The organism is Streptomyces sp. NPDC034099, assembly GCF_055575415.1.
The window spans coordinates 590,899-702,307 of record NZ_JBVISR010000004.1 but is presented as its reverse complement, the minus strand read 5'-3'; the positions used below and the strand labels follow the sequence as shown (position 1 = coordinate 702,307).

The 111,409-nt window shown below is 72.2% G+C and carries 102 protein-coding genes, 10 tRNA genes, 1 other RNA gene and 1 pseudogene (2 of these 114 running past the window's edge); 67 read left to right on the top strand and 47 right to left on the bottom strand.

Features of this window, described 5'->3' with window-relative positions:
* From ACZ56V_RS15720 to ACZ56V_RS15710, 3 genes are all read right to left on the bottom strand, one after another.
* Nucleotides 1–1,750, bottom strand: partial view of an SDR family NAD(P)-dependent oxidoreductase gene (locus ACZ56V_RS15720; RefSeq protein WP_468942637.1) — the 5' portion only. It extends 2,084 nt beyond the left edge of the window; the window shows 1,750 of its 3,834 coding nt (coding positions 1–1,750); it begins with the start codon at nt 1,748–1,750; the stop codon falls past the left edge of the window.
* Nucleotides 1,747–2,532, bottom strand: coding sequence for a thioesterase II family protein (locus ACZ56V_RS15715; protein WP_468942634.1), 786 nt, complete (start codon nt 2,530–2,532; stop codon nt 1,747–1,749). Before ACZ56V_RS15715 ends, ACZ56V_RS15720 begins: the two co-directional genes overlap by 4 nt.
* A gap of 310 nt (nt 2,533–2,842) precedes the next feature.
* A complete protein-coding gene (locus tag ACZ56V_RS15710) occupies nt 2,843–4,468 on the bottom strand; it encodes a tryptophan halogenase family protein (protein ID WP_468942632.1) in 1,626 nt (541 codons plus the stop codon).
* Nucleotides 4,469–4,710: 242 nt separating this feature from the next.
* Between ACZ56V_RS15710 and ACZ56V_RS15705 the strand changes: the two genes are divergently transcribed.
* Nucleotides 4,711–7,002 (top strand): S9 family peptidase, encoded by a 2,292-nt coding sequence (locus ACZ56V_RS15705; RefSeq protein ID WP_468942629.1) that lies wholly within the window; start codon nt 4,711–4,713, stop codon nt 7,000–7,002.
* Nucleotides 7,003–7,100: 98 nt separating this feature from the next.
* Here the strand turns inward: ACZ56V_RS15705 and ACZ56V_RS15700 are convergent, their stop codons facing one another.
* Entirely contained in the window at nt 7,101–10,115 is a 3,015-nt protein-coding gene (locus tag ACZ56V_RS15700; RefSeq protein ID WP_468942627.1) for an AfsR/SARP family transcriptional regulator, read from the bottom strand.
* A 242-nt stretch (nt 10,116–10,357) separates the two neighbouring features.
* The gene (locus tag ACZ56V_RS15695) at nt 10,358–10,573 is read right to left on the bottom strand and encodes a hypothetical protein (protein WP_104635052.1); all 216 of its coding nucleotides are present in this window, start codon (nt 10,571–10,573) and stop codon (nt 10,358–10,360) included.
* 276 nt (nt 10,574–10,849) lie between these two features.
* Here ACZ56V_RS15695 and ACZ56V_RS15690 point away from each other — a divergent pair, with 276 nt between their 5' ends.
* The 8 genes from ACZ56V_RS15690 to ACZ56V_RS15655 all read left to right on the top strand — a co-directional run bounded on the left by ACZ56V_RS15690 (nt 10,850) and on the right by ACZ56V_RS15655 (nt 18,747).
* Nucleotides 10,850–11,719 carry a 4'-phosphopantetheinyl transferase family protein gene (locus ACZ56V_RS15690; RefSeq protein ID WP_468942625.1) on the top strand — a complete coding sequence of 290 codons (870 nt, stop codon included), beginning with the start codon at nt 10,850–10,852 and terminating at the stop codon, nt 11,717–11,719.
* A gap of 40 nt (nt 11,720–11,759) precedes the next feature.
* Nucleotides 11,760–12,083, top strand: a complete 324-nt coding sequence (locus ACZ56V_RS15685) for a 2Fe-2S iron-sulfur cluster-binding protein (RefSeq protein WP_468942622.1) — start codon at nt 11,760–11,762, stop codon at nt 12,081–12,083.
* Nucleotides 12,083–13,345, top strand: coding sequence for an NAD(P)/FAD-dependent oxidoreductase (locus ACZ56V_RS15680; RefSeq protein ID WP_468942619.1), 1,263 nt, complete (start codon nt 12,083–12,085; stop codon nt 13,343–13,345). Before ACZ56V_RS15685 ends, ACZ56V_RS15680 begins: the two co-directional genes overlap by 1 nt.
* Nucleotides 13,346–13,607: 262 nt before the next feature.
* Nucleotides 13,608–13,682, top strand: a tRNA-Asp gene (locus ACZ56V_RS15675).
* A gap of 24 nt (nt 13,683–13,706) precedes the next feature.
* A tRNA-Phe gene (locus ACZ56V_RS15670) sits at nt 13,707–13,780 on the top strand.
* A 98-nt stretch (nt 13,781–13,878) separates the two neighbouring features.
* Entirely contained in the window at nt 13,879–17,838 is a 3,960-nt protein-coding gene (hrpA, locus tag ACZ56V_RS15665) for an ATP-dependent RNA helicase HrpA (RefSeq protein ID WP_398911179.1), read from the top strand.
* Between the two features lie 128 nt (nt 17,839–17,966).
* Nucleotides 17,967–18,041, top strand: a tRNA-Asp gene (locus tag ACZ56V_RS15660).
* Between the two features lie 511 nt (nt 18,042–18,552).
* Entirely contained in the window at nt 18,553–18,747 is a 195-nt protein-coding gene (locus tag ACZ56V_RS15655; RefSeq protein ID WP_468942615.1) for a DUF6274 family protein, read from the top strand.
* 470 nt (nt 18,748–19,217) lie between these two features.
* On the opposite strand, the gene bldC is transcribed toward ACZ56V_RS15655, so the two are convergent.
* Both bldC and ACZ56V_RS15645 read right to left on the bottom strand, forming a co-directional pair.
* Nucleotides 19,218–19,424, bottom strand: coding sequence for a developmental transcriptional regulator BldC (gene bldC, locus ACZ56V_RS15650; protein ID WP_003949541.1), 207 nt, complete (start codon nt 19,422–19,424; stop codon nt 19,218–19,220).
* A 533-nt stretch (nt 19,425–19,957) separates the two neighbouring features.
* Complete coding sequence (locus tag ACZ56V_RS15645) at nt 19,958–20,809, bottom strand: DUF8083 family protein (RefSeq protein WP_356368830.1); 852 nt, start codon at nt 20,807–20,809, stop codon at nt 19,958–19,960.
* 239 nt (nt 20,810–21,048) lie between these two features.
* Between ACZ56V_RS15645 and ACZ56V_RS15640 the strand changes: the two genes are divergently transcribed.
* Nucleotides 21,049–22,143: a Leu/Phe/Val dehydrogenase gene (locus ACZ56V_RS15640; protein ID WP_398911182.1), complete on the top strand. Its 1,095-nt coding sequence runs from the start codon at nt 21,049–21,051 to the stop codon at nt 22,141–22,143.
* A 321-nt stretch (nt 22,144–22,464) separates the two neighbouring features.
* Nucleotides 22,465–22,719 (top strand): DUF3073 domain-containing protein, encoded by a 255-nt coding sequence (locus ACZ56V_RS15635; RefSeq protein ID WP_052843058.1) that lies wholly within the window; start codon nt 22,465–22,467, stop codon nt 22,717–22,719.
* 87 nt (nt 22,720–22,806) lie between these two features.
* On the opposite strand, the gene purM is transcribed toward ACZ56V_RS15635, so the two are convergent.
* From purM to ACZ56V_RS15615, 4 genes are all read right to left on the bottom strand, one after another.
* Entirely contained in the window at nt 22,807–23,874 is a 1,068-nt protein-coding gene (gene purM, locus ACZ56V_RS15630) for a phosphoribosylformylglycinamidine cyclo-ligase (RefSeq protein WP_398911184.1), read from the bottom strand.
* A gap of 77 nt (nt 23,875–23,951) precedes the next feature.
* Complete coding sequence (gene purF / locus ACZ56V_RS15625; RefSeq protein ID WP_356368837.1) at nt 23,952–25,478, bottom strand: amidophosphoribosyltransferase; 1,527 nt, start codon at nt 25,476–25,478, stop codon at nt 23,952–23,954.
* A 62-nt stretch (nt 25,479–25,540) separates the two neighbouring features.
* Nucleotides 25,541–26,341 carry an META domain-containing protein gene (locus ACZ56V_RS15620; RefSeq protein WP_468942609.1) on the bottom strand — a complete coding sequence of 267 codons (801 nt, stop codon included), beginning with the start codon at nt 26,339–26,341 and terminating at the stop codon, nt 25,541–25,543.
* A gap of 61 nt (nt 26,342–26,402) precedes the next feature.
* Nucleotides 26,403–27,200: a maleylpyruvate isomerase family mycothiol-dependent enzyme gene (locus ACZ56V_RS15615; protein WP_468942606.1), complete on the bottom strand. Its 798-nt coding sequence runs from the start codon at nt 27,198–27,200 to the stop codon at nt 26,403–26,405.
* Between the two features lie 111 nt (nt 27,201–27,311).
* Between ACZ56V_RS15615 and ACZ56V_RS15610 the strand changes: the two genes are divergently transcribed.
* Entirely contained in the window at nt 27,312–27,896 is a 585-nt protein-coding gene (locus ACZ56V_RS15610; protein ID WP_468942603.1) for a Uma2 family endonuclease, read from the top strand.
* Nucleotides 27,897–27,952: 56 nt separating this feature from the next.
* Here ACZ56V_RS15610 and purL read toward each other — a convergent pair whose 3' ends face one another.
* The 3 genes from purL to purS are packed head-to-tail and all read right to left on the bottom strand — an operon-like array spanning nt 27,953 to nt 31,157.
* Nucleotides 27,953–30,211: a phosphoribosylformylglycinamidine synthase subunit PurL gene (purL, locus tag ACZ56V_RS15605; protein ID WP_467378578.1), complete on the bottom strand. Its 2,259-nt coding sequence runs from the start codon at nt 30,209–30,211 to the stop codon at nt 27,953–27,955.
* Nucleotides 30,208–30,888, bottom strand: coding sequence for a phosphoribosylformylglycinamidine synthase subunit PurQ (gene purQ / locus ACZ56V_RS15600; protein ID WP_003974894.1), 681 nt, complete (start codon nt 30,886–30,888; stop codon nt 30,208–30,210). The genes purL and purQ overlap by 4 nt, the downstream gene beginning before the upstream one ends.
* Nucleotides 30,885–31,157, bottom strand: coding sequence for a phosphoribosylformylglycinamidine synthase subunit PurS (gene purS / locus ACZ56V_RS15595; RefSeq protein ID WP_104635038.1), 273 nt, complete (start codon nt 31,155–31,157; stop codon nt 30,885–30,887). Before purS ends, purQ begins: the two co-directional genes overlap by 4 nt.
* Before the next feature lie 350 nt (nt 31,158–31,507).
* Here purS and ACZ56V_RS15590 point away from each other — a divergent pair, with 350 nt between their 5' ends.
* The 8 genes from ACZ56V_RS15590 (at nt 31,508) to ACZ56V_RS15555 (ending at nt 36,146) form a co-directional block, all read left to right on the top strand.
* Entirely contained in the window at nt 31,508–31,825 is a 318-nt protein-coding gene (locus ACZ56V_RS15590; RefSeq protein ID WP_055421997.1) for a histone-like nucleoid-structuring protein Lsr2, read from the top strand.
* A gap of 137 nt (nt 31,826–31,962) precedes the next feature.
* A tRNA-Gly gene (locus tag ACZ56V_RS15585) sits at nt 31,963–32,034 on the top strand.
* An 80-nt stretch (nt 32,035–32,114) separates the two neighbouring features.
* A tRNA-Gly gene (locus tag ACZ56V_RS15580) sits at nt 32,115–32,187 on the top strand.
* A gap of 150 nt (nt 32,188–32,337) precedes the next feature.
* Nucleotides 32,338–33,309 carry an ABC transporter ATP-binding protein gene (locus ACZ56V_RS15575; protein ID WP_467378581.1) on the top strand — a complete coding sequence of 324 codons (972 nt, stop codon included), beginning with the start codon at nt 32,338–32,340 and terminating at the stop codon, nt 33,307–33,309.
* A complete protein-coding gene (locus ACZ56V_RS15570; protein ID WP_467378583.1) occupies nt 33,306–34,121 on the top strand; it encodes an ABC transporter permease in 816 nt (271 codons plus the stop codon). The genes ACZ56V_RS15575 and ACZ56V_RS15570 overlap by 4 nt, the downstream gene beginning before the upstream one ends.
* Nucleotides 34,122–34,170: 49 nt before the next feature.
* Nucleotides 34,171–35,418 carry a sensor histidine kinase gene (locus ACZ56V_RS15565; protein WP_468942596.1) on the top strand — a complete coding sequence of 416 codons (1,248 nt, stop codon included), beginning with the start codon at nt 34,171–34,173 and terminating at the stop codon, nt 35,416–35,418.
* Nucleotides 35,415–36,029 carry a response regulator transcription factor gene (locus ACZ56V_RS15560; RefSeq protein WP_059302871.1) on the top strand — a complete coding sequence of 205 codons (615 nt, stop codon included), beginning with the start codon at nt 35,415–35,417 and terminating at the stop codon, nt 36,027–36,029. Before ACZ56V_RS15565 ends, ACZ56V_RS15560 begins: the two co-directional genes overlap by 4 nt.
* 44 nt (nt 36,030–36,073) lie before the next feature.
* A tRNA-Gly gene (locus ACZ56V_RS15555) sits at nt 36,074–36,146 on the top strand.
* A gap of 66 nt (nt 36,147–36,212) precedes the next feature.
* Here the strand turns inward: ACZ56V_RS15555 and ACZ56V_RS15550 are convergent.
* The 6 genes from ACZ56V_RS15550 to ffs all read right to left on the bottom strand — a co-directional run bounded on the left by ACZ56V_RS15550 (nt 36,213) and on the right by ffs (nt 44,930).
* A complete protein-coding gene (locus ACZ56V_RS15550; RefSeq protein ID WP_468942593.1) occupies nt 36,213–37,112 on the bottom strand; it encodes a phosphoribosylaminoimidazolesuccinocarboxamide synthase in 900 nt (299 codons plus the stop codon).
* A gap of 68 nt (nt 37,113–37,180) precedes the next feature.
* Nucleotides 37,181–38,653, bottom strand: a complete 1,473-nt coding sequence (locus tag ACZ56V_RS15545; protein WP_468942590.1) for a N,N-dimethylformamidase beta subunit family domain-containing protein — start codon at nt 38,651–38,653, stop codon at nt 37,181–37,183.
* A 210-nt stretch (nt 38,654–38,863) separates the two neighbouring features.
* Entirely contained in the window at nt 38,864–40,774 is a 1,911-nt protein-coding gene (locus ACZ56V_RS15540; protein ID WP_468942588.1) for a M48 family metalloprotease, read from the bottom strand.
* 307 nt (nt 40,775–41,081) lie between these two features.
* On the bottom strand, nt 41,082–42,332 hold the full coding sequence (gene purD, locus ACZ56V_RS15535) for a phosphoribosylamine--glycine ligase (RefSeq protein ID WP_356368867.1): 1,251 nt from the start codon (nt 42,330–42,332) through the stop codon (nt 41,082–41,084).
* Nucleotides 42,333–42,428: 96 nt separating this feature from the next.
* Nucleotides 42,429–44,789, bottom strand: coding sequence for a DNA polymerase III subunit gamma and tau (locus ACZ56V_RS15530; protein WP_468942585.1), 2,361 nt, complete (start codon nt 44,787–44,789; stop codon nt 42,429–42,431).
* A 46-nt stretch (nt 44,790–44,835) separates the two neighbouring features.
* Nucleotides 44,836–44,930, bottom strand: an RNA gene (ffs, locus tag ACZ56V_RS15525) — signal recognition particle sRNA small type.
* A gap of 74 nt (nt 44,931–45,004) precedes the next feature.
* Here ffs and ACZ56V_RS15520 point away from each other — a divergent pair.
* A tRNA-Ser gene (locus ACZ56V_RS15520) sits at nt 45,005–45,092 on the top strand.
* 248 nt (nt 45,093–45,340) lie between these two features.
* Here ACZ56V_RS15520 and ACZ56V_RS15515 read toward each other — a convergent pair.
* Nucleotides 45,341–45,934 carry an HhH-GPD-type base excision DNA repair protein gene (locus ACZ56V_RS15515; RefSeq protein ID WP_468942583.1) on the bottom strand — a complete coding sequence of 198 codons (594 nt, stop codon included), beginning with the start codon at nt 45,932–45,934 and terminating at the stop codon, nt 45,341–45,343.
* Nucleotides 45,935–45,959: 25 nt separating this feature from the next.
* Entirely contained in the window at nt 45,960–46,685 is a 726-nt protein-coding gene (locus ACZ56V_RS15510) for a siderophore-interacting protein (protein ID WP_468942580.1), read from the bottom strand.
* A gap of 82 nt (nt 46,686–46,767) precedes the next feature.
* Between ACZ56V_RS15510 and ACZ56V_RS15505 the strand changes: the two genes are divergently transcribed.
* The 5 genes from ACZ56V_RS15505 to ACZ56V_RS15485 all read left to right on the top strand — a co-directional run bounded on the left by ACZ56V_RS15505 (nt 46,768) and on the right by ACZ56V_RS15485 (nt 52,934).
* Nucleotides 46,768–48,879, top strand: a complete 2,112-nt coding sequence (locus ACZ56V_RS15505; protein WP_468942577.1) for a penicillin acylase family protein — start codon at nt 46,768–46,770, stop codon at nt 48,877–48,879.
* The gene (locus ACZ56V_RS15500; protein WP_468942574.1) at nt 48,872–49,510 is read left to right on the top strand and encodes a GNAT family N-acetyltransferase; all 639 of its coding nucleotides are present in this window, start codon (nt 48,872–48,874) and stop codon (nt 49,508–49,510) included. The genes ACZ56V_RS15505 and ACZ56V_RS15500 overlap by 8 nt, the downstream gene beginning before the upstream one ends.
* Nucleotides 49,507–49,998, top strand: coding sequence for a cupin domain-containing protein (locus tag ACZ56V_RS15495; protein ID WP_468942572.1), 492 nt, complete (start codon nt 49,507–49,509; stop codon nt 49,996–49,998). Before ACZ56V_RS15500 ends, ACZ56V_RS15495 begins: the two co-directional genes overlap by 4 nt.
* On the top strand, nt 49,995–50,783 hold the full coding sequence (locus ACZ56V_RS15490; RefSeq protein ID WP_468942569.1) for an SDR family NAD(P)-dependent oxidoreductase: 789 nt from the start codon (nt 49,995–49,997) through the stop codon (nt 50,781–50,783). Before ACZ56V_RS15495 ends, ACZ56V_RS15490 begins: the two co-directional genes overlap by 4 nt.
* 369 nt (nt 50,784–51,152) lie before the next feature.
* Entirely contained in the window at nt 51,153–52,934 is a 1,782-nt protein-coding gene (locus ACZ56V_RS15485; RefSeq protein ID WP_468942567.1) for a copper resistance CopC/CopD family protein, read from the top strand.
* Between the two features lie 48 nt (nt 52,935–52,982).
* Here ACZ56V_RS15485 and ACZ56V_RS15480 read toward each other — a convergent pair whose 3' ends face one another.
* A complete protein-coding gene (locus ACZ56V_RS15480) occupies nt 52,983–54,116 on the bottom strand; it encodes a glutathione-independent formaldehyde dehydrogenase (RefSeq protein WP_356370402.1) in 1,134 nt (377 codons plus the stop codon).
* A gap of 140 nt (nt 54,117–54,256) precedes the next feature.
* On the opposite strand from ACZ56V_RS15480, the gene ACZ56V_RS15475 reads away from it, so the two are divergent.
* Complete coding sequence (locus ACZ56V_RS15475) at nt 54,257–54,448, top strand: hypothetical protein (RefSeq protein WP_030190387.1); 192 nt, start codon at nt 54,257–54,259, stop codon at nt 54,446–54,448.
* An 18-nt stretch (nt 54,449–54,466) separates the two neighbouring features.
* Here the strand turns inward: ACZ56V_RS15475 and ACZ56V_RS15470 are convergent, their stop codons facing one another.
* Nucleotides 54,467–55,303 (bottom strand): MIP/aquaporin family protein, encoded by an 837-nt coding sequence (locus ACZ56V_RS15470; RefSeq protein ID WP_398911747.1) that lies wholly within the window; start codon nt 55,301–55,303, stop codon nt 54,467–54,469.
* Between the two features lie 284 nt (nt 55,304–55,587).
* Between ACZ56V_RS15470 and ACZ56V_RS15465 the strand changes: the two genes are divergently transcribed.
* The 5 genes from ACZ56V_RS15465 (at nt 55,588) to ACZ56V_RS15445 (ending at nt 58,081) form a co-directional block, all read left to right on the top strand.
* Nucleotides 55,588–56,274 carry an HdeD family acid-resistance protein gene (locus ACZ56V_RS15465; protein ID WP_468942563.1) on the top strand — a complete coding sequence of 229 codons (687 nt, stop codon included), beginning with the start codon at nt 55,588–55,590 and terminating at the stop codon, nt 56,272–56,274.
* Nucleotides 56,275–56,353: 79 nt separating this feature from the next.
* On the top strand, nt 56,354–56,677 hold the full coding sequence (locus ACZ56V_RS15460; RefSeq protein ID WP_468942560.1) for a hypothetical protein: 324 nt from the start codon (nt 56,354–56,356) through the stop codon (nt 56,675–56,677).
* A gap of 77 nt (nt 56,678–56,754) precedes the next feature.
* On the top strand, nt 56,755–56,889 hold the full coding sequence (locus tag ACZ56V_RS15455) for a hypothetical protein (protein WP_274543298.1): 135 nt from the start codon (nt 56,755–56,757) through the stop codon (nt 56,887–56,889).
* 145 nt (nt 56,890–57,034) lie between these two features.
* Nucleotides 57,035–57,331: a type II toxin-antitoxin system VapB family antitoxin gene (locus ACZ56V_RS15450; protein ID WP_003999914.1), complete on the top strand. Its 297-nt coding sequence runs from the start codon at nt 57,035–57,037 to the stop codon at nt 57,329–57,331.
* A 135-nt stretch (nt 57,332–57,466) separates the two neighbouring features.
* Entirely contained in the window at nt 57,467–58,081 is a 615-nt protein-coding gene (locus ACZ56V_RS15445) for a LytR C-terminal domain-containing protein (protein WP_356370443.1), read from the top strand.
* Between the two features lie 16 nt (nt 58,082–58,097).
* On the opposite strand, the gene upp is transcribed toward ACZ56V_RS15445, so the two are convergent.
* On the bottom strand, nt 58,098–58,733 hold the full coding sequence (upp, locus tag ACZ56V_RS15440; RefSeq protein WP_104634999.1) for a uracil phosphoribosyltransferase: 636 nt from the start codon (nt 58,731–58,733) through the stop codon (nt 58,098–58,100).
* A 139-nt stretch (nt 58,734–58,872) separates the two neighbouring features.
* On the opposite strand from upp, the gene ACZ56V_RS15435 reads away from it, so the two are divergent.
* From ACZ56V_RS15435 to ACZ56V_RS15400, 8 genes are all read left to right on the top strand, one after another.
* Nucleotides 58,873–59,115 carry a hypothetical protein gene (locus ACZ56V_RS15435; RefSeq protein WP_398911222.1) on the top strand — a complete coding sequence of 81 codons (243 nt, stop codon included), beginning with the start codon at nt 58,873–58,875 and terminating at the stop codon, nt 59,113–59,115.
* 334 nt (nt 59,116–59,449) lie between these two features.
* Nucleotides 59,450–60,001: a tRNA adenosine deaminase-associated protein gene (locus tag ACZ56V_RS15430; RefSeq protein WP_104635001.1), complete on the top strand. Its 552-nt coding sequence runs from the start codon at nt 59,450–59,452 to the stop codon at nt 59,999–60,001.
* Nucleotides 60,002–60,069: 68 nt separating this feature from the next.
* Nucleotides 60,070–60,501: a tRNA adenosine(34) deaminase TadA gene (gene tadA / locus ACZ56V_RS15425; RefSeq protein ID WP_398911748.1), complete on the top strand. Its 432-nt coding sequence runs from the start codon at nt 60,070–60,072 to the stop codon at nt 60,499–60,501.
* A 100-nt stretch (nt 60,502–60,601) separates the two neighbouring features.
* Nucleotides 60,602–60,686, top strand: a tRNA-Ser gene (locus tag ACZ56V_RS15420).
* 88 nt (nt 60,687–60,774) lie between these two features.
* A complete protein-coding gene (locus ACZ56V_RS15415; protein WP_052836888.1) occupies nt 60,775–60,951 on the top strand; it encodes a hypothetical protein in 177 nt (58 codons plus the stop codon).
* Complete coding sequence (locus tag ACZ56V_RS15410; RefSeq protein WP_398911226.1) at nt 60,951–61,244, top strand: Dabb family protein; 294 nt, start codon at nt 60,951–60,953, stop codon at nt 61,242–61,244. Before ACZ56V_RS15415 ends, ACZ56V_RS15410 begins: the two co-directional genes overlap by 1 nt.
* 191 nt (nt 61,245–61,435) lie before the next feature.
* Nucleotides 61,436–62,275 (top strand): RNA polymerase sigma factor SigF, encoded by an 840-nt coding sequence (locus ACZ56V_RS15405; RefSeq protein WP_398911227.1) that lies wholly within the window; start codon nt 61,436–61,438, stop codon nt 62,273–62,275.
* A gap of 291 nt (nt 62,276–62,566) precedes the next feature.
* Nucleotides 62,567–63,523, top strand: a complete 957-nt coding sequence (locus ACZ56V_RS15400; protein WP_398911228.1) for an RNA polymerase sigma factor SigF — start codon at nt 62,567–62,569, stop codon at nt 63,521–63,523.
* A 141-nt stretch (nt 63,524–63,664) separates the two neighbouring features.
* On the opposite strand, the gene ACZ56V_RS15395 is transcribed toward ACZ56V_RS15400, so the two are convergent.
* A complete protein-coding gene (locus ACZ56V_RS15395) occupies nt 63,665–63,862 on the bottom strand; it encodes a hypothetical protein (protein WP_052836884.1) in 198 nt (65 codons plus the stop codon).
* 205 nt (nt 63,863–64,067) lie between these two features.
* On the opposite strand from ACZ56V_RS15395, the gene ACZ56V_RS15390 reads away from it, so the two are divergent.
* The 3 genes from ACZ56V_RS15390 (at nt 64,068) to ACZ56V_RS15380 (ending at nt 68,092) form a co-directional block, all read left to right on the top strand.
* On the top strand, nt 64,068–64,568 hold the full coding sequence (locus ACZ56V_RS15390; RefSeq protein ID WP_356370383.1) for a MarR family winged helix-turn-helix transcriptional regulator: 501 nt from the start codon (nt 64,068–64,070) through the stop codon (nt 64,566–64,568).
* Nucleotides 64,569–64,653: 85 nt separating this feature from the next.
* On the top strand, nt 64,654–67,161 hold the full coding sequence (locus ACZ56V_RS15385) for an MFS transporter (RefSeq protein WP_467378615.1): 2,508 nt from the start codon (nt 64,654–64,656) through the stop codon (nt 67,159–67,161).
* Nucleotides 67,162–67,270: 109 nt separating this feature from the next.
* The gene (locus ACZ56V_RS15380; RefSeq protein WP_398911233.1) at nt 67,271–68,092 is read left to right on the top strand and encodes a YceI family protein; all 822 of its coding nucleotides are present in this window, start codon (nt 67,271–67,273) and stop codon (nt 68,090–68,092) included.
* On the opposite strand, the gene ACZ56V_RS15375 is transcribed toward ACZ56V_RS15380, so the two are convergent.
* A complete protein-coding gene (locus ACZ56V_RS15375; protein WP_468942551.1) occupies nt 68,075–68,806 on the bottom strand; it encodes an ANTAR domain-containing protein in 732 nt (243 codons plus the stop codon). The genes ACZ56V_RS15380 and ACZ56V_RS15375 overlap by 18 nt on opposite strands.
* Before the next feature lie 18 nt (nt 68,807–68,824).
* Nucleotides 68,825–69,574, bottom strand: a complete 750-nt coding sequence (locus ACZ56V_RS15370) for an ANTAR domain-containing protein (protein ID WP_468942549.1) — start codon at nt 69,572–69,574, stop codon at nt 68,825–68,827.
* Between the two features lie 222 nt (nt 69,575–69,796).
* Here ACZ56V_RS15370 and ACZ56V_RS15365 point away from each other — a divergent pair, with 222 nt between their 5' ends.
* Both ACZ56V_RS15365 and ACZ56V_RS15360 read left to right on the top strand, forming a co-directional pair.
* On the top strand, nt 69,797–70,177 hold the full coding sequence (locus ACZ56V_RS15365; RefSeq protein WP_467378620.1) for an STAS domain-containing protein: 381 nt from the start codon (nt 69,797–69,799) through the stop codon (nt 70,175–70,177).
* A gap of 9 nt (nt 70,178–70,186) precedes the next feature.
* The gene (locus ACZ56V_RS15360; protein WP_398911241.1) at nt 70,187–70,657 is read left to right on the top strand and encodes a PPOX class F420-dependent oxidoreductase; all 471 of its coding nucleotides are present in this window, start codon (nt 70,187–70,189) and stop codon (nt 70,655–70,657) included.
* A 103-nt stretch (nt 70,658–70,760) separates the two neighbouring features.
* Here ACZ56V_RS15360 and ACZ56V_RS15355 read toward each other — a convergent pair whose 3' ends face one another.
* The 7 genes from ACZ56V_RS15355 to ACZ56V_RS15325 form a co-directional block, all read right to left on the bottom strand.
* Nucleotides 70,761–71,519, bottom strand: a complete 759-nt coding sequence (locus tag ACZ56V_RS15355; RefSeq protein WP_398911243.1) for a TetR/AcrR family transcriptional regulator — start codon at nt 71,517–71,519, stop codon at nt 70,761–70,763.
* A gap of 120 nt (nt 71,520–71,639) precedes the next feature.
* A complete protein-coding gene (locus ACZ56V_RS15350) occupies nt 71,640–73,142 on the bottom strand; it encodes an MFS transporter (protein ID WP_468942547.1) in 1,503 nt (500 codons plus the stop codon).
* 58 nt (nt 73,143–73,200) lie between these two features.
* A complete protein-coding gene (locus ACZ56V_RS15345) occupies nt 73,201–75,360 on the bottom strand; it encodes a glycosyltransferase family 39 protein (RefSeq protein ID WP_468942545.1) in 2,160 nt (719 codons plus the stop codon).
* Nucleotides 75,357–76,661, bottom strand: a complete 1,305-nt coding sequence (locus tag ACZ56V_RS15340) for a bifunctional glycosyltransferase family 2/GtrA family protein (protein ID WP_468942543.1) — start codon at nt 76,659–76,661, stop codon at nt 75,357–75,359. The genes ACZ56V_RS15345 and ACZ56V_RS15340 overlap by 4 nt, the downstream gene beginning before the upstream one ends.
* Before the next feature lie 14 nt (nt 76,662–76,675).
* Nucleotides 76,676–78,298: a sensor histidine kinase gene (locus ACZ56V_RS15335; RefSeq protein WP_468942541.1), complete on the bottom strand. Its 1,623-nt coding sequence runs from the start codon at nt 78,296–78,298 to the stop codon at nt 76,676–76,678.
* Nucleotides 78,295–79,035, bottom strand: a complete 741-nt coding sequence (locus tag ACZ56V_RS15330; RefSeq protein ID WP_198601728.1) for a response regulator transcription factor — start codon at nt 79,033–79,035, stop codon at nt 78,295–78,297. The genes ACZ56V_RS15335 and ACZ56V_RS15330 overlap by 4 nt, the downstream gene beginning before the upstream one ends.
* Before the next feature lie 91 nt (nt 79,036–79,126).
* On the bottom strand, nt 79,127–79,810 hold the full coding sequence (locus ACZ56V_RS15325) for a GntR family transcriptional regulator (RefSeq protein ID WP_398911251.1): 684 nt from the start codon (nt 79,808–79,810) through the stop codon (nt 79,127–79,129).
* A gap of 148 nt (nt 79,811–79,958) precedes the next feature.
* Here ACZ56V_RS15325 and ACZ56V_RS15320 point away from each other — a divergent pair, with 148 nt between their 5' ends.
* Nucleotides 79,959–80,492: a YbhB/YbcL family Raf kinase inhibitor-like protein gene (locus ACZ56V_RS15320; RefSeq protein WP_468942539.1), complete on the top strand. Its 534-nt coding sequence runs from the start codon at nt 79,959–79,961 to the stop codon at nt 80,490–80,492.
* An 8-nt stretch (nt 80,493–80,500) separates the two neighbouring features.
* Nucleotides 80,501–81,193 (top strand): metal-dependent transcriptional regulator, encoded by a 693-nt coding sequence (locus tag ACZ56V_RS15315; protein WP_468942538.1) that lies wholly within the window; start codon nt 80,501–80,503, stop codon nt 81,191–81,193.
* A 9-nt stretch (nt 81,194–81,202) separates the two neighbouring features.
* Here the strand turns inward: ACZ56V_RS15315 and ACZ56V_RS15310 are convergent, their stop codons facing one another.
* Both ACZ56V_RS15310 and ACZ56V_RS15305 read right to left on the bottom strand, forming a co-directional pair.
* Nucleotides 81,203–82,147 carry an amidohydrolase family protein gene (locus tag ACZ56V_RS15310; protein ID WP_468942537.1) on the bottom strand — a complete coding sequence of 315 codons (945 nt, stop codon included), beginning with the start codon at nt 82,145–82,147 and terminating at the stop codon, nt 81,203–81,205.
* A gap of 72 nt (nt 82,148–82,219) precedes the next feature.
* The gene (locus ACZ56V_RS15305; RefSeq protein ID WP_468942535.1) at nt 82,220–83,101 is read right to left on the bottom strand and encodes a DUF2797 domain-containing protein; all 882 of its coding nucleotides are present in this window, start codon (nt 83,099–83,101) and stop codon (nt 82,220–82,222) included.
* A 106-nt stretch (nt 83,102–83,207) separates the two neighbouring features.
* Between ACZ56V_RS15305 and ACZ56V_RS15300 the strand changes: the two genes are divergently transcribed.
* Nucleotides 83,208–83,567 (top strand): winged helix-turn-helix transcriptional regulator, encoded by a 360-nt coding sequence (locus tag ACZ56V_RS15300; protein WP_356370342.1) that lies wholly within the window; start codon nt 83,208–83,210, stop codon nt 83,565–83,567.
* Between the two features lie 60 nt (nt 83,568–83,627).
* Here ACZ56V_RS15300 and ACZ56V_RS15295 read toward each other — a convergent pair whose 3' ends face one another.
* Nucleotides 83,628–85,115 carry a peptidoglycan D,D-transpeptidase FtsI family protein gene (locus ACZ56V_RS15295; protein WP_356370339.1) on the bottom strand — a complete coding sequence of 496 codons (1,488 nt, stop codon included), beginning with the start codon at nt 85,113–85,115 and terminating at the stop codon, nt 83,628–83,630.
* 225 nt (nt 85,116–85,340) lie between these two features.
* Between ACZ56V_RS15295 and ACZ56V_RS15290 the strand changes: the two genes are divergently transcribed.
* Complete coding sequence (locus ACZ56V_RS15290; RefSeq protein ID WP_467378643.1) at nt 85,341–85,772, top strand: DUF6010 family protein; 432 nt, start codon at nt 85,341–85,343, stop codon at nt 85,770–85,772.
* 26 nt (nt 85,773–85,798) lie between these two features.
* Here ACZ56V_RS15290 and ACZ56V_RS15285 read toward each other — a convergent pair whose 3' ends face one another.
* The 4 genes and pseudogenes from ACZ56V_RS15285 to ACZ56V_RS15270 form a co-directional block, all read right to left on the bottom strand.
* The gene (locus ACZ56V_RS15285) at nt 85,799–86,224 is read right to left on the bottom strand and encodes a DUF6234 family protein (RefSeq protein ID WP_468942532.1); all 426 of its coding nucleotides are present in this window, start codon (nt 86,222–86,224) and stop codon (nt 85,799–85,801) included.
* Nucleotides 86,225–86,307: 83 nt separating this feature from the next.
* Nucleotides 86,308–86,394, bottom strand: a pseudogene (locus tag ACZ56V_RS15280) (DNA mismatch repair protein MutT); the annotation flags it as partial.
* Nucleotides 86,395–86,549: 155 nt separating this feature from the next.
* A tRNA-Arg gene (locus ACZ56V_RS15275) sits at nt 86,550–86,622 on the bottom strand.
* Between the two features lie 192 nt (nt 86,623–86,814).
* A tRNA-Ser gene (locus tag ACZ56V_RS15270) sits at nt 86,815–86,905 on the bottom strand.
* A gap of 180 nt (nt 86,906–87,085) precedes the next feature.
* Here ACZ56V_RS15270 and ACZ56V_RS15265 point away from each other — a divergent pair.
* A complete protein-coding gene (locus ACZ56V_RS15265; RefSeq protein ID WP_468942530.1) occupies nt 87,086–87,547 on the top strand; it encodes an SSI family serine proteinase inhibitor in 462 nt (153 codons plus the stop codon).
* Nucleotides 87,548–87,761: 214 nt separating this feature from the next.
* On the top strand, nt 87,762–92,159 hold the full coding sequence (locus tag ACZ56V_RS15260; protein WP_468942528.1) for a hybrid sensor histidine kinase/response regulator: 4,398 nt from the start codon (nt 87,762–87,764) through the stop codon (nt 92,157–92,159).
* Nucleotides 92,160–92,216: 57 nt separating this feature from the next.
* Here ACZ56V_RS15260 and ACZ56V_RS15255 read toward each other — a convergent pair whose 3' ends face one another.
* The gene (locus ACZ56V_RS15255) at nt 92,217–92,795 is read right to left on the bottom strand and encodes a TetR/AcrR family transcriptional regulator (RefSeq protein ID WP_398911266.1); all 579 of its coding nucleotides are present in this window, start codon (nt 92,793–92,795) and stop codon (nt 92,217–92,219) included.
* Nucleotides 92,796–92,934: 139 nt separating this feature from the next.
* Between ACZ56V_RS15255 and ACZ56V_RS15250 the strand changes: the two genes are divergently transcribed.
* Nucleotides 92,935–94,215 carry an MFS transporter gene (locus ACZ56V_RS15250; RefSeq protein WP_467378649.1) on the top strand — a complete coding sequence of 427 codons (1,281 nt, stop codon included), beginning with the start codon at nt 92,935–92,937 and terminating at the stop codon, nt 94,213–94,215.
* 96 nt (nt 94,216–94,311) lie between these two features.
* Here ACZ56V_RS15250 and ACZ56V_RS15245 read toward each other — a convergent pair whose 3' ends face one another.
* The 3 genes from ACZ56V_RS15245 to ACZ56V_RS15235 form a co-directional block, all read right to left on the bottom strand.
* On the bottom strand, nt 94,312–95,988 hold the full coding sequence (locus tag ACZ56V_RS15245) for a long-chain fatty acid--CoA ligase (RefSeq protein WP_468942525.1): 1,677 nt from the start codon (nt 95,986–95,988) through the stop codon (nt 94,312–94,314).
* Nucleotides 95,989–96,112: 124 nt separating this feature from the next.
* On the bottom strand, nt 96,113–96,709 hold the full coding sequence (locus tag ACZ56V_RS15240; RefSeq protein ID WP_467378653.1) for a SigE family RNA polymerase sigma factor: 597 nt from the start codon (nt 96,707–96,709) through the stop codon (nt 96,113–96,115).
* A 317-nt stretch (nt 96,710–97,026) separates the two neighbouring features.
* Entirely contained in the window at nt 97,027–97,353 is a 327-nt protein-coding gene (locus ACZ56V_RS15235) for a hypothetical protein (RefSeq protein WP_356372650.1), read from the bottom strand.
* Nucleotides 97,354–97,717: 364 nt separating this feature from the next.
* On the opposite strand from ACZ56V_RS15235, the gene ACZ56V_RS15230 reads away from it, so the two are divergent.
* The 3 genes from ACZ56V_RS15230 (at nt 97,718) to ACZ56V_RS15220 (ending at nt 100,536) form a co-directional block, all read left to right on the top strand.
* Nucleotides 97,718–98,596: a bifunctional DNA primase/polymerase gene (locus tag ACZ56V_RS15230; RefSeq protein WP_398911273.1), complete on the top strand. Its 879-nt coding sequence runs from the start codon at nt 97,718–97,720 to the stop codon at nt 98,594–98,596.
* Nucleotides 98,597–98,677: 81 nt separating this feature from the next.
* Nucleotides 98,678–99,157 (top strand): hypothetical protein, encoded by a 480-nt coding sequence (locus ACZ56V_RS15225; RefSeq protein ID WP_468942522.1) that lies wholly within the window; start codon nt 98,678–98,680, stop codon nt 99,155–99,157.
* Nucleotides 99,158–99,549: 392 nt separating this feature from the next.
* Nucleotides 99,550–100,536 carry a TRADD-N-associated membrane domain-containing protein gene (locus tag ACZ56V_RS15220; protein ID WP_468942520.1) on the top strand — a complete coding sequence of 329 codons (987 nt, stop codon included), beginning with the start codon at nt 99,550–99,552 and terminating at the stop codon, nt 100,534–100,536.
* 732 nt (nt 100,537–101,268) lie between these two features.
* On the opposite strand, the gene ACZ56V_RS15215 is transcribed toward ACZ56V_RS15220, so the two are convergent.
* On the bottom strand, nt 101,269–102,030 hold the full coding sequence (locus ACZ56V_RS15215) for a GntR family transcriptional regulator (protein WP_376302337.1): 762 nt from the start codon (nt 102,028–102,030) through the stop codon (nt 101,269–101,271).
* Nucleotides 102,031–102,471: 441 nt separating this feature from the next.
* On the opposite strand from ACZ56V_RS15215, the gene ACZ56V_RS15210 reads away from it, so the two are divergent.
* The 12 genes from ACZ56V_RS15210 to ACZ56V_RS15155 all read left to right on the top strand — a co-directional run.
* Nucleotides 102,472–102,741: a DUF6284 family protein gene (locus tag ACZ56V_RS15210; protein ID WP_468942517.1), complete on the top strand. Its 270-nt coding sequence runs from the start codon at nt 102,472–102,474 to the stop codon at nt 102,739–102,741.
* Nucleotides 102,738–103,637 carry a DUF2637 domain-containing protein gene (locus ACZ56V_RS15205; RefSeq protein WP_468942514.1) on the top strand — a complete coding sequence of 300 codons (900 nt, stop codon included), beginning with the start codon at nt 102,738–102,740 and terminating at the stop codon, nt 103,635–103,637. Before ACZ56V_RS15210 ends, ACZ56V_RS15205 begins: the two co-directional genes overlap by 4 nt.
* Nucleotides 103,637–103,984: an RRQRL motif-containing zinc-binding protein gene (locus ACZ56V_RS15200; protein WP_468942511.1), complete on the top strand. Its 348-nt coding sequence runs from the start codon at nt 103,637–103,639 to the stop codon at nt 103,982–103,984. Before ACZ56V_RS15205 ends, ACZ56V_RS15200 begins: the two co-directional genes overlap by 1 nt.
* Before the next feature lie 2 nt (nt 103,985–103,986).
* Nucleotides 103,987–104,304, top strand: coding sequence for a hypothetical protein (locus ACZ56V_RS15195; RefSeq protein WP_468942508.1), 318 nt, complete (start codon nt 103,987–103,989; stop codon nt 104,302–104,304).
* A 2-nt stretch (nt 104,305–104,306) separates the two neighbouring features.
* Nucleotides 104,307–104,477 carry a pRL2-8 gene (locus ACZ56V_RS15190; protein ID WP_468942680.1) on the top strand — a complete coding sequence of 57 codons (171 nt, stop codon included), beginning with the start codon at nt 104,307–104,309 and terminating at the stop codon, nt 104,475–104,477.
* A 2-nt stretch (nt 104,478–104,479) separates the two neighbouring features.
* On the top strand, nt 104,480–104,665 hold the full coding sequence (locus tag ACZ56V_RS15185) for a hypothetical protein (RefSeq protein ID WP_468942506.1): 186 nt from the start codon (nt 104,480–104,482) through the stop codon (nt 104,663–104,665).
* 86 nt (nt 104,666–104,751) lie between these two features.
* Nucleotides 104,752–106,860 (top strand): P-loop NTPase family protein, encoded by a 2,109-nt coding sequence (locus ACZ56V_RS15180; protein ID WP_468942503.1) that lies wholly within the window; start codon nt 104,752–104,754, stop codon nt 106,858–106,860.
* Between the two features lie 207 nt (nt 106,861–107,067).
* Nucleotides 107,068–107,532 carry a hypothetical protein gene (locus ACZ56V_RS15175; protein WP_468942501.1) on the top strand — a complete coding sequence of 155 codons (465 nt, stop codon included), beginning with the start codon at nt 107,068–107,070 and terminating at the stop codon, nt 107,530–107,532.
* A gap of 87 nt (nt 107,533–107,619) precedes the next feature.
* Nucleotides 107,620–108,471: a bifunctional DNA primase/polymerase gene (locus tag ACZ56V_RS15170; protein ID WP_468942498.1), complete on the top strand. Its 852-nt coding sequence runs from the start codon at nt 107,620–107,622 to the stop codon at nt 108,469–108,471.
* 3 nt (nt 108,472–108,474) lie between these two features.
* Nucleotides 108,475–109,950, top strand: a complete 1,476-nt coding sequence (locus ACZ56V_RS15165) for an ATP-binding protein (RefSeq protein ID WP_468942495.1) — start codon at nt 108,475–108,477, stop codon at nt 109,948–109,950.
* A 434-nt stretch (nt 109,951–110,384) separates the two neighbouring features.
* Nucleotides 110,385–110,570, top strand: coding sequence for a helix-turn-helix transcriptional regulator (locus ACZ56V_RS15160; RefSeq protein WP_468942492.1), 186 nt, complete (start codon nt 110,385–110,387; stop codon nt 110,568–110,570).
* A gap of 60 nt (nt 110,571–110,630) precedes the next feature.
* Nucleotides 110,631–111,409, top strand: partial view of a tyrosine-type recombinase/integrase gene (locus tag ACZ56V_RS15155; protein ID WP_468942489.1) — the 5' portion only. It continues 598 nt past the right edge of the window; only the first 779 of its 1,377 coding nucleotides appear in the window; the start codon lies at nt 110,631–110,633; its stop codon lies beyond the right edge, outside the window.

The window sequence follows — 111,409 nt, the reverse complement described above, 5'->3', positions numbered from 1 at the left end:
GCGCGTCGGCGTCCCAGCTCACCGGCACGAAGAAGACCACGAGCTGGTCGGTGGCGGCGCCGGGTTCGCGCACGCCCGCGGCGGCGGAGAAGGTGACGCGCACCCCGTCCACCCGCTCGACCACGCTCTCCAGCTCGTGCGCCATGTAGTTGATGCCGCGCACGATGATCTGGTCCTTGCGGCGCCCCGCGATGACCACCTCGCCGTCGGCGACGAAGGCCAGGTCGCCGGTGCGGAACCAGCCCTGGTCGTCGAAGGCCTCCCGGTCGGCCTCCTCGTTGCCGAAGTAGCGGGCCATGATCGTGGCCCCGGTGACCCGCAGCTCGCCCATCCGGCCCTCGGGCAGCACCGTGCCGTCCTCGTCCACGATGCGCAGCCGCACCCCGGGGATGGGCCGCCCGACGCGGGAGAGGACCACGGCGTCGGGGTGGTCCGGCGGGAGGTGGCGCACGCTCTCCCCGAAGGAGGCCGGGTCGACGGCGACGGTGCCCGCGGCCGGGTCGTCCAGGCTCTGGCGGGTGTAGGTGATGCCCGAGCAGGTCTCCGACATGCCCCACGCCGGCACCATGGCGTCGGCGGGCAGCCCGTGCGGGGCGAGGAGCGCGAGGAACCGCTGGCTCGTGGCGGCGATCACCGGCTCGCCGCCGTTGGTGATCTCCCGCAGGCAGGACAGGTCCCAGGAGCGTCCGGCGATGTCCGCGGCCCGCTCGTTGACCATCGCCATGGCGAAGTTGGGGGCCCAGGTGTTGGTGGCGCGGTAGCGGTCGGCCCAGTCGAACCACAGCAGCGGGTCGGCGAGGAAGTGCTCGATCTTGGCGTTGACGTGCAGACAGCGCAGGAAGACGTCACGGATGTTGTAGAAGGCCACCGTGACGTGGTCGAACGGCATCCAGATCAGGCTGATGTCGTCCTCGGTCAGCCCGCAGTGCCGGGCGACGGCGAAGGACCGGGAGACCACGGAGGAGTTGGTGTGCTGCACGCACTTGGGCACACCGGTGCTTCCGGAGGTGAGCAGGTTGAGCACCGGGGAGTCCCAGTCGGCCGGGAACCAGTCCTTGTCGGCCGGGTGCGCGGCGAGTTCCTCGACGGTCAGCACCCGCACGTCCGGCTCGTCCCACAGCCGGCGCACCCCGGCCAGGGCCTCGGCGGTGCCGACGTCGGTGACCAGGACCGGCCGGTCCAGCAGCCGCCAGGCGCCCAGCAGTTTGCGGTTGGTCTCGTTCTCGGTGGCGTACGTGGTGGCCACGGCGACCGGCGTCGGCACGAAACCGCCGAGGACGCACGCCCAGAACGCGGTGAGATAACCGCGGTTGTCGTCGAACACGAACAGCGCGGCGTCCCCCGGCCGCAGGCCCGCGGCACGCAGGCCGCCGAGCACGTGCTGGGCCTCCTCCAGCAGCTCGCGGTAGGTCTGCAGCACGTCCTCGCGGCCGGTCCTGATGTACACCGTGCCCTTGTCCGGGGCGAGTTCCGCCGCTTGGCGCAGCCCTTCCTGCAGGGTCCGGGGACCGTCGTCGGGCAGGCGCACGTCACCGCCGTACAGCTCGACGGGCGGCAGGTCCGGGTCCGTGTCCCGGGCCGCGGGTGCGGGCTCCGCGGCGGGCGGGGCGTTCCGGTCGGGCCGGGGCGGCTCGGCGGCGCGCAGGCCCCTGCGGGCGACGGCGGCCGCGTCGAGGACGCCGGGCAGACCCCGGACCGTGTCGGCGAGACCCGCCAGCAGGCCGGGTCCGGTGGGGTCGACAGAGGTCATGCGCTCCTCCGGTTCGTCACGGGGGCCAGCGGCGTACGGCCGATCAGGTCGACGACGTCGGCGGGAGAGTCCAGGAAGTAGAAATGGCCGCCGGGGTAGAACTCGGCGCGGAACTCGCCGGTGGTGTGCTCCTCCCACCGCTTCACCTCGTCCAGCGGCGCCCGCGGGTCCGACTCGCCGCACAGCACGGTGACGGGGACGTCCAGCGGGTCGCCGGGCTCGACGCGGTGCCGCTCCCAGAGCGTGAAGTCCGCCCGGAGCGTGTAGAGCATCGCCTCCAGCACGTCCTCGTCGTCGGCGACCTCGGGGTCGACGCCGCCCAGCAAGAGGATCTCGGCGGCGAACTCCTCGTCGGGCAGCGTGTGCAGCCGGCGGACCGTGGAGTGGCCCGGGGCGGGCTGCGCGGACAGGAACAGGTGCCCGGGCATCCGCCCGCCGCGCGCCGCCAGCGCGCGGGTCAGCTCGTAGGCGAGGGTCGCGCCGGCGGAATGCCCGAAGAAGGCGTACGGCAGGTCGAGCACCGGCCGCAGCGCGTGGGTCAGCGTCTCGACGAGCGGGGCCGCCTCGGTGAACGGCTCCTCGGCGATACGGTTCTGCCGCCCGGGCAGCTGGACGGCGACCAGCTCGATCTCCGGAGGCAGCAGTCCGGCCCAGTCCGCGTAGGCGGAAGCCCCGGCTCCGGCGTGCGGGAAACAGATCAGCCGCCGGGTGGCCCGGGGCCGCGCGGCCCGCCAGACGTACGGGGTCCGGGGGGCGAGTTCCTGGTTCTCGGGCAGGGTCATCTGCGGCTGCTCCTCGCTCGTTTTCGCGCAGCCCGGCGCCAGGAGAACATGACGGCGGTCCACTGTGGGAAAAGGCCCCGGAAAAACGACCGGAGAATGATCGTCAATTACCGCGGGGGGTCGAGAACTCGATATCGGGAGTTACCGGGCGAGGACGCTGTCCACGCCGTCGTTCCGGGACGGAAAAAGACTTGGCAACCATGCCGGTGCCCGCACACCCATTGAACTCCCCCGTCGTGGAATTGACCGGCCCCCGGCCGGAATCCAGCCCCCATGCCGTGCTTACCTTCATCCCTGTGCGCGGCCGCAGTCAAGCATTCCTCCACCCGTCGGGACCCTGGTGCGGGAATACCTGTTCCCCCACCTGCGGCGGCCGCGTGCGCTGTCCTGTCGACAGGACGGAACGCCGGTCGGCGGGCGGGCTCGTCGCGCCCAGTTGGGCCAGGTACTCGTACCCGGTGGGCGAGGTGCCGGTGAGGGCGGCGGCCTCGTGCCGCACCGCCGCGAACTCCCGCAGCGCCACCGCGTCGCCGACCAGGAGCAGGGCGGCCGGAGCCCGCGGCGGGGCGCCGCCGGTGCCGATGAGGACAGAGGTGTACGCGTGCCCCGGCCTGCCCCGGTGCCCGTCTCCGGGGTGCTCCGGGCCCGGCGGCAGCACCCGCCAGCCGGCCAGCCGCTCGGCGAGGCCGCCCGGCAGCACGAGGGTCTTGGCGTCCCGCCAGTACTGGGTGTCGTCCCGCGCCGCCCCCTGGTAGTGCAGGGTGGCGAACTCCCGCTCGCCGTCCAGCGCCGCGGCCGTCGCGGCGTTGAACCCGGCCCGCAACCGCGGGTGCCAGTCGGCGCCGGGGAAGTGCCGGACCAGCCGCTCCAGGGCGTGGTGGGCCGCCGAGGCGTCCCCGACCGTGCCGAGCGGCTCGGCCCGCCCTGCCGACGCCCCGACGGCGACGCAGTTGTGCTTCCACGCCTGTGCGCCGCGGCCCGGCAGCAGCGGGGTGTGCACGGCCGCCGCCCCGGCCGCCTCCGGCCCCACGTGCTCACGCAGCGCCCGCTCGGCCTCCTCGGGCGTGCAGTACTCGGTGGCGTAGGCGTGTCCCGCGCCGATCCGGTCGAACAGCGGCACCGTCCACATCCACCCCGCGCCGCGCGCCGTCACCGTGGTGTACGGCGGGATGCCGCGGGTCCGCATGTCCGCGGGCGCCTCCAGCGTCACCAGGGAGTCGTTGGGCAGCGTGTCCCGGTAGGACACGCGGGGCACCTTCAGCGCCCGGTGCAGCAGCAGCCCGCGTTCGCCGGTGCAGTCGACGAACAGGTCGCCGTGGACCTCCCCGTGCTCCTCGGTGACCAGGCACTCGATCCAGCCGCGCGCGTCCAGCCGTACGTCGGTGGGGTCACCGGTCAGCGACACCGCCCCCCGCTCCGCCGCGTACCGGGTCAGCAGCCGGGTGAGCGCCGCGGAGTCCAGGTGGTAGCCGTACGGGACGGCGGCGTCCGCGCCGGGACCGGCGTCGGCCGCGGGGCGCGGTACGCGGCCCGCGTCGCACAGCCACGCGGAGACGAAGCAGTCCCGGTCGAACCGCCCGCTGGGCCGCTGCCTCAGCCACCACTCGGTGAGCGGGAAGCCCCCGGCCCGGCGGGCCGGCTCGAACGGCAGGTAGAAGTACTGCCCCGGGCCTCTCCAGTCCTGCACCCGGACCGCCAGCTTGCAGGTGGCGTCGCAGGCCGGCATCCAGTCCTCCTCGGCCAGGCCGAGGAAGTCGAAGAAGTCCCGGATGTCGCCCAGGGTCGACTCGTGCCCGGCGGGTTCACCGGCCGGTGGAAAGCCGACCAGTACCACCTCGGTCCGGTCACCGAAAGCCGCTTTCAGATATGCGGCGGTCATCGCCCCCGCGACACCCGCTCCGACGATCACGACCTTTCCCGGACTGTGCGTGCTCACACCGGGTCCCCCAGTTCTTGTGTTCACTTGTCTTCACATCGTCTTCTGCCGCCCTGTCCTGTCGACAGGACAGGACAAGAACGCCTCCCGCGCCGAAGGCTGGCCAATGCCCGGGTGCGGTGGCGATGATGACGGCCCCGAATCCGGTACCGCTCACGCCGCGCACTCCCGGAAAAGCCCGGGGGAATACACCGTTTCACCCGGCGGCATCCGAAAACCACATCCAGGAAAGGGCATCGACGATGCAACGGAAACGACTCGATGTGCGGGCCTACCGGACGGCGGAACGGCTGTTGCGGCACCACCGCGGGGAGTTGCTCCCGGGCGGCCGCCTCACCCCGCGCTGGCTCGAGGACGGCACGCGGTTCTGGTACACCGTGGCCACCGTGGAGGGTAAGCAGTACGTGCTCGTCGACCCGGTGGCGGGCACCCGCCGCCTCGCCTTCGACCACGAACGGCTGGCGTCGGCCCTCGCGGCCGCGACCGGGCAGCCCGTCGACGCGGCCGCCCTCCCCCTCCCGGCCATCGGGCCGGCCGACGGGACGGTGGAGTTCGACGCCTTCGGCGAGCACTGGCTGCTGCGGCTCGACGACCACACCCTGCGCAGGACGGCGGGCGAGCCTCCCGTCGGCCCGCTGGAGGTGGCCGCACCCGACCGGAAGCACGCCGTCCACCGCGCCGGCCACGACCTGCGCGCCCGCACGCTGGACGGGGACCGTGACTGGGCGCTGACGTCCGACGGCACCGAGGACCGGGACTACGGCGCCAACCCCGACTACCTCATGTACTCCACGCTGCTGACCAAGCTGGGCCTGCCCCATCTGCCGCCCGCCGTGGTCTGGTCGCCGGACTCCTCCCGGGTGCTGACCCACCGCACCGTCCAGGACGGCGTCCGCCGCACCCACCTGCTGCGCGCCGCCCCCGCCGGCGGTGGCGAGCCCGCGCTGCTGTCGCCCCGCTACGCGGTCGCCGGGGACGAGCGCATACCGCTCGCCGAGTTCGTCGTCCTGGACGTCACCACCGGCGCCGTCACCGAGGCGCGCGGCGAGCCGGTGGCTATGTCGATGATGTCGCCGCTGTTCCAGCGGTGGGCCTGGTGGGAGCCGGACGGCTCGGCGGTCCACTACCTGTCCCGCAGCCGGGACGCCCGCACCCTCGGCCTGTACCGCCTCGACCCGGACACCGGCGAGGTGCGCACCGTCCTGACCGAGCGGGGCCGGACCAGGGTGGACCCCGCGCCGCGCCAGCTCCAGCCGCCGCTGGTGCGCGTCCTGGCCGGCGGCGACGAGGTGCTGTGGTACTCGGAACGGGACGGCCGGGGCCACCTCTACCTGCACGCCGCGCACTCCGGTGCGCTGGTCAACGCGGTGACCTCGGGCGCCTTCGCGGTCCAGGAACTGCTGCACGTCGACGAGGCGGAGCGGACGGTGTACTTCACCGCCGCGGGGCTGGTCGAGGAGGACCCGTACCGCCGCACGGTGTGCCGCGTGGGCCTCGACGGCTCGGGCTTCGAGCGGATCACCGACGACGACCTCGACCACGCGGTCACCGTCGCCCCGGGCGGCACCTGTTTCGTCGACTCCGCCTCCACCACCGCCCTCGCCCCCGTGATCACCGTGCGGGACTGGTCCGGGCGGGTGCTGGTGGAGCTGGAACGCGCCGACGACACCCGTCTCAGGGAGACCGGCCGGCGCGCGCCGATACGTTTCCGCACCACCTCGGCCGACGGCACCTGCGACGTGCACGGCCTGCTGTACCTGCCGCACGGCTTCGACCCGTCCCGGCGCTACCCGGTGATCGACACCCCCTACGGCCTGCCCACCGACAACCGGGTGAGCCCCTCCTTCGACCCCGGCCACTACGGCTACGAGGCGGAGGCGCTGGCCGCGCTCGGCTTCGTGGTCGTCGCGGTCGACGGCAAGGGCTCCCCCGGCCGCTCCAAGGAGTTCCTGGACGCCTCCTACGGCAACCTGGGTGACGCCTGCGGACTGGACGACCACGTCGCCGCGCTGCGCCAACTGGCCGCCGAACGGCCCTGGATGGACCTGGACCGGGTGGGGGTCACCGGCATGTCCTCCGGTGGCTACGCCGCCGTACGGGCGCTGCTGCGCCATCCCGACGTCTTCCGGGTGGGCGTCGCGGAGTCCGGCATGCACGACTTCCGCCTGCTGGAGCCGGGTCTGGGCGAGGCCTATCACGGCCCCTTCGACGAGGAGGAGTACGCCGCCCTCGCCAACGAGTCCCTCGCCGACCGCCTCGAAGGCAAGCTGCTGCTCGTCCACGGCGGCCTGGACGACCGGGTGCCGCCGCAGTCCACGCTGCGGCTCGCCGAGCGGCTGATCGCCCACGGCAAGGACTTCGACCTGCTCGTGGTGCCCGACGCCGACCACATCTACTTCGGTTACGAGCACTACGTGAACCAGCGCAAGTGGGACTTCCTGGTCCGGCACCTGCTGGACGCGGAGCCGCCCGCGGACTACCGGCTGCCGCCGGTGCCGATCGACATGGAGGCCCTGGGCGAGTTGTTCGGCTGAGGCCCTCTCCCCGGCCACCGCCCCGCACGAAAGGTGCCCGTGCCCCGGGATTTCTCCGGGGCACGGGCACCTTTCCCATGCCGGGGGCCGCGGGCCGGTCAGCCCACCAGCGCCGCCAGGGCCTCCTCCGCCCGCCGCTGCCACGCCAGCGCGCCGATGTCCCGGAACACCTCCTGTGCGGTGCGCAGATGGTCGCGGGCCTCCTCGGTGCGGCCCAGGCTCCGGCTCAGCTCGGCGAGGACCAGCCTGACCCGGCCGGCCGCCATCGGACTCCCGCACTCCTCCGCGGTCTCCAGCGCGTCCGCCAGGGTGGTCCCGGCCTGCTGCGTGTCCCCCTTGCGGAACCGGGTCTCGCCGAGGCCGAGCAGCGTGTAGGCGAGGCCCACCGTGTCGGACTTCTCCTTGACGATCCGCACCGCGCGCAGGAACGCCTGCTCGGCCTCGCCGAGGCCGCCCAGGGCGAGGTGGGCCTGCCCGAGCCGGTGCAGCGCCTGGGCCAGGTTCCGGGTGTCCGACCCCAGGCTCTCCCCCAGGCGCACCGCGTCGAGGGCGTAGGTCATCGCCGACTCGGGCCGCTCGGCGACGAGTTCGGTCTCCGCCATGTTGTGCAGGGTGTGGATCTCGCTGTACGCGTCGCCGGTGTCCCGGAAGATCGCCAGCGCCTCCGCGAAGATCCCCATGGCCTGCTCCGTCTCGCCCCGGGCCCGCGCGGTCTGCCCGAGCAGCCGCAGCGCCACCGCCCGCCCCCGGCTCTCCCCCGCCTCCTCGTACAGCCGTACCGACTGCTCCAGATAGCCGGAGCTGCGCTCCATCTCGCTGTGGACCAGCTCGATGGACCCGAGCCCGAACAGCATCGCCGCCTGGCCGCGCAGGTCGCCGTGGGTGTGGGCGGCCTCCAGAGCCTCCTCGCAGCACCGGCGGTAGTCGTCGGTGTAGCTGCGGGTGCCGAAGAAGACGGCGGCCGATCCGGTCAGGTCCCAGGCCAGCTCGGACAGTCCCGCCCGCGCCGCCTGCCGCACCGACGCGACCAGCGCCAGCCGCTCCGCCTCGAACCACTCGAGGGGCGCCGTCAGCAGCTCGTCCAGCAACTCGGAGTCGATCCGGCGGCGCCGAACGTCACTGTGCACACCGGTGCCGTGGCCGGCGTTCTCCCGCCGGTCGGCCTCCTCGGCGATGGTGAGGAAGGTCCGCAGCACCCGGGTGAGGGCGGCCGTACGGTCCGGCTCCGACTCCTCCTTCATCGCGCACTCCCGCGCGTACAGCCGCACCAGGCTGTGCAGGCGGTACCGCAGCTGACCGGTCGCGTCGATGCTCACGACCTCCAGGAACTGGGCGTCGACCAGGTCCTCGATCAGCCGCTCCGCGTCGATCACCTCGCGGTTGAGCAGCGCGGCGCCCACCCACGCGGTGAAGTCGGGCGCGTCGAGCAGGCCCAGGCGCCTCAGCAGCCGGGCGGCGTCCTCGGACAGGTACTTGTAGCTGAGCGCGAGGCTGGCCCGGATCTGCGACTCGCCCTGGCTCAGCTCGTCCAGCCGCCGCCGCTCGTCGGTGAGCCGGTTCACCAGGTAGCGCACGGTCCAGTGCGGCTTGGAGGCGAGCCGGGCCGCGGCGATCCGCAGCGCCAGCGGCAGCCGGTCGCACAGCTCGGCCAGCTGCGCGGCGTCCTCGCGGGCGGTGGCGATCCTGCGCTCCCCCACGATGGCCGTGATCAGCTCGACGGCCTCCGGCTCGGACAGCAGGCCCAGGTGCACCCGGGCCTGCGCCGGCCAGGTCACCAGCTCCTCCATCTGATCCCGGCTGGTGACCAGCACACAGCACCGGCCGCCCCCGGGCAGCAGCGGCCGCACCTGCGCGTAGGCACGGGCGTTGTCCAGCACGATCAGCACCCGACGGTCCGCGAGCACGCTCCGGTACAGCGACACCCGCTCCTCCAGGTCGCCGGGGATCTGCTCGCCCGGCACTCCCAGGGACCGCAGGAAGCGGCTCAGCACGTCGTGCGCGGAGACCGGTTCGTGGTTCTCGTCGTACCCGCGCAGGTCCGCGAAGAGCTGGCCGTCGGGGAAGTGCTCGGCGGAGCGGAACGCCCAGCGCATCGCGAGGCCGCTCTTGCCTATACCCGCGGCGCCGGTGATCAGGCCGGTGGTGGGGGCGCGTTCCTCCCCGGCGCCGGCCAGGAGGCCGTGCAGCGCGGTCAGTTCCTCCGCCCGTCCGGTGAAGGCCGGGATGTCCGGCGGCAGTTCGGCGGGCACGGCCGCCGGAGGAGCCGCGGGCACGGCGGGCGCCGGCGCGGCCGCCGCGGAACCGGCCGCGGGGCCCGGGGCGTCCGGCCGGTCCACGACCGCCGGCACGGGGGCCAGCGAGGGGTCGTCGCGCAGGATGGCGTCGTGCAGTTCCTTCAGGTCCGGGCCCGGCTCGATGCCCAGTTCCTCGATGAACTGGCTGTGCGCGTCCCGGTAGGTCTCCATCGCGTCCGCCCGGCGGCCCGAACGGTACTGGGCCAGCATCAGGTGGTGCCGGGTGCGTTCCCGCAGCGGATACTCGCGCACCATCGCGGCAAGCCCCGGGATGAGTTCCTGGTGCTGACCGAGTTCCAGGTGGGCGAGGATGGAGTCGTCGTAGGCGTTGAGGCGGTGCTCCTCCAGCCGCTCCGCCTCGTCCTCGACCGCCGGCCCGCTCACCCCGGCGAAGGCGGGGCCACGCCAGAGGCCGAGCGCCTGGGCGTAGGCCTGGGCCGCCTCGGCGAGCAGCCCGCTCCGGGCGTACTGCTCGGCGCCGCGCACGAGTTCGGCGAACCGCAGCGAGTCGACGTCGTGGCCGGCGGTGTCGAGCCGGTAGCCGGGATGCGCGGTGACGATGACGTCCCCGCCGACGCCCGCGCTCTTGAAGATCTTCCGCAGTGCCGCCACACAGATGGCCACCTGGGTACGGGCGGTGGGCGGCGGATTCCTGTTCCAGACGGTGTCCACCATGGTGTCCACCGGGACGACCCGGCCGGGCATGACCAGCAGCAGGGCGAGGATGGTCCGTTGGCGTGCGCCGCCGAGCGGGACGCCCGCCTCGCCCACGGTCACCGTGAGCGGACCCAAGACGTTGAACCTGAGCTGTTCGCCCACTCCGCCCCCCTATTCGAACTGCCCGTCGGACGAGAACCAATGTAGGTCACCGCCGGGGGTGATTCAGCGGGAAGAGAGGGGTCCGGCACCGAAAGGGGACGAGTTCCCGGACGACCGGTGACGGGGCGAACGAAGTGCGGACCGTAATACGGGCCCTTTATGAACAATGATTGAAGCTTGATTCAGTGGACGCCGATCGAATCGGCGCCGATTCGGCCGGCGGTGGTCCGGCCGGCGCCGATTCAGCCGGCCGGGGTGGCGGTCGGGGTGGGCGCGGGGGCGGTCGTCCCGGGCACCACGACACTCCAGTTGATGGGGTCGGCCACCGTCGAAGTGGAATGCGACGCGTCACCGGCGCCCAGCGTCTGCACGGCCGCGCCTCCGACGGTCCAGAGCGCGGTTCCGGCGACCACGGCGACGACGGCGGACTTGGCGGCGACGATCCAGGAGCGGTTCATTTCGGTGGCCCTCTCGGTCGGCCCCCGGGGTAATCCGGGAGGCGCTGACTTCCTTGTGACCACGAAGTTAGGAAGGCGCCCTTTCGGGCTGTTATCACGTCGTTTTCGCCTGCCGGGGCGGCATTTAACGCGGTGCCCGTCAGCGATAACGGCCGCCTGGGGGGAGGGTTTTCCACCCCCGGAACGCGGAGGATTTCCTGCTATCCGGGCGCCCCGTCCCGCCGGAAACTCGGTAGTACGGCGGACCGACTGCCGCCGTACGGAGGTGAAATCGTCATGACGCCCGTCCAGGCACCCGGCGCCGACGCACAGCAGTCCGCCGCCGAGTGCCACATCTGGTCGCTGCCCCCGGTGCCCCGGCCCGCCTCCTGGTTCGGCCTCCTGGACACCACGGAACTCACCCGCTGCTCGTCCTTCGCCCACGAACTGGACCTGGCCCGCTTCGTCACGGGCCGACTGCTCGCCAAGACCGCCCTCGCCTCACTGGTGGGCACCGGCCCGGAGGCCATCGGCTTCCGCACGCGCTGCCCCGACTGCGGCGGTCCGCACGGCAAACCGCACGTGGTGGGGGACGGCGCGGGCTGGGAACTGTCGATCTCGCACTCCGGCGACCTGGTGGCGGTGGCGGTGGCGCTGGGCAGCCCGCTCGGCCTGGACGTGGAACGGGTCGAGCCCTGGACCGGCCCGGCCCTGCCACCGGAGTACGAGCTGGTCCTGACTCCGGCCGAGCGCGCCGCGGTCGAGGCGCTGCCCGTTGAGCGGCGGGCCCGCGGCTGCCTGACGTACTGGACCCGCAAGGAGGCGGTGCTGAAGGCCACCGGCGAGGGCCTCAACACCCCCATGACCGACTTCACGCTCTCCGGCCCCGACGACCCGCCCGCCCTGCTCGGCTGGCACCCGGCCCGGCCGGCCCGCCCGGTCCCCGCCCTCGCCGACGTACGGCTCGACGACGACTACCACGGCGCGGTGGCCGTCCTCGGCGTCTCCGACGTGCACCCCACCGTGCACCGCGGCACGGAACTGTTCCCCCGGCACCACCTGATACGGCGCCACCCGGCCACCCGGGCCGCCCCGGCCCGTGCCCCCGCACACCTGGCCCCTACGACTTCCCGACTTGTGAACTCCCGTTCCTCGTACGGGAGTTGACGCACCGACCGACGCCACTCACGTCCCGCAGGAGCCTGTCATGCCCAAGATCACGTACATCGCCGTCGACGCCACCGAGACGGTTCTCGGCCTCCCCGTGGGCACCAGCCTCATGCGCGGCGCCCTCACCAACGACGTGGACGGCATCGTCGGGCAGTGCGGCGGCTTCGCCCAGTGCGCGACCTGCCACGTCTACGTCGACCCCGAGGACCTCGGCCGACTGGAGCCCATGGAGGAGGAAGAGGACGGCATGCTCGACTTCACCGTCTGCGCCCGCGCCGACAACAGCCGGCTGGGCTGCCAGGTCAAGGTCACCGACGCCCTGGACGGCCTGGTCGTCCGGCTCCCCGAGAGCCAGGCCTGATGAACGCCCCCGAACCGGTCGGCCACGTCCTCGTCGTCGGAGCCGGGCAGGCCGGGCACCAGACCGCCGCCGCCCTGCGCGAACGAGGCCACCGGGGCCCGGTCACCCTGGTCGGCGACGAGGGGGTCCCGCCCTACGAACGGCCGGCCCTGTCCAAGGCCTACCTCAAGCGGGAGACGGACACCGACCAGCTGTGGCTGCGCCCGCCCACCTTCTACGAGCGGCACGGGATCACCCGGGTCCAGGGCGCCGCCGTCGCCCTGGACCGGCCGGCCCGCACCGTCCGCCTGGCCGACGGGAGCGTCCTCGGCTACGACCACCTCGTCCTGGCCACCGGCGCCCGCGCCCGGACCCTGCCCGTCCCGGGCGGTGACCTGGCCGGCGTGCACACCCTGCGCACCCTGCGTGACGCCGACCGGATCAGGGAGCACCTGGCCCGGGCCCGGCAGGTGGTCGTCGTCGGAGCCGGGTTCATCGGCCTGGAGTTCGCCGCCGCCGCCCGCGACCTGGGACACAGGGTGACCGTCGTCGAGGCGCTCCCGCGGCCGCTGGCCCGGATCACCTCGGCACCGACGGCCGGGCACCTCACCCGGCTGCACGAGGAGCGCGGGAACCGGATGCTGTTCGGCCAGGGCATCGCCGCCCTGACCGGCGACGCCGCCGGGCACGTCACCGGGGTGGAACTCGCCGACGGCCGCCTGCTGCCCGCGGACCTCGTCCTGGCCGGCGTCGGGGTCGCCCCCCGCACGGAACTGGCCGAGGCCGCGGGACTGACCGTCGACGGCGGGATCGTCACCGACGCCCGGCTGCTGACCGCGGACCCGCGCGTCTCGGCGGTGGGCGACTGCGCCCTCTTCCCCCACCCCGGGTCGGAGACGCCCCTGCGCATCGAGTCGGTGCAGAACGCCGTCGACCACGCCGGGCTGGTCGCCGACCGCCTCACCGGCGCCGCACGCGTCTACGACGAGCTGCCCCGGTTCTGGAGCAACCAGTTCTCCGCCACCCTGCAGATCGCCGGCCTGAGCCGCGGCCACGACAGGGAACTCGTGCTGCGCACGTCCCCGGACGCCTTCTCCGTGCTGCTCTTCCGCGGCACCGCCCTGGTCGCCGTGGAGTCCGTCAACCGTCCCGCCGACCACATGGCGGCCCGCCGCCTCCTCACGGCCGGCGTCCCCCTCACCCCCGAGGAGGCCGCGGCCGAGGGTTTCACCCTCCGGAACCATCTCAGGGCCCAGGCACCCACCCCCGTGCCGGCTCCATGAGAAAGGGGCGTCACATGCCCCGCACCCCACGGCGTCCGCGGCCCCACCCCGCCCCGGACCACCCGTATACCGCGGACGCGGAAGGCGCCCGATCGGCGCCCACTCGTCCGCGCACAGCCCACCTGCGCGTTTCCAGGGCAGCACGCATCCTCTGATACTCTGCTTCAGCGACGTCACCCCAGCTGACGAGGGCCCCGGCCACCGGGAAGTATCGTGTTGGGGGCAAAAGCAAGCGTGTGCGACACTGTCACACACAGCGCCTGGTCCTGTGGAGCAGTTTGGAGTGCTCGCCACCCTGTCAAGGTGGAGGCCGCGGGTTCAAATCCCGTCAGGACCGCTGAGGTTTCACGTGAAACCTCGCGGCTGGGTAGCTCAGTTGGTACGAGCGATCGCCTGAAAAGCGATAGGTCGCCGGTTCGACCCCGGCCCCAGCCACAGCAAAGACCCCGATCTTCGGATCGGGGTCTTGTTGTATCCGGCCGCGGCAAAAGCGTTCGCCAGGATTTTCCCCGGGATGAGATCCTGGAACCCGTATGTCTACGCACCCTGCCCCCGCCCTCGGCACCCTCGCCCCCCGGCTGACCGAGCTGTCCCTGCGCGACGCGCACCGGCTCGGCCGCAGGCTGGAGGGTGCGCGGAAGATCCGTAAGCCGGAGGCCCGCGCCGCCGTCCTCGCCGAGATCGAGACGGAGGTGGCCAAGGCCGAGCAGCGCATCGGTGAACGCCGGGCGCGTGTGCCGGCCGTCAGCTACCCCGAGCAGCTCCCGGTCAGCCAGAAGAAGGACGAGATCGCGGCGGCCATCCGCGATCACCAGGTCGTGATCGTCGCCGGTGAGACCGGATCCGGCAAGACCACCCAGATCCCGAAGATCTGTGTCGAGCTGGGCCGTGGCGTCCGCGGCATGATCGGGCACACCCAGCCCCGCCGGATCGCCGCGCGCACCGTCGCCGAGCGGGTCGCGGACGAGCTGGACACCCCGCTCGGGGAGACCGTCGGCTGGAAGGTGCGGTTCACCGACCAGGTGAACCCGCAGTCCACCTTCATCAAGCTGATGACGGACGGCATCCTGCTCGCCGAGATCCAGACCGACCGCGAGCTGCGCGCCTACGACACGATCATCATCGACGAGGCCCACGAGCGGTCCCTCAACATCGACTTCCTGCTGGGCTACCTCTCCCAGCTGCTGCCCAAGCGCCCCGACCTCAAGGTCGTCATCACCTCGGCGACCATCGACCCCGAGCGCTTCTCCCGGCACTTCGGTGACGCCCCGATCATCGAGGTCAGCGGGCGGACCTATCCCGTGGAGGTGCGGTACCGGCCACTCCTGGAGGAGGACGGCGACGACGCCGACCGGGACCAGATCACGGCGATCACCGACGCCGTCGAGGAGCTGATGGGCGAGGGCAAGGGCGACATCCTCGTCTTCCTCTCCGGCGAACGGGAGATCCGCGACACGGCGGACGCGCTGGAGAAGAAGAAGTACCGATTCACGGAAGTACTGCCGCTGTACGCGCGGCTCTCGCACGCCGAGCAGCACCGCGTCTTCCAGCAGCACACCGGGCGCCGGATCGTCCTCGCGACCAATGTCGCCGAGACCTCCCTGACCGTCCCGGGCATCAAGTACGTCATCGACCCCGGCTTCGCCCGCATCTCCCGCTACAGCCACCGCACCAAGGTCCAGCGGCTGCCCATCGAACCGATCTCGCAGGCCAGCGCCAACCAGCGCAAGGGCCGCTGCGGCCGTACGTCCGACGGCATCTGCATCCGGCTGTACTCCGAGGACGACTTCGACGCGCGCCCGGAGTTCACGGACGCGGAGATCCTCCGGACGAACCTCGCCTCCGTCATCCTCCAGATGACCGCGGCCGGCCTCGGCGACATCGAGAAGTTCCCCTTCATCGACCCCCCGGACCACCGCAACATCCGCGACGGTGTGCAGCTCCTCCAGGAGCTGGGCGCGCTCGACCCGGCGCAGAAGGACGTACGCAAGCGGCTCACCGACACCGGCCGCAAGCTCGCCCAGCTGCCCGTGGACCCGCGGCTGGCCCGGATGGTGCTGGAGGCGGACAAGAACGGCTGTGTCCGCGAGGTCATGGTCATAGCGGCGGCGCTGTCCATCCAGGACCCGCGGGAACGCCCGGCGGAGAAGCAGGCCCAGGCCGACCAGCAGCACGCCCGGTTCAAGGACGAGAGCAGCGACTTCCTCGCGTTCCTCAACCTCTGGCGGTACGTGCGCGAGCAGCAGAAGGAACGCGGCTCGTCGTCCTTCCGCCGGATGTGCAAGCAGGAGTACCTCAACTTCCTGCGCATCCGCGAGTGGCAGGACATCTACACGCAGCTGCGCACGGTCGCCAAGCAGATGGGCATCCACCTCAACGACGAGGAACACCCCGCACCCGACGACCGCGTACACGTGTCGCTGCTGGCCGGTCTCCTCTCCCACGTCGGCATGAAGGACGTGAAGGAGGGCTCGAAGAACGAGTACCTGGGCGCGCGGAACGCCAAGTTCGCGATCTTCCCGGGCTCGGCGCTCTTCAAGAAGCCCCCGCGGTTCGTGATGTCCGCCGAGCTGGTGGAGACCTCCCGCCTCTGGGCCCGCGTCAACGCGAAGATCGAACCGGAGTGGGTGGAGCCGCTCGCCGGACACCTCCTCAAACGCACCTACAGCGAGCCGCACTGGGAGAAGGACCAGGCGGCGGTGATGGCGTACGAGAAGGTCACGCTGTACGGCGTGCCGATCGTGGCCCAGCGCAAGGTGAACTACGGGCGGATCGACCCCGAGGTCAGCCGCGAGCTGTTCATCCGCAACGCTTTGGTGGAGGGCGACTGGCGCACGCACCACAAGTTCTTCGCGGACAACCGCCGGCTGCTGACCGAGGTCGAGGAGCTGGAACACCGCGCCCGGCGCCGGGACATCCTGGTCGACGACGAGACGCTGTACGACTTCTACGACCAGCGGGTGCCCGAACACGTCGTCTCGGGTGCGCACTTCGACTCGTGGTGGAAGCACAAGCGGCACGAGCAGCCCGACTTCCTCGACTTCGAGCGCGAGATGCTCATCAACGAGAAAGCGGGGGCGGTCACCAAGGACGACTACCCGGACTCCTGGCGGCAGGGCCCGCTGAAGTTCCGGGTGACGTACCAGTTCGAGCCGGGCGCGGACGCCGACGGCGTCACCGTGCACGTGCCGCTCCAGGTGCTCAACCAGGTCACGGACGAGGGCTTCGACTGGCAGATCCCGGGGCTGCGCGAGCAGGTCGTCACGGAGCTGATCCGCTCCCTGCCCAAGCCGGTCCGCCGCAACTACGTACCCGCGCCGAACTACGCCCAGGCGTTCCTGGACCGTGCCGTGCCCCTGCAGGAACCGCTGACGGTGACCATGGCGCGGGAGTTGAAGCGCATGGTGGGAGTGCCGTTCGACGCCGAGGACTTCGACTGGTCGAAGGTCCCCGACCACCTGAAGATCACGTTCCGGATCGTCGACGAGCGCCGTCGCAAGCTGGCCGAGGACAAGGACCTGGAGGCGCTGAAGCTCCGGCTGCGCCCGAAGGCGCGCAAGGCGCTCTCGCAGGCCGCGGCGGCCACCGCGGAGCGCAGCGGCGGCGAGTCCCTGGAACGCTCCGGGCTGACGGACTGGACGATCGGCACCCTGACCCGGGTCTTCGAGACCCGCCGGGCCGGTCAGCCGGTGAAGGCGTACCCGGCGCTGGTCGACGACGGACCGAAGGCCGGCACCGTCTCGGTCCGCCTCTTCGACACCGAGGCCGAGCAGGCGCAGGCGATGTGGAAGGGCACGCGTCGGCTGATCCTGCGCAACATCCCGGTCAACCCGGCGAAGTTCGCGTCCGAGAAGCTGACCAACCAGCAGAAGCTGGGCCTGTCCGCGAACCCGCACGGTTCGATCCAGGCGCTGTTCGACGACTGCGCCATGGCGGCGGCGGACCAGCTGATCGCGGACTTCGGCGGCCCGGCGTGGGACGAGGAGTCGTACCGGAAGCTCTACGACAAGGTCCGCGCGGAGATCGTCGACACGACCGTCCGCACGGTGGGCCAGGTGCAGCAGGTGCTGGCCGCCTGGCAGGCCTGCGAGCGCCGTCTGAAGGCCGTGCGCAGCCCCGCGCTGCTGGCGAACCTCCAGGACGTGCGGGGGCAGCTGGACGCGCTGGTGAAGCCGGGCTTCGTCACCGAGGCGGGCATCAAGCGGCTGCCGGACCTGATGCGCTACCTGGTCGCCGCGGACCGCCGGCTGCAGCAGATGCCGACGGGCGTGCAGCGGGACACTTCCCGCATGGAGAAGGTCCACGAGATGCGGGACGAGTACGCGTGGCTCCTGGAGCAGATGCCGCAGGGCCGGCCGGTGCCGCAGCAGGTCCTGGACATCCGCTGGATGATCGAGGAGCTGCGGGTCAGCTATTTCGCCCACGCGCTGGGCACCGCGTACCCCGTCTCCGACAAGCGGATCGTGAAGGCCATCGACGCCCTAGCGCCCTGACGGAGCCGTGACCGAGTCTGCACGGAGGGTGAGTTCGACCGGCGGCCCACCCTCCTGTACAGTCTCTTCTCGCAGCGCAACGCAGACAGAATCCATCAGCGACTCCGTCGCGCAGCGCCGCGAAACCTGGTCCTGTGGAGCAGTTTGGAGTGCTCGCCACCCTGTCAAGGTGGAGGCCGCGGGTTCAAATCCCGTCAGGACCGCAACAAGTGCCCCGCACCGAGCAATCGGCGCGGGGCTTCTTCGTACGACGCCCCCGCCACCCGCGAAGTGCCCGCCATCCTGTCAAGGTGGAGGCCGCGCCCGCGGCGCAGCCGCAATCGGACACGGCAAATCCCGTCAGGACCGCAACAAGAGCCCCGCACCGAGCAATCGGCGCGGGGCTTCTTCGTACGACGCCCCCGCCACCCGCGAAGTGCCCGCCATCCTGTCAAGGTGGAGGCCGCGCCCGCGGCGCAGCCGCAATCGGACACGGCAAATCCCGTCAGGACCGCAACAAGAGCCCCGCACCGAGCAATCGGCGCGGGGCTTCTTCGTTTACCCGCACCGCCCGGCGCGGGCAACTCCCCGTGCGCGGCTCCCCCTCAGGCCCCCCGGAAGCCCGCAGCGGCCCCCAGGGCCGCTCAGTGGCCCTCTCGCGGCCTTGACGGCGTCACATTCGCTCGGTACTCCAAAGACAGGGCACATCCCCCGTGTGGCCCCTGGAGGTGGCGTATGGCGACGTCGGTCAGGCACGAGACGCGGGCCCTGCTCCGCGCGCATCTGTCGGCCGCGTCGTCGTTCGGTCACGTGACGCGCCACTGTCCGGTCTGCCACCGGCTCCTGCGACTGGCGCTGGACTCGCCGGCCCCACAGTCTCCGACAGGCCGTCAAGAGGGCGTCGAGAACGGGAGCGCGCCCACGGCGTGAACCCCGCGAACCTCAACACCCTTGCCCCGCAGAGCTCCTGGAGGCCAGGCTTCCATTAGCGCACCAGTGCCCAGCCCAACAACCACCGTGCGATGTGACAGGTGTCACCGCACGAGTTTTTGAAACGGTGGCACTTACGCCTCTCCTACAACTAATCAATTTAATATGTGCAATTGCACCGCCTCGACGGCGCTCGCACAGCCGATCCGACACCGCTCCCCAGACTCCGACAAGCCCGCTCACAGAACCGTCCGCCGAGCCGTCCACCTGACACAGGACCGGACACGGACCGTGGCGGAGGAGCGGGCGCCGGTCGCGGGACCGGGCACAAAAAATCGCGCTGGACCCGGCGGAGTCCAGCGCGATCAACGACGCACCTCTGTTGGGGCAGGGACGGCGTCGCTTGGAGCTGTGGTCCAGGCGCCCCGACAGGTTGGGGGACCTGCCGTTCTGCCCGGTTATTCAGTTGTTCAGGCCTCGCTGCGCTGCTGCGGAATGCCCGCGAGCAGGGCGCGGACCTCGGCTTCGCGGTAGCGGCGATGCCCGCCGAGCGTGCGGATCGACGTGAGCTTGCCGGCCTTCGCCCAGCGCGTGACCGTCTTCGGGTCGACGCGGAACATGGTGGCGACCTCAGCCGGGGTCAGCAGCGGCTCGGCATCAGGGGTGCGAGCGGTCATGAGCGGCCTCCTCGGGAGAACCGAACCTTCTCGGTTCATTCCTCTAAATTCTGCACCTTGACCCGCGTTGCCCGAAATGGCGGACGCGAGTCGAGTCGGTTATAGGACGAACGGCTTGTCCTCGGCACTACAACTACACCATCTGTCCAGCCGCGTCGGCCAAACCGATGGAATTGCCCTCCCAGGTGTTCATCAGCGACGGAAGCCGATGGACCATGCCATAGCGGACAGTCACGCCTCTGTGACGATCAGTCACAGGGGCGATCAGGAGTCACCAGACCCCCCAAAGCGTGCAATGCTGAGATTCCACCCACAGTGCATCACGGCAGGACGGAAGGAACCCTCCCCGGGCTCCTTGTCCTATTTTGGCATGAGGAGGGGGAAGCGGCGCAAGAGTGATGTACGTGCGGTCCGTCACGCTTGACGCATACGCCCGGATCGGGACCTACGTCCCTTGTCGCCAAGGGATCAGCCCACCCCGAACGGATGTCGGAGCGGAAGACGAAACCCCACATCGGGCGGTACGTCAAACGTCAGTTCGCGGAGCGCCGGTCCCGGACCGCCCGCCAGCGCTCCACCAGCCGCCCGTACGCCTCCCCCGCGGCGACCCCGTCACCGTGGCGCAGCGCCTCGATCCCCTCGGCCACGTCCGCCGCGGAGTGGTCCGCCTCCAACTCACCGGCCGGCAGGGCGTGCACCAGTCCGCCGTAGTCCAACTCCACCAGGGAACGCGGGTGGAACTCCTCCAGCCAGCGCCCCACCTCCACCAGGCCGTCGATGAGCGGCCCCTCGTCCACGGCCTCCCGCAGGGCCCGCAGCCCCCGGGCCACCCGGCGGCGGGCCTGCACCATCGGCGTCCGGTAGCGCAGCACCGGCGCGGCCGCCGCCTCGTCGTCGCCGCCCTCGTCGTACTCCCGCTCCGCGTCGGAGACCAGCACGAACCAGTTGATCGGAACCTGCCAGGTGGCCGTGCGGATCCAGGGACGGGCGTCCGGGTTGCGCTCCAGCCAGCGCTCGTAGTCCTGCGCGCTCTGGCGGCGCACGACCGGCGGGATCAGGGCGTCCAGGACCGGCTCGGGGAAGTCCTCGGCCAGCTCGCCCAGGGCCTGCCAGCCGCGCAGCCGGGTCCGCCAGGGGCAGACGCAGACCACGCCGTCCACCTCGGTCACGAAGGCGTCCGCGCTCTCGTGCACCGGCACCGCGACGGGCGGGGTGGGCAGCAGGTCGGCCAGGGAGCGGCGCAGCTCGTCCTGGTAGGAGGGCCGGTCGGGGCGGCGGGCGTAACGGGTCCAGTGGGCGCGTTCGTCGTCCGGGAAGGCCGCCAGCGGCTCGTACACGCGCAGGTACGCCGCGTACGGGACGATCACCGAGGACACCTTGGGCACGCCTGCTCCCTCCCCCGCGCACCGACGCGAAAACCTGCGAGAACCTGCGGAAACCTGAGGCAACGGATCACAAACGCGCGAGAATCTCTGCAAATCGTCGCACGCCCGTACTCCGTGCGGAGGTGATCCTGAGCACTGTGCGGCGGGCCGGCACCCCCAGGCTCTAATCTCGTGCCACAGTCCCCGCCACCTTCACGGGGCCTGCCACCCATCGCCGCACCTACACAGGAGTCACCACCGTGACCGACGTAAACGGCGCACCTGCTGATGTACTGCACACCCTGTTCCACTCGGACCAGGGGGGACATGAGCAAGTCGTGCTCTGCCAGGACCGTGCCAGCGGTCTCAAGGCCGTCATCGCCCTCCACTCCACCGCCCTGGGCCCCGCGCTCGGCGGTACGCGCTTCTACCCGTACGCGAACGAGGCGGAGGCCGTGGCCGACGCGCTGAACCTCGCGCGCGGGATGTCGTACAAGAACGCCATGGCCGGGCTCGACCACGGCGGCGGCAAGGCCGTGATCATCGGTGATCCGGAGCAGCTCAAGAGCGAGGAGCTGCTCCTCGCCTACGGCCGGTTCGTCGCCTCGCTCGGCGGCCGCTACGTCACCGCGTGCGACGTCGGCACCTACGTCGCCGACATGGACGTCGTGGCCCGCGAGTGCCGCTGGACCACCGGGCGCTCCCCGGAGCACGGCGGCGCGGGCGACTCCTCGGTGCTCACCTCCTTCGGCGTCTACCAGGGCATGCGGGCCGCCGCCCAGCACCTGTGGGGCGACCCGACGCTGCGGGACCGCACGGTGGGCATCGCGGGCGTCGGCAAGGTCGGCCACCACCTGGTCGAGCACCTGCTCGCCGAGGGCGCCCACGTCGTCGTCACCGACGTGCGCAAGGACGTGGTGCGGGGCATCACCGAGCGGCACCCGTCGGTGGTCGCCGTCGCCGACACCGACGCGCTGATCCGGGTGGAGAACCTGGACATCTACGCGCCCTGCGCGCTCGGCGGCGCGCTGAACGACGACACCGTGCCGGTGCTGACCGCCAAGGTGGTGTGCGGCGCGGCCAACAACCAGCTCGCCCACCCGGGCGTGGAGAAGGACCTCGCCGACCGCGGGATCCTCTACGCGCCGGACTACGTGGTGAACGCCGGCGGTGTCATCCAGGTCGCGGACGAGCTACACGGCTTCGACTTCGACCGGTGCAAGGCGAAGGCCGCGAAGATCTACGACACCACGCTGGCCATATTCGCGCGTGCGAAGGAAGACGGTATCCCGCCGGCCGCCGCGGCCGACCGGATCGCCGAGCAGCGCATGGCGGAGGCCCGTTCCCGGCGGTGATCCGACGGCCGTACGGCGGTGGGCAGGCAGGGTCGTCGCGGGTTTGACCGGTACCCGTCGGGGGGCGGTTGGAGAGAACTCTCACTTATCCCGGCGGGTCGACCGTCGAAAGGTGGTTAAAATCGCCTTTGACCAGCGAGGACGGGGCGCCTCGAGGGTCCTGGGCAAGGCCACGTGCTGCGGGCGACGTACCGTATGGGCGTGGGCTCAGGTACCGTGGAAGCCCTACGGACCGGTCTCTCATACGAGAGCCCGTTCCGGACCATGAACGCGTGTCAAGACTCTGGGGCCGTCGAGCCCCGTCGTTGAGGGGGTCGAGCCATGGGGCGCGGCCGGGCCAAGGCCAAGCAGACGAAGGTCGCCCGCCAGCTGAAGTACAACAGCGGTGGGACTGATCTCTCCCGCCTGGCCGAGGAGCTGGGCGCATCGCCGTCGAATGCACAACCGCCTAACGGCGGGCCATTCGAGGACGATGAGCAGGACGATGACGTGTACGCAAAGTACGCCGACCTCTATGAGGACGACGACGAGGACGAGGACGGCCAGTCCCCGTCCCAACAGCGACGCGGCGCTTGACCTTGCACTGAACACCTTCCCGGTCGGTGACCTCTGTCACCGACCGGGTTCTGTGCTACCCGCGACACCTGTGGCATCCGCGGCAGCTCAGACGGCGTAGTCGCCCACCAGGGCCGCGCCCGTCGTGTGCTCGCCGCGGTCGGTGATCTCACCGGCCACCCAGGCGTCCACGCCGCGGTCGGCGAGGGTCGTCAGGGCCACGTCCGTCGACTCCTCGGGCACGATCGCGATCATGCCCACGCCCATGTTCAGGGTCTTCTCCAGCTCCAGGCGCTCGACCCGGCCGGTCCGGCCGACGAGGTCGAAGACCGCGCCCGGGGCCCAGGTGGAGCGGTCGACCACGGCGTGCAGGCCGTCGGGGATCACGCGGGCCAGGTTGGCCGCGAGTCCGCCGCCGGTGACGTGGCTGAAGGCGTGGACCTCGGCGGTGCGCATGAGGGCCAGGCAGTCCAGGGAGTAGATCTTGGTGGGCTCCAGCAGCTCCTCGCCGAGGGTGCGGCCGAGACCGTCCAGGTGGGCGTCGAGCGCCAGGCCGCCCTCGTTCAGCAGGACGTGGCGGACCAGCGAGTACCCGTTCGAGTGAAGCCCGGAGGACGCCATGGCGATCACCGCGTCACCCGTTCGGATGCGATCGGGTCCGAGCAGCCGGTCGGCCTCCACGACGCCCGTACCGGCCCCGGCGACGTCGAAGTCGTCCGGGCCCAGCAGACCGGGGTGCTCGGCCGTCTCGCCGCCCACCAGGGCGCACCCGGCCAGCACACAGCCCTCGGCGATGCCCTTGACGATCGCGGCGACCCGCTCGGGGTGGACCTTGCCGACACAGATGTAGTCGGTCATGAACAGCGGCTCGGCGCCGCACACCACGATGTCGTCCATGACCATGGCGACCAGGTCGTGGCCGATGGTGTCGTAGACGCCCAGCTGCCGGGCGATGTCGACCTTGGTGCCGACGCCGTCGGTGGCGGAGGCGAGCAGGGGGCGCTCGTAGTTCTTGAGGGCGGAGGCGTCGAAGAGACCGGCGAAGCCCCCGAGGCCGCCGAGGACCTCGGGGCGCCGCGTCTTCTTGACCCATTCCTTCATGAGCTCGACGGCGCGGTCGCCCGCCTCGATGTCGACGCCGGCTGCTGCGTAGCTGGCACCAGTTGTGTCAGGCATGACGATGAGAACCTTCGTGTCGTACGGCAGGGAGGCCGGGGAGGCAGGGGAACCGGGGAAACCAGGGATACGGACGGCTACGGGCGACGGATGGCGTCGGCGGCGGCCGTACCGGCGGGCCCGGCGGCCAGCTCGGTCTCCAGGAGCTGCTTGCCGAGCAGCTCGGGGTCGGGGAGCTCCATCGGGTACTCGCCGTCGAAGCAGGCGCGGCACAGGTTCGGCTTGGCGATGGTGGTCGCCTCGATCATGCCGTCGATGGAGATGTACGCCAGGGAGTCGGCGCCCATCGAGGTGCCGATCTCCTCGACGCTCATGCCGTTGGCGATCAGCTCGGCGCGGGTGGCGAAGTCGATGCCGAAGAAGCAGGGCCACTTCACCGGCGGGGACGAGATCCGGATGTGGACCTCTGCGGCGCCGGCCTCGCGGAGCATGCGGACCAGGGCCCGCTGGGTGTTGCCGCGGACGATGGAGTCGTCCACGACGACCAGCCGCTTGCCCTTGATGACTTCCTTCAGGGGGTTCAGCTTCAGGCGGATGCCGAGCTGGCGGATGGTCTGTGAGGGCTGGATGAAGGTCCGGCCGACATAGGCGTTCTTCACCAGGCCGTTGCCGAAGGGGATGCCGGAGGCCTCGGCGTAGCCGATCGCGGCGGGGGTGCCGGATTCCGGGGTCGCTATGACGAGGTCGGCCTCCGCGGGGGCCTCCTTCGCCAGCTTGCGGCCCATCTCGACACGCGAGAGGTAGACGTTGCGGCCGGCGATGTCGGTGTCCGGGCGGGCCAGGTACACGTACTCGAAGACACAGCCCTTGGGCTTCGCTTCTGCGAATCGCGATGAGCGCAGCCCGTTCTCGTCGATGGCGACGAACTCGCCCGGCTCGATCTCGCGGACGTAGGAGGCGCCGCAGATGTCGAGGGCGGCGGACTCGGAGGCGACCACCCAGCCGCGCTCCAGCCGGCCGAGGACCAGCGGGCGGATGCCCTGCGGGTCACGGGCGGCGTAGAGGGTGTGCTCGTCCATGAAGACGAGGGAGAAGGCGCCCATGACCTGGGGGAGGACGCTGTGCGCGGCCTCTTCGATGGTCAGCGGCTTGCCGTCCTCGTCGACCTGGGCCGCGAGGAGCGCGGTCAGCAGGTCGGTGTCGTTGGTCGCCGCGACCCGGGTGGAGCGGCCCTCCTGCTTGGGCAGGTCGGCCACCATCCCGGCGAGCTGGGCGGTGTTGACGAGGTTGCCGTTGTGCCCGAGCGCGATGGAACCCTGCGCGGTGGCACGGAACGTCGGCTGGGCGTTCTCCCACACGGAGGCACCGGTGGTCGAGTAGCGGGCGTGACCGACCGCGATGTGACCCTGGAGCGAGCCGAGCGAGGTCTCGTCGAAGACCTGGGACACGAGGCCCATGTCCTTGAAGACGAGGATCTGGGAGCCGTTGCTGACCGCGATTCCCGCGGATTCCTGGCCCCGATGCTGGAGGGCGTAGAGCCCGAAGTAAGTGAGCTTTGCGACCTCTTCGCCCGGAGCCCAGACACCGAAGACGCCGCAAGCGTCCTGGGGGCCCTTCTCGCCGGGAAGCAGATCGTGATTGAGTCGACCGTCACCACGTGGCACGTCTCCGAGTGTAGGCGAGGTCGTCCACTGGTCCGAATTGGGGATATGGGCTCACCCGTGGATCACTGGTCGGCCACGGCCCGGACCGTGGCGCCGTCTTCGCTGGTCAGGGTGAGGGTCTGCTGATCGATCCGGTATTCGACCTTGCCGTCGAACAGGCCCAGCAGCCGCTTCTCGGCGTCCATGAGTGAGCCTTCGCACATCATTCGGGTGGTGGACGGGGCGCCGAGGGTGATACGGCCGTCGCTGACGGTGGCCTTGGCGTTGACGTGGTTGCAGGGGAGCCGTCCGGAGACGGTCTTCGCGTCCTGGTCGAAGGTGAGGTGGGCGCGGCCCTCGCCGCCCTTCCGGCCCGGGGCGTCCACGGCCCACTTGGTGCCGTAGAGGGAGGCGTCCTCGGACCTGCTGAGCCGGACGGTGTCGCCGTCGGCGGTGGTCAGGGTGACCCGCCCGCCCTCGTTCTCGGTGGTGAGCGAGCCGGTGGTGAGGGCGCGGCCGAGGGACTTCTCGAAGCCGGCGGGGGTCTTGGCGCAGGCCTTCTCGGTGAACATGGCGTCGCTGAGCCGGACGCGTTCGCCGTCGACGTCGGCGCGGGCGCTGAAGCTGTTGCAGCCGGTGCTGCCCGCGGCCTCGCCGTCCTCGATCCGTACGTGTGCCGCGTTGGGCGCGCGGTGGGTGGCGCCGTCGACGGTGACGCTGTCGATGCTCCACCGGACGCCGGTGATGCGCTGTCCGCCCGCGCCCACGTTGTCACTGCCGCCGTCGTCGGCCTTCTCGCTGCCGCAGGCCGCGGCGAGCGGGACGAGCGCGGCGACGGCCGCCACGGTCAGGGTCATGCTGCGCTGCTGCTTCTGCCTGTACATGCCGATTCGACGCAGCCGGGGAAGATCCGGTTCCCCTCCCGTTCCCCCCGGGTCTCGCCCCTCAGCCCAGCAGGGGCAGCAGGGCTCCGAGGTCGGCCCGCTCCCCGCTCGCGCTCACCTTCGCCCCGTCCAGGGCGTCCTGCCAGGTCAGCCGTCCGGTGGCCAGCCGCAGCCAGGTCAGCGGGTCGGTCTCGACGACGTTGGGCGGGGTGCCCCGGGTGTGCCGGGGTCCCTCCACGCACTGCACGACCGCGTACGGCGGGATCCGCACCTCCGTCGAGCCGCCGGGCGCCTTCACGGCGAGCGCGTCGGCCAGCAGCCGGGTCGCGGCGGCCAGTGCCTGCCGGTCGTACGGGATGTCCAGGCCGGGCACCGCGGCGGTGAGGTCGTCGGTGTGCACGACCAGCTCGACGGTCCGCGTGACGAGGTAGTCGGCCAGTGGCAGGGCGCCCGCGCTGGTGGGGAGCAGCCTGCTCCCGGGGTGGGTGTCGAGCCGCCCGGTGAAGCGCCGTTCGACCTCGGCGAGGTGGGCGTCGAGGTCGGGGTGCTCGGCGGCGAGCCGTCGGGCCGTCCCGGCGATGGCGTCCGCGTCGGCGGCGATGGCGAACGGCCAGTCGAGCAGCCGGCCGTCCTGCCGCACCGGCTCGGGCTCGTCCAGCAACCGGTCCACGGCGGTCAGCGCCATCCCGGCGTGCGCCACCAGCTCCCGCACGGTCCAGTCCCCGAGCCGCGTCGGCAGGGCGAGCTGCTCGGGGGTGAGGGTGCGGACGGCCGCCCGTACGTTGCCGAACTGGGCGAGGACGGCGGCACGGGTGCGGGCGGGGTCGTAGGCGCGGGGGCGCTTTCTGGCGGGCGGCATGGGGCGAGCCTATGCGGGCGGCCCTCACTCGTACGTGTGTCTGGCCGGGAAAGACACCCCGGGTCCGCCGAACCCTGGAAACACTGGTCGGCGCCTGGAAGGAGGTGCAACATGACGGTTATGGCCGAGCACACGTCTCAGATGTCGGTGGACGAGTTCGAAACGATCGCTTCCGCCGCTCCCGAGACCGTCACGTTGGAGTTCATTGACGGACGGATCGGGGTCAAGCCGGTGACAGACGGGGACCACAACAGCATCGTGACCTGGCTGGCCAAGCACTGTATGCAGAAGCGGCCCGACCTGGACCTGTATCAAACCCAAGGCCTACGGCTCGACGCGTACCGGCAGAGCAGGGCACGGCCGGACGCCGTACTCGCGCCCGAGGCCCACTTCGCGGGGCGCGGCGAATGGGCGGACCCGGCCGGAGCACTCATGGTCGTCGAGGTGACCTCGTACGACTCGGAGACGGACCGGCGGGACCGGCACGAGAAACCGGCCGCCTACGGCGAGGCGGGAATCCCCGTGTACCTCGTGATCGACCGGGAATCCTGCACCGTCACGGTGCACAGCTCTCCGGACCGGCAGGTCGGCGGCTACCGGAGATCCCGCCTCACGAAGGTCGGTGAGACGCTGACCCTTCCCGCCCCCGTCGGCATCGAACTCGACACGGAAATCCTCGAGAACTACGTGCGCTGAAACGCCGAGGTCCCGTCCGGTTCCGGACGGGACCTCGGGCTCTCAGGAAGCCGCGACTACGCGAGCAGCCCCGGGATCGTGCCCTCGTGGGCCTCGCGCAGCTCGGTCAGGGGGAGGGTGAACTCGCCCTGGACCTCGACCGCGTCGCCGTCGACCACGCCGATGCGGGTGACGGGCAGGCCGCGGGCGCCGCACATGTCGTTGAAGCGGACCTCCTCCGAGCGCGGGACGGCGACGACCGCACGGCCCGCCGACTCCGAGAACAGGAAGGTGAAGGCGTCGAGACCGTCCGGTACGACCAGACGCGCGCCCTTGCCGCCCAGCAGCGCCGACTCGACGACCGCCTGGACCAGACCGCCGTCGGACAGGTCGTGCGCGGAGTCGATCATGCCGTCGCGGGAGGCGGAGATCAGGATCTCGCCGAGCAGCCGCTCGCGCTCCAGGTCGACCTTCGGGGGCAGGCCGCCGAGGTGGTCGTGGATCACCTGGGACCAGGCCGAGCCGCCGAACTCCTCGCGGGTGTCGCCCAGCAGGTACAGCAGCTGGCCGTCCTCCTGGAAGGCGACCGGCGTGCGGCGGGCCACGTCGTCGATGACGCCGAGCACCGCGACCACCGGGGTCGGGTGGATGGCGGCGTCGCCCGTCTGGTTGTAGAGCGAGACGTTGCCGCCGGTCACCGGAGTGCCGAGCTCCTGGCAGCCGTCCGCCAGACCGCGCACGGCCTCCGCGAACTGCCACATGACCGCCGGGTCCTCCGGCGAGCCGAAGTTCAGGCAGTCGGAGACCGCGAGGGGCTTCGCACCGGTCGTGGCCACGTTGCGGTAGGCCTCCGCCAGGGCCAGCTGCGCGCCCGTGTACGGGTCGAGCTTGGCGTAGCGGCCGTTGCCGTCGGTCGCGATGGCGACGCCGAGGCCGGACTCCTCGTCCACGCGGATCATGCCCGAGTCCTCGGGCTGGGCGAGGACGGTGTTGCCCTGCACGAAGTGGTCGTACTGCTGGGTGATCCACTGCTTGGACGCCTGGTTGGGCGAGCCGACCAGCTTGAGGACCTGGTCCTTCAGCTCGTCGCCGGTCTGCGGCCGGGGCAGCTTGCCCGCGTCGTCGGCCTGAAGGGCGTCCTGCCAGTCCGGGCGGGCGTAGGGGCGCTCGTAGACCGGGCCGTCGTGGGCGACGGTGCGCGGGTCGACGTCGACGATCTTGCCGCCGTGCCAGAAGATCTCCAGCCGGTCGCCGTCGGTGACCTCACCGATGACGGTGGCGATGACGTCCCACTTCTCGCAGATCTCCAGGAAGCGGTCGACCTTCTCCGGCTCGACCACCGCGCACATGCGCTCCTGCGACTCGCTCATGAGGATCTCCTCGGGCGAGAGGGTCGAGTCGCGCAGGGGGACGTCGTCCAGGGTGACGCGCATGCCGCCGGAGCCGTTCGACGCCAGTTCGCTGGTCGCGCAGGACAGGCCCGCCGCTCCCAGGTCCTGGATGCCGACGACCAGCTTCTCGGCGAACGCCTCCAGGGTGCACTCGATGAGGAGCTTCTCCTGGAAGGGGTCGCCGACCTGGACGGCGGGGCGCTTCGACGGCTTGGCGTCGTCGAAGGTCTCCGAGGCCAGGATCGAGGCGCCGCCGATGCCGTCGCCGCCGGTCCGGGCGCCGTACAGGATGACCTTGTTGCCCGCGCCGGACGCCTTCGCGAGGTGGATGTCCTCGTGCCGCATGACGCCGATGGCACCGGCGTTGACCAGCGGGTTGCCCTGGTAGCAGGCGTCGAAGACGACCTCGCCGCCGATGTTGGGCAGGCCCAGGCAGTTGCCGTAGCCGCCGATGCCGGCGACGACGCCGGGCAGCACGCGCTTGGTGTCGGGGTGGTCCGCGGCGCCGAAGCGCAGGGGGTCGACCACGGCGACCGGGCGGGCGCCCATCGCGATGATGTCGCGGACGATGCCGCCGACGCCGGTGGCCGCGCCCTGGTAGGGCTCGACGTAGGAGGGGTGGTTGTGCGACTCGACCTTGAAGGTGACCGCGTAGCCCTGGCCGACGTCGACGACACCGGCGTTCTCGCCGATGCCGACGAGCATCGCCTCGGACTCGGGGGCCTTCTCGCCGAACTGGCGCAGGTGGACCTTGCTGCTCTTGTACGAGCAGTGCTCGGACCACATGACGGAGTACATGGCCAGCTCCGCGCCGGTGGGGCGGCGGCCGAGGATCTCGACGACCCTCTCGTACTCGTCCTTCTTCAGGCCCAGCTCGGCCCAGGGCAGCTCGACGTCGGGGGTCGCGGTCGCGTGCTCGACCGTGTCCAGAGGCGTCCGGCTCATGCGTTGACCAGCTTCTTGAGGATCGAGGTGAAGAACGGCAGCCCGTCGGTACGGCCCGTACCGATCAGCGACTCGACGGCGTGCTCGGGGTGCGGCATGAGGCCGACGACGTTCCCGGCGGCGTTGGTGATGCCGGCGATGTCGTTGAGCGAGCCGTTGGGGTTCATGTCCAGGTAGCGGAAGGCCACCCGCCCCTCCGCCTCCAGCTCGTCCAGCGTGCGCCGGTCGGCGACGTAGCGGCCGTCCATGTTCTTCAGCGGGATGTGGATCTCCTGGCCCGCGGTGTAGTCGCTGGTCCAGGAGGTGTCCGCGTTCTCCACCCGCAGCTTCTGGTCGCGGCAGATGAAGTGCAGGTGGTCGTTGCCCAGCATGCCGCCGGGCAGCAGGTGGGCCTCGGTGAGGATCTGGAAGCCGTTGCAGATGCCCAGCACCGGCAGACCGGCCTTCGCCTGGTCGATGACGGTGTCCATCACCGGCGAGAAGCGCGCGATGGCGCCGGCGCGCAGATAATCGCCGTACGAGAAACCGCCGCACAGCACCACGGCGTCGACCTGCTTGAGGTCCTTGTCCTTGTGCCACAGGGCGACGGGTTCGGCACCGGCGACGCGGATCGCGCGCTGCGTGTCCCGGTCGTCGAGGCTGCCGGGGAAAGTGACGACGCCAATACGAGCGGTCACTTCGACGCCCCCGCGACTACGTCTTCGGACTCGACCTTGACGGTGAAGTCCTCGATCACGGTGTTGGCGAGGAAGGATTCCGCAAGATCATGGATGCGGGCGAGGGCGGCGTCGTCGACGGGCCCGTCCACTTCCAGTTCGAATCGCTTTCCCTGACGGACGTCCGAGATCCCTTCGAAACCCAGCCGCGGCAGTGCGCGCTGCACCGCCTGGCCCTGGGGGTCGAGGATCTCCGGCTTGAGCATGACGTCGACTACGACGCGTGCCACTGGCACTCCCGGTGTGTGGTGCTGAGCAGGTTCCTTCAGACTACCCGTACAAAATTTCTACGCGCGTAGCCTTGGAGGAAACTACGTGACCCCAGTCACGATTCGGCATCGGGAGGGGGCGGTCGCGAAAAGCTTCGGGAAAGATCCCGGATGGAGCACGGACACCTATTGCCCTGCGGACACGCCAAGAGATTTAGTCGGGCTTCCCATTGCAATGCCAGGCACTGTACAAATGAAATGTCATTAGCCGATACTTTGCCCAATTACAGGCGAACAGTCGGCATCATCGCGGCGTCTTGACACGTTCGGGCACGTCATCGCGGAGATGCCGCACGAAGGGACCGATATTCGTGGCGCAGCGTGTCGTGGTCACTCTCTTTGACGACATCGACGGCTCGGAAGCGGCGGAGACGATCGCCTTCGGAGTCGACGGCCGGATGTACGAGATCGACCTGAACGAAGCCAATGCCCGGAAACTGCGCAAGGCGCTCGAGCCGTACGTCTCGGCCGGCCGCAAGCGCTCCCGGTCCGGCAAGGCCTACCGGCAGACGGAGGTCGCCCCCGACCCGGCGGCGGTCCGCGCCTGGGCCCAGGCGAACAAGATGGACGTGCCCGCGCGGGGCCGGATCCCGAAGAAGGTGTACGAGGCGTTCGCCGAGGCGCAGTGAGCCGTGCGCCCGGCACGGGCGGCCGACGGCCGCTCAGTCGCCCCTCGCGGCAACCGACTTGCGCGGCACCCCGGGTGATCAGCTAAAGTCTGGAGCACGCCGAGGGGCGAGGCCGAAAGGCCCAGCTCACGGAACACGCGGGTGTAGTTCAGTAGTAGAACATCCCCCTTCCAGGGGGAAGGCGCAGTGTGCAATTCCTGTCACCCGCTCTGCATCGCCGTACCGGCCACTCGATTGGATCAGGTAGGCTGGTGCTCGCACCGATCGGTGAAGGCCGGTCGGGGGCAATGCGGACGTAGCTCAGTTGGTAGAGCGCAACCTTGCCAAGGTTGAGGTCGCGAGTTCGAGCCTCGTCGTCCGCTCGGGAATCAGACCCCGGTCCTCCAGGACCGGGGTCTTTTCGTGCGTCCGGCTCCGCGCTTCCACCGGTCCGTCCCCGCCCTGACATTTGTCATGCCGGGCGATGACGGGCCGCACTGTCGTGCCGCCCCACCCGCCGGAATGCTTGAAGCATGCAAACCAACGAACACGAACACGTGATTGAGGTCACCGGCCTGCGGCGTGTGTACGGGGGCGGGTTCGAGGCCGTGCGCGGGATCGACTTCTTCGTGCGCCGGGGTGAGGTCTTCGCGCTGCTCGGCACCAACGGCGCCGGCAAGACGTCGACGGTCGAGATCCTGGAGGGGCTCGCCGCTCCGGCCGGCGGACAGGTGCGCGTCCTCGGGCACGACCCGTACACCGAGCGGGCCGCCGTACGTCCGCGCACCGGGGTCATGCTCCAGGAGGGCGGCTTCCCCTCGGAGCTGACGGTCGCCGAGACGGCACGGATGTGGGCGGCGTGCGTGAGCGGTGCCCGGCCGCCGGCCGAGGTGCTGGCGCTGGTGGGTCTGGAGTCGAAGACCGACACCCGCGTGAAGCAGCTGTCCGGAGGCCAGCGGCGCCGCCTGGACCTGGCGCTCGCGCTGCTCGGCGACCCCGAGGTGCTCTTCCTCGACGAGCCCAGCACCGGCCTGGACGCCGAAGGCCGCCGGGACACCTGGGAGTTGGTGAGCGGGCTGCGCGACGCCGGTACGACGGTGCTGCTGACCACGCACTACCTGGAGGAGGCCGAGAACCTCGCCGACCGGCTCGCGATCATGCACGAGGGCCGGATCGCCGCCACCGGCACCCCGGCCGAGGTGACCGCCGCGCAGCCGTCCCACATCTCCTTCGAACTGCCCGCCGGGTACTTCGTGGGCGACCTGCCGCCGCTCGGCGAACTGGGCGTCGGCGACCACGAGGTCGACGGCCGCATGGTGAAGCTGCGCACCCGGGAACTCCAGCGCGCCGCCACCGGGCTGCTGGTGTGGGCCGGACAGGCCGGAGTGGAGCTGCGCCGCCTGGACGTGCGCTCGGCGTCCCTGGAGGAGGCCTTCCTCAGCATCGCCAGGGAGGTGTCCGCGAGGACGTCCCCCACCACCACGGAGAAGGAGTACGCGGCATGAGCGCCACCGACGCACCGGCCCGCGCGAAGGGCATCGCCCGCACGGCGGCCACCACGCCCATGAGCCGCATGACCGCCCTCGCCCGCGCCGAGATGATCCTGCTCGGGCGGAACAAGGGCACCGTCGTCGCCGCGCTGTTCATCCCGTTCGTGATGCCGTTCAGCGTGCGGGCGGGCGCCGAGGAGATGGACCTGGGCAAGGCCGGGCTGACCATCGGCACGCTCGTGCTGCCCGCCGCCATCGGCTTCTCCCTGCTGTTCGCCGTCTACTCGGCCCTCGTCGGCGTCTTCGTCGTCCGGCGCGAGGAACTCGTCCTCAAGCGGCTGCGCACCGGTGAGTTGCGGGACGTGGAGATCCTCGGCGGGTCCGCCCTGCCGGCCGTCCTCAGCGGGCTGGTGCAGTCGCTCCTGCTCGCGGCGGGCTGCATGGCGCTGCTCGACCTGTCCGCGCCGTCGGCACCGCACCTGGCCGTCCTCGGGCTGCTGCTGGGCCTGCTGATGTGCGCCGCGCTCGCCGCGGTCACCGCGAGCTTCACCAAGACCGGTGAGAGCGCGCAGGTCACGCCGCTGCCGTTCACGTTCGTCTCGATGTTCGGCTCGGGCCTGTTCATCCCGCTCGACCTGCTCCCCGACCGGCTCGCCTCCGTGTGCGAGCTGCTGCCGCTGACGCCCGTGATCACCCTGGTGCGCGGCGGCTGGACCGGTGACCTGTCGGCCGGCGACGCGCTGGGCGCGACGGCGACGGCGGTGGCCTGGACCGTGCTCGCGGTGTTTGCTGTACGGCGGCGGTTCCGGTGGGAGCCGCGGCACTGACGTACAGGAACGTGCGAGGGCCTACGAGGTGAGCGGGAGCGGCGGACGGATGCGCAGGCCGGGCGGATGGTGGCGGATCAAGAGCACGCCGGAGCAGGTGGAGACGTACACGCGGTGGTCGTTCCACTTCTTCGGTGTCGTCGAGGTGCTCGCCCTCGGGGTGACCGCCTACGGCCGGACCGGCGTCGGGCTCGCCACCGTGCTGTGCCTGCTGGTCGTCGTGCACGCCGCCGTCTGCATGCTGGTCTCGTCCATGGCGCTGGACTGGACGCTCGGCCGGCGCCCGCAGCCCGTACGGATGCTGTGGACACTCGTCGCCGTCACGGCCGTGGTGGCGGTCGCCGCGGTCGGGATCGCGGACCGCGGACCGGCCGGCGAGGTGGAGACCGCGGCGGGCTCGGTCTACGGCGGGGTCATGTGCTACGCCGCCGGTGTCATCACCGTCGGGGTGCGGGGCCGGCGGCGCAGGGCCGCCGTCGTCGGGGCCTCCGCGCTGGGCGCGGGGCTCATCACGTTCCCGCTGGAGATGCCCGCCCTCGCGTCGGTGGTGGTGGCCGGCCTGGTGCTGGTGACCGGCGGGTTCCTCGCCGCCACCTCGATCTTCTCCCTCTGGCTGCTCAAGGCGGTCTACGCGCTCGACGACGCCAAGGAGACCCGGGCCAGGCTCGCCGTCGCCGAGGAGCGGCTGCGGTTCGGCCGGGACCTGCACGACGTGATGGGGCGCAACCTGTCGGTGATCGCGCTCAAGAGCGAGCTGGCGGTCCAGCTGTCCCGGCGCGGCAGGCCCGAGGCGGTGGAGCAGATGATCGAGGTGCAGCGCATCGCCCAGGAGTCGCAGCGCGAGGTCCGGGACGTCGTGCGCGGCTACCGGGAGGCCGCGCTGGAGGTCGAACTGGCCGGTGCCCGGGGTGTGCTCTCGGCGGCGGGCATCGTCTCGGAGGTCACCGGCGGGACGGCCGGGCTGCCCTCCGACGTGCAGGCGGCGCTCGGCTGGGTGGTGCGGGAGGCGACCACGAACGTGCTGCGGCACGGGGACGCGAAGAAGGTCGCCGTGACGGTGCGGATGTCGGAGGGGCGGGTAGTGCTGACGGTGGAGAACGACGGCGTGGCGGAGACGACGGAAGACGGCCCCCCGGCGGTCTCGGGCGGCTCCGGGCTCGCGGGGCTGCGCGAGCGGCTGTCCGCGGTGGACGGGACCCTGGAGGCGGGACCCGCGGGCAAGGGGGTCTTCCGGCTGACGGCCGAGGTGCCGCTGCCGGCCGCCGCGGCCGGAGCCCCGCTGGAGGTCGCGTCGTGACGACGACCGTGCGCGTCCTGCTCGCCGACGACGAGCACCTCATCCGCGGGGCGCTGGCGGCCCTGCTGTCCCTGGAGGACGACCTGGTCGTCGTCGCCGAGGCGGCCACCGGCCCCGAGGCACTGGCGATGGCGCGGGCGCACGCGCCGGACGTCGCCGTCCTGGACCTCCAGATGCCCGGCGCCGACGGTGTGAAGGTCGCCACATCGCTGCGGGCCGAGCTGCCCGCCTGCAAGGTGCTGATCGTGACCAGCCACGGGCGCCCCGGGCATCTGAAGCGGGCCCTCGCGGCGGGGGTGCGCGGGTTCGTCCCCAAGACCGTCAGCGCCCAGCGGCTCGCCGAACTGATCCGCACGGTGCATGCCGGAAACCGGTACGTCGACCCCGAGTTGGCCGCCGACGCGATCTCCGCCGGGGACTCGCCGCTGACCGCGCGCGAGGCCGAGGTGCTGGAGCACGCCGCCGACGGGGCGCCGGTCGCGGAGATCGCCGAGCGCGCCGCGCTCGCCGAGGGCACCGTACGGAACTACCTGTCGTCGGCCGCGAGCAAGCTCGGTGCGGAGAACCGGCACGCGGCGGTGCGTCTCGCACGGGAGCGGGGTTGGGTATAGTGGCTCTCGCGCCACGGCGACGTCCACGACGAAGCCCGCGCAGTGCGAACGTAGCTCAGTTGGTAGAGCGCAACCTTGCCAAGGTTGAGGTCGCGAGTTCGAACCTCGTCGTTCGCTCCGTGTGAGAAGCCCCCGGCTCCGGCCGGGGGCTTCTTCGTGTGCGGCCTTTCGCGGCCTCCGCCGTTACGACCAGCTCTGGCCGGTCAGGAGCTCGTAGGCCTCCACGTACTTGGCGCGGGTGGCGTCCACCACCTGCTGCGGCAGCGGCGGCGGGGGCTGCTCGCTCCGGCGGTCCCAGCCGGACTCCGCCGAGGTCAGCCAGTCCCGCACGAACTGCTTGTCGTACGAGGGCTGCGGGCGGCCCGGCTGCCACTGGCCGGCCGGCCAGAAGCGGGAGGAGTCCGGGGTGAGGACCTCGTCGGCGAGGACCAGGTCGTCCCCGTCGAAGCCGAACTCGAACTTGGTGTCCGCGAGGACGATGCCGCGCTCGCGGGCGATGTCCCGGGCGCGGGAGTAGACGGCGAGGGTGGCCTGGCGCAGGGCGGCGGCGATGTCCGCGCCGACCTGGCGGGCGACCTCCTCGTAGGAGACGTTCTCGTCGTGCTCGCCGACCTCGGCCTTGGTGGCCGGGGTGAAGATCGGGGCGGGCAGCTCCGAGCCGTCGACCAGGCCCTCGGGGAGGGCGAGGCCGCACACGGTGCGGGTCTCGTCGTACTCCGCCAGGCCCGAGCCGGTGAGGTAGCCGCGGGCCACGCACTCCACGGGGACCATCCGCAGCGACTTGCAGACCAGGGCGCGGCCCTCCCAGTCGGCGGGGGCGCCGGGGGGCAGCTCGGTGCTCAGGACATGGTTGGGGGCCAGGTCGGCGAGCTGCTCGAACCACCACAGGGAGAGCTGGGTGAGGACCCGGCCCTTGTCGGGGATCTCGGTCGGCAGCACCCAGTCGTAGGCGGAGATGCGGTCGCTGGCGACCATCACGAGGTCGCCCGCCTCGTTCCGGTACAGCTCGCGCACCTTGCCGGTGTGCAGATGCACCAGACCCGGAACCTGGAGCGGCTCGGGCTTTTCAACGAATCCGGACACGGTTCCTCCCCGTGGTTCTGTCCTATGCCTTGATTGTCCCGTACGTCGTGGGGAGGGCGGACGCCGGGTCAGTCCCGTTTGCAGATGCGGTCCAGGAGGTTGGCCGTGGCGCGCTGGACGCGCGGGTCGACGTGGCCGGGGCGGTCCAGGGCCGGGGACCAGGCGAACGTGCCGGACGCGAAGACCCAGGCGCCCGACGGGGCCCGGTACAGCGATGTCTCCTGGTGCCGCCGGACGCCGTCGGCGTCGGTGTACGGGGAGTGGGCGAGCAGGACCCGCTCGTCGTGCTCGGGGAGCGCGGTGCGCGGGAAGTAGCGGTCGGCCTCGCCCGCCACCAGGTCCTCGATCGCGTCGCCCTCGTGCGCTCCGGTGGCCTCCCAGAGCCAGTGACCGGCGTTGCGGACGATCATCGGGTGCGGTTCGGGGACGCGGCCGGCGTACTGGATGCCGAGCAGCTGCTGCTCGGGGCGGTCGATCTCCCGCCACAGCGCGGGGCGGCCGGGTCCCTTGCGTTTGCGGCAGGTCAGCAGGCGGTCGGGGGTGTCGGACGGGGAGGGGGCCAGCTCCACCTGCCAGTACATGGTGTTGGCGGAGAGGAAGATCAGGGAGGTCCCCCGGTCGCGGGCGAGTTCCGCGGTGCGGCGCATGGGGGCGGACCAGTACTCGTCGTGGCCGGGGAAGACCAGGCCCCGGTAGCGGGCCGGGTCGACGCGGCCGGAGTGCAGGTCGCGGGCGTCGGCGTAGGCGAGGTCGTAGCCGTAGCGCTCGGCGAAGCGGATGAAGTCGTAGGCGTGACCGACGTGGAGCGGCAGCCCGGCGCCCGCGTAGGGGCGGTCGAAGGAGACGGTCGTCGCGGCGTCGGCCTCGCCGAGGAGCCGGCCCTCCTCGTCCCAGGCGTGGTAGAGGCTGGCACCGGTGCGGCCGTCCTCCGGATAGAGGTTGTACGCCTGCCAGGTGACGTCCGGCAGGAGGAGGAGCAGGTCGGCGGGGTGGTCGTCGCGGACCGTGAAGGGCACGTGGGAGCGGTAGCCGTCGGCGGTGGTGAGGACGGCGACGTAGGCGCCGATGTTCCAGTACGACGGGATCTGCAGTCGCCAGGACAGCCACCAGTGGTGGCAGGAGACCGTACGGTCGGCGGTGAGCGGCGGGTGCTGGACGATGCCGGACAGGCGGGGACTGGTGGTGATCTTGGCGGCGCCGTCACCGCCGTAGTGCCCGATCCGGTAGACGTCGACGCTGAACTCCTGCGGCGGGTCGACGGTGACGTGGAAGTCGATGGCCTCACCGGGGGCGGCCGCCCCCGTCGCGGTGAAGCCCTTGATCTGGCACCGGACGTCGTCCGCGGCGCGGGGACCGCCACCGGAGTGGGCAGGAGAGCCGCCGGCCTGGTCCTGGTCCGCGTACCAGGCGACGACCTGGCCGGTGTCGCCGAAGTACGTCTCGCCGCCGCGCAGCCAGGGGACCGGGCCCAGTCCGAAGGGGTCCGTCACGGCGTGTGCGAGTGCTCCCGACTCCCAACGGCGGATCTGCTCGGGCCCCATGGGACAGTCCCCTCCCTCGTGCCCCCGTGGTCGTGCGTATGACGAACGCCTTTGCCATGTGCGCGATCGGTCCCAGCACATCACATTTCGCACGTGGGCTGTCACTGTTCGTTGCGAAGTGGCCGAAAGTGGAATGGGAGGGTCCGATTCGCCGGAACCCGGGGCGCGCAGTGGGCGCCGGGCGGGCGGGGCGGACGGGCGTTCCAGGAGTCAGACCAGGCGCACCGGCTTCTCCGGCCGTATGCCGAGGTCGGTCATCCAGGCGCGCAGCGGCCCCGGGTCGCCGGTCTCCACGAGGCTGAGCACGCTGGACGCCAGGTCCGCGGTGCGGGCACCGTCGAAGAGGAGCGACGGCCCGTCGAGCCAGTCGAGGGCGGGGGCCGCGCCGGCGGTGTCCATCGCGGCGCAGCACACCATCGCCGTGATGTGCGCGGTGAGGATCTCCCGCCCGGTGCGCGGCGGCTGCAACGGCAACAGGGGCAGCGCGCGGTCGTCCCAGAGGGCGGCGTCGGGACCGGCGGCCGGCCCCGGGGCGGAGGCGGGGACCCGGGCCCCGGCGGGCCGTACCTCGGCCTCCTCGCGGGCCAGCTGGGCACTGAGCCCGGCGGCCAGGGCGGCACCACGGGCGGTGGTACCGGCGAGGTCGTCCTCGTCGTCGGGGGCGCCGGCCGGGGCGTCGGGGCCGGGGTGGGCCGGGTGCGGGGCGTCGTGGTCGCCGTACGGCGGGTGCGGGGCGTCGGTGGGGGTGTCCGGGCCGCTCCCGGTCTCCGCCTCGGCGTCGGCGTCCGCGCGGGTGCCGGTCGCGGCGGCAGGGGTGACGGTGACCGCGGCGTCCGGGGTCGTGAGGTGGTCCAGGACGCGGGCCAGGGTCGGGCCGTCCGTGCCCGGCGCGGTGCCCTCGGCGGCGCGGCGGACCCCCAGGGTGTCCAGCACGCGGTGCAGGCGGGCCGCGTCCGTGCGCCAGGTCCGGTCGACGACCTCCTCGGGATACTCCTCCCACCCCACCGGCGACCAGTCGGGACCGGTCTCGGCGGGCCCGCCGTGGAAGAGGCGCGCGGCGAGGAGCGAGACCGCCTCGTCCATCACCCCGGGCTCCTCCAGCAGGTCACAGGCGGGACGCTCCCCCAGGCGGGAGGCGAAGCCCTCGGCCAGGCGGTCCCGGCGGGACAGCTCCGTGAGAGCGGCGACGACCCCGACGTCCAGCCGGGAGGGCCAGCGGCCCATCCGCCAGGCGGGCAGCGCCACCCGGGTCAGCAGCCGGTCCCAGCCCGCGTAGGCGAGCCCGACCTGCTCCTGCGCGACGATCCGCAGACCGTAGTCCACAGCCTGTGCACGCTCGGCGGCCGCGGCCGCGACCCCGCGCTCCATCTCGGCCGCGTGCCCCCGACAGCTGCGCAGCAGCAGCCGGGACGCCCAGCCGAGGCCCGCGCACGCCACACGGGACAGCGGGTCGCGTCGGCCCGCCGAGGCCACTGCCACGGCGGCGTCCAGGCCCCGTATGAAACGCCGGGCCGCGGCTATGTCGGGGTGCGCCGAGGGCCCCGTACCGGCGACGACCGGGGCGAGGACGGCGCGCAGCTCGCCCACCCGCATCCACCACAGGAACGGTGAGCCGATGACCAGGACGGGCGCGGCGGCGCTCCGGCGGTGGGCGGGTCCGCCCGGGCCGGCCAGGTCGTCGTGCTTCTCCGCGGGCGGCGGACCGTGGGCCGGATGGGTGCGGTCCTCCAGCCAGCTGTCGCAGTCCGGGGTGAGCGCTATCGCGGAGGGGGCGGGGACGTCGAGCCGGTCGGCCAGGTCACGCACCATGCGGTAGAGGTCGGGCGCCGACTCCTCGGCGACCGTGACCGTGGGGGTCACGGCGGGCCGGGAGCGGGCCACGACCAGGGCGACCCCGGCGGCGGCCAGCAGCACCAACACCGCGAGGACGGAGACGACCCAGCGCAGGACGTCCCAGCCGCCGCCCGCCAGGCGCCCGGTGGAGCCGCCGACGAGGAGGATCACCGCGGCGGCGGCGGGCAGCAGGACCACGGCCAGCGCGCGGCTGCGCACCCGCAGCACCGCCAGTGCCCGGGAACGCGCGGCCTGCGCGCCCATCTCCACTCCACCGATACCGGTCACGGCCGGACCTCATCCCCTCATCGCTGTCCTGTCTGTCCTGGACCGTCCTGCTGCTCTGCTGTGCTTCGGGTGTTACTCACTCCACCCACTGTGGCACCCGGCACTGACATCGCAATGCCGGTGGGCCAAGTGCCGGAATGCTTGCGCGGCACCATAGTTGGGGCCCTCGCCCCCGTCAGCCGTATAGCCCTTCGGTCACCCGATGGAATGGCTTTGGGGAAAGGTGGAGACACACAGCAAAGGTCAGGCCCCGGCTCCTGGGACGGAGCCGGGGCCTGCCGGGTGCGTGACCGGGAGGGGCGAGGGGTTACGCGCCGGCCGCCTTCGCGGCGATGTCGGTGCGGTGCTGCGCGCCGTCGAGGCCGATGCGGGCGACGGCCCGGTAGGCCCGGTCACGGGCCTCGGTGAGGTCGGCTCCGGTGGCCGTGACGGACAGGACGCGGCCGCCGGCGCTGACGACGGCGTCGCCCTCCGCGCGGGTGCCGGCGTGCAGCACGTAGGCGTGCGGGGCGTCCTCGGCGGCCACCGCGTCGAGGCCGGTGATCGGGTCGCCGGTGCGCGGGGTGCCGGGGTAGTTGTGCGAGGCGACGACCACGGTGACGGCCGCCTCGTCGCTCCAGCGCAGGGGCTCGAGGTCGGCGAGGTTGCCGGTGGCGGCGGCCATCAGCAGACCGGCGAGCGGGGTCTTCAGACGGGCCAGCACGACCTGGGTCTCGGGGTCGCCGAAGCGGGCGTTGAACTCGATCACGCGCACACCGCGCGAGGTGATCGCGAGCCCGGCGTAGAGGAGCCCGGAGAACGGCGTGCCGCGCCTGCGCATCTCGTCGACGGTCGGCTGGAGCACGCTCTGCACGACCTCGTCGACCAGCTTCGGGTCGGCCCAGGGCAGCGGCGAGTACGCGCCCATGCCGCCGGTGTTCGGACCCTCGTCGCCGTCGAGGGCGCGCTTGAAGTCCTGGGCGGGCTGGAGCGGGCGGACGTTCTCGCCGTCGGTGACGGCGAAGAGGGAGACCTCGGGGCCGTCCAGGAACTCCTCGATGACGACGCGGTCGCAGGCGTTCGCGTGCGCGCGGGCCGCCTCGACGTCGTCGGTGACGACGACACCCTTGCCCGCGGCCAGCCCGTCGTCCTTGACGACGTAGGGAGCGCCGAAGGCGGCGAGGGCCGCGTCGACCTCGGTGGGGTTCGTGCAGACGTAGGAGCGGGCCGTGGGCACGCCCGCGCCGGCCATCACGTCCTTGGCGAACGCCTTGGAGCCCTCCAGCCGGGCGGCCTGGGCCGACGGGCCGAAGACCGGGATGCCCGCCTCGCGGACGGCGTCGGCGACCCCGGCGACCAGCGGCGCCTCGGGCCCTACGACCACCAGCTCGGCGCCGAGCCGGGTGGCCAGCGCGGTGACGGCCGCGCCGTCGAGGGCGTCGACCTGGTGCAGTTCGGCGACCTCGGCGATACCGGCGTTGCCGGGTGCGCAGTGCAGCGCGGTGACGTCGGGGTCGAGGGACAGGGAACGGCACAGGGCGTGTTCGCGGGCGCCGCCGCCGATGACAAGGACCTTCACGGGGTGAAGCCTAATGGGAACGGGCCGGTGCGGTTTGTGCGGGCTTCCGAACGGACCGGACGGGAGACTTGTGCCTTCCTCCAGGCCCGGCGGGGGCTACTCGTTCGCGATCTCCTCGACCACCGTGGCGCCCAGCTCGCGGACCAGCAGCTCCTTGCCGGAAAGAGCCGACTCGTCGAGGTCCGGATCGTCGTCCTCGGGGATGTCGTCCTCGGGGGAGACCGGGGGCGGCTCGGGCGCCGAGGGCCGGGGCGCGGGGGCCGGAGCGGGCGCCGGGGACGGGGCGGGGGCCTGGGGCGGCGCGGCCGACGCGGACGCGGGAGACGACGGCCGCTGGGCGGGCGTGCCGCCACCGAAGCCGCCCCCGCCACCGCCGCCGAAGCCACCGCCCCCGGACCCGCCGAAGCCGCCGGAGGGGCCGGACGGGCCCGCGGCGGGCGGGGGCGCGGAGCCGCCGCCGGACGGGTCGACGACGGCGTCGATCTTCCACTGCACGTTGAACTGCTCGGCCAGGGCCTGCCGCAGCACGTCCTCGCTGCCGCTGCTCACGAAGTTGTCGCGGGCTCCGGCGTTGACGAAGCCGAGTTGCAGGGAAGTGCCGTCGAAGCCGGTCACCTGGGCGTTCTGGCTGAGCAGGATCCAGGTGAACCGACGGCGGTTCTTGACCGCTTCCAGGATGTTGGGCCACAGCGACCGGGGGTCGACCCCGGAGGCCCCCGGCGGCGGGGAGCCGGGCGCGGGTGCGGGCGCCGCGGGCGCCGGAGCCGAGGCCGGAGTCGAGGTGTGGCCGGCACCGGGTCCTGAGGAGGGTCCGGAGGGGGCCGGCGTCTGGGCCTGTCCACCGCCCGTCGGAGCCGCCGTGGGCCACCCGCCGGGGCGGCGCCCGCCACCCGCCGGGGCCGCGGTCGGCCAGGCGCCGGGCGCGGGTGCCGAGGCCGGAGCGGCGGCGGGCGGGGGTGTGGCAGGTGCGGGTGCGGCGGGCGCGGGGTCGCCGGAAGGAGGTGCGGCCTGCGGGTGTCCGCCACCGGCGGGAGGGCCGCCCGCGTCGGAGGCAGGACCGGCACCGGCATCGGGGCCGGCGCCGCCAACGGCACCGGCCGCCGCGTCGGCGGAAGGGCCGCCGCCCGGCGCGCCCGCCGGGGCACCGGCGCCCTGCCCCCGTACCGCCGCACGGGCCGCGGCGGGCCCGCCGCCCGGCGGAACCGGAGCCGCGGCGGGCGCCGCGCCCCCCGCACCGGCATGCGCCTCGGGTCCGGGCACGTACCCCATGGCGGGCGCGCCCGCGCCGGCCGAGAACTGCACCCCGCGCTCGATCCGGTCCAGCCGGGCCATCACCGAACGCTCGTCGCCGTACGCGGCGGGCAGCAGCACGCGCGCGCAGATCAGCTCCAGCTGGAGGCGCGGCGAGTGGGCGCCGCGCATCTCGGTGAGCCCCTCGTTGACGATGTCGGCGGCACGGCTCAGCTCGGCGGCGCCGAAGGACCGGGCCTGCTCCCGCATCCGCTCGACCACGTCGGCGGGGGCGTCGATGAGCCCCTTCTCCGCGGCGTCGGGCACGGCGGCGAGAATTACCAGGTCGCGGAGGCGCTCCAGCAGGTCGGTGACGAAGCGCCGCGGGTCGTGGCCCCCCTCGATCACGTGGTCCACGACCCCGAAGGCGGCGGAGCCGTCCCCGGAGACGAAGGACTCGACGACGGAGTCGAGCAGCGAGCCGTCCGTGTAGCCGAGCAGGGCGGTGGTCATGTCGTAGGTCACACCGTCGGCGCCGGCGCCCGCGAGCAACTGGTCCATGACGGACATGGAGTCACGCACGGAGCCCGCGCCGGCCCGCACCACGAGCGGGAGCACGCCCTCCTCGACCGCGATGCCCTCCCGGCCGCACACCTCGGCGAGGTAGTCGCGCAGGGTGCCGGGCGGTACGAGCCGGAACGGATAGTGGTGGGTCCGCGACCGGATCGTCCCGATGACCTTCTCGGGCTCGGTGGTCGCGAAGATGAACTTCAGGTGCTCCGGCGGCTCCTCGACGACCTTCAGCAGGGCGTTGAAGCCCTGCGGGGAGACCATGTGGGCCTCGTCGATGATGTAGATCTTGTACCGGCTGGAGGCGGGCCCGAAGAAGGCCTTCTCACGCAGGTCACGGGCGTCGTCCACGCCACCGTGCGAGGCGGCGTCGATCTCGATGACGTCGATCGAACCCGGCCCGTTCCTCGCGAGGTCGCGGCAGGACTGGCACTCGCCGCACGGGGTCGGTGTGGGGCCCTGCTCGCAGTTCAGGCAGCGCGCCAGGATCCGGGCGCTGGTCGTCTTGCCGCAGCCGCGCGGACCGCTGAACAGGTACGCGTGATTGACCCGGTTGTTCCGCAGAGCCTGCTGCAGCGGGTCGGTGACATGCCCCTGCCCGATGACCTCGGCGAAGGACTCCGGGCGGTAACGGCGGTAGAGCGCGAGAGACGACACGCATACGAGGTTATAGGCGCCCACCGACAACCGGACCGCCCGCAAAGGAGACGCCCCCCACGCACCCGCCAGAGCCGACCTACCCTTGCTGCCTTCCGGCCCTGGGGGAGTTCAGTCAGATAGCGCCGCGTGAGGGGCTGGGCCACACGTTACCCGATGTGGGGCCCCCGGAACGAGTTCGCAAGCACTCCCCGGCGTCATGTAATGTTCTCGGCGGAGGATTCGCCTAGAGGCCTAGGGCGCACGCTTGGAAAGCGTGTTGGGGGCAACCCCTCACGAGTTCGAATCTCGTATCCTCCGCCAGTGCCTCACCGGGCACGATGTTGATGGCCCCCGCTGCTTGCAGCGGGGGCCATCAACATCTGGTGCGGCTCTTCCGCGGGGAGCCGTGTTGGTGGCGTAGGCGAGGTCCCAGCCGAGAGCGTTCGTGCCGGGGCGGGTGGGGAAGATGCCGGCGTTGTTGAGCACGCCGGCGATCGGGAGGCCTGAGCGGTCAGTCAGTCGATGAAATGAGTGGACTCTCTCCTCGGCGACCCTCTCGACGACCCGGCCTACTTGCCGGCGGCCTTCGCCGCCTTGGCCGCCGCCTTCATCTCCTGCTTGTGCGCCCGTACCTTGGTCAGGGACTCGGGCCCCCTGATGTCCGCGACCGACCGGAACGCGTCGGGCTCTCCGTACGCCCCCGCCGCCTCCCGCCACCCCTCGGGACGCACGCCGAGCTGCTTGCCGAGGAGCGCGAGGAAGATCTGGGCCTTCTGCTTGCCGAACCCCGGCAGCTCCTGGAGCCGCTTCAGCAACTCCTTGCCGGTGGACACCCCCCGCCAGACGGCCTCGGCGTCACCGTCGTACGTCTCGACGAGGTACCGGCACAGCTGCTGCACCCGCCCCGCCATGGACCCGGGGTAGCGGTGTACCGCCGGTTTCTCGGAGAGCAGCGCGGCGAACCCCTCGGGGTCGTACGCGACGATGTCGTGCGCGTCCAGGTCCTCCGCCCCCATGCGCCGCGCGATGGTCGAAGGACCCTTGAACGCCCACTCCATGGGCACTTGCTGGTCCAGCAGCATGCCGACCAGCGCGGCGAGCGGGCTGCGCCCGAGGAGTTCGTCGGCCTCGGGGTCCTGGGCGAGGTGAAGTGTGACGTCCATGGTCCCGATGATCGCGCGTACGGGCTCAGGTCGCGCGCCAGTACCCCAGCGCGTTCACCCGCTGCTTCGGCACCCCCAGCTCCTTGCGGACGTACGACGAGAGCGCCCGCGTCGTCGCCGTGTCGCAGGCGATCCAGACGAACGGCTCCGAGGCCGCCGCCAGCAGCTCCGGCAGCTCCTCCTTCACCCGCGCCACCAGATGCGCCCCCGCGTCCCGGCGCGCGACCGCGCGGACCTCGTGCCGTGCGGGGTCGGTGCGGAAGGGCAGGCCGTCGTCCGTACCGCCCTCGAACCAGACGGTCGCGGGCACCGGCCCCAGCGCGTCGAGCAGGGAGTTGAGCGCGGGCAGGGACGCCGGGTCCGCGACCGCGAAGACCCGCGAGGGGAGGGGCCGCGGCACCTCGAACCCGGTGCCCTGGACGGTCGCCTCGATCGTGTCCCCCGGCTTCGCCGCCCGCGCCCAGTCGCTCGCGCACCCCTCGTGCAGGGCGAACTCCATGGCGAAGGTCCCGGCCGCCGGGTCCGGGTCCACCAGCGTGTACCCCCGCTGGTGCGGCCTGCCCGCGTTGTCGAACCACAGCCGCACCCACATCGTGGGGTGGACGCCGGTCACCGCCAGCATGCCGCCGTCGCTCAGCCGCAGCCGCCGGTAGTGCGGGGTCACGTCCTCGACGCCCGTCACGGTGAACTCGAAGTCCTTCGCGCGCATCAGCTTGAGGACCGCGCCCTCCCAGCCCCGCCCCTGCCCCATGTTTCCTTCACCTTTCACGTACTATTCGGCCACGACCACAAACTTAGGTGAGCCTAACCTAAAGGAAAGTAGAGGCACAGGGGTGAGCGCCGAGACCTACCGCGACGCCTGGGGAATCCCGCACCTGCGCGCGGACACCCCGCACGCACTCGCCCGCGCCCAGGGGCGGGTGACCGCCCGCGACCGCGCCTGGCAACTGGAGGTCGAGCGGCACCGCGCCCAGGGCACCTCCGCGGCCTTCCTCGGACCCGGGGCCCTGTCCTGGGACCGCCTCGCCCGCCGTGCCCGGCTCGCGGACACCGCACGCCGCTGCTTCACCGCCCTGGAGCAGCGGGACCCGGAGACGGCGGCCTGGGTGCGCGCGTACGTCGACGGCGTGAACGAGGGGCTCGCCGGGAACGGGCAACCGGCCCCGGAGTTCGCCCGTACCGGTCTCACCCCCGGCCAGTGGGACCCCTGGACCCCGCTCGGCGTCTGGCTCGCCACGCACATCCTCTTCGCGGGCTTCCCCGCCAAGCTCTGGCGCGAGCACGTCTCCACGCACCTCGGCCCGGAAGCCGTGGCCCTCTTCGCCGCCGACGGCCCCGGCACCGCGGGCAGCAACGGCTGGCTGGTGAGCGGCGAGCGGACCACCACCGGGCACGCGCTCATCGCGGGGGACCCGCACCGCTTCATCGAGGACCCCGGCGTCTACCAGCAGATCCACCTCTCCTGCCCGGAGTTCGACGTCGTCGGCCTCGCGGTGCCCGGCGTCCCCGGCGTCGCCCACTTCGGTCACACCGGCACGGTCGCCTGGGCCATCACCAACGCGATGGCCGACTACCAGGACCTGTACCGAGAGCGCCTGCGCCGCACCGGCGCCGGCGTCGAGGCGCTCGGCCCGGACGGCACCTGGCACCGCGCCGCCCGCCACACGGAGACGATCGACGTCGCCGGGGACGCGGGGCAGCGGGAGACCGTGGAGGTCGAGATCATCGAGACCGACCGCGGCCCGGTGATCGCCGGCGGCCCCGAGGGCCTCGACGACGGCACCCCCACCGCCCTCAGCCTGCGCTACCCGCCCCGGGTCACCGCCGACCTCGGCTTCGGCGCGCTGCTGCCGCTGCTGCGGGCCCGCCGGGTCGCCGACGTGGACCGCGCCCTGGACGCCTGGGCCGAGCCGGTCAACGTGGTGCAGGCCGCCGACACGGAGGGCGGCCTGCTGCACCGGGTCGCGGGCCGGGTCCCGGTGCGCCCCGCCGCGAACGGCCTGCGTCCGGTGCCCGCCTGGGAACCCGGCCACGCGTGGACCGGCTGGCACACCCCGCCCCGCGCCGGGCTCACCGACGGCGTCGCCGTGATGGCCAACCAGCGCGGCCCGTCCACCCCGCTGGGTGTCGAGTTCGCCCCACCGCACCGCGCCGAGCGCATCGCCGCCCTGCTCGCGGGCAAGGAGCACTGGTCGGCGGCGGACATGCCCGCGATCCACACGGACACCCACCTGGCGTCGGCCGGCCCCCTCCTGGACCACCTCGCCGCCCTGACCGGCCCGCCCGCGAGCACCGCCCTGGCCCCCGAGGCCGCCACCCTCCGCGACCGCCTCCTCGCCTGGGACCGCCGCATGGACGCCGACAGCGCCGACGCGGCGGCGTACGCGGCCGTACGGGCGGCGGTCGTACGGCGGCTGGCGGCGCACCCGGCCCTGGCGTCCGCCTCGGCCGCACCCGCGTACCCCGAGGTGCTGCAGCCGTGGCTCGCGCTGGTGCCGCGCGTCGCGTACGCCCTGGAACACCTCCTGCGCGCGGACGACCTGTACGGCATCGACCGCGCGGCGACGGTACGCGCGGCACTCGAGGAGGTCGCCGCGCGGCCGCCCGCCGGCACCTGGGGCGACACCCACCGCCTGGCCCCTTGGCGGGCGCTGCCGGACACCGCCGCCGCCCGCGGGGACGAACCCGGCCTCTCCGGCGACCACGACTGCGTGCTGTGCACCTCCCCCGTGCCCGGCCTCACCGACCGCGCCGCACGCGGCCCGGCCGCGCGGTACGTCTGGGACCTGGCCGACCGCGGGAACAGCCGCTGGGTGGTGCCGCACGGCGCCTCGGGCCTCCCGGGCTCGCCTCACCACCGCGACCAGCAGCCCCTGTGGCTCGACGGGGAACTCGCCCCGGTGGTCACCGACTTCGACCGGCTCACGAAGGAATCCGATGACTGACCCGCAAGCGCCCGCACACCCGCCCACGCCCCCGTATTCCTCCCGCACCCCCGTCCACGAGCAGCACCTGGACGGCTTCGGAACCGTCCGCATCCTCCCCCTGGACCCCGCCGCGGACGCCCGGGTGGTCCACGGCTGGGTGAGCGGGGAACGGGCCGCCTTCTGGGGCATGAACGGCCTGACGGAGCAGCAGGTCGCCGACATATACGCGCACATGGACACCCTCGACACCCACCACGCCTTCCTGGTCGTCAAGGACGCCGAGCCGGTCGCCCTGTTCCAGACCTACGACCCCGCGGCCGACCGGGTGAGCGAGTGCTACGACACCGAGCCGGGCGACATCGGCGTCCACCTGCTCCTCGCACCCGCCGGAACCGGGGGCGCGCGTCCCGGCTGGACCGCCGCCCTGTCGGGCGCCCTCATGGCATACGTGCTGCTGGGCCTGGACCGGACGCGGATCGTGGTCGACCCGGACGTGGACAACGAGAAGGCGATCGCCCGCTTCCTCAAGCAGGGCTTCACCGCCGGTCCCCGGGTGGTGCTGCCCGAGGTGGACCTGCCGGACGTGCACCTGCCCGAGAAGAAGGCGCAACTCGCCTTTCTGCGCCGGGAGGTAGCGTTCGCCGGGTGACTGACGCGCCGACCGCCGAGGACCTGATCGCGCACTACGCGCTGGAACCGATCCCCCGCGAGGGCGGCCTGTTCCGGCGCACCTGGGCCGGGCCGGAACGCCCGGACGGACGCCCCGCGGGGACCGCCATCGTGGCCCTGCTCACCGCCCGGCCGGGCGACTTCTCCGCCCTGCACCGCCTGCCGGGCGACGAGGTCTGGCACTTCTACCTCGGCGACCCGCTGGAACTGCTGCTCCTCGCCCCGGACGGCAGCGCCCGCACGGCCGTGCTGGGACCGGACGTGCTCGGCGGGCAGCACGTCCAGTTCACGGTCCCCGCGGACACCTGGATGGGCGGCAGGGTGGCGGCGGGCGGCCGGTGGGCGCTCTTCGGCTGCACGATGGCGCCCGGGTTCACCTACGGGGACTACGAGCACGGCGACGCCGCCGGCCTCACGGCGCGCTACCCGGCCGAGGCCGCGCGCATCATGGCACTGTGCCGCCCATGACCCCCTCCCTCTACCCCTCCCCTCCTCTCCTCGACGGCCAGGTCGCGCTGGTCACCGGCGCGGGCGGCGGCATCGGCCGGGGGATCGCGTTGCGCTTCGCCGAGGAGGGCGCCGCGGTGGCGGTGCACTGCCGTACGTCGGTGGCGGCGGCCCGGGAGGTGGCGGAACGCATCCGCGACCGTGGCGGACGCGCCGCCGTCCTGCGCGCCGACCTCACCGACGAGGACGCCTGCCGGCGCCTGGTGGAGGAAGCCGCCGACTGGGGCGGCGGACGGCTCACCGCGCTGGTCAACAACGCGGGCGTGCAGCCGTTGCGGGAACTGCCCGGCATGACGGCGGCCGAGTGGCGGGCGGTGGTGGACACCAACCTCACCGGTGTCTTCGCGTGCACGCAGGCGGCGGCCGGCGTCATGCGGGCCCAGGACGGCGGCGGCTCGGTCACCCACATCGCCTCCATCGAGGCGGTCGCACCGGCCCCCGCGCACGCGCACTACAGCGCCTCCAAGGCGGCGGTCGTGATGCACGCCCGGTCGGCGGCGCTGGAGTACGGCCCGTGGGGCGTCCGGGTGAACTCCGTCTCCCCCGGCCTCGTCGACCGTGCCGGACTCGCCGAGTCCTGGCCGGACGGCGTACGGCGATGGCTGCGGGCGGCGCCGACGGGACGGCTCGGGCGCCCGGAGGACGTGGGCGACGCGTGCGTGTTCCTCGCCTCCCGGCTGGCGTCCTGGGTGACCGGCCACGACCTGGTGGTGGACGGCGGGGTGACGGCACGCCCGTCGTGGTGAGGAGCCACTGAGCGCGGCGGCCTCCGCGTCCGTACGTATCCCCGAGGCACTGGGTCCCGACGACGGAGATGCGACGTGACGTGTGGCGACGGTACGCACGCTGGACACCCGGGACGAGCGAAGGGAGGGGACCGGACACAACCCCGGGACCACGGAGGCCGCAGGACCCCGAGTGCTCCCCGGGACAGCCGGGACCGCCGGGCCGGCGAGGCAAGTCGGGACACGCCTGATCGCCCGGACCGCCGGGGTCGCTGGGCCGGCCGGGAAGACCGGGACCGCTGGGGCCCTCGGGACAACCGGGCCGGCCGGGACGCCCGGAACCGCCCGGACCATCGGGCCGGCCGGGGCCGCCGGGGAGTTCGGCGGCTGGTGGTGTTGGGTGCCGTGCTGGGTCTGCTCCTCCTCGGTGGCGCCGGGTCCGCGTCCGCCCACGCCGCCCTCAGCTCCACCGATCCCGGGGACGGAGCCGTCCTCCAGCGGGCCCCCGGCCACGTCACCCTGACCTTCAGCGAGTCCGTCGGCCTGCGCGACGACTCCTTCCGCGTCCTGGACCCGGGCGGTCACCGCGTCCGCACGGGGGCTGCCGGGCACGCGGACGGACGGGCCGACACGGCCCGTCTCGCGCTGCCGGGCGAGCTGGGGCAGGGCACGTACACCGTGGCCTGGCGGGTGGTGTCCGCCGACAGCCACCCCGTCTCCGGCGCCTTCACCTTCTCCGTGGGCAAGCCGTCGCAGACGTCCGCCGCCGTGGACCCGGGCCCCACCGAGGACCCGCTGACCGCGACCCTCCACAAGCTCGCCCGCTACCTCGCCTACCTCGCCGCCGTCCTTCTCATCGGCACCGCCGCCTTCGTCGCCCTGTGCCGCCCGCCGGACCCGGCCCCGCTGCGTCGCCCGCTGGTGGCGGGCTGGTGGACCCTGCTGGCGGCCACCGTCGCCCTGCTGGTGCTGCGCGCCCCGTACGAGGCGGGGACGGGCCCGTCCTCGGCCCTGGACGCCGGCGCGCTCGCCGACACCCTCACCGCGCGCCCCGGCGTGCTGCTGCTGATCAGGCTGGCGCTGCTGGCCCCGGTCGCGCTGTTCCTCGTCCGGGTGTCCCGCGCCGACCCGCACCGGCGGCGCGGACCCCTCGTCGTCGCGCTGGGCGGCGCCCTGGCCGTCGGCCTCGCCCTGACGTGGGCCGCCGCGGAACACGCGTCCGCCGGTATCCAGGTGCCCGTCGCGATGACGTCCTTCACCCTGCACCTGCTCGCCACCGCGGTCTGGCTCGGCGGCCTCACCGCCCTGGTCCTCACCCTGCGCTCCACCGCGGACGCCGCCACCGTCGCCCGCTTCTCCCGGGTCGCCTTCGCCTCCGTGACCGTCCTGGTGGCCACGGGCGTCTACCAGTCCTGGCGCGGCCTCGGCTCCTGGGAGGCGCTCACCGGGACGGCGTACGGCAGGCTGCTGCTGGTCAAGGTGCTCCTGGTGGCCGTGCTGCTGGCCGCGGCGGCGGTGTCCCGGAGGTGGACGACGGCACTGGTGACGGCGTCGGTCGCCGTACGGGAGCCCGACCGGGCGGACCTGCGGGTGCCGCAGCCAGCGGGCGGGCCGCCGCCGGAGGCGCCGGAACCGTCGCCCCTCGATACGGAGACCGGCGCCGCCCCCGACACCGATTCCCTCCTCCTCCGCCGAGGTCTGCGCCGTTCCGTCCTGGCCGAGGCCGTCGTCGCCGCCGTAGTGCTGGCGGTCACGACCGTGCTGACCGCCACCCTGCCCGGCCGCGCGGCGGACGAGGCGGCGCGGGCGGCCGTACCGGCGGGCGGTGTGCTGCCCGCGTCCGTCACCACGATCCCGTTCGAGATCGGCACGGCCGGCCGCGGCACGGTCCAGATCACCCTGGACCCCGGCCGCACCGGCGACAACGCCGTCCAGGCCGTCGTCTTCGGCCCCGACGGCAGCCTGGCCGCCGTACCCGAACTGCGCCTCTCCTTCACCCTCCCCGACAAGGACATCGGCCCCCTGGAGGCGGACCTGGTCGACCGGGGCGGCTACTGGAGCGCCAACACCGTCACCCTGCCCCTGCCCGGCGTGTGGACGATGAAGGCGACGGTCCGGGTGTCCGAGGTGGACCAGGTGAGCGAGGAGCGCCGGATACGTGTCGTGTCCTGAGCCGCACGGGCGCCGCGGCCGCCACCGCTGTTACGGGCACTGCGGGCGCTACGGGTGCAGGATCACCTTCGTGTAGCCCTCGATCCGCTTGTCGAACTTGTCGTAGCCGGACGGAGCCTGGTCCAGGGGCAGTTCGTGGGAGACGACGAAGCTCGGCTTCGCCCTGCCCTCGATGATCATGTCTCGCAGATAGCGGTTGTAGCGCTTGACGTTGCACTGCCCGGTCCCGACCCGCAGCCCCTTCTCGAAGAGCTTGCCGATCGCGACGAGGAGCATGCCCTGCTTGGCCTGCTCGTCCGGACCGCCCGGATCGGCCGGGACGTAGAGCCCGGGAACGCCCAGGGCACCGGTGGGCCGGACCGTGTTGACGAGCGAGTTCAGAACGGTCGCCGGTTCCTCTTCGCCGGTTCCGCCCGCCGTGGCCTGGTAGCCGACGGCGTCCACGCCCTTGTCCGTGCCGGCGCCATCGGTCTGCTCCTTGATCTGCTCGACCGGGTCGCCCGCGGAGAAGTCGACGGGCACCGCGCCGATCTCCTCGGCCTTCCGCAGCCGCTCCGGGACGCGGTCGACGACGAAGACCTGCTTCGCGCCGCGCAGCAGCGCCGAGTAGGCCGCCATGAGCCCGACGGGCCCGGCGCCGTACACCGCGACGCTCTCGCCGGGACGAACGCCGGCGAGTTCACAGCCGTGGTAACCGGTGGGGAAGATGTCGGCGAGCAGGATGAAGTCGGTCTCGTGCGCGTCTCCCTCGGGCAGCTTCAGGCAGTTGAAGTCGGCGTACGGGACGCGCAGATACTCGGCCTGGCCGCCCTGCCAGGGCCCCATGGACACATAGCCGTACGCGCCGCCCGCGAAGCCGGGATTGACGGTGGTGCAGTAACCCGTGTACCCCTCGGCGCAGTTGGTGCAGAAGCCGCAGGCGACGTTGAAGGGCATGACCACGCGGTCACCCTCCTTCAGGCCCGTGACACCTTGCCCGACCTGATCGACGATCCCCATGTTCTCGTGACCGAAGACGATGCCGGGCTCGGCTGCGGTGCGCCCCTCGTACATGTGCAGGTCCGAGCCGCAGATCGCGGTCGACGTGACGCGCACGATCACGTCGTTCGGATGCTGGATGCCCGGCTTGTCGACGTCTTCGACCGCGACGGTGAACGGTCCCTTGTAAACGACAGCCCTCATGGTCGTGACCTCCGTCCGCGCGCGGATTTCCGTGACCCATCTCTCATGGTTCTCCGGTCGATGAGACGGGGCAAGTCGGTAATCTCGGGAATCTCGGGCGAACGAGACGCCCACCGCACATCGCGAAAGGAGGCCAGAGGGTGTCAGCGCAACGACTGGGAACCCTGCTGGTTCCCGTGCCGGGCCTGTCCGGCACCACTTACCCGCCCGGCACGACGGTGACCGTCCGTGGTCGCGGCGCCACCGTCGACGCCTTCGTCAACGGTGACTGGCTTCCGCTGTCGTGGTGGGAGTTCTCCGACGGACTCCGCGAGGACATCGCCGACCGCTAGCGGGCCGGGACTCCTCGGTCAGGAGGGCTCCTCGGTGGCCGGTCCCTCCTCGCGCTCGGTCAGCCTGGCCTTGAGCACCGGGCTGACGAGCAGGTCGTACACGAGGACCCCGACGACACCGCCGATGAGCGGGCCGACGATGGGGATCCACCAGTAGCCGCTGAACCAGTCGAAGGTGCCGGGCAGGGCGATGGCGCCCCATCCTTCGAAGAAGGTGAACAGGCGGGGGCCGAAGTCGCGGGCCGGATTGATCGCGTACCCGGCGTTGGTGCCGAAGGTGAGACCGATCGCGACGACGACGAGCCCGATGAGGAACGGGTGGAGGTTGGACATCGGAGCCGTGTTGCGGGTGTCGATGAGGGCGCAGATCAGCAGGAGCAGGATCCCGGTGCCCACGATCTGGTCGAGCAGGGGACCCCACCAGGAGTCTCCGAAGTACTCGGCGGGGAACGTGGCGAAGATCGAGTAGGTGTTCAGCGAGGTCTCCCGCGTCTCGCCCGCCTTGGTGATGGCCGCGTCGATCGCCCACCGGTAGCAGGCGTACACGAGCGCGGCGGCGACGAAGGCGCCCACGACCTGCGCGAGCCAGTACGGCAGGACCTTGCGCCACGGGAAGTCGCGCCGGACCGCGAACCCCAGGGTCACCGCGGGATTGAGGTGCGCTCCGCTGATGCCGCCGGCGACGTAGACGCCGAACACGACGGCCAGGCCCCATCCCCACGAGATGATGAGCCAGTTGGCGGGTCCGAAGTCCGCGGTCTGGCGTCCCGAGCCCGGCAGCCCGGCGACCGCGACGGCCACCGAGCCGACGCCGAACAGGATCAGGACGAACGTCCCCAGGAACTCGGCGCACATCTCACCACCGAGGCCCTTTCGATAACCGCGTCGATGAACAATGCGTTCGGCCACCGGCCCTCCTTCACTGGAACGGAACAGACCAATCCGCCCATACCCGGAAAAAGGCCGCTCGGATGCTCAACCGGGTGACTCCACCTGATGGCACGCGATATTCCCCCTCTATGGAGCAACGCCACACAGAAGCCCCGGGCCCGCTCGGCACCCGCCTCCACGCCGGGGCACGTCAGCCCCGTGGCCCAACCCGGGTGGCATCCGGGTCTCGCCTGCTCACAGCATGGGGCATGACCGAACCACCTAGCGGGTCCCCCGGTGGGACGCCGTACGACGACCGCGGGGTGCACGCCCGGTACGGGACGGCGCACGGCCCGGGTGCGGGGCGGCAGGAATCCGAGCCCGAGCCGGCCTTCGAGGGGCCGCTGCACCTGTTGTCCCGCGCCGCCTGGCAGACCGTGCTGTTCACCGGTGTCGCCTCGCTGGTCCTGGGCGTCCTGGTCCTGGTCTGGCCGGGCGCCTCGCTGCTCGCCGCCGGCGTGCTCTTCGGCCTCTACCTCGTCATCAGTGGCGTCCTCCAACTGGCCGCCGCCTTCGGCACGCACCGGCGGACCTCGCTGCGGGCGCTGGCCTTCATCAGCGGCGCGGTGTCGATCCTGCTGGGTCTGTTCTGCTTCCGCGGCCCCCTGCAGTCGGTGCTGCTGCTCGCGCTCTGGATCGGCATCGGCTGGCTGTTCCGCGGCGTCACCCAGATCGTGGCCGCCGCGCACGACCCGGCGATGCCCGCCCGCGGCTGGCAGATCTTCCTCGGTGCCGTCACCGTCGTGGCCGGCGTCGTCCTGATCGACTCGCCGGTCGAGTCGGCCACCGTCCTGATGCTGGTCGGCGGGTGGTGGCTGGTCGTCGTCGGCGTCGTGGAGATCGTCACGGCGGTGCGGCTGCGGGGGCGGGCGCGTCAGGTACCGCGCGCCCTGTGAACCGCCCGCCCTACGCCGAGCGGGCGGTTCTCGCCGCCGGTGCGATGGGCGGCGTACGCCGGGCGGGGACACGAGTGAGATGAGACCCGCCCCGCCCGCCGCCGCCCGCCGTGGCGCCTGCCTGCGGGCCCTGGTGCTGCTGCTCGCGCTGATCGTGCCCTGCACGCACGTGACGGTGCAGTCGGCACCGGTGACGGTGGTGGCCGGAGCGGGCGGGTCGGCGGGGGAGTACGACCATCTCGACTCCGCCGTGCGCGTCGTGGGCCGTACCGGCCGGCGCGCCACCGTGGTGCCGCCGGTCCCGCCGTCCTTCGTGGCGCGCCCGCCCCTGCGATTCGAGGCTCGTTCCGAACGGGCCGCGGCCCTTCCCCGCGGCCCGCGCTCCGTCGTTCTGCGCTGCTGACCGCGCCGGACCGGCCCCGGTGCCGGTCCCCCGCGGACAGGGACGAACACGTCACGCACCAGGAACGAGGAATCGCCATGCCCCACGACCCCTACGCCGTCCTGCGCGCCCTCCTGCGCGCCGAAGCCGCCCGCCGTACGCCCAAGCCCGGTTCCGCACCCCGGGAGGCCGAGGAACGGCGGCTCCCGGTGCGGGAACGGAGGCGCGGCTGACGGGAGCGTCCGGGCGGCGGGGGCGGGCACGCCCCGTCCCCGCCGACGGCGGAGTGCCGATTGATCCGGTTTACGGCGTCTTTTCCCGCGCCGCACTCCGGCGCCATGGCTGCGCCCGCAACGTCCGGGCCGGTAGGCTTTCCGTGTGATCTTCAAGCGCATCGGAAACGGCCGGCCGTACCCCGACCACGGCCGGGAAAGCACCCGGCAGTGGGCGGACGTCGCGCCGCGCCCGGTCCGCCTCGATCAGCTCGTGACGACCAAGGGCCAGCTCGACCTGGAGACGCTCCTGGCCGAGGACTCCACCTTCTACGGCGACCTCTTCGCGCATGTGGTGAAGTGGCAGGGCGATCTGTATCTGGAGGACGGTCTGCACCGGGCGGTGCGTGCCGCGCTGCAGCAGCGTCAAGTGCTGCACGCCCGCGTCCTCGAACTCGACTGACGGGCGCCGACGGGCTTCCGCTTGACCCTTTCGGGTTGCGTTGCGCCGAACCGCGGAACGTCGACTGATCATCTAATAGGCATCACCGCTCCGGCGCACTACGCTGCGCCCATGAGCATGCTGACTCCTCCCGGCATGGGTGGCCAGTACAAGATCACGGGGGACAAGTACCCGCGGATGCGCCCGGCCCGCCGACGTGGCCGCGTCGCGTTCGTCGCCGTCGCCTGTGTCACCGTTCTCGGAGTGCTGGGCTGGGGCACGCTGCAGCTCATCGACGTCTTCACCGGCGGCGACAAGGCCTCGGCGGCCGGTGCCGCGGGCTGTGTCACCACCGCGCGGGCCAGCGCCTCGCCGGCTGCCGCGGTGCTGCCGAAGCCCGGTCAGGTCACCGTCAACGTGCTCAACGCGACGACCCGCGGCGGCCTGGCGCAGAAGACCGCGGACGAGCTGAAGAAGCGCGGCTTCCGCGTGGGCGAGGTGAGCAACGCCCCCAAGGAGTACGACAAGAAGGTCACCGGCACGGGGCTCCTGCTCGGGCCGGCCGCCTCCCTGAAGGGTGCGCTCCCCGTGCTCGGCACGCAGCTGCCCGGCGCCGAGCACCGCGCCGACGCGGCCCGCAAGGGCGCCGCCGTCGACCTCATCATCGGCAACGGCTTCAAGGGGCTGGCGAACCGCGCGGACGCCGACACGGCGCTGGCCAAGCTGACCGCGCCGCGGTCGACGCCCGCCGCGGAGAAGAAGAGCTGCTGAGCGGGGCGCCGGGGTACTACTCGGCCGCTCCGTACATGCGGTCGCCCGCGTCGCCGAGGCCCGGGACGATGTAGCCCTGCTCGTTGAGGCGCTCGTCGACCGAGGCCGTCACGACCGTCACCGGGGTGCCGGCCAGCTCGCGCTCCATCAGTTCGACACCCTCGGGGGCGGCGAGCAGCACCACGGCCGTCACGTCGTCGGCGCCGCGCTTGATCAGCTCCTTGATGGACGCGACCAGGGTGCCGCCGGTGGCCAGCATGGGGTCGAGGACGTAGACCTGGCGGCCGGACAGGTCGTCCGGCATGCGCGTGGCGTACGTGGAGGCCTGGAGCGTCTCCTCGTCGCGGACCATGCCGAGGAAGCCCACCTCGGCGGTCGGCAGCAGCCGGACCATGCCGTCGAGCATGCCGAGACCGGCCCGCAGGATCGGCACCACCAGCGGGCGCGGGTGGGAGAGCTTGACGCCGGTGGTCTGCGAGACCGGCGTGTGGATGTCGACCTGTTCGGTGCGCACGTCGCGCGTGGCCTCGTAGGCGAGCAGGGTGACCAGCTCGTCGGCGAGACGGCGGAAGGTCGCGGAGTCGGTGCGCTGGTCGCGCAGCGTGGTGAGCTTGTGGGCGACCAGGGGGTGGTCGACGACGTGGAGACGCATGTCCCCCACAGTAACCGGGCGCCGTGGGGGCGGCGTCCCCGCGGCGGGCAAGGCCGCGGACCGCGGATCCACTCGTTCGCGGGCGTCAAACCGCCCGGCCGGGGGAAGGGGGGAGATACGGACGCTGGGTGGTGAGACTGTGCCTGACCGGGACTTCCACAACACGCCGTCCCCCGGCGGAGGGCGGGGCAGGGAACGCGGGGCCGAGCCGAGTGCGGTGCCCGAGGAGGAGCGGGAGCGCGAGGCGGAACGGCGTCGGCGCCGCGCCCAGTTCCTGCGCGATCTGGCGGAGGCCCGCCAGTTGCGGGACCGTGTGCAGCCGCGCCGCGTCAAGACCGCCCGGCTGCGGCACGCGATGCGCATGCGCACCTTCCGGTGGTAGTCCCTCCCCGGCTCCCGGGAGAAGTTCCTGACCCGGCCGGGGAAGATCGCGCGCCGCGCCGACGTTGGTGGTGACGGACGTACCCGGGGACCGCGAGAATCCGCGTACGATCCGCACGTGGCGGCGACGAGAGCGCTGCTGGGCGGCTGCCCGGGTACGCACCTTCCGGGACGCCGGTCAAAACAGCCGGACACAGGGCGCCGAAGACGTCCCCTGAGTGCCTTGTTTCTGCCACGATTCCGAGTGGGTGGGGCTCGGAGCACCGCTCCCCCGCCCGTAGCCTCCGCCGGGGGGATCCCCAACCGGCACGCCTAGGACCAGTGGGAGAGTCACGGTGTACTTCGCCGCACTGCTCGCGCGCACCGAAGACGGGTGGGAAGCGAGCGACACAGAGCTCGACGATGTGGAGACCCTGTCGGATCTTGCCGACCTGGCCCGGGAGGCCTCTCCCGACGAGGACACGGTGCTCGTGCTGATCGAGCAGGAGGACGCGTGGTTCGGAGTCGTCCGGGTGGACGGTGAGGAGGACCCTCGTATCTACGTCTCGGACGCCGCCGCGGCCGCCCGCAGCAGCTACGGCGAGATCCTGCTCACCGACGAGCTGCTCGGCCGGGAACCGGGTGACGCCGGCGACGACCTCGACGCCCTCGACCTCGACGGCACGGAGGACGGCGAGTCCGACGACGAGGAGGACGACGGCGACGGCGACGGCACCGCCGCGGCCGCCGGCTCGGGCGAGGCCGTGCCGCATGGGCCGGTCGGCGACGCCGAGGTCCTCGACGACCTCGGGGTGAGTGAGAAGGAACTGCGCTCGATGTCCGGGGACGCGGTCGGGGAGATCGCCGAGGCCCTGGGCGCCGCCGACGTCCTGGAGACCGTCCGCTGACCGCGCCGGCCGGTCAGTGGCCCGAGGAGGCACCGCCCGATCCGGTGCGCGACCGGTGGCGGGCCGCGATGCGGCTCGCCCTCGCCGAGGCCGGTCGGGCGGCGGAGGGCGGGGACGTGCCCGTCGGCGCCGTCGTGCTGGCGCCGGACGGCCGCACCGTGCTCTCCGCCGGGCACAACGAACGCGAGGCCACCGGGGACCCGACGGCCCACGCCGAGGTCCTCGCGATCCGGCGGGCCGCGGTGGAACTGGGCGAGTGGCGGCTGTCCGGCTGCACGCTCGTCGTCACCCTGGAGCCCTGCACGATGTGCGCGGGCGCGCTCGTGCAGTCCCGCGTGGACCGCGTGGTCTACGGCGCCCGCGACGACAAGGCGGGCGCGGCCGGGTCCCTGTGGGACGTCGTGCGCGACCGGCGTCTCAACCACCGGCCCGAGGTGATCGAGGGCGTGCTCGCGGACGACTGCGCCCGGCTGCTCACCGACTTCTTCCGCGACCGCTGACCCGGTCCGTACGGGGTGCCGGGACGGCTGCCCGTACGGCCGTTCGTCGGCCGCGATACCAATTTCTGAGCATGCCGTTCCGTGCTGTAAGGTCTGTCTCGGTAGCGTGTCCGAGCGGCCGAAGGAGCTCGCCTCGAAAGCGAGTGTGGCGCAAGTCACCGAGGGTTCAAATCCCTCCGCTACCGCTTTGCAAGGGCCCCGTCGAAAGACGGGGCCCTTCGTGCGATCATGAGCGACCGAAGGCGTGAGTCGAAAGGGACAGGGGAGGCCGCGGTGGCGGTGAACTCGAAGAAGATCGCCGTCTATGTGCTCGTGGTCTTCGTGCTGTACGTGATCATCACGGATCCGGCCAAGGCAGCCGACTACGTACAGATAGGTTTCCAGGGCATATCCGACGCGGCGGGCGCCGTGGGCGACTTCATGACCTGGGCCGCCAACGGAGGAGAGTGATGATCCGCCATCTCGTGCTGTTCAAGCTGAACGACGGAGTCGGGCGCGACGATCCGCGCGTCGTGGAGGGTGTCGAGGCCTTCCGGGCGCTCGGCGGACAGATCGACGACCTCCGCTTCTGGGAGTGCGCCTGGAACATCAGCGACCGGCCCATCGCCTACGACTTCGCCATCAACTCGGCGGTGGACGACACCGACGCCCTCAAGCGCTATCTCGAACACCCGGCGCACCAGGCGGGCGTCGCGCTGTGGCGGGAGTTCGCCACCTGGGTGATCGCCGACTACGAGTTCTAGTACCACCGCGGGCCCCTGAGCCCCCTCGGCCCGCGCCCCGGCCCCGCACCAGTCCGGTGCGGGGCCTTTCGCGTTCACTCAACACGACGTTATGCGGTGCTTGCACACAGTGGACATGTCTTGTGATGCTATGACCGCTTTTGACGGATGAGTTGACGGAAGAGTTGACAGATCACGAGGTGGAGTTGACCGTGCCGGCCAGTACTGCGCCTCAAGCACCGCCCGCGCCGCCCGCCCAGGCCCAGGAGGCCCCCGCGCCGCAGCGCAGCCGTGGTGCCGACACCCGGGCCCTGACCCAGGTGCTCTTCGGCGAACTGAAGGGCCTCACCCCGGGCACGCCGGAGCACGACCGGGTGCGCGCGGCGCTCATCGAGGCCAACCTCCCGCTGGTGCGCTACGCCGCCGCCCGGTTCCGCTCCCGCAACGAGCCGATGGAGGACGTCGTCCAGGTCGGCACCATCGGGCTCATCAACGCCATCGACCGCTTCGACCCGGAGCGGGGCGTGCAGTTCCCGACGTTCGCGATGCCCACGGTGGTCGGGGAGATCAAGCGGTACTTCCGCGACAACGTCCGCACGGTGCACGTACCGCGCCGGCTGCACGAGCTGTGGGTGCAGGTCAACGGCGCCACCGAGGACCTGACCACCGCCTTCGGGCGCTCTCCGACGACCGCCGAGATCGCCGAGCGGCTGCGCATCACCGAGGAGGAGGTGCTGTCCTGCATCGAGGCGGGACGGTCGTACCACGCCACCTCGCTGGAGGCCGCCCAGGAGGGCGACGGGCTGCCCGGCCTGCTCGACCGGCTCGGCTACGAGGATCCGGCGCTGGACGGGGTCGAGCACCGCGACCTGGTGCGCCACCTGCTCGTCCAACTCCCCGAGCGGGAGCAGCGGATTCTGCTGCTGCGCTACTACAGCAACCTCACGCAGTCCCAGATCAGTGCCGAACTCGGCGTCTCCCAGATGCACGTCTCACGGCTACTGGCGCGTAGTTTCCAGCGGTTGAGGTCCGCGAACCGGATCGACGCGTAAGCTCGGCGGGGACTCCGAGGGAGTCGAAAGCGCGAGCGAGGGGTCACCGACGAGAGCGAATCGCTCACCAGGGCCGTTGCGGACGGAATCGGGCTGAAAGCCCATCAGACCCCCTGTTTCCAGGGGGTATTCGCATCTCAGATGTCGACATGTCACTACAGCGCGTTGCCGACATGTGACATTCTGCCGGAGACGCGTTTGCGGGAGCTTCGGCTCCGGTATTCAGGTGAAGGCTGCGTTCCCGGCGTGGGAGCGTGTGCCGCGACCGTCCCGCGACCCAAAGGGGGTGGCATGTCCGCAGAACAGGGCAGCTCGAAGGTGCTCGCGCTCGCGGAGAGCGAGACCGCGCCCGACTCGATCGAGGCGCTCGCCGTCGTCGAGCCCGTCGGCCCCATCGACTCCGTCGGCCCCGTCGACGGCACTCAGGCCGGCGACGCCGTGCCGGACCTCGACGCCGTGCCGGCCCAGGCCCTTCCGGCCACGGGGGCCATCGACACCCGCACCCTGTCCCGCTCCCTGTTCCTGCGGCTCGCCGCCCTCGACGAGGACAGCCCCGAGCGTGCCTACGTCCGGGACACCCTGATCGAGCTCAACCTCCCGCTGGTGCGCTACGCCGCCGCGCGCTTCCGCTCCCGCAACGAGCCGATGGAGGACATCGTCCAGGTCGGCACCATCGGCCTGATCAAGGCGATCGACCGCTTCGACTGCGAACGGGGCGTGGAGTTCCCGACGTTCGCCATGCCGACCGTCGTCGGCGAGATCAAGCGGTTCTTCCGCGACACCTCGTGGTCGGTGCGCGTCCCGCGCCGCCTCCAGGAGCTGCGCCTGGCCCTGACGAAGGCCAGCGACGAGCTGGCGCAGAAGCTGGACCGCTCCCCGACCGTGGGTGAGCTGGCCGCCGTCCTCGGCGTGTCCGAGGAGGACGTCGTCGACGGCCTCGCGGTCGGCAACGCCTACACCGCCTCCTCGCTGGACTCACCGGCCCCGGAGGACGACGGCGGCGAGGGCTCGCTGGCGGACCGCCTGGGCTACGAGGACACGGCGCTGGAGGGCGTGGAGTACCGCGAGTCCCTCAAGCCGCTGCTGGCCAAGCTGCCGCCCCGGGAGCGGCGGATCATCATGCTGCGCTTCTTCGCCAACATGACCCAGTCGCAGATCGGCGAGGAGGTCGGCATCTCGCAGATGCACGTCTCCCGGCTGCTCACCCGCACCCTGTCGCAGCTGCGCGAGGGTCTCATCTCCGACTGAGGCCCGCACCGGGACGGCCGGCAGGACAGCGCGGCGACCGCCGCGGCACCTCGGGGGTGCCGCGGCGGTCGTCTTCGTCCGCGCCGGTACCGGCCGGAGGGGCCCGGTGCCGGGTACTACCGGAGGGGCCCGGTGCCGGTTCTAGCCGAGCGCCAGCCAGGCGACGGCCGCGACGACGATCACGGCGGCCACGATGCCGACGATCAGGCCGACGCGGGGCCCGGACGAGGCGGCGGGGGCCGCCTGCCGGCTCTGCGGGGCGTCGTCGACGAACGCGCGGAACATCTGGGTGCTGCCTGCGGGGTCGTTATTGCCCTGGGGGCCCTGGGTGTTAGCCATGGGCCGAGACACTAGCGAATCCGCGAGTGCGGCCCAAGTGCGGGGCCGCCCAGCCCCCTTGACCCGGCCCACCCCTTACCACCTGCGCATTTACTTTCGCAATACTTGCCTTTGCCAACTTTTTATGCCGCACCGACCGATTTTGTTTGCCTGTAGCAACTAACTGATCCTATGGTTGCCCTAAGCAACGAATCGGGAGGTGCGCATGGCCGAGAGGGCGCAGTACGAGGAGCTGATCCGCCAGTTCAGCGCCTTCGGTGCCGTGAAGCGGGAGATGGGACGGCTGCTGCCGTCCGACTGTCCCGGCGGGTCCGTCGCCGTACTGACGCTGCTCGGCCGGCACGGGGACATGCGCATGAGCAAGCTCGCGGAGCTGCTCGCGGTCGACATGTCGGTCACCAGCCGCCACGTCGCCCACGGCGCCGAGCGGGGCTGGATCGAACGTCTTCCCGACCCCGCGGACAAGCGCTCGCGCATCCTGCGCCTGACGGCCGCCGGGCAGGACCAGCTCGACGAGATCGCCGAGCGGACCACCCAACTGCTCTCCCACCGCCTGAGCGACTGGTCCGACGACGAGGTCGGCCAGCTCTCCCGGCTCATGGCCCGCCTCAGGGCCAGCTTCGACGACTGCCGGGCCCCCGCGGCCCGGCCTCCCGCACTGTCCGGGGACGAACAGTCCACCCGTACACCCGCGATCACCACGTAAGTAAAGGAAGTCCATGGCAACGACCACACCAGCCGGTGTGCGGGCTCATGCCAAGCACGGGGGAGGCTCCTCCGGAGACGCTCCGATGACGCACCGGCAGATCATGGAGGCATTGTCCGGGCTGCTGCTCGGCATGTTCTGCGCGATCCTGTCCTCGACCATCGTCACCAACGCCCTGCCCGAGATCATCGGTGACCTCGGCGGCGGCCAGAGCGCCTACACCTGGGTCGTCACGGCCTCGCTGCTGACGATGACCGCCTCCACCCCCCTGTGGGGCAAGCTCGCGGACCTGTTCAGCAAGAAGGCCCTGGTCCAGATAGCCCTGATCGTCTACGTCATCGGCTCCGTCGTGGCCGGTCTGGCGCAGAACCCCGCGATGCTGATCACCGCGCGGGCCATCCAGGGCCTGGGCGCCGGCGGTCTGTCCGCCCTGGCGCAGATCATCATGGCCGCGATGATCGCCCCGCGTGAGCGCGGGCGCTACTCCGGCTACCTCGGCGCCACCTTCGCCGTCGCCACCGTCGGCGGTCCGCTGCTCGGCGGCGTCATCACCGACACCAGCTGGCTCGGCTGGCGCTGGTGCCTCTACGTCGGCGTGCCCTTCGCGATCCTCGCGCTGATCGTGCTGCAGAAGACGCTGCACCTGCCGGTGCTCAAGCGGAAGGTCAAGGTCGACTGGGCCGGCGCCTTCTTCGTCACCGCGGCCGTCTGCCTGCTGCTCGTCTGGGTCACCTTCGCGGACGACAAGTACGACTGGATGTCCTGGCAGACCGGCGCCATGGTCGGCGGCGCGGTCGTGCTGACGCTGCTCTTCCTGCTCGTCGAGTCGAAGGCCAGCGAGCCGATCATCCCGCTGCGCCTGTTCAAGAACCGCACCATCACCCTGGCCTCGCTGGCCTCGCTGTTCGTCGGTATCGCGATGTTCGCGGGCACCGTCTACTTCAGCCAGTACTTCCAGCTGGCCCGGGACAAGTCCCCGACCATGTCGGGTGTCATGACGATCCCGATGATCGGCGGCCTGTTCATCTCGTCCACGGTCTCCGGTCAGATCATCACCAAGACCGGCAAGTGGAAGGGCTGGCTGCTGGCCGGCGGCGTGCTGCTGACCGCGGGCCTGGGCCTGCTCGGCACCATGCGCTACGACACCCCCTACTGGCACATCGGCATCTTCATGGCGCTGATGGGTCTCGGCGTCGGCATGATGATGCAGAACCTGGTGCTCTGCACGCAGAACCAGGTGGACCCGAGCGACCTGGGTGCCGCGTCCTCCACGGTCACCTTCTTCCGGTCCCTCGGTGGCGCGGTGGGTGTCTCGGTGCTCGGCTCCGTGATGTCGACCCGGATCAGCCACTACGCCTCGGACACCATCGGCTCGCTCAGCCCGCAGGAGCAGGCGGCGGCGGCCAAGGCCTCCGGCGGCGGCTCGATCCCCGACATGGACCTGCTGCCCCCCGGCATCCGTGAATGGCTGGAGAGCGCCTACGGGCACGGCATCGCGGACATCTTCCTGATCGTCGCGCCGATCGCCCTGCTCGCCTTCCTGGTGACGCTGTTCATCAAGGAGGTCCCGCTGCGGACCAAGGGCGCCCTCGCCCAGGCCGCGGAGTCCTCGGCCGAGTCCTCCCCGCTGGTGGCGGGCACCCCGGCGGAGGCCGTCCGCGTCGCCGACGAGCCGGTTCCGGCCGCCGCGATGGCGTCCGTGTCGGCCTCGCCGGCCGGTGATCCGGCCGCCTCGGCGGTCTCGGACACCTCGGCCGCCCCGGCCACCACGCAGCGACTGGCCGCCGTCGCCACGACGACCGGCTCCGGTGAACCGCAGGCGCCCGTCTCCGGCGGCATCGCGGTGCGCGGCTTCGTCCGCGGCGCCGAGTCCGCGCCGGTCCCGCAGGCCGCGGTCACGCTGATCTCGCTGGCCGGCCGCCAGCTCGGCCGGTCCGTCGCCCAGGCCGACGGCTCCTACGCCGTCGACGCCCCGGGCGCCGGGTCGTACGTGCTGATCGCCTCCGCCGACGGCTTCCAGCCGCAGGCCTCCACCATCGTCGTCAACGACGAGCCGGTCGCCTACGACATCCTGCTCAGCGGCACCAGCGGGCTCACCGGCCTGGTCCGTGCCGTGGAGAGCGGGCTGCCGGTCAAGGACGCCATGGTGATCGTCACCGACGTGCGCGGGGACCTGCTGGCCAGCGCCGCCACCGGTGAGCAGGGCGAGTTCGCCTTCACCGAGCTGGTGCCGGGCCCGGTGACCGTCGCGGTCAACGCCGCCGGCTACCGGCCCCGTGCCCTGCCGCTGGAGGTGGGCGGCACCGGCGTCACCCGCGTCGAGGTCGACCTCCAGGCCGGGGCCCAGGTCCAGGGCGTCGTGCGGGCACCGCACGGTCCGCTGGCCGACGCCCGGGTCACCCTGGTGGACGCGGCGGGCAACGTGATCGGCACGGCCACCACCGGGGCGGACGGGGCGTACGCCTTCACCGACCTGGACGCCGGTGAGTACACCGTCATCGCGACCGGCTACCCGCCGGTGGCCACCGCCCTGACGGTCGCCGGACCCGGTGCCGACGGTCACGACATCGAGCTCGCCCACCCCGGCGAGTAGCAGAACCCCGGCCCGTGGTGGCGTGCGCGCTCTGAGCGGAGGTGCGCCCGCCCACCACGGGCCGGTTTCTTTACGACCACTTTCTGAGCCTTTGCAGGGAGAAAACCGGATGGGACTGACCGCGAGGATCCGAACGCGGGACGGATGGGCCGTGTCGCACGCGGTCGTCACGGTGACCGACATGACCGGCACGCAGGTGCTGCGCGCCGAGGCGGACACCGAGGGGGCCGTACGGGACACCACCGAGCTGACGCCGGGGGCGTACACCGTCATCGTCACCGCGGTCGGCTACGCGCCGGCCGCCTCCAGCGCGATCGTCACCGCGAGCGGACGGGCCGAGGTCGGCACGGTGACGCTGGCCCGCCAGGGCGGCACCGAACTGCCGCCGCCGGGGCCGTGGACGGTCGACCCGGCGCACTCCGGTGTCGCCGCCGTCGCCCAGCACCTGGGCATCTCCAGCGTGCGCGGCCGCTTCACCGACTTCACCGCCACCGTCGAGATCGCGCCGGACGACGTCACCAAGTCCCGGGTGGAGGCGGTGATCCGGGCGGCCTCGATCGACACCGGCAACGGCATGCGCGACACCCACCTGCGCTCGGCCGACTTCCTGGACGTCGAGCGCTACCCGGAGATCACCTACCGCTCCACCGGAGTGAGCGAGGCCGGTCCGGACCGCTGGACCGTCCACGGCGAGCTGGGCCTGCACGGGGTCGTCCGCGAGGTCGACCTGGACCTGGCCTACCTCGGCACCGGCGCCGATCCCTGGGGCGGCACCCGGGCGGCCTTCCGGGCGACGACGGAACTGCACCGCGAGGACTTCGCCATGAACTACAACCAGGTCGTCCAGGCCGGCATCGCCGCCATCGGCACGACACTCAGGGTCGAGCTGGACATCCAGGCGGTCCAGGGGGAGTCACTGCCCGCGGTGTGACGCACCGCCGGTCGCCCGGGCCACCACCTGGGCGCACAGGTCCCGGAGCTTGACGTTCCGGTCCTGTGAGGACCGGCGCAGCCGCTCCATGGCCCGGTGGGCGTCGATGCGCTCCCGGGCCATCAGCATGCCGACCGCCTGGTCTATGACGCTGCGGGAGAGCAGGGCGGTGCGCACGTCGGCCGCCGAGGCCCCTTCCCGCTCGATGCGCAGGGCCTCGTTCACCGCGTCCGCGGCCCGCTCCGCGAAGGCGCCGGCCGCGTCCAGTCCCTGGGCCAGGGAGCCGGGCTCGATGCCGTAGAGGTTGAGCGCGGCGCCCGTCTCGCCCTCGACGGCCAGCGGCAGCGCCAGCACACAGCGCGCGCCGGTGGCCAGCGCGTACTCCGTGTACGCGGGCCAGCGGGTCTCGGTCGCCAGGTCCGGGGAGTACTGCGCGCTCCCCGTCTCGGCGGCGTCCACGCAGGGGCCCGAGCCGTTCTCGTACTGGCGCAGGTCCAGGCCGCTGGGCAGGCCGGTGCTGCCCGCCAGCGTCATCAGCCGGTCGGCGCGGCGCACCGTGACCGAACAGGCGTCGGCGCCCGGCACCTGCTGGACCGCCCGGTCGGTCAGGTCACGCAGCAGGGTGTCCAGGCCCTGGGTGCGGGCGAGGGCGTGGTCAAGCGTCTGCGTGCTCGGGTCCGTGGCCGTGGCCGTGTCCGTGATCTGCGGGGTCATGACCGTACGGATGTCCCCTCACCGTTCGGTCACACCTCGTCCACCAGAGGCGGAGTTCGCGTCGACGATGCGGCGGGCCAGGTCGCGCAGCTTCACGTTCTCCCGCTGCGAGGCCTTCACCAGGGAGTCGAAGGCACCGGCCGCGTCGATGTCCAGCCGCTCCATCAGGATGCCGGTGGCCTGACCGATCAGGTCCCGGGTGCGCATCGCCTCGGTGAGCTGCTCGCGCACGGTCGCCGAGTCCAGGGCGAGGGAGACGTGCGCGACGAACAGCCGCCCGACGCGGGTGGCGTCGTCGTCGAAGGCCTGCGGCTTGCGGGCGTAGGCGGTCAGCACGGTCAGGCGGCGCCGGTCGGCGCGCAGCCGCAGGGACAGCGCCGAGCGCAGGCCGAGTCCGGACAGGACGTTGCCGCCGCCGTCGGCCTCGCTGTCGTCCGTGCGCACCACGGGCGTGGTCCACAGGCGCTCCCAGTCCGGGTGCGGGGTGTGGCCGCCCTGCCGGGGCTCGGCGGCGAAGCGCACGGCCTCGTCGGTCCAGGCCAGGGTGCGCAGCCGGCCGCCGCGCTGGATCTCCGAGATGCCCGCGTGCTCGGCGTCGGGCAGCAGGCGTACCGCCAGAGAGACGGCGGTGTTCATGGTGTCGTGGGGGGTGCCCGTCCCGTGCAGGTGCTGAGCCGCCGCGGTCAGCGCCTCGGCCAGCTCGAAGCCCACCGGAAAACGCGGCAAATCAGTAAATTCGGACGCAGCCACCACGAACCTCTTCGGCAAGCGCGGCCTCACGGCCGTGCGCAGGAGAGCTCCGCAGCACATTCCCGACTGCGAGCACAGGACGAACAGCACTTTAGCTGCTCGGTTGCGTGCAGGTGACGCTCGGTCGGCGGACCGGGCGGACGGTGCGCCTTCCGCGCCGCCCCGCGGCATGGTGGAATGGGCAGCGGGTCAGGAAGCGGCCCGGCCGGAAGCCCGACGGACGTCTGTCAGGTGAGTGCTGTGACCTTCCCTCCCCAGTCCTGCGAACCGTGTGAGCCCTGTGATCCACCCGGGTGCGCCGTACTCGCGATGCCCAGCGAGATCGACTTCTGCAACGCCTCGGGGCTGCTGCCCCTGATCACGACCGCCGTGGAGCAGCGCTCCGACGGACTGCGCCTGCTCGTCCTGGACCTCTCCGCGACCCGTTTCATGGACTCCCAGGGGGTCCGTCTGATCGCCGCCGTGCGCCACCGGCTGCCCGACGGGGCCCTGCTGCGCGTGGTGGCCGCCCCGAAGGGCGTGCCGAGCCGCGTCCTGGAACTCTCCGGACTCCGCCGCGACGTGCCGGTCCACGACAACCTCGCGGAGGCGCTGCGCACGGAGTGCGGGACGGCGCCCTAGGCTGGCGGCATGGCACCGAACATCGCGACGAACACCCGTGTCTCCCTGGCCGAGTTGCTGGACTTCGTACGCCCCCGGCACCGGGCGATCCTGTTGACCCGGCGGGCCGACGGCAGCCCGCAGGGGTCGCCGCTGACCTGCGGGGTCGACGACGCCGGCCGGATCGTCGTCTCGACCTACCCCGAGCGGGCCAAGACCCGCAACGCGCGCCGTGACCCGCGGGTCAGCCTCATCGTGCTCAGCGACGAGTGGAACGGCCCGTGGGTCCAGGTCGACGGCACCGCGGAGGTCGTCGACGCGCCCGACTCCGTGGAGCCGCTCGTGGAGTACTTCCGCAACATCTCCGGCGAGCACCCCGACTGGGACGAGTACCGGCAGGCCATGGTCGAGCAGGGCAAGTCCATCATCCGGGTGACGCCGGAGAAGTGGGGACCGGTGGCGACGGGCGGGTTCCCGGCGCGGCTGGCGGCGGACGACTGAGGGCTCTCGGCCGGGGCGCGTGAGGGCCCTCGGCCGGGGCGCGTGGGGGCCCTCGGCCGGGGCGCGTGAGGGCTCTCGGCCGGGGCGTGCGACCGGCGCCCGGTCAGTCCCGTCCGACCATGGCGTCGATGCCCGCGACGAGCAGGTCGAGGGCGAATTCGAAGTCCCGGTCCAGCATCTCCGCGACGGTGTCGCCGCCCCGGGCCGCCATGATGTCCTGGGCGTCCTCGATGACGCCCGCGGTGTCCGGCAGCTCGGTCGCCGCGCTCATCGAGTCCTGGTAGTACTCCTCGGGGCTCAGCCCGGTGTCCGCCACCCGGGCGAGGAAACGGCCCTCGATGGTGCCGTAGCCGTAGACGAACTGGAAGACGGCGGAGATGGCGCCGGTCAGACGGTGCGCGGGCAGCCCGCTGCGGCGCACGACGTTCTGCACCGACCGGGAGAACGCCAGCGAGTGCGGCCCGATGTTGAGGTAGGTGCCGACCAGCCGGGACGTCCAGGGGTGGCGCACCAGCAGCGCCCGGTTCTCCCGGGCCAGCGCGCGCAGCTCCTCGCGCCAGTCGAGGCCGGCGTCCGGGTCCGGGTGGCGCAGCTCGCCGAAGACGGCGTCCAGGGCGAGTTCGAGCAGCTGGTCCTTGGTGTCCACGTACCAGTACACGGACATCGCGGTGACGTTCAGCTCGGCGGCCAGGCGACGCATGGAGAACCCGGTCAGGCCCTCGGCGTCCAGCAGCCGGACGGTGACCCCGGTGATCCTGTCCCGGTCGAGCCCGGACGGCTGGCCGCCACGGCGCCCACCGCGCCGCCCCTCCCCCGACAGCCACACACTGTCCCGCGGCCCCTCCCGCCCTGCCTTCGCCATGCGCACCTACCTCGCTCTCGCCCTCACCGGTCATGCTAGGCGCCCCCTCAGGGGCGCGGGGAACGGCGCGACCAGCCACAACGGCGTCGCAGCCGCACAACTGCCCCGCACCCCAAGCTCTCAGGCGCCCACCCGTTCCGCCCGCCGCAACAACACCGCCGCCACCACACCGCCCAGCAACACCGCCACCGCCCCCCCCAACTGACTGCTCCCCACTCCGGAGGAGAACGCGTCCAGCACCCGCCCCCGCTCGCCCTCACCCTCCGCCGAAGCCAGCGCCGCGGGCAGCGACGTCGCCGATACGGGGGCCAGGGCCGCGAACCGCGAGGTCAGCACCGCGCCCAGCACGGCCACCCCCAGGCCGTTGCCGAACTCCGCCAGCGTGCCGTTGACGCCCGCGCCTACGCCCGCCCTGGCCGGCGGGATCGCGCTCATCAGCGCGTGGGCCATGGCCGGGTTGCCGAGCGCGCACCCCACGCCGATCAGCAGCAGCCCCAGCAGCGTGCCGGCGTAACCCTGCCCGGTCAGCGTGGCGATGGCCACCAGGCCCGCCGCCATCAGCACCATGCTCAGCAGCACCGTCACCGGCGTGCCGAGCCTGGCCAGCCACTTGGCCGAGACCCCGGAGAAGTTCAGCAGCACCACCGTCAGGGCCAGCGGCGCGGTCCGCAGCCCGGCCTCCAGCGGGCCGTACCCGAGGACGAACTGCAGGTGCTGGGTGAGCAGGAACAGTGCACCGCCCATGCCGAAGGCGATCAGCACGAGACTGGCCACCGCGCCGGTGAACCGCTGGTCGCGGAAGAAGGTGAGATCGAGCATCGGGTACGGGACGCGGCTCTCCCAGTAGGCGAAGAGGGCGAGCACGCCCACGGCGAAGGCGGCCGTGGCCAGGACCCGTCCCGACGTCCAGCCGTGCCCCGGGCCGGAGATGATCGCGTAGACCAGCGCGGCCATGCCGATCGTGGAGAGGACGGCGCCCAGCAGGTCGGGCCGGTCGCCCTGCCGGTTCCTCGACTCCGGGACCAGGGCCACGACCGCGACCAGGCCGAGGGCCACCACCGGCAGGTTGATCAGGAAGATCGCGCCCCACCAGAAGTGGTCCAGCATGAAACCGCCGATCAGCGGACCGCAGGCGAAGCCGAGCGCGCTGACCGCGCTCCAGATGCCGATGGCCTTGGCGTGCTCGGCGGGCGCGAAGATCTGCATGACCACGGCGAGCGTGGTGGTCAGCAGCAGGGCGCCGCCGATGCCCATGCCGGCCCGCGCCGCGATCAGCTGGCCGGTGGTGTCCGCGAGTCCGGCCGCCAGCGAGCCGATCCCGAACAGGGCGAGGCCGGTGGCCAGCATCTTCTTGCGGCCGTACCGGTCGGCCGCGCTGCCCGCGGTGAGCAGCAGGCCGGACTGGACGAGCGAGTAGGCGTTGATCATCCACTGGATGTCGGAGGTGGCCGCGCCCAGCTCGTCGGTGAGCGAGGGGATGGCCACGTTCAGCACGGTGTTGTCCAGGACCACCGTGAGCTGGGCGAGGCTGATGACACCGAGGATCAGCCAGCGCTGCGGGTGGCCCTGGACCGGGGGTGCGGCTCCCCGCTCCTTGGCGGATTCCTGGGGTGATGTCGTCATGTTGTACAGCGTATAGGTCTCCCTATACGCTGTACAACGGCGCATCGTCCGGAGGGGATCAGTCCGTCGGCGAGGTGAGGTCGTAGAAGGTGGCCGAGCCGGCCGTGACCTCCTTGAAGTTGGCCTCGACCCACGAGGTGATCTGCGACGCGGTGCCGGAGTCGCCGCCCCTGCCGCCGCCTGTACCGCCGCCGATGAAGTAGTGGATCCGCCCGTCCGCCACGTACTGCTTGAACTGGGCCAGGGTCGGTGACGGGTCGGTGCCGTTGAAGCCGCCGATCGCCATCACGGGGTCGCCGGTGCCGAGCTGGTAGCTCGCGGCGTTCTGGGAGCCGATCGCGGCGGCGGCCCAGGTGTACGCGTCGGCGTCGGTCTCCAGCAGCTTCTTCGCCTCGGAGCCGACTTCGGCGCCGTCGAGCAGGCCGCCCATGCCGCCGCCCGCACCCATGCGGCCACCTTCGCCGGCCGGGGTGTTCGGCGTCCGGCCGTTCTGACCGTTCTGGTTGGTGCCCCCGGCGCCCGGGGCGGTGCCGCCGCCGGGGAAGCCACCTCCGGGGCCGCCCTGGGTCTGCCCCTGGCCCTGGCCGCGTGGGTTCCCGCCGCCCGGGAAGCCGCCGCCCCCGGGGCCGCCGCCACCGCCGGGGCGGCCGCCCATGCTCGCGCCGGCCGGACCGGCCGTGACGATGGAGCCGCTGTGCCCCTCCCGCACGGTGCTGAGCGTGTACGCGGTGGGCGCGGCCAGCGACGCCACGAGGCCGAGCCCGGCCGCCGCGAGGGCGGTCCGCCGCCCCACCCGCCCGGCGAAGACCAGCCCGAGCGCGGCGACCAGGCCGCCGACCAGGACCGGCACCCTCAGCCAGGGGAGGTAGTCGGGCGTCCGGTCGAGCAGGACGTAGCCCCAGGCCGCGCTCGCCGTGACGGCGGCGGCGAGGGCGAGCGACGCCCAGGGACGCTCGCGGCGTTCCCACAGGGTCGCGGCGCCCATGCCGATCACGGCCGCCAGGTACGGCGCGAGGGCCACCGTGTAGTACTGGTGGAAGATGCCGGCCATGTAGCTGAAGACGGCCGTGGTCATCAGCAGCGAGCCGCCCCAGACCAGGAGGGACGCGCGCGCGGTGTCCGTGCGGCCGGCGCGGCGCGTGGCGAGCAGGCCCGCGACGAGCAGGATCAGGGCGGCCGGGAGCAGCCAGGAGATCTGGCCGCCGATCTCGGAGTTGAGCATGCGGTCCCAGCCGGTCTCGCCCCACTGCCCGCCACCGCCACCGCCGCCCATGCCGCCGCCCCCGCCACCGACGCTGCCGGTCTCCTCGCCGTTGAGGCGCCCGAGGCCGTTGTAGCCGAAGGTCAGCTCCAGGAAGCTGTTGTTCTGCGACCCGCCGATGTACGGGCGCGACGAGGCCGGCCACAGCTCGACGACCGCGACCCACCAGCCGCCGGAGACGACGATCGCGGCGGTCGCCAGCGCGAGCTGCCCAAGGCGCTTCCCGAGCCGCACCGGTGCGCAGACGCCGTAGACGAGGGCGAGGGCGGGCAGGATCAGGAAGGCCTGCAGGGTCTTCGTGAGGAACGCGAAGCCGATCGCGACGCCCGCCCACACCAGCCACTTGGTCCGGCCGTCCTCCAGCGCCCGTACGACGAGGTAGCAGGCGGCGGACATCAGCAGGGCGAGCAGCGCGTCCGGGTTGTTGAACCGGAACATCAGCGCCGCGACCGGGGTGAGCGCGAGGACGGCGCCCGCGACGAGTCCGGCCGCGGGGCTGAACCGGCGGCGCACGGCCGCGTACACGACGGCGACCGTGCCCACCCCCATCAGCACCTCGGGGACGAGGACCGACCAGGAGGAGAGGCCGAAGATCCGCACCGCCAGCGCCATCGGCCACAGCGCGGCCGGGGGCTTGTCGACGGTGATGGCGTTGCCGGCGTCGAGCGAGCCGAAGAAGAACGCCTTCCAGGACTGGCTGCCCGCCTGCACGGCGGCCGAGTAGAAGGAGTTGGCGTAGCCGGAGGCGCTCAGGTTGCAGAGGTAGAGGAGGGCGGTGGCCAGCAGGAGGCCGAGGAAGGCGGGGCGTACCCAGCGCGGGTCCTCGGGGCGGCCGCGCCACACCCGGCCGGGCCGGGACCACCGGGGCTGCCGGTGGGCGGGCGACGGTCCCACGCGCTCGTCGGCGGGGGCGCTGGTGCCGTCGGCGTGCGTGGCCGGGTCGTAGTGCGTCGTCATCGGGCGTCGCTCCAGGTGCGCTGCGGGTCCGGGAGGTGAGGTTCCGGGGAGGGGGCCGTGGGCGGTGTGTCGGGGAACACCCAGGCGCGGAAGAGCAGGAAGCGCAGCACGGTGGCCGCGAGGTTGGCGGCGATCAGCACCGCCAGCTCGGTGGAGTGGTCCGGATCGGCCGTCGCCGCGCTCAGGGCGGCCAGCGAACCGCTGGTCAGCGCGAGTCCGATGCCGAAGACGACCAGCCCCTGCGCCTGGTGCCGCACGGCGCCGCCCCGGCCCCGTACCCCGAAGGTCAGCCGCCGGTTGGCGGCGGTGTTGGCGACCGCCGAGACCAGCAGGGCGAGCGCGTTGGCGAGCTGGGAGCCGGTGAAGTGGCGGAAGCCGCTGTAGAGGAGGAGGTAGAAGAGGGTGGACAGGACGCCGACGACGCAGAAGCCGACGAGTTGCCGGGCCAGGCCCTGCGGTACGCCGGTCAGGTCGCGGTCGCGCGGGTCGTCGCCGAAGGGGCGGGCCAGCCGGTCCAGCGGCAGCGAACCGGTGGCCAGGGCCTTGCCGACCCGCCACACGCCCCTGAGGTCCTCGGTCGCCGTCCGCACGATGTGCACGGTGGAGTCCGGGTCGTCGACCCAGTCGACCGGCACCTCGTGGATCCGGCAGCCGGCGCGCTCGGCGAGCACCAGCATCTCGGTGTCGAAGAACCAGCCGGTGTCCTCCACCAGCGGCAGCAGCACCTGGGCCACGTCCCGGCGGATCGCCTTGAAGCCGCACTGGGCGTCGGAGAAGCGGGCCTGGAGGGAGCCGCGCAGGATGAGGTTGTAGCCGCGGGAGATGAACTCCCGCTTGGCGCCGCGCACCACCCGCGCGCTGCGGGCGAGCCGGGAGCCGATCGCGAGGTCCGAGTGACCGGAGATCAGCGGCGCCACCAGCGGCAGCAGCGCGTTCAGGTCGGTGGAGAGGTCCACGTCCATGTAGGCGAGGACCGGTGCGTCCGAGGCCGACCAGACGGTGCGCAGGGCCCGGCCGCGCCCCTTCTGTTCCAGCCGGACGGACCTGACGGCGGCGAGGTCGGCCGCCAGGCGGGCCGCGACGTGCGGGGTGCCGTCCGTGGAGGCGTTGTCCGCGACCGTGATGCGGAAGGCGTACGGGAACGTCCGGGTGAGGTGCTCGTGCAGTCTCCGGACGCAGGGCCCGAGGTCCTTCTCCTCGTTGTAGACGGGGACCACTACGTCCAGGACAGGCGTACCGGCTCCTGCGGCCGGGAGGTGCTCCCGCGCCGGCAGGGAGCCGGGAGAAGAGTCGGTTCGCATGGGACCGACTCTTCTCAACTCCCCTGTCGCACCCGTGTGGTGGGACTGTGCTGCGCCTGTGAATGCGCCCGCCGGTCCGGCCGGTCGTGGACCACGGGCAGGGACCGGTCGTGGACCACGGGCAGGGACCGGTCGTGGACCACGGGCAGGGACCGGTCGTGGACCACGGGGAGATACACGGTGAAGACCGTCCGGCCCGGCGCGCTGTCGACCGTCACGCCGCCGCCGTGCGCGGTCGTCACGGCCTGCACGATGGCGAGTCCGAGGCCCGTCGAGCCGGTCGCGCGGGATCGCGCGGAGTCCCCGCGGGCAAACCGTTCGAAGACGCGCGGCAGCAACTCGGCGGGGATGCCCGGCCCGTTGTCCACCACGTCCACGCAGAGCCAGGCCCCGTCGCGTCGCACGCGCGCCGTGACGGTGGTGCCCGGCGGGGTGTGGTTGCGTGCGTTGCCCAGCAGGTTGACCAGCACCTGCTGGAGCCGGGCCGGGTCCGCCGACACCAGGGCCGGTTCGTCGGGCAGGTCGAGCCGCCAGGTGTGGTCGAGACCGGCCGCGCGGGCGTCGCTGACGGTGTCCACGACGAGCGGTACGAGGTCGGTGCGCCCGAACTCCAGCGGCCGTCCGGCGTCCAGGCGGGCCAGCAGCAGCAGGTCCTCGACCAGCAGGGTCATGCGGCCGGCCTCGGACTCGATGCGGCCCAGCGCGTGCCGGGTGTCGGGGCCGACCTGTTCGCGTCCCCGGCGGGTGAGTTCGGCGTAGCCGCGGATGGAGGCGAGGGGGGTGCGCAGTTCGTGGCTGGCGTCGGCGACGAACTGCCGTACCCGCGTCTCGCTCTGCTGCCGGGCGTGCAGGGCTCCGTGGACGTGGTCCAGCAGCCGGTTGAGCGCGGAACCGACCCGGCCGACCTCGGTGTGCGGGTCGCACTCGGACTCCGGGACCCGTTCGTCGAGGTTCACCTCGCCCGCGTGCAGCGGGAGTTCGGAGACCCGGCCGGCGGTGGCGGCGACCCGGCGCAGGGGGCGGGTGGCGACGCCGACGATGACGGCTCCGGCGAGGGAGGCGGCGACGAGACCGGCGGCGGTGACGCTGGCCTCCACGAGGACCAGGGTGTTGATGGTCTCGGTGACGTCGGAGGTGGGCAGGGCGGCGTAGTAGCCGTCGTGGTACTCGACGCGGTAGTCGCCGAGGCCGGGGATCTCGACGGTGTGCGCCCCGCCGTCCCGGGGGACGGAGGCGAGCGCGGTGCGCTGGGCCTCGTCGAGGGAGACCGCCGTCGTCCTGCTTGGGTCCGTGCTCTCGTCGTCCTTCTTGCCGTACTTGGCGTCGACGACGGCACCGTCCCGCGTCTCGGCGACGATCGTGTCGCGCGGCTGCGGTCCGCCGTGCGTGACGAAATCGCCGAGGTCCATCCGCTGCTTCACTCCGCCGCCGGGGCCCGGTTCGCCCGGCGGCCCGAAGCCGGACACACGCCGCACGACCTCGCCCACCTGCCCGTCCAGTTGCTCGTACAGGTGCGAGCGCAGCGCCACCGTCGTCACCGTGCCGATCACCGCGCAGACCACCGCGATCAGCGCCACGGACGCGACGACGAGCCGCGTCCGCAGGGTCCGCGGCCGCGGTCGTCGCCTGCGGCTCATGACACCGCGGGCTTGATCAGGTATCCGGCGCCGCGCCGGGTGTGGATCATCGGCTCGCGCCCCGCGTCGATCTTCCGGCGCAGGTAGGAGATGTACAGCTCCACGACGTTGGCCTGGCCGCCGAAGTCGTAGGACCACACGCGGTCCAGGATCTGCGCCTTGCTCAGCACCCGCCGCGGGTTGCGCATCAGGAAGCGCAGCAGTTCGAACTCGGTGGCGGTGAGGTGGATGCCGTCGCCGCCGCGGGTGACCTCGTGGCTGTCCTCGTCGAGGGTGAGGTCGCCGACCACGAGGACGGAGTCGGAGCGCCGGTCGGCGGCACCGGAGCGGCGGATCAGTCCGCGCAGCCGGGCGACGACCTCCTCCAGGCTGAACGGCTTGGTGACGTAGTCGTCCCCGCCCGCGGTCAGCCCGGCGATCCGGTCCTCGACGGCGTCCTTGGCGGTCAGGAACAGCACCGGCACGTCCGGCAGGTCGCGGCGCAGCCGCCCCAGCACGCTCAGGCCGTCCATGTCGGGCAGCATCATGTCCAGGACGACGGCGTCGGGCCGGAAGTCGCGGGCGGTCTGGACGGCGCCGTGGCCGTCCCCGGCGCTGCGGATCTGCCAGCCCTCGTAGCGCAGGGCCATGGACAGCAGTTCGGTGATGGACTGCTCGTCGTCCACTACAAGCACCCGGACGGGGCTCCCGTCCGGCCTCAGCAGTTCGGTGCGCCCCTGGGGCGAGATCGTGGTCATGGCGGACACCATGTCGGAGCGCTCTGAGAGGGCCCTTTCCCCAAGCTGTGATTTCTCTGAGAAACCCGCGGACGCGTCTCGGGCACGCCCTTCAGGCCTCGCCGGTCAGCCCCTCTGCCGTGAGCGTGAGGTGGCGGACCAGTACCTCGGCCGCGGTGTCGGCGTCGCGGGCCAGCGCCGCCTCCTCCAGCCTGCGGTGCTCCTCGACGCCGTCCCGGCCGGGATTGCGGTGCGTCGACCAGCGGCGGGCCAGTTCGCTCGCCGTCCACAGCCGGTCGAAGGTCTCCAGCAGGACGGGGTTGCCGCAGCCCTCCATCAGGGCGCGGTGGAAGAGCCGGTGCGCCTCGGACCACGCCTCGCTGTAGTACTCGCCCTCCTCCGGCGTGTAGGCGGGCGTGCGGGACAGCCGGTGGTGGGCGGCGCGCACCCGGGCCTCCCAGTCGACGTCGCCGCGCTCGACGGACATGCGCAGCAGGACCGGTTCGATGGTGCGGCGGGCCTCCGCGATCTCCTGCCAGCGGCGGTCGGAGTAGGCCGGGACGGCGAAGCCGCGGTTGGGCAGCCGGTCGGCGAGCCCGTCGCCGACCACCCGGACGAGGGCCTCGCGCACCACGGCCAGGCTCACGCCCTGCTCCTTGGCGAGGTCCTGCGGCTTGAGGGCGGCGCCGGGGGCGTGGTCGCCGCGCATGATCGCGTCCCGCAGGTGTGCGTAGACCTGCTCGGAGAGCATCCGCTTCCCCGTCGGCGGGGGCGAGGTGGGGCCGGTCTGAGTCATGGAAGGCAGCATAGACGATCCCTTGAATAATCGATTATCAGTGTTATGGTCGATCGCGGTGGCCGACACGGTCGCCCGCCCCGCACACGGCCCCGGCACGGCCCGGCACGGCCCACGGGGCCGGCCCACCCGAAAGGAAAACGACGCGATGAGCGCCAACAACCCGTTCGCCCGCCTCCCCGAGGCGGCCTCCTTCACCCTCACCAGCACCACCGTCAGCGACGGCGCCCCCTGGCCGGACGCCCAGCACTCCTCCGGCGTCCCCGGCGGCAAGGACCTCTCCCCGCAGCTGTCGTGGAGCGGCGCGCCGGAGGGGACCAGGAGCTACGCCGTCACCGTCTACGACCCCGACGCCCCCACCGGGTCCGGTTTCTGGCACTGGGCGGTCGCCGACATCCCCGCCACCGTCACCGAACTGCCCGAGGGCGCCGGCGACGACACCGGCTCGGGCCTGCCCGAGGGCGCCTTCCAGCTCCCCAACGACGCCCGCGCCGCCCGCTACATCGGCGCCGCCCCGCCGGCCGGGCACGGCCCGCACCGCTACTTCGTCGTGGTGCACGCCCTCGACGTCGAGTCCATCGGCGTCCCGGTCGACGCCACCCCCGCGCTCCTCGGCTTCACCATGGCCGGGCACGTCCTCGGCCGCGCGGTCCTGACCGCCACCGCCGAGACCCCGGCCTGACCCACCCCGTGTCCAGGCTCATCGACACCACGGAGATGTACCTCCGCACGGTCCTGGAACTGGAGGAGGAGGGTGTGGTCCCGCTGCGCGCCCGCATCGCCGAGCACCTGGACCAGAGCGGCCCCACCGTGAGCCAGACCGTCGCCCGCATGGAACGCGACGGGCTGCTGCGGATCGCCGCCGACCGGCACCTGGAGCTGACCGACACGGGCAGGCGGCTGGCGACGCGCGTGATGCGCAAGCACCGCCTCGCGGAGTGCCTGCTCGTCGACGTGATCGGCCTGGAGTGGGAGCAGGTGCACGCCGAGGCGTGCCGCTGGGAGCACGTGATGAGCGAGGCCGTCGAACGCCGCCTCCTGCGCCTGCTGCGGCACCCGACCGAGTCGCCCTACGGCAATCCGATCCCGGGCCTGGCGGAACTGGGCGGCAGGGACACCGCGGTCCCGCACCCCGCCGGGAGCGCGGTCAGCCTCGGTGACCTGCGACCCGGGCCGGACGGCACGAGCGCGGTCGTCCGGCGCATCGGGGAGCCGGTCCAGACCGACCGCGGGGTGCTGTCCGCCCTGCGGCGGGCCGGGGTGCGGCCGGGCGCGGTCGTGAGCGTCACGGCGTGGTCAGGCGGCGTGACGGTCGGCGGCGGCGACCGGACCGCCCGGCTCCCGGCGCGGACCGCCGCGCACGTCTTCGTCGCCCCGCTCTGAGCCCGCACCTCAGCTCCGCCGGCCCTCCTGGCTCCCGTGGTCCTCCATGCTCGTCCGGCTCGTCTGGCTCCCTGGCAGCCCAAAGAGCCGGGCCGCGTTGTCGTGGCACACCCCGCGCAGCCACTCGTCCCCCAGCTCCAGCCGCTCCAGGGCGTGCAGCTGGTGCAGGTAGGGATACGGGATGTTGGGGAAGTCGGTACCGAGCAGGACGCGGTCGCCCAAGTCCGCCAGCCGGGGCAGCGCGCGGCGCGGGAAGGGCGCGAGACGCTCGCTGAAGTCGGTGAACGCCATGGTCGTGTCCAGCCGCACTTCCCCGTACCGCTCGGCGAGGTCCAGGAAGTCCTCGTACTCGGGCATCCCGAGGTGCGCGACGACCAGCCGCAGCCGCGGGTGCCGCGCCAGCACCCGCGCGATCGGCTCGGGCCCGGTGTGCTTGCCGGGCGCCGGGCCCGAACCGCAGTGCACGACGACCGGGACCCCCGCCTCGGCGAGCACGCCCCACGCCGGGTCGAGCAGCTCGTCGGCCGGGTCGTACGCCCCCACCTGCACATGTGCCTTGAAGACCCGCGCCCCGGCCTCGACGGCCCGGCGGACGTACGTCTCGACGCCCGGCTCGGGGAAGAGGGTGGAGGTGTGCAGGCAGTCGGGGGTGCGGCGGGCGAAGTCCACCGCCCAGCCGTTCAGCCACTGGGCCATGCCCGCCTTGTGCGGGTAGAGCATCGCGGTGAAGGCCCGCACCCCGAACGCGCGCAGCAGCTCCGCGCGTTCGTCCTCCTGGTGCCGGTAGGTGATCGGCCACTCGACCCCGCCGGTCAGCGGCCCGAGGGCGTCGAAGTAGGCCCAGACCTTGCGCAGCACCCGCTCGGGCATGAAGTGCGTGTGCACGTCGATCAGCCCGGGCAGCCCGAGCCCCTCCCAGAACCGGCGGACCTGCCCCGCCTCGTGATCACTCATGCGGCCACGATGTCGCCGCGCGCTCGCCTGGACAAGGGGGGCGAGGGGGGAGGGGACGCTCGGGAGACGAGGTCAGAACAGGCCGTCCTGTACTCCGGCCGCTCGTCTGAGCTCCCGCAGGGGCACGGCGCACGGCTCACCCCCGGCGGCCAGCAGCTCCCACCCCGTCATCAGCCGGGTGTCGAGCACGACGACCCCGCGCTCCGTGGCCAGATGCAGATCCGGCCCGGCGGCGGCCACCAGCTCACCCCCGATCGCCCCGCCCGCCACCAGCTCGGCCACCTCCGCCACGGCGGCCGGCCCCCGCTCCGCCCCCGTGATGCCGAAGACACCCGCGTGGTCGACGCCCCGGAACGGCTCCGGCGTCAGCGCCTCCGGCCAGCCGCCGAGCGCCGCCGCCCGCGCGTGCAGCCCGGCGATCTCGGCCGTCCGCTCCGCCTCCGACTCGGGCAGCGCGGCCCGCACCGCGCGCTTGTGGGCGTACGGGATGCGGTCGGGCACGCCCAGCGCGGCCCGCAGCAGCTCCTCGGTGCGGCGCGCGGCCATCAGCGGCCCGTGGCCCAGCCAGCTGAAGCACACGGCCCCCTGCTCGAGGAGCCGGGCGGAGCCCCGTTCGTATGCGGTGATCCCCACCTTGACGAGGCCCGGACCGAACCACGCCAGATAGACGCGGTACGGCCGCGGATCGTCCGCCATGGTGTCGGCGGCCACGGAGTGGGCCCGGTCCAGCCGGGCGCACTCCTCGCACCGCGCCCCCGTACTCCGCCCGGCCACACCGGCCCGCACCGGACACGCGTTCCCCCGTGCTCCCACACACGTCCGCACACCCCCCTCGGCGACCGCGAAGGCCACCCGCTTCCCCCGGGCCAGCACACTGCGCCGGCCCCCGACCCACGTCAGCACGGGACCGTCCGCCGCCCACCGCAGCCCCGCGCACTTCCATGCCTGTGCCATCCCCACCGACAGTAGAGGGCACCACTGACAACGGCCGGTGACAGGAGCCCGCGACGACGTCCGGGCGGGCACTCACTCATGGTGAGCGCCCGCCCGGACGTACCGTATGACCATGGCAGAAAGTGAACCGATGTGCCCCGAGCGACTGCTCATGGAGCACGTCACCAGCCGCTGGGGCACCCTGGCCCTGATCGCTCTGCTCGACCGCCCCTACCGCTTCAGCGAACTGCGCCGGGAGATCGGCTCGGTCAGCGAGAAGATGCTGGCCCAGACCCTGCGGACACTGGAGCGCGACGGCCTGGTCGACCGCGACGCCAAGCCCGTGATCCCGCCCCGCGTGGACTACTCCCTCACCGACCTCGGCCGCGAGGCCGCCGAACAGGTCCGGGACCTCGCGCGCTGGACGGAGCGCCGGACGGCGGCGGTCGAACGGGCCCGGGGGGCGTACGACGCGGACCAGACGTGACGCGCCGCCGCCCCGACGGCGTCACGACGCCGGGAACCGCTTCACGACTTCAGGACCGCTTCACGACTTCAGGACCGCCTTCATGACGCTCTTGGCGATGGGCGCGCCGAGCCCGCCACCGGAGATGTCCGCACGGGAGATGTCCATGTCGGTCGGGTCGATGAACACGGCCACCGCGACGGAGGACCCGTCGTCCTTCTTGCCGTAGGACACGAACCAGCCGTACGGCACCTCGTCGTTCACGTTGACACCGCGCTGCGCGGTACCGGTCTTGCCGCCGACCGTGACACCGTCGATCTGGGCGCGGCGGGCGCTGCCCTCCTTGGCGGTGAACTCCATCATCTCCTGGACCTTCTGCGCGGTCTCGGCGGAGACCGCCTCGCTCATCACCGCGGGCTCGGTCTTCTCCAGGGTGTCGAGGTCCGGGCCCTTGACCTCGTCGACGACGTAGGGCTGCATCACCTTTCCGTCGTTGGCGATCCCGGCGGTGACCATGGCCATCTGCATCGGCGTACTGGTGAGGCTGCCCTGTCCCATGCCGGTGAGCGCGGTGCCGGGCTTGTCGAGGTCCTCGGGGTAGAGGCTCTTGCTGGCGAGCAGGTCGCCGAAGTCGTCGGAGTAGACGTCCTCGTTGAAGCCGAACTTCTCGGCCGTCTCGCGCATCTTGTCCTGCCCCAGCTTGGAGGCGGCGTCGAGGAAGACGTTGTTGCAGGAGTGCTGCATCGCGGTCTTCATCGAGGCCTTGTTGCAGACCGCGTCACCGGCCTCACTGCCGATCTTGTTGGTGGACTGCGGCAGCGGGTACGGGGAGACGGCGTCCGTGCGGGCGTCGACGTCGGTGACGATCCCGTGCTCCAGCGCGGCGGCGGCGGTGAGGATCTTGAAGGTGGAGCCCGGCGGGTAGGTCTCCCGCAGCGCGCGGTTGGCCAGCGGCTTGTTCTTCTTCTTGTCCAGCGCCACGAAGCGGTCGGACTCCTTGAAGGTGCTGCCCGCGAACGCGGACGGGTCGTAGGAGGGCGCCGAGACCAGCGCCAGCACCTTCCCGGTCTGCGGGTCGAGCGCGACCACGGCCCCCCGGGCGCCCTTCAGGTCGGTCAGCCCGTCCCAGGCGGCCTTCTGCGCCTTCGGGTCGATGGTGGTGACCACCGAGCCGGCCCGCCGCCCCTCACCGCTGACCACGTCGGCGAACCGCTGGAAGGCCAGCCGGTCGTCCTTGCCGGTCAGGATGCCGTCGTAGGTCTTCTCCAGCAGCGTCATGCCCTGGGCCTGCGAGGCGTATCCGGTCACCGGCGCGTACATCGGCCCGTCGACGTAGGTGCGCTTGTACTTGAGGTCGGTGGTCTCGGTCTCCTTGGAGCCGGTGACGGCCCGGCCACCGACGATGATGTCGCCGCGCGGGGTGGCGAACTGCTCGATCTGCACCCGCCGGTTGTCGGTGTCGGAGGCCAACTCCGGGGCCCGGACGTACTGCAGCCAGTTCGCGCGGATCAGCAGGCCGAGCACCAGCAGACCGCAGAAGATCGCCACGGCCCTCAGCGGCTTGTTCACCGTCGGCCTCCGTCGAGGCTCGTCCGGTCGGATATGAAGACTGGTCCTCTCAACATGCGCTCACCCTAGACAAAGTTGCGCACCGTCATCACGTCCGGTCGCCCGTGACCGCCGTGTCGCCCGACTCCCGTCGCCCGTGGCCGTCGAGTCCCGGCGGCGACAATCCGTCGGAACGTGTCACTCCTGCCACTGGGACCTGCCCCGTGCCCTGCATAGCGTGCCCGCATGAACCTTGCCGGCCTCCTTCCCTACGTCATGCCGGTCGTCATCGGCCTCGTCGTCGTCCTGCTGCTGTCCCTCGTCCCGGACCCGCACCGCCGGCCCCTGAACGCCATCGGGGTCGCCGGCGCCGGGGGCGTCTACTTCTCGGGCGGCGGCCTGGACGCCTGGGAGCTGCCCTTCGGCGCGCTCATGCTGTACGTCGCCTACCGGGGCCTCACGTCCTGGACGTTCATCGGCATCGGCTGGCTGCTGCACACCGCGTGGGACGTCGTCCACCACCTGAAGGGCAGCCCGATCCTCCCCTTCGCCCACGACTCGTCCCTGGGCTGCGCGATCTGCGACCCGGTCATCGCCCTGTGGTGCCTGCGCGGCGGCCCGCCCCTGCGCGAACTCCTCCCGGGCCGTCGCGCTCCCCAGGAGCGAATGCTCACCTGACGGCCTACGTCTACTGATTCCGACCACTACTGATTCCGACCACTCCCCGTGCAGCCCGCCGCTGACGGCACGTCACGGCACCGCTGGTCCTGGTGCGACTGAAGCGCGACGCCACCGAAGACGACCACGCAGACCAGGCCGACCATGACGGCCTGGCCGACCACGGTCACCACGGCCCTGACCCGAGCGGCCACCGCGGCCGCCGCCCCGGCGAGGACCCCGACTCCGCCGACGGCGGCCAGGTAATTCCCCAGGGGGTCGGGCGGAACGCTCTCCGCCGGGTCGAGGTTGAACCCGGACAGGAACCAGAGCCCGAGGATCACCGCCAAGGCGAGCAACTCCAGGAGCACGAGACCGCACCCGGCCCCGATGTCGGCGCCAAGATCCGCACGGCTCCTCCGTGCGGTACCGACGGTGGCGTCGAACGCCGGCGGGGCGACAGGCAGCTCCATACCCGCCACCCTGGCCCGCACGGCGCGCCGCGCACATGAGTACGGCTACTCAGCTCCCGAGCTTCGCGCCCCCTTCGCATGGGTCAGCCGAGGTACGGCCGGTTTCGGTTCTCCAAGAAGTGTCGAATCCGCAGCCGCTGGGTGTGATGCATGGGCAGCTCGGCCACCTCTCCCGCTGATGCTCAGCCATGCCCCGGAGGATCGGCCGACCATCTACGAGGTGGGCAAAGCAACGAGCTGACTTCCAAAGCCAACCGGGCACGCTGATGTCACCCGCTGATGCCAAAGGCCCCGTCCGGATAACCGGCGGGGCCTTTGATCTGTGTGCACTCGGCAGGATTCGAACCTGCAACCTTCTGATCCGTAGTCAGATGCTCTATCCGTTAAGCTACGAGTGCTTGTCTTGTTCAGTTTTACCGCCGCTCCCGGCCCTTCCGGCCCGCTCGCGGCGACAGGAAGAACATTACATGACTGCCGCCGTCATGTGAAATCCATTGGCCACACCCCTTGCGACCTGGGCAAATGCCTGCCTGAGGGCTGTCGGCAACGCAGAAGCCCCGGCCGTGTGGGCCGGGGCTTCCGTGATCGCGCGGAGGCGGAGGGATTTGAACCCTCGATGGGCTTTAAAACCCAAACCGCATTAGCAGTGCGGCGCCATAGACCGGACTAGGCGACGCCTCCAGACAACATCACCACCTCGCGTGCGAGCGCGAGTGGCGCGTGCCGATGATGACACAGTTGAGCGCGCTGTCACCAATCGACCCCTACGGTACTAGGCGGGCGGGCCGCAGGGCAAAGCCCTTACGGCGTAGTCCACGGCCGGTCGCGCAACGTCCGGGCGGCCCGCGCGTTGGTCAGGTCATGTTCCAGGTGACCCGCACCCCCGCCGCCCGCCTCCTCGGCGCCGCCGCCCTGTCCGCCGCCGCCCTCGCCTCCGTCTGCGCCGCGCCCTCGGCCGCAGTCACCGGCCCCGGTGCCCGGGACGGTGACCGCCTCACGATCACCGTCCGCGACGCCGGTCCCGGCATGGACGGCACGTACGAGCTGTCCTGCCACCCGGCCGCCGGCGACCATCCCGACCCCGAGGGCGCCTGCGCCGTCGTCGAGGGCGACACCAGGTGGGGCCGTGACACCTTCGCGCCGGTGCCCGAGGGCAGCGTCTGCACCATGCAGTACGGCGGCCCCGCCACCGCGCACGTCACCGGCACCTGGGCCGGCCGCCCCGTCGAGGCGACGTACGACCGACGCGACGGCTGCGAGATCTCCCGCTGGGACCGCATGGTGCCGCTGCTGCCCGAGATCGGGGCCCCGGCCCGGTCGTAGGCGCGGGACGCGGGCGTGGGCGTGTGGCCTCGGACGACGGGTCCGGACGGCCACCGGTCACACGTTCTACGTCACTTCCTCGTGCGACCTCCGTCCCATCCCACGCCGCCCGGCGGGCCCCAACCCTTAGACTCCCTCGCGTGACACGCTGCGGGCACGATTGGCAAGATGGCCCAGGCGGTCGGCAAGTGCGGTAACAGGAGGGAAGCGTCTCGTGAGCAGCAGGCCATCCCGAGGCACTGCTCGCCTCGCAGCCATACTGGACGCGCTGCCGGACGCGTTGGTCCTGGTCAACGCCAACGGCACCGTGGTCAACGCGAACACCATCGCGCTGGAGGCGTTCGAGACGCCGGGCACCGCGCTGGTCGGGCGGGGACTCCTTGATCTGCTGCCGCAGTTCGACTCGCGGCTCATCCCCGGCTCCATGCGGCGCCCCGACCACGTCGACCCGCGGGCGCGCACCAAGCCGACGCGGATGGTGGCCCGGCGCACCGACGGCTCCGAGTTCCCCGTCGAGGTCACCAGCGCCAATCTGGAGACCGGCCAGCAGGCCTACGACACCTACGGCTACACCGGCGACGAGCTGCTGATGCTGGTCGTCCGCGACCTCTCCGGCACCGTCGACACCGAGGCCGAGCTGGCCCGTTCGCAGCGGCAGACGGAGATGATCCTGCGGGCCGCCTCCGAGGGCGTCGTGGGCACCGACACCGACGGGCGGATCGTCCTCGTCAACCCGGCCGCCGCACAGATCCTGGGCTACCGCGCCGGTGAACTGGGCGGCCGGGAGCTGCACACCCTCGTCCTGCACTCGCGCGCCGACGGCTCGCCCTTCCCGTACGACGAGTCCCCGCTCGCCGACACCCTGCGTTCCGGGCGCAAGCACCGGGTGCGCGGGCAGGTGCTGTTCGCCAAGAGCGGGGACCAGCTGCCGGTCGACCTGACGACCGCGCCCGTGCGCGACGGCGACCAGCTCGTCGGCGCCGTGATGACCTTCACCGACCGGCGCCCCTACGACGCGCTGGTCAAGGAGCACGAGGAGGCGGAGCAGCGGCACGCCGAGGAGCTGGAGCGGCTCGCCGAGGAGCACGCCTCCGAGCTGACCGCCCTGCGTCAGCGGCACGTCGCCGAGTTGGAGGAGCTGCGGGAGAAGCACGCGGAGGAGATCGCCGCGGACGCCGACCGCTACGCCGCCCTCGGTGAGCGGGAGAAGGACCGGTACGAGGCGATCGCCGGGCGGCACGAGCAGCTGCTCACCCTCCTCGGCGACTCCCTGCGCGGCCCCCTCGACGAGCTGCGCCGGGAACTGGCCGCGCTGGCGTCGGACGACGCCGGTCAGTTGTGGCCCGAGGCCAACCAGGTGCTGCACCACCTGTCCGCCGGCTACTCGCGCATCACCACCCTCATCGACAACGTCCTCGGCTACCAGCGCCTCGACGTCGGCAACGAACAGGTCGCCCGTACGAAGGTGATGCTCGACGCCGTCGTCGCCGCGGGGGTCGACGGGGCCGTGGAGCTGATCGGGCCGGGGCGGGTCCAGTTCGCCGTGCACGCGCCGCCGATCGAGGCCGAGGTCGATCCCCGGCTGCTCGCCACCGCGCTCGCGCACCTCGTCGCGGACGTCGCGGGCGTCGACGCCACCGGCAACTCGCCCGTCTCGGCGACGGGCGGCTACCTGGACAACACCGTCGTGGTGGCCGCGGCGCAGCGCGGCGAGGTCGTGCGCATCGAGGTGCGCGGGCCGTACGCCGGGGGAGACCCGGTGCACGAGCCGATCGTGCGCGGGATCGTGCGGGCGCACGGCGGCGTGCTGCAGACGCACGAGGTGCCGGGCATGAGCGGCAGCGCGTACGTGCTCGAGGTGCCGATCGGTGGCGGCGCGGGTGCCGTCGCGGGCCAGGGCGCCGAGCCGGCCCAGGCCGCCCACGCCGCGCCGGACGCCGGGGCCGACGCGGCCGGTGCCGTGGGCGCGGGGAACGCCGTGGCCCTTCGGGAGCCGGCTGCGGGGGGCGGGCGGCGGCGTGCGCGCCGGGCGTCCGTCGACGCGTTCCTGGAGAGCGGGGTCGCGGGGGCGCCGGACGAGGGCGATGCCGGGCCGGAGGCGGAGAGCGCCGTACCGACCGGGCGGCGCAGGCGGCGTGCGGCCCAGGCGCAGGCCCAGTCCCAGGTCCAGGGCGAGGGCGAGGTGGAGCCCCGGGCTCCGCTTCCCGTGCCCGCGCAGGCGGGGCCCGGCGAGGGTGCCGGGGCCGGTGGTACCGGGCGTCGGCGCGGACGGCCCGCGGAGGGTTCGGGCGCCGAGGTCGCCGGGGTGCCCCAGGGACTGCCCGCCGGGGTCTCCGAGGGTGCCGTCGTCATGGCCGGCGAGCACGGCGGCGGGGCCGCGGCGTCCAACACCGGCCTGGGCGGGACCGTACCGCCCCAGGGCGTGCCCGGGCCCGCCGGGCGCCGGGGCGGGCAGGACGGCGGTGAGCAGCACGCGCTGCCCCCGGCGCTGCCCGCGCAGGCCGGCGAGTCGGACCCGGCAGACGCGGACCACGACCGGCCGACGGGGCGCCGACGCCGTGCCCTGGCCTCGGCCAACGAGCGCGCCGCGGCGCAGGAGGCGGCCCCGCGCCAGGTGTTCGCGCTGCCGCCCGCCGACGTCGACCGTCCGTCCGAGGGCACCGCGGAGGCGACCGCCCAGGGGCAGGTTCAGGGGCCGACCGGACCGGCGCAGGGATCGGCACCGGGACAGGGACGGCCCGGTCGGGTCCAGGTGCCCGGGCCCGCCGCTCCCGGTGACGCCCGGCCCGGCGACGGCCGCCACGACGCCGTACCGCACGACCAGTCCGAGGACCACACGCCTCCGCAGCCCCACCCGGCCGAGGCCCCCACGGGACGCCGTCGCCGGGCCGGGGCCGCCCACCCGGCCGACGAACCGGCGCCGGTCCCGACGGGGAACGCGCCCGCGCAGAGCATCCCGGTGCAGGGGGCGCCGCCGGTGCACGGAGCCCCCGTGCCCGCCCCGGCCGCCGTCCGCGCCGAGGCGCAGGCACCCCGGCCCGCGGAGCCCGGCGCCACCGCGCCCGCCACCCCCGGCCGGCCCGCCCCCGCGCCGCAGCCGTGGCCCGCCGCCGCGGACACCCAGGGCGCGGGCGCGCCCGTATCGCCGGGCACCCCCGTACCGCCTGGCACTCCAGTCCCGCCTGGCACTCCCGTAGCGCCGGGCACTCCCCCCGTACCGCCCGGCGCGGGCGCCGCACAGGCACCCGCGACGCCCGCGGCCCCGGCGAGTCCCGCCGCGGCCCCTGCCGGGCCCGCCACCCCCACCGCCCCTGCCGCGCCACAGGGCGTCCCCGCCTCCACACCGAGCCGTGGCACCCCGCTGCCGCCCGAGAACGCGCCCGCCCCGCGCGTGGCGCAGCCGCTGCCCGCCGAGGCGTCCGCGCCGGTCGACCCGAACTCGACGCAGGGACGGGCGATCAGTGTGCGAACCCTGGGCCAGGGACTGCCGTTCAACCGGCAGGCGGTCCAGGTGCAGCAGCCGTCGGCCACTCCCGCCCCGCACCACCCGGGCGGCGGCGGGCGGCGCCGCAAGCTGGGCACGCCGCCCGACCCGGCCACCACCCGCGCGGACCAGCCGGCCCGCCCGCACCCGCCCGCCGAACAGCCGCCCACCGGCCGGCCGACGCAGCAGCCCCAGCCGCAGGCCCCGCCCCAGCAGGAGCAGGCGTCCCTGGCCGGCGGTCAGGGACGGCTCGCGCCGGTCACCGAGGGCGCCGGACGGTCGTACGCCATAGGGGCACCGGACCGGAACGCCGCCGAGGGACCCGAGCCGCTGGACGGGCCCGGCGGGGCCGTCGAGGTGGCCGACCCACCGCGTCCGCAGCCGATGGACGACGAGCTGCCGCCGGAGCCGCTGGACAACCCGCGCCGGCTGCTGGTGTGGCCCGCGCCGGACGTCTCCACGCAGCAGGCGCTCAGCGACCGCGGCTACCGGCCGGTGATCGTGCACTCGCGCGAGGAGGTCGACGCGCAGATCGCGGCGTTCCCGGCCGCGCTGTTCGTGGACCCGCTGACCGGGCCGATCACGCGTACGGCGCTCCAGTCGCTGCGGCAGGCGGCGGTGGCCGCCGAGGTGCCGGTGCTGGTCACGGCCGGACTCGGACAGGCCTCGCGGGACGCCGCGTACGGCGCCGATCCCGCCGTCCTGCTGAAGGCGCTCGCGCCCCGGGACAGCGAGCAGCACCCGCCGCGCGTGCTGCTGATCGAGGAGCACGCGGAGATCGCGCTGGCCCTGACCTCGACGCTGGAGCGGCGCGGGATGCAGGTGGCGCGGGCGGCGAGCGACGCCGACGCGGTGACGCTGGCCGGGCAGTTCCGGCCGAACCTGGTCGTGATGGACCTGATGCGGGTGCAGCGGCGCCAGGAGGGGGCCGCCGGGATCGTCGACTGGCTGCGCGCCAACGGGCAGCTCAACCGCACCCCGCTGGTCGTCTACACCGCCGCCGTCGACCAGGACGACCTGCCCCGGCTGGCCTCGGGCGAGACGGTGCTGTTCCTGGCGGAGCGTTCCACCAGCGGTGAGGTGCAGTCCCGGATCGTCGAGCTGCTCTCGCGGATCGGGACCAACTGACCGGACTCAGCGGATCGGGACCGGCGGAGGTCACCCCTCCGAGGGCGCCCCTGCGCGTCAGCGGTCGACGATCCGCCGGGCCGCCTGCTTGATCGAGTCGCGCAGGCGGTCGGCGTCGTCGTCACCGCCGCCGACCAGGATGCGTTTCATCTGCGGCACGACGACCGCCCAGTTCGCCATCGCGACCAGCAGGAACAGGAGGTCGGGCGCCGGGATGGCGTCGGTGATCACGCCGCGCTCCTGGCCGTCCCGCAGGGTGGCGACCTTGCGGGCGTAGTGCGCCTGGCGTTCCGCCTCGTGGGGCAGCTCGGCGGTGCCGTACTCCATGCCCTCCCAGAAGAGCAGGCGCAGCAGCTCGGGGTGGGCGGCGTGGTAGTCCAGCAGGCGGTCGATCCAGCCCTCGACGTCGTCGGGGTCGACGGGGACGGAGATCGCGAGGTCGAGCATCTTCTTCTCGAGGACGGACGCGAACAGCTCGCCCTTGTTGCCGTAGTAGGCGTAGATCAGCTGCTTGTTGGCCTTGGCCTCGGCCGCGATGCGGTCGATGCGGGCGCCGGCGATGCCGTGGCGGGCGAACTCCGCCACCGCCGCCTCGAAGATCCGGGCCTTGGTGGCCTCGGGGTCCCTTGCTGCCATGGGGCCAGGGTAGCGGGGCGGCCGCGGTAACCAACTATTTGGTTGACAGGCTTCGGGAATGCGGGCCAGACTCCCGGGGTTGGTTCCAACCAACCAGTTAGTTGTTAGTCAGCGCGCACTCGAAGGAGTCGCTCCCCTCATGCCGTCATCGCCGTCATCGCCGTCATCGCCGTCATCACCGGCCGCTTCCGCAATCCCGCGGGCCGGGCTCGCACCCGGTCCCGTGCGTCCGCCCAGGGGAACGTCGTCCGGGGTCGGTCCGTCCGGCGCCGCCGGCCGCCTCTTCCTCCCCCTGATCGCCCTGTGCACCGCCGTCACGGCCGCCAACATCTACCTCGCGGCGCCGCTGCTCCCCCTCATCGCCCACGACATGGGCTCCACGCCGTCGGGGGTCGCCTGGCTCGCCTCGGTCGCGCAGCTGGGGTACGCGGCCGGCCTGCTCTTCTTCGCCCCGCTCGGGGACAGCGTGAACCGGCGCCGGCTGGTCGCCGTCCTCTCGCTGGTCGCCACGGCGGCCCTGCTCGCCGCCGCCGCGTCCGCGGGGACCGGCGCGCTCGCGGGCGCCGTCCTGGTCGCCTCGGCCGCGACCGTCGTACCGCAGCTGCTCGTCCCGCTGGTCGCCGAGCGCGCCCCCGCCGACCGCCGGGCCCGGCACGTCGCCGCCGTCATCGCGGGCCTGTTCACCGGCGTCGTCGCGGCCCGGGTGGTCGGCGGTCTCGCCGGGCAGGCCTTCGGCTGGCGCGCGGTGTTCGTGGGCGCCGCCGTCCTGACCGCCGTACTGGGGCTGGCGACCGCGTACATCCTGCCCGTGGAGCGGCGGCAGCGCCGGGGTCCGCTGTTCGCGGGGCTCGTCGCGATACCCGGCGTGGTGCGCCGCTCCCCCGACCTGTGGCGGGCGTGCGTGCGCCAGGCCGGGATGTACGGCGCCTGGAGCGCCCTGTGGACCTCGCTCGCGCTGCTGCTGGCGGGGGACGAGGGGTACGGCATGACCACCGCCGCGGCCGGGCTGTTCGGCCTGTTCGGGCTGGCGGCGAGTGTGGTCGCGCCGCTCGCCGGGGGCCTGGTCGACCGGTTCGGCGCCGGTGCGGTCGTACGGTCCGCGTACGCGCTGGCCGCTCTGTCGGTGCCGCTGTTCTGGCTGGGCGGACAGGCGATGGCGGCCCTGTGCGCGGCCGCCGTCCTGGTGCACGCCGCCCTGGTCGCCTCGCACGTCGCCAACCAGACCCTCGCCCTGACCACCACCCCGGCCCCGGCCACCGCCAACACGGCGTACGTCGTCGCCGGCTTCGCGGGCGGCGCGCTGGCCTCGGCCCTCGCGGGGCCCGCGTTCGCCCACTGGGGCTGGGGCGGCGTGTGCGCGGTGGCGGGAGCCTGGCTGGTGCTGGGGTGGACGGCCACGGCCGTGCGCCCGGCTCGGTGAGGACGGCCAGGGTCGCACGCCCCGCGCGGTGAGGACGGAAGAGGGGCCGGGCGGAGGCCGTGGGGCCGCCGCCCGGCGTCGTCGTGCGCGCGCCGGTCAGAGCCGGGTGACGTCGAGACCGCCGTCGGCGTACTGCCTGCGCAGCACCTTCTTGTCGAACTTGCCGACGCTGGTCTTCGGCACCGTCTCGATGACCGTCCAGCGTTCCGGGAGCTGCCACTTGGCGATCTTGCCGTCTTCGGCGAGGAAGGTGCGCAGGGCGGTGAAGTCGACGTCGGCCCCCTCCTTGAGGACGACGGTGGCCAGCGGCCGCTCGCCCCACTTGTCGTCCGGTACGGCGACCACGGCGGCCTCGGCGACGTCCGGGTGGGCCATCAGCGCGTTCTCCAGCTCCACGGAGGAGATCCACTCGCCGCCGGACTTGATGACGTCCTTGGCCCGGTCGGTGAGGGTGAGGAACCCGTCCGGGGAGATGGTGCCGACGTCGCCCGTCTTCAGCCAGCCGTCCTCGCTGAACTTGTCGTCGGGACGCAGCGGGTCGGCGCCGGGGCCGTTGTAGTAGGCGCCGGCGATCCAGTTGCCGCGCACCTCCAGCTCACCGGCGGACGCGCCGTCCCAGGGCAGGCGCTCGCCGCCGGGACCGGTGAGGCGGGCCTCGACGCCGGCCGGGAAACGGCCCTGGGTGAGGCGGTACGCGAACTCCTCCGGCGTCCCCACCACGTGGGCCGGCGGCCGGGCGACCGTGCCGAGCGGCGAGGTCTCCGTCATGCCCCAGGCGTGGCAGACCCGCATGCCGAGCGCGTCGAACGCCTCCATCAGCGACGGGGGACAGGCCGAGCCGCCGATGGTGACCTGGGTGAGGGAGGAGACGTCGCGGGGCCTGGCCGTCAGCTCGGCGAGCAGGCCCTGCCAGATGGTGGGGACGGCGGCGGCGTGCGTGGGCCGCTCGCCCTCGATCATCGCGGCGAGGGGCGCGGGCTGCAGGAAGCGGTCCGGCATCAGCATGTTCACGCCGGTCATGAAGGTCGCGTGCGGCAGTCCCCAGGCGTTGACGTGGAACTGCGGGACCACCACCAGCGAGGTGTCCTGGTCGGTCAGGCCCATCGACTGCGCCATGTTGACCTGCATGGAGTGCAGGTAGATGGAGCGGTGGCTGTAGACCACGCCCTTGGGGTCGCCGGTGGTGCCGGAGGTGTAGCACATGGCGGCCGCGGCGCGCTCGTCCAGCTCGGGCCAGTCGTACGTGGTGGGCTTGCCGGCGATCAGGTCCTCGTACTCGTGCACCTGGACGGACGCCCCGTCCAGCAGGGAGCGGTCGCCCGGCCCACTGACGACGACGTGCTCGACCGGCTTGAGGTGCGGCAGCAGCGGGGCGAGCAGCGGCAGCAGCGATCCGTTGGCGATCACGACCCGGTCGGCGGCGTGGTTCACGATCCAGGCCAGCTGCTCGGGCGGGAGGCGGAGATTGAGGGTGTGGAGGATCGCGCCCATGGAGGGGATCGCGAAGTACGCCTCGACGTGCTCGGCGTTGTTCCACATGAGGGTCGCCACGCGTTCGTCGTCGCCGACGGCGAGGTCCTCGCGCAGGGCGTGCGCCAACTGGGCGGCGCGGGCGCCGATCTCGGCGAAGGAGCGGCGGTGCGGCTCGTCCTCACCGGTCCAGGTGGTCACCTGCGAGCTGCCGTGGATGGTCGACCCGTGGGCCAGGATCCTCGAAATCAGCAGCGGTACGTCCTGCATCGTGCTCAGCACGGTGTCCTCCCGGGGCGACATTGCCTACGCGGCGGCAAGGGTTGCGCTGATTCTGCGCACATACCGCGCGGTATGTCACTAGTCCCGGGTGATCGATCAGCGGGCGGGTCCGCGTGCGCGATCCCACCGAGGGCGCACAGTCCGGTCAGGACCGGACAAACCCCAGCTCAGGGTCCTCCCGGAGCTTGCCGAGGGCCCGGGAGACCGCCGACTTCACGGTGCCCACGGAGACGCCCAGCACTTCCGCCGTCCGGGCCTCGCTGAGGTCCTCGTAGTACCTGAGGACGACCATCGCGCGCTGCCGTGCGGGCAGCTTCATGATCGCCCGCCACATCGCGTCGTGCAGGGCCTGCCGCTCCGCCGGGTCGTCGCCGTTGGGCACGGGCTCAGGCTCGGGCAGCTCGTCGCAGGCGAACTCGTCGACCTTGCGCTTGCGCCACTGCGAGGTCCGGGTGTTCAGCAGCGCCCGGCGGACATAGCCGTCCAGGGCGCGGTGGTCCTCGATGCGCTCCCAGGCCACGTACGTCTTGGCGAGCGCGGTCTGCAGCAGGTCCTCCGCGTCGCTCGGGTTCGCGGTGAGCGACCGGGCGGTACGCAGCAGCACCGGCTGGCGGGCCTTCACGTACGAGGAGAACGACGGGTAGGGGAAGGTCTGCGCCCTGGCCGTGGCCGCGGCCGGTGCCGTGGCCGGCGCCAGGGCGGTGGCGGCGTTCGAAGCGCTGGTGCAGACGGGTGTGGTCATGGCTCAACGCTATGAGCGAGGGGATGCCCGGCGGATCGGCCGCAGGTCCCGAAGCAGAGTCCGCCTCAGGTTGTAGGGGTGGCGTTGGCCCCACCTCCTGTAGGTGGAGTGGGGGGAGGAGGGGTACTGCGGGTTGACCCCTGGGGGTCCGGCGCGGGAGGAGCGCCCGCGCGGACGGCTCCGGGCGATCGGGGGCGCGAAAACGTCCGGGCGACGGTACCGAAGTACCGCCGCCCGGACGCACTGCGACCCCATGAAGCACACCCGCACAAGAAACCGGGGCCGGCGCGCCGGCGCACCCGCGCCGGCCCCTCAGCTCACCACCACAGCGGGGAGAAGCTGACGGCCACGTTCTCGTTGCCCTGGTTGATCGCGGTGAAGGCGGAGCCGTCGACCTGCGCGGTGTTGCTCTGGTTCGAGGCCCCGGTGCCGACCGCCTGCTGCTGCGTGGTGGACGAGTTGCCGTTGTTGTTCCCGCCGACACCGCTGCCGAGGATGCCGGCGTTGGCACTGGCGGCGGTCGCGGTCGATCCGTCGTCCGCGAAGGCACCGTTGTCCGCCGTCGCGATCCCGCCGAAGAGAGCGGCGGCGAGCGGAAGGGCGGCGACGGCGGCGACGACACGGGCGGTACGGATGCTTGCCATGTTGTTCCTCCAGAACAAGTGCGCACCGGCTTCCAGCCGACAACGCGAGAAGTACGTGAACTAGGGCTTGTGCCAAGGCAGTTGGCCGACCGCCTCGACGCTGTGCACGACGTCGCGTGATCAGAGTTGCCCACCGAATCCCCGGCGAACCACCCCGGAAGCCCTGATTCGCCCTCAAGCGTGAGGACAAGTCGATAAACCCCTTTGCTTCCCTTCCGCCTCACGAAGGGACAGCAGGGACGACTCCGCCCCAAGCCCCGCAAGGGGTGAAGCGTTCCGCCACTTTCTCTCCCCGCCACCGCCTCCCCGGCGTGTCGTACCCCCTCCCCTTCCCTTTGTCGAACATACGTACGAACATAGACCCATGGCCACCACCGACCGGCAGGCCACGACGCTGGCCCTCGCACACGCCCTGTCAGCCGCGGAACGCGGGCTGGCCGTCATCCCGCTGTCCCGGACGAAGCTCCCGGCGCTGCGCTCCCCCCACCGCGACGCCCCGGCGCCGGAGCCGTTCACCTGCCGCGGCGGGTGCGGACGCTTCGGCCACGGCGTCCACGACGCCTCCACCGACCCGGCCCGCGTCCGCGCGCTGTTCGCCGCCGCACCCTGGGCCACGGGCTACGGCATCGCCTGCGGCCTGCCGCCGCACCACCTGATCGGCATCGACCTGGACACGAAATCGGACGACTCGGAGACGGACTCCTCGACCGCCCTGCGCGAACTGGCCCTGCGCCACCTCTTCACGATCCCGCCCACGGTCGTCGTCCTGACCCCCAGCGGCGGCCGCCACCTCTGGCTGACCGGCCCGCCCGACCACGTCGTCCCCAACTCGGCCGGCCGCCTCGCCCCCGGCATCGACATCCGCGGCGCCGGCGGCTACCTGGTCGGCCCCGGCTCCCGCACCCGCCACGGCATCTACACGACCGCACCCGGCACCGCCCACCTGGCCCCGGCACCCTGCCCGCCCGCCCTCCTGCGCCTGCTGCTCCCGCCCCCGGTGCGGCATACCGGGGGCGGGACGACGGGCGGCGACGGCCGGGGCCTGGTCCAGTTCGTCCTCGCCGCGCACCGGGGCCAGCGCAACACCCGCCTCTTCTGGGCGGCCTGCCGCGCCTACGAGAACGGCATCGGCGCGGCCCTGCTGGCCCCGCTGCTGGAAGCCGCACGCACCACCGGCCTGACCGAACGCGAGGCCCGCGCGACCCTCGCCTCGGCGGCCCGCATGACGGGCCACCACCCCTGACGCACCCCGAGCCGCCCCTCCCTCCGCCTCCCCCGGCCACCTGGGCGCCCGTCCCACCCGGCACGCAACCGAAAGACGCCGATGCACGACCGCCCCAGAGTGCCGAACCTGTCACTGACCCGCATCGCCCTGTCCTGCGGCCGCAGCGTCGACCTGACCGACCTGCGCCTCACCCCGACCTACGGCGACATGCCGCACGGCTACCCGTGCCGCCCCGCCAACGACCTGCGCATCCGGGCCCTCCTGCACACCGCCGCCCAGATGTCCCCCACCGTGCCGGTCCACCTCATCCCACCGCCGCGCGAGTACCCGGACCAGTACGCGGGCGCCTTCGGCCCCGTCGAGACACTCCCACGCGTCGCCTGCGTCGGCCGCTTCTCCTCGACCCCCCTGACCCCGGCCAACGACCCGGTCGCCTACCGCTCCGGCCTGACCGTCATCTGGTTCCAGCCGACGACCCGAATCCCGTCCCCGTACGACACCGACCCACCCCTGCACGACATCGACTGGCCAACCCTGGCCCGGGACTACGCGCTGGGGGACCCGCCGTACGGGCCCTGAGTCCCCGGGCTCCCGCTGCCCCTTCCGTGCCCGATCGGCCGGGAAAACGCGGGGAACGGCAGTGCTCGGCGGGCAGCGCGCACCGCGACGGCCCCCGACCGTAACGCCTGGTCAGGGGCCGTCAACAACTGCGGTGGGTGTGGGATTTGAACCCACGGTGACTTGCGCCACGACGGTTTTCAAGACCGATCAATGAGAGATACCGGCATCCCTCTGACCTGCAAGGACGTCAACGACAAGCGATGCTGGCGCGGCGCACTGGCCAGAGGATGGCCACAGGCGCTCTCACGCCGATTCGGACGGTACCGTCCGGCACCGGTGGTTCCGAGCCGCAACATCTGATCTCGTACGTTGTGCCACTTCAGGGAAAGTGGTGGCGCGATTGGCCGACAGTGACCAAGCTGATCACTGTGGCATGGATACGTAGGGCGACGAGGCGGCGCAGCCATCAACACGTAGGCGGCTCAGAGTGGGGCACCTTCGTAATCCTACTTCTCACCACTGGAACCGCCGCTTACAGCAGCCTGTCCGACCTGTTCCCCAAGCTGCCGCCCGCCGTTTGGGCCGGCATTGGGGGGTTCTTCGCTTCAGCCGTCGCCGCCGTCGTGCTCACCGTGCTTCGCTTGCAAAAACGCGAAGCACAAGAGATCCAGGCCGGCCGCGAGCGCGTACGGTCTGCAGAACGAAACCTTGAAGCCGCCTTGCGCACTGAGCGTTCGCCTGGGGCGTCCGCGTCCTTGCTCGAAGTTTCCGGCGACCTCGTTTTACTCCCCCACCAATCCGAGGCTGAAGGCAGAGACGGTGCAAACCCACCGGATGCCGAAGGCAATCAAGGGCTGGAAGGACGACCAGCTCCCTCCGGCGGCCCATCTGGCGAGGCAGAGGTTCAAACGCCCACGACCTCACCACGGTTGACGTTGCCCGAGCTATGGACTGTGACCCATACGAGACTCGATCTCTACCACGACATCGCCACTGGCCAGGCGCGCCGATCCTTCAGAAACGCACAAGCCGCCATGATCACCGGCTTTGTCCTGTTGATCGTTTTTGTGGCGGTGGCGCTACAGGCGAGCACAACCGCGGGAAGCGTAGTGGCGGGCGCACTGGGGGGCGTCTCTGCAGCCCTATCTGGCTTCGTGGCTCGCACCTTTGTGAAGTCGCAGGAGACGGCTGCGGCTCACTTGCGTGCCTACTTCGATCAACCACTTGAGTTTTCCCGCTACCTCGCCGCTGAACGTCTGATCGCAGACTCCGCGCTTACCGAGGAACAGCGGGCCGAAGCGCTGACAGCCCTGGTGCAGGCGATGGTTACACCTCCGGCCGCACCTGTTGGCTCTGGCCAAGGGCTTGGAACACCAGGGCAAGCTAACCAGGGATAGTCGCAGGCGCCAGTGGACCACGGCGTGCGCCACGGGCTTCACACACTCTCGCCCAGAAGGTCGGCAATGCTTTGCTCCGACCAGTGGCCTGTTGCACCAGGGCAGGCCGCAACGTACGAAGCCACAGCTTCCACGTCCCATGCGCCAGCAGACAGAAGCCCTGACGCCAGAAAGCGCACGTAGGCGGCAGAGGGAGGCACCCACTCCACTTCATCTGTACTCCACGGGGCCGTGAAGGTGAGTACGGGCATTTCGTCAACCTGGCCGGCGCACACGAGCGTTTCGTAGCGGCCCTCGCCCAACACGGCACGCCCTTGCGTCAGCGCGTCGACTAGGTCAAGGTCCGTCCCTGGCGTCCTGTACATCTCCTGAGCCGCGATATCGGCAAACTGCTGGGCTGTCACCAGGTGCGCTCTGGCAAGCACACGTCCGTCCGCATGTGGGTCATAGAAGGCCCTACCGCCTCCCCACACAGGGGATTCGGTCGCGAAATACATCGCGCCCGTTAGTTCTACGGGGATGGACCGAGTCGGCATAGCCCGGTTACGGCATCCCGGGTACTCCCTTGCTGCTCCGGGTGGCCGGCCGCCCTTGATGTAGGTGGCCAGCCGGTCCAAGTGCATGTTGGACCCGTAGGAGGTGTACCAGACCCACGCCGGGCGCCGGTTGCGCGGCAGCGTCGAGTCAATACTTCGCAGGGCCTTCACTCTGGTTCGCTCCTGTGGGACGTGCTCACTCTGCCGAAACGTCGTACCTGATGACATGACGGTCTCCCGGAAGGATCGTGATCATTACTCGTAGGGGCCGGTCGTTCTCGTCGTAGCCCGTACGCATGTGCACGGCCACGGGAGTGGCAGAGGGCAGCGACAGCTTTTCGATCTCCGCACGCGTCGGCATTCGCACGGTGATCTCGTCGCGATAGCGAGCCTGAACAAGGCCAACGCTGGCCAGGATGCCGCCTGGTGCTGACACATCTTCCGGCAGCATGAGCGGGGTCCCCCTGACCAGCTCCTCCGGGAAGTAGGAGTCAGCCAAGGCGTAGGGGTCCTGGTCGACTATGCGCACTCGTTCCCGAACAACAGTCAAGGCAGTCTCTGCGTCGAGCTGGAGACGTTCTGCGACGTCCGCCGGCGGGCGTCGGATGGAGACGCGTACTTCCTGCCTGGGCTGTCGACCACTTTCAGCCACAATGCTGGCCCACTGGTCACCGTTGTTGTCTGACGTGTGCCGCGCTCGCGACTCCAGCACCGACCAATCCCAGACCGCTGGCGTCAAGCTGCGGCGAACGAAGCTACCGCGCCCCTGACCAGCAATGATGAGCCCTTCTTCGGTCAGGCGCCGCAGGGCCAGCCGGACTGTATTGCGACTCGCCTCGTATCGCTCCACCAGCTCAAACTCCGTCGGGAGCTGTTCGCCGGCCTCAAGCTCGCCCCGCTCGATCTGTCCTCGCAGGTCATCCGCAATTCGGTGGTACCTCGGGCGCTGCTCCCGCACGGTGCCTCCCCGCTAGTTGGCTGACTTGTGCCAACAACATACGCCCTTTCCCTTGACGAGCCCAGCGACTCAGGGCAAGCTCAGCGCATCGGTTGTTGGTACAACACCACCAACACCGTTGAGTCAGTCTTTATGCCGGGCAGGGTAGCTGCGGCGTGCTGTAGGGCGCCGTAAGGCTCTGAACTGGTCGTTCATTGACAACTGAATGGGGATCACGCCGCCTCTCCTCGGCCAAGTAGGCGGACACACGGGATCTCCGTGTGAGGTACAGCGCGATTTGACCCATCCGCAGCCCTGCTGCGGCCGGTTGCCTCCGCTGCACGTCTCGCACGTGCAGCGCAGAGGGGAGCCGGAACCCCGACTTCAACGGCGCGCGCCCCCGGAGTTGCAGCTCCGGGGGCGCTGTTCGGGCCGTTTCACCTGCTAGGGAGACCACGACCCATGAACCACATCGTCACTGTTCAGGACGCTGTTACCGCGCTCGCCGACTTCATGGAGCCGACGGACGCTGAATTGAACGCGATCGAGCAAGAGATGCCCGTCATCCTGGCGGACGTCGACCTGTTGGACGCGCAGATCGCCACCCTTGACCGCACGCCGACCGAGCTGGACGACCGCCGCATCCGCCGGGCCCGGCGCCGCGCGCTCGCCGCCCGCGTCGCGCTGGTCAACCGCACGGCCGGTGCGAGTCTGCCCGGTGGTGCGGCATGAACCTTCACCACAAGGGCCGCGCGGCCCTCGTGCTCGCCCTGGTAGCCGTGGTCGCCATGGCCTTCCGGGTCTCGTGGAACGCGCTGCGGGACATCGCCGGCGCGGTCGGCGCCGACGACACGGCCGCGATGCTGTACCCGTTCGTGGTCGACGGCCTCATGGCGCTCGCCCTCGTCGCCACCCTCGTGCTGGCCGACCGCGACCGCACGTTCGCCCTGCGCGTGCTGGGGGCGTACACGGTCGCGTCGCTGGTCCTCAACTACGTGCACGGTCTCGTGCCCGAGCTGCACGGCCGAACCGTCGACTGGGGTCGACTGGCCGACTGGGACCCGGCGAACTGGGCCCTGGTCCTGCTCGCCACGTCGTTGCCGGTCGGGTCGATCTACTTCGGTTCCGACCTGGTCGCCAAGGTGTTGCACCACCGCCCCGTCCCGATTCCGGCCGTGAGCAAGAATGCGGAGGAATCTACCGAGACCACAATGAAACGGTCTACGGCTGACCTGCCGGTATCGACACCCGCACCGATCGTGCCGAACGCGGCGGGCCTGCCCCGTCCGGTGGCCGTCGGCTTCCTCAAGTCGACGCTGCCGGCCAAGCCGTACCCCTCGACCGCACCGGCCCCCGCCGCCCCGATCGAGCGGCGTGCGGTGGCCGCTGAGTCGCCTCGCCGGCGCCGCGCCACGGGCCGTGTCCCGGACGCGGCCAAGCCGACTCCACCGAAGCGGACGCGGGATCAGTTGCTCGCCGAAGCGCGCAAGGCGACGGCCGGTTGGCCGGACGCGAAGGTGACCGGTGAGGGCATCCGGCGTGCCATCCGCACATCGCCGGCGAACGCCCGCTCGCTGCGGGACACGCTCCTTGCCGAGCGCGCCGCCGCGTCGGCCGAGATCGCGTGATGGCGTCGCTGCCGGTGTTCCGGTGGCACCTGGCCCCGGACGGCTACGCCACCCGCCGCCAACTCCGTGCACACGGGCTGCGGCCCGGCGGTCAGGGAGTGGCCGCGACCCTCGAACGGCCGCGCCGCCGCCGGGGACCGCTGGTCGCCTTCCTCTACCGGGTCGACCTCGCCAAGCCGGTCCGTCCGATGACGCCGGGCCGGTGGGCCGCCCTCGCGGCGGCGAACACCGCGCGGCGTACCTGCCCGCAGTGCCGGCGGGACGTGGGCTACGTCATCCCCACTTCGCTCGGTACCTGCGCCAGCTGCGCGTTTCCTGATTCCTGTGACTCCGTGAGGAGCGTGTGAGCATGCGCAATGCCGATATCCGCCGTCTGGACCGCGAGATCCTGGCGACAGAGAAGAAGCTCGAAGCGGTTCGCCGGGGTGAGTGGTGGCCGCTGAATGGCAGTGAACGGAGGGCCATGGCCCGCTCGCTGACCGTCGGCGGCTTCAAGGTCGCCCGGGGCCGCAGCGCGGGCCGCGAAGAACAGCGCATGGACACGACCGGCAACAGTGCGGAGCTGCGGCTGAATGCGGAACTGACCGCTCTGCACGCCGAGCGGCAGCGCCTCATGACCGAGGCCGCCAAGGGCAAGGCCGCCAAGAAGTCGTCGGGCTGGTGGTGACCATGGCCGCCTCGACCACGCCGCCGGGTGAGTGCCCGCAGTGCTGGCAGCACGCCCACGACCGGCGCATTCACCGCAAGCTCAAGCCGCGCGAGGACTGCCCGCAGTGCGTTGACCACATGGTCAACGGCTGCCCCTACCTCGTGCCCAAGCAGTCGAAGGGCTGGTGGTGAGCATGCCGCGCACCGCCGCTCTGATCTCGCACTTTCACTGCCCGGACTGCGGACCGCTGGTGTTCGGCACGACGCGGGCCGTCTGCGGCCACGTCATCCCCGCCCCGGCCACCGGCCACGGCCCGGAGCGCAAGTGCCCCGCCTGCAAGGCGGCCCTGCGCTCCCACAAGGCCAGCCACCGCCGCTAACCCCTCCCCGGGGCGCCGCCGCCTGCCCGGTCGGCGCCCCCTCTCGTCCTCCCGCCCCGATCGGGGCAGTCAGGAGAACTTCCGGCATGTCTGAGAACGTCGTTCACCTGCACAAGAACACCGAACCGCCCGCCGACAACGTGACCACGCTGACCGTGGTCCCCGACGCGCCCCCGGCACGTCCGGTGCCGCTGTGGGTGCGCTCTGGCCGCGCGGTGAAGTCCGCAGCCACGCACGAGACGACCAAGGCCACCGTGCGGGCGGCGGCCCGGCACAGCCTCTACACCTTCAACGGCGGGCGGATCGTGGCCCGCCGGGCGTGGGACGGCCGCACGGGCTCCCGGTACGAGCGGATGATCCGCGCGGCCGAAGCCGCCGGGAACCTCGAAGCGGCCGAGGAGTGGGAAGAGCGGTTGCAGCGCTTCCGCGCCGCCCGCCACCACCGCCGCATGGACCTCCTGCACTCCCCGGTCGAGGCCGCCAAGGGCGTCGCCGTCGGCGCCGGGATGAGCATCGGTGGCCTGGTCGCCCTCGGCGTCGTCATGGCCATCAGCACCGGCCACGTCGGCGACGTCATCACCCCGCTGTCGGCCACGATCGACTTCATCGCCCTCCTGATCCGCATCGTGCAGATCGTGTGGGGCCCGGCCCTGTCGATCGGCCCGTTCCTCGCCCTGCTCGCCCTGTGGTCGGTGGGCCGCAAGCAGCACGCCGCCCCCGCCTGGGCCCTTCCCGCCAACATCCGCAACACCGAGGGGGAGCCGATCACCCCGTCCATCGTGGTCAAGGCCCTGCGCGACCTCGGAGTCCCGGCCCTGGCCCGGGCCATCAAGGAGATGGGCGACGCCGGCGCGAGCATGCTCGGACCGATCCGGATCGCCGGATGCGGCGTTGAGGTCGACGTGACCCTTCCCTCCGGAGTGGCCACGAACGAGGTGCAGAACAAGCGCAGGAAGCTCGCCGAGAACCTGACCCGGCACGAACACGAGGTGTTCATCACCATCCCCCAGGCCGCCCGCACGGTGCGGCTGTGGGTCGCCGACTCAGGCGCACTCGATGAGCCGATCGGCCCGTCGCCGCTGGTCACCGACGACACGATGACCGCCGACTACGCCAAGGGCAAGGCGCCATGGGGTCAGGACCTGCGCGGGGATGCCGCCGCCCTCTCCCTCTACCAGCGCCACCTTCTGATCACGGGCCTGTCGAACCAGGGCAAGACCGTGGCCCTGCGCTCCCTCGCCCTGTGGCTGTCCCTGGACAAGTCCGTGCAGTTCCTCATGGGCGACCTCAAGGGTGCGGGCGACTGGGCCATGTTCGACGGACTCGCCACGACGCTGATCCAGGGGCCGACCGATGAGCACGTGATCCAGGTGACCGAGATGGTCGAGGGCGCGGTCGACGAGATGAACCGGCGACTCCAGGCGCCGCCCGGCACGGTGTTCCCGCCGCTGATCGTGCTGGTCGACGAGGCACAGGTGGCGTTCATGTGCCCGGCCAAGGACACGGACAAGCGCCCGTATGGCGGCTCGAAGGCCAACTCCCGGTACTTCATGGCCGTCCGCAAGATTCACAACCAGGGACGTGCCGTCAACGTGCTGATGTGGCAGGGCACGCAGGACCCGACCAACGAGAACCTCCCCAAGCTGGTCCGCGAGGGCGCCCACACCCGGGCCTCCCTCGCCCTGGGCACGGAGTCGCAGGCCCGCATGGCGCTCGGGGACAAGGCCGTCGACGGCGGCGCCGCCCCCAACCTGCTCCGCCCCGGACTGGACCGGGGAACCCTGGTCGTCGCCTCCGACGGCATCAGCATCCCGGCGGGGCAATCGTCCATCACGGTACGCACGCACTACATCGATGACGACGCGGCCGAGGCCATCACCGACCGGGCCAAGGCCCTGCGCGACGGCGTCACCACCCTGCACGCCATCGACCGCAGCCCGGAACACGACCCGCTCGCCGACATCGCCGACGTCATCGGCGACGCGCCCCGCGTGCGCACCAAGGACGTGCTGGCCCGGCTGTCCGCGCGGAACGCGGACGCCTACGGCGACTGGTCGTTCATCGACCTCAAGCGCGTCCTGGACGACGCCGGAGCGGAGCCGCACAAGTCCGACGGCGTCATGGTCGTCTCCCGTGACCGCGTCGTCCACGCGCTCGCCAACCGCGACGGCGAGGGTTCCGCTTCCGCCGAATGACGGCAGGGAGCGAGACGCCGACGGGGCAGGGAGGCAGGGAGAACTCCCTGACCGCCTCCCTGACCCGCCTCCCTGGTCCTGACCTGCGCGAATGATCGTTCAGGGAGGCAGGGAGGCACGCAGGTCAGACCCCCGAAACCCCCCTCCACAGCGCCCCCTCAAGGGGGTATCGCTGCCTCCCTGGCCACCGGCCTGAAGGGATTCCGCATGTACCCCGAACAGACCCCGCAGGCGCCCGTACAGCGGGCCGTCGAAGTCCACCAGCCCACTCCGTACCCGCCCGCCGTGGCCGTGCCCGCGCCGGTCGTGCCGGTCCAGCCGAACGCCGTTCCGGCGGTGGCGAGCATCGTCCTGCCCGACGGCCGGGTCGTCACCGGCTACGCCATCAACTCCGCCCAGCCCGAACCGGCCGCGACCAAGCCGGCCGTCTCCCGGACGGCCGTGAACGTCGCCCTCGGTGGGGTCGGGTTCCTCGCGGTGTGCGGCGGGCTGATCCTGCTCACCTCGTTCATCGCCGCCCTCACCGCGTTCATCACCCAACTGATCACCCTGGCCGCCGTGATCTTCGGCGGATGGATTGCCGTACAGATCTTCAGCTCGAACGGCCACCAGGGCGGCACCACCGTGAACATCCGCAAGGCCGTGATCAAGCGCAACAAGTTCTACAGCTAGCTACGCCAAGGGCGACCGCCCCTCTCGCCAAAGATTCACGGTCGCCCTTGCTCGCCAGAACCCATCAGGAACTGGAGATACCCCAGCATGACGCAACCCACGCCCTACCCGCAGCACACGGCGCTGAGCCTCGCAGCGTCCGGCGTCCCGGTGCTGCCCCTGCGCCGGGGCAAGGTCCCGTTCGGCAACTGCACGGCGTGCGCGGACAACGCGTGCGGCGGTCGGCCGAACATGAAAGTGCCCGGCCCGTGCCGGTGCCCGGCCCCCTGCCACGCGTGGGCCGCGGCTACCGCGGACCCGGCCGTCATCGTCTCCCCCGAGTGGGCGGCGGCGTGGCGGCAGTGCGTGTGCGTCGCCTACCACCCCGGCGGCGCCGGGCTGACCGTGGTCGATCTGGACGACGCCGACGCCATCGCGTGGGCCCGCGCCGCCCTGCCGGCCACCCGGACGGTGCCGACGACGCGCGGTGAGCACTGGATCTACCAGGGCGCCATGGCGTCCCGCAACGCCGTGCGTCCCGGCGTCGACATCAAGTCGACCATGGCCTACGCCCGTTGGCTCGGACCCGGCACCGGCACCATGGCCGCTCTCCCGGACGCCGTGCGCGCCCTGGCAGTAAAGGAGCCGTCCCCGCCCCGCAGGGCGCCACAGACGCTCTCAGGGCTCCGCACGGGCGGGCAGGGGGAGTGCCCCCACCGCACGCCCGTCTTCCTGGAACGTGGCGTCGCCATGGCAGAGCAGCGCATCACGGAGGCGTCCAGCGCGGTCCACGCGACCGTGTACCGGACGTTCCTCGCCGTACTGTCCCGGCACGGCCGGTGCGGCTGCCTCACCGACACCCACGTCACGCGGCTGTTCACCGCCGCGCAGGCCAAGGGCGAGACGGCCCGGCACTGCGCGGATGCGTGGGCCAACGCCCGAGCCGCTTTGGGGATGTGAGCCGTGTCCGACGAGGAGAAGACGCCGGGGCGCGAGGTCATCACCGAGTACGCGCAGGCCCATTTCCGCTACTTCCGCACCGTCGACGGCACCGTCTACGCCCAGCGCAACGGCCACCCCGTGGCCCGCCCCATCCGCTCCCAGGGCACCACCGGAAGCCACCGCCAAGAACTCATGGTCGGCCTGTTCCGCGACGGCATCGGCGTATTCAACGGCACCGCCTTGAAGGAGGCACTCGACTTGATCGAAGCACTCGCCCTCTCCCAAGACGTGCAAGCCACCCACATCCGCGTGGCGCCCGGCTTGGACGGGGCCACCTGGCTCGACCTCGGCCGCGACGACGGCCAGTCCGTACGCATCCACCCCACCGGCTGGACCATCGCCATCCCCGACCCCGCAGAGGTCTGCTGGAGGCGCACCCAACTCACCGGCGAACTGCCCCTGCCCGCCACAGACACCGCCGGTCAGGGCATCGACGCCCTGCTGAGGCTCACCAACTTCGCCACCCCCGACACCGAATGCCTGGCGCTAGCGTGGCTCGTCGGCTGCCTGGAACCGGGCGTCCCCGTCCCCGCGCCGTTCCTCACCGGCCCCCAGGGCGCCGGCAAGTCCACCGCCGGCCGCATGCTCGTGCGCATCATCGAGGGCATGAGCGGCGACCTGCGCCGCGCACCCAAGGACGAGGAAAGCCTGATCACCGCCGTGGCGGCAGGCTGGATCACCGCCCTGGACAACCTCTCCCACCTGGCCCCCGACCTGTCCGACCTCATGTGCTGCATCGTCACCGGCGCCGAGTCCATCAAGCGCGCCCTGTTCAGCGATGGCGACGTGTACCGGTCCCGCTACCGCCGCCCCCTGCTCCTGACCGGCATCGACGTGGGCGTGATCCGGCCCGACCTCGCCGAACGGCTCCTGCCCCTGCGTCTGGAGCGCCCGAAGGTGCGGCGCACCGAAGCGGAACTGTGGGCCGACTTCACCAGCGCGCTGCCCGTCATCCTCGGCTCGCTCCTCGACCTCACCGTCAAGGTCCGGGCCGCCACCGCCCCCACACCCACCGACCTGCGCATGGCCGACTTCGCCCACCTGTGCGCGCAGTTCGACACGGCCACCGGCCTTGCCTCACTGCCCGCCTACCGGGCCAGCCTCGATGAACTCAACGACGACGTGATCGAGGGCGACCTGTTGGCACAGACCGTCCTGCACCACGCCGCCGACCTCGAACCGGGCGCAGAGCAGCGCATGACGTCCTCCGAGTGGCTGGACTGCCTCAGCCGCCTCCACAGCGGGGAGGACTGCCGTCCCCTGCCCAAGGGCTGGCCCACCACCGGCAAAGTCCTCTCCGACCGGCTCAAGCGCCTCCAGCCCACCTTCGCCTCCCGGGGCGTCGTCATCGACTGGGGACGCACCCGCGCCGCCCGCTACATCTCCATGACCCGCCCCGTACCCGAGCCCCTGCACCAACAGGGCACCCTGCACTGACAGCGCCCTCGCGCACGACAAGCAAGAGGAGCACCCAGTGCCCTGGTGCTCCTCTTGCTGTTCGGCGCAGCCGCCCCAAGAACGCGCCGCGAAGCGGCTCCTTCTTCAACACCGCGCCGCACCACAACAGCAACCACCCCCTCTCTTTTGTCCTAAGAGAGAGCCCCTGCGTCACCACGTCATCCGTCACCACCATGACGGCCCCTGACCTGCTGGAACGGGCGTGACACAGACACACGAAACCCGCGTCACGCCACGTCACCCGCGTCACGGCCACGTGACACACGCACCCGGCGGTGACAGAGACCCGACACCGCCGAGTCACGCAAACCCGCAGGTCACAGACCTGCATGACGCGTTTGACGCAGTGACGCAGAAATCCGCACCTCGGACACACCACCACCCCGAGATCACCAGACCGAGGAGTAGCAACCATGGCCCGCCCCAAGATGCTCAAGCTCCCCGAAGTCCTCGAAGAGATCGAAATGAGCCGCGCCGCCTTCTACCGCATGCGTGCCCGAGGCATGGCCCCGAAGCTCATCAAGCTCCCCAACGGACAGCTCCGCTGCCGCCGCAGCGACCTTGACGCGTGGTGGGCCACGCACGAGATCGCTGCCTGATCCATGACCGCGCCGATGGGGCCCCGCCGTGGCGGGGCCCCATCCCCATGAGGGAGCACAATGCACAGCTACGACGTGCGCATCTGGAACATCCGCAAGCGCGCAAGCAAGGTCGCCCCCTTCCAGCTCCGGTGGCTGGTCGCCGGCAGCGAGTTCCGTGAGAAGTTTGCGACCAAGACCCTCGCGGATGCCCGCCGTGCAGAGCTACTGACCGCGACTCGCAAGGGCGAGCCGTTCGACACGGAGACGGGTCTCCCCGTCTCGGAGGTACGAGAGCGGAACCGTACGAGCTGGTACGCCCACGCCCGTGCTCACGCCGCACGGAAATGGCCGACGGCGGCGGCGAAGCACAGGGCGAGCATCGCCGAGAGCCTGACCATCGCCACGATGGCGCTGTGCCCGGCGGGCAAGGCGCGCCCGGCGGACGACGTGTTGCGCCGCGCCCTGTACCAGTGGGCCTTCAACGCCGGACGGCACGGCCAGCAACCCCCAGAGGCCGAAGCCAAAGCCCTGGTGTGGGTCGAACGCAACGCGCCGGCCGTGGTCGACCTGGACAGCGCCAAGCGCGTCCGCACGGTGCTCGAACACCTGGCCAAGCGTCAGGACGGCAAGCCTGCCGCCGCCAACACGTTCCGGCGGCGCCGGGCGGTGCTGAGTAACTGCCTGCGCCTGGCCGTGGAACATGAGCTTCTGCCCGGCAACCCCCTGCACCGCGTGCACTGGGAGACGCCCAAGGCAGTCGAGGAACTGGACGTGCGCAGCGTCGCCACGCCCGCCCAGGCACGAGCCCTGCTCGATGCGGTCCGCGCTCAGGGCCCCCGCGGCGCCCACCTGGTCGC

What these genes read in the sequence shown, in the direction of transcription:
- ACZ56V_RS15715 (WP_468942634.1), bottom strand. Translation starts at nt 2,532, where the DNA reads ATGACCCTGCCCGAGAACCAGGAACTCGCCCCCCGGACCCCGTACGTC.
- ACZ56V_RS15705 (WP_468942629.1), top strand. Translation starts at nt 4,711, where the DNA reads ATGCAACGGAAACGACTCGATGTGCGGGCCTACCGGACGGCGGAACGG.
- ACZ56V_RS15695 (WP_104635052.1), bottom strand. Translation starts at nt 10,573, where the DNA reads ATGAACCGCTCCTGGATCGTCGCCGCCAAGTCCGCCGTCGTCGCCGTG.
- ACZ56V_RS15690 (WP_468942625.1), top strand. Translation starts at nt 10,850, where the DNA reads ATGACGCCCGTCCAGGCACCCGGCGCCGACGCACAGCAGTCCGCCGCC.
- ACZ56V_RS15685 (WP_468942622.1), top strand. Translation starts at nt 11,760, where the DNA reads ATGCCCAAGATCACGTACATCGCCGTCGACGCCACCGAGACGGTTCTC.
- ACZ56V_RS15680 (WP_468942619.1), top strand. Translation starts at nt 12,083, where the DNA reads ATGAACGCCCCCGAACCGGTCGGCCACGTCCTCGTCGTCGGAGCCGGG.
- hrpA (WP_398911179.1), top strand. Translation starts at nt 13,879, where the DNA reads ATGTCTACGCACCCTGCCCCCGCCCTCGGCACCCTCGCCCCCCGGCTG.
- ACZ56V_RS15655 (WP_468942615.1), top strand. Translation starts at nt 18,553, where the DNA reads ATGGCGACGTCGGTCAGGCACGAGACGCGGGCCCTGCTCCGCGCGCAT.
- bldC (WP_003949541.1), bottom strand. Translation starts at nt 19,424, where the DNA reads ATGACCGCTCGCACCCCTGATGCCGAGCCGCTGCTGACCCCGGCTGAG.
- ACZ56V_RS15635 (WP_052843058.1), top strand. Translation starts at nt 22,465, where the DNA reads ATGGGGCGCGGCCGGGCCAAGGCCAAGCAGACGAAGGTCGCCCGCCAG.
- purM (WP_398911184.1), bottom strand. Translation starts at nt 23,874, where the DNA reads ATGCCTGACACAACTGGTGCCAGCTACGCAGCAGCCGGCGTCGACATC.
- ACZ56V_RS15620 (WP_468942609.1), bottom strand. Translation starts at nt 26,341, where the DNA reads ATGTACAGGCAGAAGCAGCAGCGCAGCATGACCCTGACCGTGGCGGCC.
- ACZ56V_RS15615 (WP_468942606.1), bottom strand. Translation starts at nt 27,200, where the DNA reads ATGCCGCCCGCCAGAAAGCGCCCCCGCGCCTACGACCCCGCCCGCACC.
- ACZ56V_RS15610 (WP_468942603.1), top strand. Translation starts at nt 27,312, where the DNA reads ATGACGGTTATGGCCGAGCACACGTCTCAGATGTCGGTGGACGAGTTC.
- purL (WP_467378578.1), bottom strand. Translation starts at nt 30,211, where the DNA reads ATGAGCCGGACGCCTCTGGACACGGTCGAGCACGCGACCGCGACCCCC.
- ACZ56V_RS15575 (WP_467378581.1), top strand. Translation starts at nt 32,338, where the DNA reads ATGCAAACCAACGAACACGAACACGTGATTGAGGTCACCGGCCTGCGG.
- ACZ56V_RS15570 (WP_467378583.1), top strand. Translation starts at nt 33,306, where the DNA reads ATGAGCGCCACCGACGCACCGGCCCGCGCGAAGGGCATCGCCCGCACG.
- ACZ56V_RS15565 (WP_468942596.1), top strand. Translation starts at nt 34,171, where the DNA reads ATGCGCAGGCCGGGCGGATGGTGGCGGATCAAGAGCACGCCGGAGCAG.
- ACZ56V_RS15545 (WP_468942590.1), bottom strand. Translation starts at nt 38,653, where the DNA reads ATGGGGCCCGAGCAGATCCGCCGTTGGGAGTCGGGAGCACTCGCACAC.
- ACZ56V_RS15515 (WP_468942583.1), bottom strand. Translation starts at nt 45,934, where the DNA reads ATGGACGTCACACTTCACCTCGCCCAGGACCCCGAGGCCGACGAACTC.
- ACZ56V_RS15510 (WP_468942580.1), bottom strand. Translation starts at nt 46,685, where the DNA reads ATGGGGCAGGGGCGGGGCTGGGAGGGCGCGGTCCTCAAGCTGATGCGC.
- ACZ56V_RS15500 (WP_468942574.1), top strand. Translation starts at nt 48,872, where the DNA reads ATGACTGACCCGCAAGCGCCCGCACACCCGCCCACGCCCCCGTATTCC.
- ACZ56V_RS15490 (WP_468942569.1), top strand. Translation starts at nt 49,995, where the DNA reads ATGACCCCCTCCCTCTACCCCTCCCCTCCTCTCCTCGACGGCCAGGTC.
- ACZ56V_RS15480 (WP_356370402.1), bottom strand. Translation starts at nt 54,116, where the DNA reads ATGAGGGCTGTCGTTTACAAGGGACCGTTCACCGTCGCGGTCGAAGAC.
- ACZ56V_RS15470 (WP_398911747.1), bottom strand. Translation starts at nt 55,303, where the DNA reads ATGTGCGCCGAGTTCCTGGGGACGTTCGTCCTGATCCTGTTCGGCGTC.
- ACZ56V_RS15465 (WP_468942563.1), top strand. Translation starts at nt 55,588, where the DNA reads ATGACCGAACCACCTAGCGGGTCCCCCGGTGGGACGCCGTACGACGAC.
- ACZ56V_RS15460 (WP_468942560.1), top strand. Translation starts at nt 56,354, where the DNA reads ATGAGACCCGCCCCGCCCGCCGCCGCCCGCCGTGGCGCCTGCCTGCGG.
- ACZ56V_RS15455 (WP_274543298.1), top strand. Translation starts at nt 56,755, where the DNA reads ATGCCCCACGACCCCTACGCCGTCCTGCGCGCCCTCCTGCGCGCCGAA.
- ACZ56V_RS15445 (WP_356370443.1), top strand. Translation starts at nt 57,467, where the DNA reads ATGGGTGGCCAGTACAAGATCACGGGGGACAAGTACCCGCGGATGCGC.
- upp (WP_104634999.1), bottom strand. Translation starts at nt 58,733, where the DNA reads ATGCGTCTCCACGTCGTCGACCACCCCCTGGTCGCCCACAAGCTCACC.
- tadA (WP_398911748.1), top strand. Translation starts at nt 60,070, where the DNA reads ATGCGGCTCGCCCTCGCCGAGGCCGGTCGGGCGGCGGAGGGCGGGGAC.
- ACZ56V_RS15410 (WP_398911226.1), top strand. Translation starts at nt 60,951, where the DNA reads ATGATCCGCCATCTCGTGCTGTTCAAGCTGAACGACGGAGTCGGGCGC.
- ACZ56V_RS15400 (WP_398911228.1), top strand. Translation starts at nt 62,567, where the DNA reads ATGTCCGCAGAACAGGGCAGCTCGAAGGTGCTCGCGCTCGCGGAGAGC.
- ACZ56V_RS15395 (WP_052836884.1), bottom strand. Translation starts at nt 63,862, where the DNA reads ATGGCTAACACCCAGGGCCCCCAGGGCAATAACGACCCCGCAGGCAGC.
- ACZ56V_RS15390 (WP_356370383.1), top strand. Translation starts at nt 64,068, where the DNA reads ATGGCCGAGAGGGCGCAGTACGAGGAGCTGATCCGCCAGTTCAGCGCC.
- ACZ56V_RS15385 (WP_467378615.1), top strand. Translation starts at nt 64,654, where the DNA reads ATGACGCACCGGCAGATCATGGAGGCATTGTCCGGGCTGCTGCTCGGC.
- ACZ56V_RS15380 (WP_398911233.1), top strand. Translation starts at nt 67,271, where the DNA reads ATGGGACTGACCGCGAGGATCCGAACGCGGGACGGATGGGCCGTGTCG.
- ACZ56V_RS15375 (WP_468942551.1), bottom strand. Translation starts at nt 68,806, where the DNA reads ATGACCCCGCAGATCACGGACACGGCCACGGCCACGGACCCGAGCACG.
- ACZ56V_RS15360 (WP_398911241.1), top strand. Translation starts at nt 70,187, where the DNA reads ATGGCACCGAACATCGCGACGAACACCCGTGTCTCCCTGGCCGAGTTG.
- ACZ56V_RS15355 (WP_398911243.1), bottom strand. Translation starts at nt 71,519, where the DNA reads ATGGCGAAGGCAGGGCGGGAGGGGCCGCGGGACAGTGTGTGGCTGTCG.
- ACZ56V_RS15350 (WP_468942547.1), bottom strand. Translation starts at nt 73,142, where the DNA reads ATGACGACATCACCCCAGGAATCCGCCAAGGAGCGGGGAGCCGCACCC.
- ACZ56V_RS15345 (WP_468942545.1), bottom strand. Translation starts at nt 75,360, where the DNA reads ATGACGACGCACTACGACCCGGCCACGCACGCCGACGGCACCAGCGCC.
- ACZ56V_RS15340 (WP_468942543.1), bottom strand. Translation starts at nt 76,661, where the DNA reads ATGCGAACCGACTCTTCTCCCGGCTCCCTGCCGGCGCGGGAGCACCTC.
- ACZ56V_RS15335 (WP_468942541.1), bottom strand. Translation starts at nt 78,298, where the DNA reads ATGAGCCGCAGGCGACGACCGCGGCCGCGGACCCTGCGGACGCGGCTC.
- ACZ56V_RS15330 (WP_198601728.1), bottom strand. Translation starts at nt 79,035, where the DNA reads ATGACCACGATCTCGCCCCAGGGGCGCACCGAACTGCTGAGGCCGGAC.
- ACZ56V_RS15325 (WP_398911251.1), bottom strand. Translation starts at nt 79,810, where the DNA reads ATGACTCAGACCGGCCCCACCTCGCCCCCGCCGACGGGGAAGCGGATG.
- ACZ56V_RS15320 (WP_468942539.1), top strand. Translation starts at nt 79,959, where the DNA reads ATGAGCGCCAACAACCCGTTCGCCCGCCTCCCCGAGGCGGCCTCCTTC.
- ACZ56V_RS15310 (WP_468942537.1), bottom strand. Translation starts at nt 82,147, where the DNA reads ATGAGTGATCACGAGGCGGGGCAGGTCCGCCGGTTCTGGGAGGGGCTC.
- ACZ56V_RS15305 (WP_468942535.1), bottom strand. Translation starts at nt 83,101, where the DNA reads ATGGCACAGGCATGGAAGTGCGCGGGGCTGCGGTGGGCGGCGGACGGT.
- ACZ56V_RS15300 (WP_356370342.1), top strand. Translation starts at nt 83,208, where the DNA reads ATGACCATGGCAGAAAGTGAACCGATGTGCCCCGAGCGACTGCTCATG.
- ACZ56V_RS15290 (WP_467378643.1), top strand. Translation starts at nt 85,341, where the DNA reads ATGAACCTTGCCGGCCTCCTTCCCTACGTCATGCCGGTCGTCATCGGC.
- ACZ56V_RS15285 (WP_468942532.1), bottom strand. Translation starts at nt 86,224, where the DNA reads ATGGAGCTGCCTGTCGCCCCGCCGGCGTTCGACGCCACCGTCGGTACC.
- ACZ56V_RS15265 (WP_468942530.1), top strand. Translation starts at nt 87,086, where the DNA reads ATGTTCCAGGTGACCCGCACCCCCGCCGCCCGCCTCCTCGGCGCCGCC.
- ACZ56V_RS15255 (WP_398911266.1), bottom strand. Translation starts at nt 92,795, where the DNA reads ATGGCAGCAAGGGACCCCGAGGCCACCAAGGCCCGGATCTTCGAGGCG.
- ACZ56V_RS15250 (WP_467378649.1), top strand. Translation starts at nt 92,935, where the DNA reads ATGCCGTCATCGCCGTCATCGCCGTCATCGCCGTCATCACCGGCCGCT.
- ACZ56V_RS15245 (WP_468942525.1), bottom strand. Translation starts at nt 95,988, where the DNA reads ATGTCGCCCCGGGAGGACACCGTGCTGAGCACGATGCAGGACGTACCG.
- ACZ56V_RS15240 (WP_467378653.1), bottom strand. Translation starts at nt 96,709, where the DNA reads ATGACCACACCCGTCTGCACCAGCGCTTCGAACGCCGCCACCGCCCTG.
- ACZ56V_RS15235 (WP_356372650.1), bottom strand. Translation starts at nt 97,353, where the DNA reads ATGGCAAGCATCCGTACCGCCCGTGTCGTCGCCGCCGTCGCCGCCCTT.
- ACZ56V_RS15230 (WP_398911273.1), top strand. Translation starts at nt 97,718, where the DNA reads ATGGCCACCACCGACCGGCAGGCCACGACGCTGGCCCTCGCACACGCC.
- ACZ56V_RS15225 (WP_468942522.1), top strand. Translation starts at nt 98,678, where the DNA reads ATGCACGACCGCCCCAGAGTGCCGAACCTGTCACTGACCCGCATCGCC.
- ACZ56V_RS15210 (WP_468942517.1), top strand. Translation starts at nt 102,472, where the DNA reads ATGAACCACATCGTCACTGTTCAGGACGCTGTTACCGCGCTCGCCGAC.
- ACZ56V_RS15205 (WP_468942514.1), top strand. Translation starts at nt 102,738, where the DNA reads ATGAACCTTCACCACAAGGGCCGCGCGGCCCTCGTGCTCGCCCTGGTA.
- ACZ56V_RS15200 (WP_468942511.1), top strand. Translation starts at nt 103,637, where the DNA reads ATGGCGTCGCTGCCGGTGTTCCGGTGGCACCTGGCCCCGGACGGCTAC.
- ACZ56V_RS15195 (WP_468942508.1), top strand. Translation starts at nt 103,987, where the DNA reads ATGCGCAATGCCGATATCCGCCGTCTGGACCGCGAGATCCTGGCGACA.
- ACZ56V_RS15190 (WP_468942680.1), top strand. Translation starts at nt 104,307, where the DNA reads ATGGCCGCCTCGACCACGCCGCCGGGTGAGTGCCCGCAGTGCTGGCAG.
- ACZ56V_RS15185 (WP_468942506.1), top strand. Translation starts at nt 104,480, where the DNA reads ATGCCGCGCACCGCCGCTCTGATCTCGCACTTTCACTGCCCGGACTGC.
- ACZ56V_RS15180 (WP_468942503.1), top strand. Translation starts at nt 104,752, where the DNA reads ATGTCTGAGAACGTCGTTCACCTGCACAAGAACACCGAACCGCCCGCC.
- ACZ56V_RS15175 (WP_468942501.1), top strand. Translation starts at nt 107,068, where the DNA reads ATGTACCCCGAACAGACCCCGCAGGCGCCCGTACAGCGGGCCGTCGAA.
- ACZ56V_RS15170 (WP_468942498.1), top strand. Translation starts at nt 107,620, where the DNA reads ATGACGCAACCCACGCCCTACCCGCAGCACACGGCGCTGAGCCTCGCA.
- ACZ56V_RS15160 (WP_468942492.1), top strand. Translation starts at nt 110,385, where the DNA reads ATGGCCCGCCCCAAGATGCTCAAGCTCCCCGAAGTCCTCGAAGAGATC.